Genomic DNA, 115,343 nt, shown 5'->3' on the forward strand with positions numbered 1-115,343 from the left:
GGGCGGGGGGGGGCCCGGCCCGCCGCCGGGGGGGGTGGGGGGGGCGCCCGAAACAACCCCGGTTCCCCGCCCCCCACCGCGCCCTGCCGGATCGCCGCCCGGACTCCGCCTCGGCTCGACCGCCCTCATGAAACAGGCCCTAACAGTGCTGCACGCTGAGTCGGATCAGTTCCCAGCCGCCCTCGGGAACATCGTCGTCCGGGTCCGTACGCAGGTTCATCGGATTGGCCATGCCCAGGTAGAGGGTCGACCCGTCGGCGATCATGTTGCGGATCCCGTAGTTCAGGTAGTTGCCGAGCCCACTGTTGTCCACCACCGTGGCCGGCCTGCTGGTCGAGTCGAAGACGAACAGGTCGCCGCCGTAGACCGGGGCCGGCGGGGGGTCGTCGGCCAGTACCGAGGCCTTGCCGAACTCGGCCGCGGCGGGGCCGGTGACACCCAACAGCCGGGCGGTGTCCTGGCCCAGGTCCTTGGAGATGTAGCTCCAGTCCATGGTGCCCACGTACAGTTTCCCGCCCGCCACCGCCATCTTCCAGGTGTAGTTGTTGTAGGGGTTGCCCATGCCCGACGGGCCGTACAACGGGGTGTATCCGGTCGAGGCGGCGGCCCAGAGGCCCGCTCCGCCGTTGCCCGCCGGGTCGTAGGCGGGCAACTGGGATGCGCCGTACAGCAGGTCCACCCGCTGGTGACGGTCGCCGAAGCTCTTACCTCGGAAGATGCTGATCGCCCGCTGCGTGCTGCGGACCGTGGACCGCAGCGCGGCCTCGTCCGCCGGTGGGTAGGTCGCGATGTGCACCGTGGTCGCCTTCATCGGCACGTGCATCGTGCCCCAGTACAGGTAGCCGTTGAAGGAGGCGAGCCCACCCAGGGCGTAGGTGCGGGCCACGACCGGGTCGGGCTCGTACCCGTCGACCGACCAGACCTGGGTCCAGTTGTCGGCGTCGGCCGGCGTGAGGCCGCGTTCCCCCTGCGACAGCTTCGGGCTCATCCACACCCCGGCGACCCCGGACAGCGGCTCGTCGGTCGTGCCGGGCACGGCCGCTGCCAGGGCGTCGTCACCGGAACCCGTCCAGGTCGTCACGAAGATCCGCCCCTCGTGCACGGTGAGATCCGCCGCCTGGGCCGGTAGGTTCGCGACCTCGACGAAGCTGAACGGATTGCTCTTGGAGCCGGTCCAGCGCAGCACGTGCCCCCGGTTGCCGCCGTTCGCGCCCACCCCGACACCCGCGTAGAGCGCGCCGTCGGCCACCACGAAGTGGCGGATGTTGCCGTACGCCGGCAGGTTGATCGAGCCGAGGAAGGCGCCGGTGTCGGTGTCGAAGGCGAACAGGTTGATGCTCTCGCCCAGGGCGGGCCCGCCCAGGAACGCCACCCCCTGATGGGTGCCGGCGGCCCGGATTCCGGCGGTCGTGCTCAGCCGGTTGGCGTCGGTGGTGGAGGCGGCCTTCACCGCCTCGGTCTTCTCCGTCAATCGCCCCGAACGTTTGTCGTACGTGTACAGGCGGGGCGGGCGATGGTCGCCCAGGGTGGGGGGCAGAGTCGGGTTACGTTTCGCGATCTGGCTCTCGCCGTACTCGCACACCCAGTCGTCGTTCAGGTTCGGTGTCGTGTTGCGCAGGTTGCGCCCGCTGGTCATGCAGTTGACGTTCGCTCCGGTGCCGAACCACAGGCTCTGCGCGGTCTGGGTCATGCCCCACAGGTAGGACTGGTTCACCTTCGGCTGGCCGGTGGCGCATGGCGGACCGGGTGGATAGGCCACGCCGATACCGGCGAAGCACTCGTCCGGGGTGCCCTTCCCGATCAGCTTCCGCTCGTATTTTGGCTGATGTCCGGCCGTACCCGGCGCATCCGTCCCGATCGGGGTGGCGGCGGCTGACGCCGGCGCCGCGAGGACGTACAACAGTCCCAGTACGGCGGCCGCGGCGAGCGGTCGCCGGCCCGACATCCGGAGTGGTTTCACGAATGGTTCCTCTCGTTCGACGGAGTCCTGAGGGTCGGTGGGGCACGATCGCGGGTCAGGCCGCGGCGACCTCGCGGGACCGGGCGGGGCTGACCACCCGTGGGGCGACCCGCCGTGCCCAGTCCTCCCAGTCCTCGAACTCCAGGAACCGGGCCAGCAGGCCGAGCTGCCCGATCGGGTCGGCGACCAGGTCCTCGTAGCTCATCCGGTGCAGGTGGCGCGGCGGCAGGTCGGTGAGCGCCTGCTCGGCCTGGCTGGTCAGGAACGCGCTCAGACCGAGGTAGCGGCGCAGGTCCTGGCCCCGATCCCGGAGCAGGTCGGCGCTGAGCCGGTCCGGCAGGTAACGCTCCAGGTCCTCGGGCACCGACTGGCCGGGTTCGATCCGGAACGGATCCAGCCCGCACCGGCCGAGGAACTCCACCCGCAGCTGAATCAGCTGGAACGACGAGTGCTGGCTCATCGAGCGGGCGGTCGCCTCCCGGTCGCGGGTCAGATACACCACCTTCGCCTCGGGAAATGCCCGCAGAAGGTACGGAGCGACGTGGCTGGACCCGCCGGAACGCTCGACCCAGCGCCGCTTGCCGGTCATCACGGCCAGCAGGTCGAGGAACATCCGGTGGTGGTCGCCGACCGACTGCGTCGGGAAGTCCGGCACCCGCTCGGCGAGCTGGTCGAAGAGGCGGTCCGGGTCGGGGGTCAGCTTCGACAGGGTGATGGCGAGGATCCGCGGCAACTCGGTCATCCGGTCGGCCCACCTCCCGGTCGCGGGATACCGCACCTCCTTCGGCGGCAACCCGATTCGGAAGAGAGTGGCGAGTTCCGCCTTGGGGCTGCTCAGCACCGCCCAGTACGCGGCCCCGGTCAGCACCTCGGAACTGCGTGCCCAGGGTGCGACGGACATGAAGAACTCCTGCGCCGAGAGAGTCTCGGGCTGCTCCGCGATCAGGTCCGAGAGCAGCGTCGAGCCGCACCGGCCGTTACTGATGATGATCGACCTGCCGGTGACCGGGGTGTCCATCCGAGGACCTCCTGCACGTTGGGTTGTCACGGGGCGGTGGCCACCTCGGCCACCTCGACGGAGCACTCCTCGCGGAGCCACGCCAGGACGAGCCGGCGGACCGCCTCCGGCCGGTCGACCAGGACTGTGTGTTTCTCGCCGGGTAGGACCACGGTCCGCGTCTGCGGCAGCAGCCGGACCACCGCCGGTGCCAGCTCGACGACCGCGGAGTTCGCGCCGTAGAGGCAGAGCACCGGTACGTCGATCGCGCTGATCTGCGCGGCACTGGGCAGGGCACTCGCCGGTAGGTCCCGGGCCAGCGTGGTCGCCATGAGCAGCTCGCCGGTATCCCGGGCCCGGCGGGCCACCTGGGCCCCCCGGCCGGCGACGATCTGCGCCAGCGCCTCCGGTCGGGGCAGAAGGTCGGCGGCCCGGTCCAGCCGGCGCGCGACCCGGGCCATCCACGCCGGGGTCGGCGGCGAGGATTCGACCGCCGCGACGGAGGCGACCCGGTCGGGGTGCCGGGCCGCGTAGGCGAACGCGATGGTGCCGCCGAACGAGTTGCCGAGCAGGTGCACCGGAGCGGTGACGTCAAGTGCGGTCAGCATCGCCGACAGGTCGTCGACGAAATCGTCGAGGGTGTAGCCGGTGGGCGGGCGCTCGCTGTGGCCGTGCCCCCGCAAGTCGTACATCACCACCCGCAGCCCGGCGTCGGCGAAGGGCTTGGCCAGGGTGAAGTACCAGCTCGCGAGGCTGTCGGAGGCCATTCCGTGGATCATCACGAGGGTCGGCCCCGCACCCCGGTCAGCGCCGACCTCGTCCGGCTCACCGGCCGGTGGTTCGAGGTGTTCGACGTGCACGTCGATCCCGTTGGCCCGGATCATCGTCACGAGTGGACCGCCTCGACGACGGTGGGGCTCGCGTCGAGGGAGCGTGCGATGTGCTCAACCAGCTGCCCGACCCGCAGCTCGCCCACGGTCTCCAGATCGAGTTTGGCGACGAAGTGCGCGAAGTTGACGGTGTTGCCGTACCGGGCCTGCAGCCGGCCGGCGAGGGAGACGACGTCGATGCTCTCCATGCCGAGGTCGTCGCGGAAGGTGGTGTCCACGGTGATGGGTTCGTCGGCGGCGAAGTCGCCGAGGACCGCGTGGATGATCCCGGTGAGCTCGGCGAGGATGTCGGCGTGCGAGGCGGCCATGGGAGGTGCTCCTTCGGATGGTCGGGAGTGGATGCCGGTCACGGCTGATCGGTCCCGGTCCGCGGGCCCCAGGTCCAGGCGACCACGTACCGTCGAGGTGGTAGGTCTTCGGGATTTCCGACCTCGCGGTGCTGGACCGGGTAGCTCCGGTCGTCGACGTGGACCGTCAGCACCGTGTCCGTGGCGCCGGTCACCACGAACCGGCGCGGGCGGCCGTCGAGTCCGGTCCCCTCCGCCTTGCCGACGGCCTCCTTGGCGGCCCAGAACCGGGTGAACCACTGCCGCCGGTCCTCGGCGTCGCCGCCGAGCGAGTCCAACAGGGCGGTCTCCCCGTCGGTCAGGGCGAAGCGCAGGGTGCTCTCCGGATGGTCGGTGATCTCGGCGACGTCGATGCCGACGCCGGGCGCGTCGGATGGCGACGCCGGCCCGCGGGGTTTCGCGATCGCGACGCCGATCTCCGCGCAGTGCGCCAGCGAGACATCGCAGTCGCGCAGGTCACGGCCCGGACGTCCGTGTACCCGGGGTCGCCCGTCCGGATCGTTGCCGACCGTCAGTTCGATGGGGTAGATGTCGCGGTGTCCGTCCTCCCACAACCGGAACCGGACGGCGTCCTTCACCGCGATCCGGCCCAACAGCCACTGTTTGCGGGATCTGGCGGGCTGCCGCTCGTAGTCCTGGTACGCGGCCGAGCCCAGGATGCCGCGGGCGGCCATGCCCTGGGTGACCAGGTCGGTCCAGCAGTCGAAGGCCATCGTCCAGCCCTCGGGTTGGATCAGCGACATCGGATGCCGCTCGGGGAACCGCTCCGCCGGCCGGGCCTGCGGATGGCTGTCGAAGCGCCGGTCCACCGCGCCCTCGATCTGTGCCCACACCCGGCCGTCGACCACCAGTTGGGTGTCCGCGACGAGTTGTGCGTCGTCGATCGAGCGCACCCGGGCGACACACTCGAAGTCCGTACCGGGTGCCGGCGGGGGGCCGAAGTAGCGGATGTGGCGAAGGCCCACGGGCAACGCGACGGTACGGAACGGCTGTGTGGTGATGAGCCAGTTGCCGATCAGCTGCAGCGCGTTGTCCAGCAGGGCGCCCGGCGGCACGGGTGCGCGGACCACCCCCCGTACGTGCATGTCACCGAGGGCGTGCACGGCGGTGATGCCCTGGAACTGGGGGCCGTGGAACATCAGCCGCTCGGCGTACATCTCCTCGGCGCTGATCCGTGGCGGCCGTTCGGTCGCGGGATCGTGCCGCCACACCTCGGGCGGGTCCGCCGGATAGTCCGCGGCGAGTTCCACCATCGACCGGGCGTACGGGCCGAAGGTGACCGAGACCAGGCCGTCACCGGTCGGCCGCACCGCGATCTCGACGTCCTGACCCGGCTCGGCTATCAGCCAACGGTTGAACCGGGCGTCGCGTACGGCCACCGCCCGCAGGCCCGGCATGGCCTGCTCCGCCGCGTCGACCATGTGCTGCACCAGGGTGGTGGCCGGCACCACCGGCCACCGGTCCTCCATCTTCGGCCAGTCCGGTGGCTGGACGAAGAAGCAGTGGTCTTTCAGGTACGGCATGTTCTCGACGGAGACCCGCAACGTGATCCGCCGAACCGGACCCGGGTCGCCGTTGCTCGTGCTGCCGCTGACCGCCTTGCCGGTGTCGACCCCGTTGGCCGAACCGACGCCGTTGCCCGCGACGCCGTTGCCACGGCCTCCGGGCGCGGCGGTTCGGGAGGGTCCGGCTGGCGGGGCGACCGGGGGTTGTCCGACACCCGGGCGCGGCGGTACCGGCGGAGCCGGCCGGGCGGCCGCGTCCAGAACGCTTGCCGCGTCCCGAGCCGTGTCCTGCAACAGCGCGGCGAGTTCCGCGGCCGCGCTGGACCGTCCGGTCAACCTGTGCAGGGCGGCAAGCGCCGCCGCCGGGTTGGTGCCGTTACCCGCCGGCTCCGGCTGCCGCTCCGCTCCGACTGCCGGCGAGGCGCCGACCGGGACGGCCGAACCGTGCTTTGGCGGACCCGCGGCCAGGTGGTTCGGCGGGGTGCCGCCCGCTGACACGCCGAGCAGACCGGCGGCGCCCGCCCCGAGCCGGACCAGTGGGCCACCGAGATCCAGCGGAATCGACGGGCCACGGCGTACCGGTTTCGCGGCTGCCTTCGCCAACGGCGGATCGAGCGCGGTCAGGTTCGGGCTGCCGCCCTCCACCCAGATCGCGGTGGCGACCCGGCGGAGCTGGTCCAGCCCGCTGCGGTGCTTCACGTTCACCGGCATCGCGAGATGCTCACGCCCGCGCAGGTTGTCGCTGATCAGCGAGGCGAGCTGTCCCGCACCGACCTGGAGGAAGACCCGTACCCCGGCGTCGTACATCGCCGCGACGGTCTGACGGAACCAGACCGGCTCCATCATGTGCCTGACGAACAGGGCGTTGACCTGCGCCTCGTCAGCGGGGAACGGTGCCGCCAGGGTCGCCGACCAGACCGGTATCCGAGTCGGGTGTACCTCCCACCGCCGCAGCGCCGCGCCGATCGACTGCAGGCCGTCGACGAACACGGGGGTGTGGAAGGCCGACCGGAACGGCAACTTCTGACACAGCACGTTCTCCGTACGCAGGGCCTCGACCAGCCGGTCCACCTGGGGTTCGGGGCCGTTCACCACCGACTGCCCCGGGGCGTTGTCGTGCGAGAGCACCACCCCCGGAAAGTCACCCAGCATCGGGGTGACCCGGTCCGCGCCAGCTCCCACGGCGGCGAACACGTATCCGGAGACCTCGACCGAGTCGGCGTGGAACAGTTCCAGAAAGTCGTCCATCGCCGCCGTGCTGATCTGCCCGCTGGTCGCCGCGGCGGTCCACTCGCCGATGCTGTGTCCGGCGACCGCGTCCGGTAGCACGCCGAGGTGGCGCAGCGCCCTGTCGAGGAGTTTGCCGACCTCGATCAGCCCGGCGCCGTGCCGGCCCAGGTCCGAGGCGGACCACTGCCGGTCCGGCAGTCCGAGGTGCGCGGCGATGTCCGCGGTACGGGGCGCGAACTCCGCCTCCAGGCCGGGGAAGACGAAGGCGAGGCGTCCGGTGCCGGCGGCCAGCAGCGGTGACGGGCTGAACCAGATGTCCCGTCCGCCCCGCCAGGCCTGACCGCGGGCGACCGTCTTGCGGGCGACGGCCAGCAGCTTGTCGGTCGGGCTGACGATGCCGAGTCGGCACGCTTCGGCCCCGTTGGCGGGCCGGTTGCTCCGGGCCCGTTCGACGCCGAGGGCCCGCACCTCGTGGTCGCTGCGGGCCAGCAGGCCGGCCAATTGGGCGGGGTCCGGCGCGGCGAGCCAGAGCACCTGGTCCGGCTCGGTCACCGCAACCGTCGAGCTGCCCGTGGTCGGCGCGGTGTCTCGTCCGACACTCGCTCCACCCACCGCCAACGGCTGCCCGGCGGTCGGCCGCTGCCGTACACCGGCGGGTTCGGGCGCCTGCTCGATGATGACGTGTGCGTTGATGCCGCCGAAGCCGAAGGCGTTCACCCCGGCCCGACGCGGCCCGTCGCTCTCCCACGGGCGGGCGGTGGGGATCGGGGCGAACCGGGTCGCGGCCATCTCCGAGCGTGGATCGTCGCAGTGCAGCGTGGGCGGCAGGACTCCCCGGTACACCGCGAGCGTCGCCTTGATCAGGCCGGCGATGCCGGCGGCCGGCATGGTGTGCCCGATCATCGACTTGACCGATCCGATCACCGGGCGTGGCCCGTCGCCCGAATGCGGTCCGAAGACCTCGGCGACCGAGACCAGTTCGGCCGCGTCGCCGGTGGGTGTGCCGGTGCCGTGCGCCTCCAGCAACCCCAGCGCGTCCGGCGCGGTCGGGTCCAGCCCCGCCGCCTCCCAGGCCCGCCGGATGGCCAGCACCTGTCCGGAGGAGGCCGGGTTGAACATGCTCGCCGAGCGGCCGTCGCTGGACATCCCGCTACCCCGGATGACGGAGTACACCCGGTCGCCGTCCCGGACAGCGTCGGACCACCGCTTGAGTACGACCACACCCGTGCCCTCGCCGATCAGCAGGCCGTCGGACTCCCGGTGGAAGGGCCGGCTCTCACCGCGCCTGGACAGCGCCCGCAACTGGTTGAACACCGACCAGAAGCTGATGTCGTGCACGTGGTGCACTCCACCGGCCAGGACGGCGTCCAACCGTCCGCTGCGCAGCTCGGTGATCGCCTGGTCGACCGCGATCAGCGACGAGGCGCAGGCCGCGTCCAGGGTGTACGCCGGACCGCGCAGGTTGAGCCGGTTGGCCACCCGGGACGCGGCCAGGTTCGGCACCAGTCCGATCGTCCCCTCCGGCTGGTACGGGCCGAGCCGCTCGTCGAACTTCTCGCGTACCAGGTCGAGCCGGCTCTGGTCCAGCTCCGGAATCAGCTCCCGCAGCACCTGGATGACCTGGCTCGACATCCGCACCCGTTGGGCGTAGCGGGCCTGAGCCGGACTGAGGATGCCGCCCCGACCGAGGATCACACCGACCCGGTCGCCGCCGGGCAGTCGGTCCGCGCCGCCGGCGTCATCGATCGCGGCGGCGGCCACGTTCAGGGCGATGAGCTGGTCCGGTTCGATCTCCGCGACCGAGGCGGGCATGATGCCGAACCGCAGCGGCTCGAAGGTCGCGAACTCGTCGACGAACCCGCCGCGCCGGCAGTACATCCGGTCCGGCCGGTGGGCCTGCTCCGGGTCGTAGAACTCCTCGTCCCACCGGTTCGCCGGCACGTCGGTGATCGCGTCCACCCCGTCGACGAGATTGCGCCAGTAGCTCTCCAGGTTGCCGGCGCCGGGCATCACCGCCGCCATCCCGACGATCGCGATCGGGTCGCTCCGATCGGTACTCGTGTTCATTTTCGGCCTCTCGCTCCACCGTCGACGGGCGTACCGGGTGTGCGGCTCGGGTGCCGCCGAATCCGCTGGACGATCACCAGCCGGAGGCGGTGTAGACCACGGAATTGATCTTCGGGTCGCCCCACGCCAACTCGCTCAGCAGGCTGAAGGCACCCGCTTCGGGGTCGATCAGATCGATGCCGCGGCGTGCGTACTCCCGACTCAGCTCGTCGCTGACCATCCCGCCGTGCCCGGCGCCAGGTGCCCACGGCCCCCAGTGCACGGTCAGACAGCGGTTGCCGGTGCTGGCCGCCCAGCGGGCGCCGATCGCGTCGACCGCGTCGTTCGCCGCGGCGTAGTCGCTCTGACCTCGATTGCCGTATGCCGCGGCGATGCTGCCGAACAGCACCACGAACCGAGGGGGCGAGTTCAGCTCGTCCAGGCCGCCCAGTACCGAACGGGCACCGTCGACCTTGGTGCCGAACACCCGGGCGAACGACTGTGGGTCCTTCTGCGCGATCAGCTTGTCCTCGATCACGCCGGCCGCGTAGACCACGCCGTCGACCCGACCGTGCGTACGCTCGACGTCCAGCAGCAGGCGGCGGATCGCCGACGCGTCCCGTACGTCGAGGGCGTGGTAGCGCACCTCGCTGCCCAGTTCCCGCAGTTCGGCGAGGGTCGTCCCGACCTCGCGGGCGGCCAGGATCGCCTGCGCGGTGTGTTCGATCTGCGCCGGTGACCGCAGACCCCGGCCGGCGAGCGCGGCACGCAACGACGCCTTGTCCCGGGCCGACACCAGGTCCGGATCCTCCGGCCCGGTCGGCAGCGGTGTGCGGCCGACCAGCTCGATCCGGCAGCGGCTCGCCATGGCCACCGCGCGGGCGAACCAGGGCGTGATCCCGCGAGCCCCGCCGACCAGCACCACCACCGAATCCCGGTCGAGGCCGATCGCGGCGGCCTCGGAGGCGCCGTCACCGGCCGGCCCGGCACCGCTGGTCGCCACCGCGCCCAGCGCCACCGGGGTGAGGGAGACAGTTGTCCGCTCGGTCTCGCGCCGCACGACGGCCGGGGTCTCCCCGGGGACCAGCAGCTCGTCGATCAGGTGTCGGGCGATCTGCTGCGGTTCGGCGGCACCGTCCACCTGGACGTACCTGGCCGCCACCTGTGGGTACTCCCTGGAAATGGTACGGAACAGGCCGGCCAGGCCGTCGCTCCGTTCGGTGCCGCCGACCGGTCCTGCCGCGAGCAGCCAGCGGGGACCGGCGGCGAGCGCCTGCTTGAGGAACGGGAAGACGTCGGGCAGCAGGGGTGCTCCGGCGCCGTCCAGACCGTCCAGCAGGATCAGCCCGTCGAAGCCGGCGAGCTGGTCGGCCTGCCTCTCGTCCAGCACACCCGTCTGCCCGGCCGCGCCCTGCTTCTGGAGCAGTTCGGCGAGGTACGGCAGCGCCGGGCTGGCGCCGGTGATGAGGAAACGCGTTCCGGCGAGCACGTCGGCCGGCTGCCCGGCCGGTGGGGCGCCGGTGTCCGCGCCGGAAGGTCCCGCGACCACCGTCGCCAGGGGCAGCAGCCGCTTCGGTGTGATCCCGGCCGGACCGCTGGCGGTGGCCGACACGGTGGGGACCGGCGCGGGTGCGATGGCCGGGCTCATGGTGGCCAGGGCCGAGGGCGCTCCGGCGGGTGGTGCCACCATCGGTGTGGGTGCGGTGAGGGCCAGCGCGCCGTTACTCGGCGACGGCGCCGGGGCGGTCACCTCCTGCGTCTTCTGGTTGAGCCAGTCGACCATGGTGCGTACGGTGCGGGCCTTGACGAGGTCTTCGAGTTCGGCTTCGTCGCCGTCGACGGCGAGGCCGAGTCGTGCGGCGACCTCGCCGGCGACTTCGGCGCGTTTGATGGAGTCGATGCTGAGGTCGGCTTCGAGGTCCAGGTCGAGTTCGATCAGGTCCACCGGGTAGCCGGTGCGTTCGCTGATCACGTCGAGGATCGCGCTCTGGAAGTCGGGACGGGTCATCACGGCAGTGCCGGTCGTGACGACAGTGGTGGAGTGCGCCACCCCGTTCGCCGGGCCGAGTACGGAGGTCGCGTGGATCACGGTCGTACCCGTCGTCGACCGGATCTTCTGGTTGAGCCAGTCGACCATGGTGCGTACGGTGCGGGCCTTGACGAGGTCTTCGAGTTCGGCTTCGTCGCCGTCGACGGCGAGGCCGAGTCGTGCGGCGACCTCGCCGGCGACTTCGGCGCGTTTGATGGAGTCGATGCTGAGGTCGGCTTCGAGGTCGAGGTCGAGTTCGATGAGGTCCACCGGGTAGCCGGTGCGTTCGCTGATCACGTCGAGGATCGCGGTCTGGAAATCAGGACCGGACGAGGTGACCGCCACAGCGGCCACCTCGACCCCGCCCGTCGGTGCGGCCGGGGGAGCGGCCACCACCACCGCCGTCGTCGTCGCGACCGCGTCGACCTCGGTCCCGTGACCCGGCAGCACCACCGGCGGGTACGCCTGCGAGGGCTGCCACACGAGTCGCCCACCCGCGCCGTCGCCGAAGTACGCGAGCATCACGTCCCGCTGCGAGGCGATCATGTCCCGGCTGGTGCGGAGGAACTCGCTCAGCAACTCGTCGCGGCCGTCCCGACCACTGAAGGCGGTTCCGTTCGAAGCGGTCATCGACAACTCCTTGATCCGTCGTGGGGGCGTCATTCCGCCGGGCAGGCTGTTCCCGGACTGATCTCGTACGAGCTGGCCGTCCACGGTCCAGAACGGACGCTGGCCCGTCTTGACCGCCCCGACGTCCGCCGTGTCGCGGCCCTGGAACAACCAGCCGGTCCAAACCGGGACGCCGGCACAGGCCAGTTGCGCGACAGTGACGAGGAAGCCGCGCAGCCCCTCGTCGGGACGGGGCTCGGTGGCGACCGCGAGGTGCGGCCGGTCGCCGAGGATGGCCCGGACCAGCTTGGTGAGGACCTGACCGGGGCCGGTCTCCACGAAGGTCCGAGCGCCGCTGGCGTACATCGCCTCGATCTGTTCGACGAAACGCACGGGCGCGCCGATCTGCGCGGCGAGCCGTTCACGTACCCGGTCGGCGTCCCCGTCGTACGGGGCTGCCGTGTGGTTCGACCAGACCTGGATGGCCGGCTCCCGTACCGTGCTGGACGCCAGCGCCTCGGCGAAACGTGTGGTGCCGCCGGCCACCACCGGGCTGTGGAACGCGCACGCGACGGAGAGCTGACGGGCCGACAGCCCGCCCTCGCGCAGCGCCGCCACCGCCGACCCGACCGCGGGAGTCGGGCCGGAGATCACGACCTGCGTCGGGGTGTTCCGGTTGGCCAGCACGATGTCGCCAGCCAGCCCCGATGCGGTGAGCACCTGGCTCACCTGCTCGGCGGTGCCGGTGACCGCCGCCATGGTGCCCGGGTCGTCGCCGGTGGCGGTCAGGATCGCCTCGGCCCGTTGCCGGCTCAGCGCGAGCAGGGTCTCGGGGTCGAACGCGTCGGCTACGCAGAGCGCGACGAGCTCCCCGTAGCTGTGTCCGCCGGTCAGGTCGGGCCGGACGCCCAGCCGACGTAGCAGGTGGTCGACCGCGAGGCCGCCGATGCCCAGGACGGGTTGGGCGACCCGAGTGTCGCGTACCCGGTCCTCCTGCTCGCGGGCCGTCTCCGGGTCGAACGCCGACGGCGGGAAGAGGAGGTCCGCCCACTCGGCGCCGAGGCGCAGGTAGTGCCGCAGCTCGGGGAACGCGACGAACAGTTCGGCGAGCGCACCCGGCCGCTGGCTGCCCTGACCGGGGAAGAGGAAGGCCACCTTGCCCGGCTCCGGGTCGTTCGGCGGTTGGACCAGCCCGCGTGCCGGGTCGTGCTCGCCGGCGACGGCCCGGCCCAACAGCTCGGCGAGTTCGTTCCGGTTACGGGCGACGATGGCAATCTGGACCGCGCCGGCCCGGTGGTCGGCCTCGTCGGACAGCGACGCGGCCAGGTCCCGCAACGACCACGGTCGGCCCAGCTCGTCGCGGTTCGACAGCATCTCCTGCAGCCGGCGTACCCGCAGCTGTGCCGCGGGCCGATCGGCGCCGCGGAAGCAGAACAGCTCCGCCGGCCAGGACTGCCGGGTGTGCCGTGGCTCGGGGCTGTTCGCATACGCGCCGAGCACGGTGTGGAAATTCGTCCCGCCGAACCCGAACGCGCTCACCCCGGCCAGCCGCTCGGCCGCCGGCGCGATCCACGGGCGAACGCCGGTGTAGAACGCGAAGGGACTGCGGGCCGGATTCCACGCGGGGTTGGGGCGGGTCAGGTGGATCGTGGGTGGCTTGACTCCGGTGTAGAGCGCGAGGCTCGCCTTGATCACGCCGGCCAGGCCGGCCGCGCACTTGGTGTGCCCGATCTGCGACTTCACCGAGCCCAGCGTGCAACTACCGGGCTCCGCGCCGGCCTCGTCGAAGAACCGGGTCAGGGTCTCCAATTCGGTACGGTCGCCCACCACCGTGCCGGTGCCGTGCGCCTCGACCAGACCGACCTGTCGGGGCGAGACCCCGGTGCGATGGTAGGCCCGGTCGAGGGCGCGTCGCTGCCCGCTCGCCCTCGGGGCGGTGAGCCCGAGCGCACGTCCGTCGCTGGAGCTTCCGATGCCCTTGATCACGGCGTAGATCCGGTCGCCGTCGCGCTCGGCGTCGGCCAACCGCTTCAGTACGACGCACGCCACCCCCTCGCCGAGGGCGATACCGTCGCCGGTGCTGTCGAACGTGCGGCACCGGCCGGTGGGGGAGAGGGCGTGCGCGGAGGTGAACATCAGGTAGTCGTTGATGCCGTTGTGCAGGTCGGCGCCGCCGCAGATCATCAGGTCGCTGCTGCCGGCGCTGAGCTCCTTGCAGGCGGCGTCCATCGCGGCGAGCGACGAGGCGCAGGCGGCGTCGATGGTGTAGTTGGGACCGCCGAGGTCGAGACGGTTGGCGATCCGGCCGGCGATGACGTTGGCCAACACGCCGGGGAAGCTGTCCTCGGTGACCGTGGGGAGTTGGTCCTCCAACTCGGGCGGCACGTCCCCGAGGTAGGCCGGAAGCATGGTCCGCAGCGTCTGGGCGTGACCCATGTCGCTGCCGGCCTCGGCCCCGAACACCACCCCGGTCGAACGGTGGTCCGCGCCGGCCGCGTCGTACGGATATCCGGCGTCGACGAGCGCCCGATGCGCCACCTCGAGCGCGAGCAACTGGGTCGGGTCGATGCTGCTCAGCGCCGCCGGGGGTATCCCGTACCGGATCGCGTCGAACGGGACCGGCTCGATGAACCCACCCCACCGGGAGACGCTGATCCGACCGGCCTGACCCGGCTCCACCTCGGGCGCGTAGTACGTGTCGACGTCCCACCGGTCGGCAGGCACCTCGGTGACCGCGTCGGTGCCGCTGAGTACGGTCTGCCAGAAACTGTGCAGGTCGGGGGAGCCGGGCAGCACGCAGGACATGCCGACGATGGCGATGTCCAGCGGCGCGACCGGCTCGTCCACCGGCGCGGTCGGCGGGACGAGTTCGGCGCGCAGCGCGGCGGTCCGTACCGCGAGGAACTCCTGTGCCTCGGTGGTGACCTGCGCGTGCAGCTCCGCGACCGTGGTCGGTGCGTGGCGCAGCACCGCGACCTGGCCGGCCATGAACATCCCCTCGACGGCCTGCACCGCCTCGTCGACCTCCACCAGGCCGTCGTTCTCCCGGCGTACGCCCTTGCTGGCGATCCGCAGCCGACCGACGTTCAACAGCTCCAGGTGCTCCCAGACCTGGCGGTTCTCCACCCCGGCCGACTCCAGCTCCTCCCGTACGCTGTGGAAGTCGTCCACGAACGGGCTGGGCAGGCAGCGGGTCGCGTGCCCGGGGGCGGTCTCCAGCAGCGACGTGCTGGTGGCGGCGATGGCCGTACGGTGGAACAGGGGCTGGATGGCGCCCTCCTGCACCGCTTCGCGGGTGAAGAGGTAGGCGGTCCCCATCAGCAGCCCGATCTGCGCCCCCCGGCCGGTCAGCGGGGCCGCCATCGCGGCGACCATCGCCGCCGACCGGGCGTCGTGGATGCCGCCCGCGAACAGCAGTTGCAGCCGCCCGGCGTCGTCCGGCGTCTCCGCCAGGAACTCCTCGAGCACCAGCAGCTGCGCCTCCCACAGGGGGAAGCTGGCCCGTGGCCCCACATGCCCGCCGCACTCCGCGCCCTCGAAGACGAACTTGCGCGCGCCCGCCCGCAGGAACTGCCGCAGCAACCCCGGTGACGGTACGTGCAGGAAGGTGGTGATCCCGTCCTGCTCCAACGCCGTGGCCTGGGACGGACGGCCGCCCGCGATGATCGCGCACGCGGGTCTGATCTCCCGGATCGCCTCGAGTTGTGCCGCGCGCAGCTCGTCGGGCGCGAAGCCGAGCACCCCGACGCCCCAGGGCCGCTCGCCCAGTCGATCGGCGGTCTCCCGGAGCACCCGGCGGGACTGTTCCGCGCCGGCCAACGCGAGCGCGACGAAGGGCAGCGCGCCGTCGGCGGCGACCGCGGCCGCGAACGGGGCCTCGTCGCTGACCCTGGTCATCGGGCCCTGTACCACCGGTATCCGGACGTTGAGGGCGTCGGCGAGAGCGGCGCCCGGCGCCAGGGCGTCCCCGGCAGACGATTCGGCGAGCGCTTCGAGAAGGTTGGCCCGGATTCCGCGTACGGCGGCGGCGGTGTCGGGCCAGCGCCGGGCGAAGACGGCGGCGAGCCAACCGTCCTGGCCGATCGGCAGCAGTTGTGAGGCGCTGTCGTGCGGACCGCCCCGGCGGATCCCGCGTACTCCGTCGACCAGGACCGTCTCGGATCCGTCCAGCCGACGGATCGCGCCCCGCGCGTCCGCCGGGAGCTCCGATTCCGGCATGAGGGTGAGCTGGCTGTCCAGGACGACGCCGGCCGCGCCGCCGATGACACAGGCGACGGCGGTGCGGGGGCCGATGCCGCCGGCGACCCAGATCGGCAGGTCGATGTCGTCGGCAGCGGCCAGTTGCTGGAGCAGGACGAACGAGCTGAGCTCGCTGACTGTGCCGCCACCCTCCATGCCGCGCGCGATGAGCCCGTGCGCTCCGGCGGCGGCGGCGTACCGGGCGTCGTCGAGGCTGGTCACCTCGACGAGCACTCGGTACCTGTCGACCACGTCGGCCAGTGGCCAGGGCGTATCCGGCGGTAGGACCAGGAGATCGACCCGGCCGTGGCCCGCCCGCTCCACGTCGGCCGGCGTGGCGGTGCAGCCGGCCGGTACGCGTACGCCGATCGGTCCGCTCGACCCGGCGGCGGCCTGGGCCAGGGCGGTGAGTGTCCAGCTGTCGCCGGAGGCGAGGTCCAGGACGCCGTGACCGCCGCCGTGGCGGGCGGCGGTCACGATCCCGGGACTGGGTTCGAGGGGGCTACCGACGCTGATCACGATTACGAGATCGCGCGTGTTCGGTGCAGGACTCATCGGACTCCCACTTCATTGGGCGCCCGGGTCTCGAGCGCGACCGAATGAATCAGATGATCAACCGAGGTTGCCGCCCGCAGCTTATTGTCGCCTATCGATCTCGGGCTCCGATTAAGTTAGGCCAGCTTAGTTACGGCTCAGTTAACTTTCCCAAAATAGCCCGCTGGCCTGCGGTTCTTCCGATCGCATCGATGAGACGCGGGACATCTTCCGTCCGCCAAGCCGTGACGGCCTGACCTCGGTTGGGCGGCCGGCGGCTTCGCTCCGGCCGCGAGGCGCGGTGTTAACTATCGACGTACTTTGAATTCAGAAGTGTTACTAGCCCGGCAGAGAAAGTGATGTCTATCACTATCGTCTTGCAGATCCGGCTTATAAAAGCACTCTTATCTGGTCGGTTTGGTGGGGCCGGAACCATTCCTATCTCCTGAGTATGGAATTGGTCCCGGTCGGCCCTCGCTTAATGTTCGTAATGCCTATCGGAGAGGGGGAGAATCAACCGGCAAAATGCCATGTCATCGAGCGGGGCAACCCGCTCGTCGCTCAACCGACCACCGCCGGGGAGGCCCCGGTCAGCCGCACCGGGTCGCGCCGGTTCGAGCCGGGCGCGGCGTGCTTCGCGAGCCCTCCACGGCGGTGGCTCCACGCCACCCCTCCGTACGTCCGTTCCTCGACACCCGCGGGGTCGACGGGTCGCCACGCCCGCTGTGCCCGGCGGCACCGCCGGATGCCCGCCGGCCAACCCGGACCGGCAGGACCTCGCCCACGGGCCGCCCACCCGCCCGTCCAACCCGAGCGGTCCGCTTCCCCTTCCACCTGCCCCCAACGAACTGGTGGTCCCTCATGCGCAAGATTCTCCTGCTGGCCCTGGTCGGTCTCGGCGCCCAACTGGTCGACGGCAGTCTCGGCATGGCCTACGGCGTGACCTCGACGACCCTGCTGCTCGCCGTCGGCGTCCATGCCGCCGCCGCCTCCGCCACCGTGCACCTCGCCGAGATCGGCACGACCCTCGCCTCGGGTGCCGCCCACTGGCGATTCGGCAACGTCGACGCGAAGGTCGTCGCGCGGATCGGCATTCCGGGGGCGGTCGGCGCCTTCGCCGGCGCGACCTTCCTGTCCAGCCTCTCCACCGATGCGGCGGCACCGATCATGTCGCTGATCCTGCTCACCCTCGGTAGCTACCTCCTGGTCCGCTTCACCACCTTCGGGTTGGCGAAGGGCAACATGGGCAAGCCGCTGCGCAAGCGATTCCTCGGTCCACTGGGCCTGCTCGCCGGCTTCGTCGACGCCACCGGTGGCGGCGGCTGGGGACCCATCGGCACCCCGGCGATCCTGGCCAGCGGCAGGCTCGAACCACGCAAGGTCATTGGGTCGATCGACACCAGTGAGTTCCTGGTCGCCGTCGCGGCGAGCCTCGGCTTCCTCGTCGGTATCGGTGCGGAGAACATCAACGTCGGCTGGGTCATCGCGCTGCTCGTCGGCGGGGTGGTCGCCGCGCCGGTGGCGGCCTGGCTCGTACGCCTGGTCCCGCCCCGGGTGCTCGGCTCGGCGGTCGGCGGCATGATCGTGCTGACCAACAGCCGAACCCTGCTCCGCAGTGACTGGTTCGATGCCTCGGCCACCCTGCGTTATGGCTGCTACGCGGTCGTCTGCGGGATCTGGGCGGCCGCCGTGACGTACTCGATCCGTCAACACCGGAGGGAGCAGCACCAAATCGTCCCGATCGGTAACAGCTGACCGGCCCCGATCCAGGTGACCAACAATGCCGGCACCTCCCGGCCGTGCTCCGAGAGGTGCCGGCGGGCGACCGCGCAGCGCCGCTGGGCTAAGTTGTCGGGTTGCGGCGCGCCGCCTTCGACGCCGGCGGTTCGGCGGACTCGGGCGCCTCGTCGGCCGCGCCGCGACGCCGGACCTGGCGGTCACCCTCGCGGCGACCCGCACGGGCGGAGGTCGCAAGCCGGTCGGCGAGCGCGATGACGAGACCGCGGAGGTCATCCGGTTGCTCGATGACAAATGGCCTGTCGAGTGACGCGAGCACCGGAGGCAACCAGTCGAGGCGCTCCGCCCACAGCTCGACGCGGAGCCAGCGCTCGGTCTCCGGATCTGCGTCTTGCCCGGCCGGCGGCTCCTGCACGCTGGCGACGCTGGCGACGCTGGCGGGAAGTCGGGCGCGGATCTGCTCGACCGTCCCCTGGATCCACAGTGTCACCTGATGCTGGTACGGAGCCTTGGCGAGCCCGGAGAGGACGCGCTGCGCCGGATCGAGTCCGGCGGGCGGCTCGAACGCGCCGGGCAGGGTCCTCGCGTCTGCGATGCGATCCAACCGGAACGTCCGGTCTTCGCCGATCTCGGGATCCACGCCCGTGACGTACCACCGGCCCGAATGGGCGACGAGCCCGTATGGGTGCAGCGTGCGTTCGCTGTGCCGCCCGTCGGCGGCGGTGTACCTGATCGAGACCGGCCGGCGGTGGTGCACGGCATCGGCGAGAGTGAGCAGGAGCCCGGCCTCCGGGACGGCGAACTCGCCGGGCGGCGCCGTGAAGGTGAGGGATTCGAGCACCGTGTCGAGCCGGTGGGCGAGCCGCTCGGGCAGTACCCGCCGGATCTTCGCCGCCGCCGTCGGCGCACGGACTACGCCGAGGAAGGCAGGGCGTCGAGGCGGGCGCGGACCGACTCGCTCCATGGATGGTCGAGGTCGGTGAGGATGCTCAGGGCCTGCTGCCACACCGCCCGCGCGGCGCCCGTGTCGCCCGCGGCGAGGTGGGTGTCGCCGAGGTGGGTGAGGGTGTCCGCCTCGTGGGCGCGGTAGCCGAGTTCTCGGAACAGTCCGAGGGCCTGCCGGTAACAGTCGACGGCCCGACCGTGCTGGCCGAGGTGGTGTCGGGCGTGGCCGAGGCTGTCCCAGGTGGCGGCCGTACCGCCGCGGTCGCCCACCCGCCGCAGGAGGCTGAGCGCGTGTTCGCAGTATTCGACGGCCGTGGCGTGGTCGCCGAGCAGCGTGTGGCACCAGCCGACAGCGTTGAGCGCGAACGCCTCCCCGCGTTCGTGCCCGGCCGTGCGGTAGAGCAGGACGGCGCGGCGGGCGTGCTCCAGGGCGCTGGGCAAGTCCTTCCGGTGCTCGTGCAGGTAGGCGAAGAGGCGGTGGATGAACGCCTACCCGGCCGTGTCGTCGCTGCCCACATAGAGGTCGAGGGCGCGGTGCAGGTGCTCCTGCGCGTCGTCGAGCCGCTGCAACCGCAGGTCGGTGTGGGCGAGGCTGAGGTGGGCGCCGGCACGCGCGGCCGGGACGCCGAGCCGGTCCGTGCACTCGAGCGCGGTCCGCCAGGCGACGGCGCGGTCGTACCAGTACCCACGGCGTTCCAGGTACGTGTCGAGGGCCCAGGCGAGCTGCCAGGCCTCCCGGTCGAGGCCGGACTCGGCGGCGAGGCGCAGCGTGGCGAGCAGGGCGGCGCGCTCGGCGTGGAACCACGCCGTCGCCTGGCGCGAATCCGCCAGGTGCTCCGGCGTGTCGGCGGCCGGCGGCGGGTCGAGCGGGAGCGCAATGGGGTCCCGCTGGGCGTGTACGAGCCGGTTCGCGGCGTGCGCGGCGTGCGTGTAGTGGCCGACCAGGCGCGACCGCGCGGCCCGCCGGTCGTCGGGGGCGACCTCCTCGGCGGCGTACGCGCGCAGGAGGTCGTGCAGGGCGTACCGGCCGGGCGCCGGTTCGGCGACCAGGTTGGCGCGGACCAGTTCGGCCAGCAGACCGCGGGTGGGGGACAGCGGTTGCCCGGCGAGGCTCGCCACGGCGTGCGCGCCGACGTCCGGGCCCGGGTGCAGGCTGATCAGGTGGAACAGCCGCCGCGCGTCGGCGCTCAGCGCGGCCTCGGACCAGGAGAAGACGGCGCGTACCCGGGTGGTCGGATCGCCGGCGTCGAGGGCGTCGAGGCGGCCGTGCACGTCGGCGAGCTCGGCGGCGATCGCGGTCAGCGGGAACGCGGTCTGCTGTGCGCGGGCGCAGACGATGGCGAGGGCGAGCGGCAGCCGCGCGCAGGCGGCGATGATCTGTTGCACGGCGGCTGGCTCGGCGACCACCCGGTCGACGCCCAGGCGGCGGGCCAGCAGGAGCCGGGCCTCGTCGGGATCGAGGACGCCGACGGCGAGCGGGTGGGCGCCGTGCGCGGTCACCAGGGGAGCGAGCCGGTCGCGGCTGGTGACCACGGTGGCCGACGTGGGTGCGCCGGGCAGCAGGAGCCGGACCTGGTCGGCGTCGCGGGCGTTGTCGAGCACGACGAGGATCCGCTTGCCGGCCAGCAGGCTGCGGTAGCGCGCCGCCTGCACGTCCGGGTCGGCGGGAATCCGCTCGGGCGGTAGGCCGAGGGATTCGAGCAGGCCGCGCAGCGCGGTGGCCGGCCGGACCGGCACCCCGCCGGGGTCGAAGCCGCGCAGGTCGGCGTAGAGCTGGCCGTCGGGAAACCGGTGGGCCACCTGGTGCGCCCAGTGCACGGCCAGGGTGGTCTTGCCGACCCCGGCGGTGCCGGAGACCACCGCGATCACGCCGCCGGTCGCCACCCCGGTGGGCTCGGCCAGCAGCTTGTCGAGGCCGGCCAGGGCGTCGGTGCGCCCCACGAAGCCGCGGACGTCGGTGGGCAGCTCCGCCGGCACCGGGGCCGGCGTACCGGCGGCCGGCGCGGCCCGGGGTTGCGGGGGAGCGCCCTGCAACAGCGCCTGGTGGAGCATCTGGAGGTTCGGTTCCGGGTCGACTCCGAGCGCTTCGGCCAGCCGGGTCCGCAGTGCGGCGTACTCCCGCAACGCGTCGGCGGTGCGCCCGAGCGCGTGCTGGGCCCGCATCAGCGCGGCGGTGAGCGACTCCACGAGCGGGTGTTCCGCCGTCAGCTCGGCCAGCGGCCCGATGGTGACGGCCGGGTTGTGCGCACCCAGCTCGGCGTCCGCCCACGCCACCACGGCGTCCAGGTGCTCCCGGGTCCAGCTCTCCCGCATCCGGGCGGCCCAGTCCCCGGCGATGCCGGCCAGCGGTACGCCCTGCCGCAGCCCGATCGCCGCGCGCAGGGTGGCCAGCCGTTCCCGGTCGTCAGCGATGTCCCCGGCGCGCAGCAGCAACCGACGGAACCGGTGCAGGTCGACCAGTTCCTCGTCGATCTCCAGCAGGTACCCGCCGGAGCGGTGTACGAGCGGCGGCGGGTCGGCGTCACCGGCCGCCTCGCGCAACACCTGCCGGATCCGGGTGACGTGCGCCCGCAGGCTGCCCCGTGCGTCGGCGGGGGCGTGCTCGCCCCACACCCGGTCGACCAGCGCGGCCTGTTCGACGACCCGGCCCGCGTCGACCAGCAACGCCGCCAACACCGCCCGCTGTCGCGGTGGCCCCGGGTCGACCGGTCGTGCCCCGGCGAGGACCTGCACCGGGCCGAGCAGACGGTATCCGACCGGTTTGGCGCGCACGTTCACCACGAGACCCGCACAGCATCAGCCACCTTCGGCATCGCAACGATTCCACAACGTACCGGCCCATCGTCGGTTGCCATTCTCTTCGTGCCCGACCGCAACGGCACCCCCGGGGGTCCGGAGGTGGTCGGTCGAGCCGAGAGGGGAGGGAGGCAGCCATGAAGATCGTCGTTCGCGCCGTGGAGTCGGTGAAGACCACGCAGTACCCCGATTCCTGATCAAGCCGGGTGGTCGGCCGTCGCTCGCCGGCGGCCGCCCACCCCGGTGAAACCATCCTCGGACCCGGAGGTTTGTCATGCGCGTCGGCCTCAAGCCCTGCGAGTGGGAGCGTGTCGGCGACGGTCTGGTCGTCGTCTGCGACCCGAGCCGCTCGGTGCAGCTCGACGACCCGGACGGCCAGGTGGAACGGCTGCTCACCGTACTGTCCAATCAGCCCGGAACGGTCGCCGAGCTACGTGCCGCCCTCGCCGCCGACGGGGTCGAGGTGAGCACCGACGACCTCAGTGGCGCCCTGGCGGCGCTCGACGGCCTTCGGTTGCTGCGGGACCTCGACCGGCACGTCGACCGCGCCCGGGTCGGCCGGGACTTCAGCAACCTCGCCTTCTTCGAGCTGTACGCGACCCTGGAGACCAGCGAGGCCGACCTGCAGCGGCGGGTGCGCGACGCCCACGTCCTGCAACTGGGCACCGGCGGGCTCGGCTCCAACGTGCTGCAGAACCTGGCCGGCCTCGGCGTCGGCCGGCTCACCCTGGTCGACGCCGACGAGGTGGAGCCGCGCAACCTCGCCCGGCAGTTCCTGTACCGGGAGGCGGACCTCGGCGCCACCAAGGTCGACCGCGCCGCCGACTGGGTGCGCGCCTTCCACTCCGGCATCACCGTCGAGGCGGTACGCCGCTGGATCGGCGGCCCCGACGACATCGCGGACCTGCTGCCCGGCGTCGACCTGGTGGTGTCCGGCGTCGACCAGGGCGAACGGATCGACAACTGGGTCAACGAGGCGTGCCTGCGCGCCGGGGTGCCCTGGATCCGGGGCGGCATGGTCGGCTCCCAGCTCATCTACTTCTCCGTCGATCCGGGCCGCAGTGCCTGCTACGAATGCCGGGTCCGCGCCTACGGCGATGGCCGGGACGTCCCGGCGTCGGTGCTGGAGCCGGCCGCCATGACCGCGCAACGGCTCAGCGCCCGCATCTCCCGCCTCAACCGGGCCAACGGGCCGTCGGCCGCGCTGGTCGGGTCCCTCGTGGCGTTCGAGGCGCTGCGCTACCTGACCGGCTACGAACCGCCGTACGCGGCGGGCGCCGAGGTGCTGGTGGACCTCTCGGCGGGCTGCCGACCCAGCCGCGAGCCGTGGCCACGCGACGCGGACTGCGCGATGTGCGCGACGGCCGGCGCCCGCACCGCCGCCACCGCGTCATGACCGACACCACGAGCACGGTACGACTGCGCCCGCTGACGGTCGTCGAGGAGGGCACTGACGTCCTCGTCGGCGACCCGGAGCGGGGCACCTACGTCGCGATGCCCGCGGTGGGTGGCGTCGTCATCCGGGCGCTGCTGGAGGGGGCCACGCTCGCCGAGGCCGCCGAACGGGGCGAGGCGTTCGCGGGCGAGCCGGTGGACCTGGACGACTTCGTCGCCGTCCTGACCGAGCTGGGGTTCGTGGACAGCGACCAGGCGCCCGTGCCGGTGCCGACCGCCGCCGTGCAGCAACGCTCCTGGACCGCCGGCCCTCCGGCGGCACTGGTTCGGCCGCTGTTCTCCCGGGTGGCGTGGGTGGTCTACGCCGCCGCCGCGATCGGGGTGGTGGCGTGCCTTCTGGTACGCCCGGACCTCTGGCCCCGACCGGCCGATCTCCTGCTCACCGGTGACGTCGGCACCAGCCTGCTGATCATGCTGCCGGTCACGTACGCCCTGGTCGCCGTGCACGAGGCGTGGCACTGGCTGGCCGCGCGCGCCCTGGACCTGCGGACCCGCTTCGGCATCGACCGGCGGTTGTTCTTCCTGGTCTTCGAGACCGACCTGTCGCAACTGTGGAGCGTGCCGCGCCGCCAACGCTACGGCCCACAGCTCGCCGGGCTGGCCGTCGACATGGTCCTGCTCGCGGCGTTACTGGTCGGGCAGCTCGTCCTCGGGCCGGTACGCCCGCTCCCGGCGCTGGTCTTCGTCCTGGTGGCCAGCACGCTCTGGCAGTGCATGATCTTCCTGCGCACCGACCTGTACGCCGTCCTGGTCACCGCGATCGGCTGCCGTGACCTGTGGCGGGTCAAGTCCCTGCTGCTGCGGCGGGCCTTCGGCCGGCTCGACGAGCGGCAGCGCGCCGAGCTGGACCGGGCCGACCCGCACGACGTGCGGGTGGGCACCTGGTTCCGCTGGGTCTGGCTCGCCGGGTGCCTGCTCGCCGCCGGCTACTTCGTGCTGTTCTACCTGCCGCTGCTGCGCTACGTCGCCACCTGGGCGGCCGAGGGGTTCGCCGCCGGGGTGGGCAGCGCGAGGCTGTGGTGGGGTCTGGTGACGGCCCTGCTGGTCTACGCGCCGATCGTGGCGACGCTGGTGCTGGCCGTCCGGGCGGTACGCACCCGAGCGGGTCGGTGAACCGACCGACAGCTCCGGTCGGGGCGACGACCGCCCGGGTCGTCGCCGTCAGACGCCCTGGAGCCGAGCGGACGACGGGCGCAGGTACACGAACCAGGTGATGACGAAGCAGATCGCGTAGAAGGCGATGAAGGCGATGTAGGCCGCATCCGCGGTCTGGTAGGTCAGGAACGACTGCCGGAAGGCAAGATTGACGAGGACTCCGCCGAACGCGCCGATGGCACCGGCGACGCCGATGAGCGCGCCGGAGAGGCGCCGCGCCTCGTGCTCCGCCGCCCGGTCGTGCGGGTCGGCCGCGCCGGCGGCGGTCAACTGCACACCGCACCTGGCCCGGAAGATCGCCGGGATCATCTTGTACGTCGAGCCGTTGCCGACGCCGCTGAACACGAAGAGTGCGATGAAGCCGACCAGGTACAACGGCAGCGAGCGTCGCTGGGAGGCGAGCAGGACGATCGAGGCGCCGACCGCCATCGCCACGAAGTTCACGAAGGTGACCCGGGCCCCGCCGAGCCGGTCGGCCAGGACACCGCCCACGGGACGGATGAGCGAGCCGAGCAGCGGTCCGAGGAACGTCAGGTACGCGGCCTTCACCGGGGTGTCGAAGGTGTCGGCGAACTGCACCTGAAGCACCTGGCCGAAGGCGAACCCGAAGCCGATGAACGACCCGAACGTGCCGATGTAGAGCAGGGACATGATCCAGGTGTGCGGTTCGCGGGTGACGTCGCGCATTGCCCGTTTCTCGTTGCGGGCATGGCTGAGGTTGTCCATGAACATCGCGGATCCGAGTGCGGCCAGCACGATCGCCGGAAGGTAGATGCCGGCGACGATGCCGGGACTGCCCGCCCCCAGAACCGCCAGCACGAACAGGCCGACGAGTTGGACCGCGGCGACGCCGAGGTTGCCGCCGCCGGCGTTGATGCCGAGCGCCCAGCCCTTGAGCCGGTCCGGGTAGAACGCGTTGATGTTCGCCATCGAGCTGGCGAAGTTTCCGCCGCCGACGCCGGCCAGCGCGGCGATGAGCAGCAGCGTCGAGTACGAGACGCCGGGCTGGATCAGGAGAGCGCCGAGCAGGCTCGGGATCAGCAGCAGCGACGCGCTGATGATCGTCCAGTTGCGGCCGCCGAACCGGGCCACGGCAAGGGTGTACGGGATCCGCAGCACCGACCCGACCAGCGCGGGCACGGCGGTGAGCAGGAATTTCCCGGCCGGGTCGATGCCGTACTGCGGCCCAAGGAAGAGCACCAGCACCGACCACATGGTCCAGATGGAGAAGCCGATGTGTTCCGAGTAGATCGAGAAGATCAGGTTGCGTCGGGCGATGCGGGATCCCCGGCGCTCCCAGAAGACGGGATCCTCGGGCCGCCAGTCGTCGATCCAGTGTCCGCGAAGGGTCAGGCTGCGCCGGTCCTGCTCGATGCTGCCGGGAACGGTCGTGGTCATGGTTCCTCCCGGTGAAGGTCGTCGGTCGGCTCGACACCCTGGTCGATCGGTCGCTCAGGTGGGCGGCAGGCCCACCACCAGGCGTCCGTCGGGGTCGGCACGGACCGGGTACACGGTGAGTGGGGACTGCCCGGTGGTTGAACAGCCGGTCGCCAGGTCGAAGCTGTTCTGATGCAGAGGGCAGACGACGACCTTCGTATCCACCAGGCCGTCCGCGAGCGGTCCGCCGGCGTGCGGGCAGACCGCCGACACCGCGCGGAGGCTGCCGTCACGCAGCCGGAAGACGGCGATCATGTCGGCCCCCACGGCGTAGGCGCGCCCCTCCCCGTGGGGGATCTCGTCCACCGGCCCGAGCCGGTGTTCCACGGCGACGAGCTTGGCCATCACGCCGGCCTCGCGGATGCCGGACCGGCGCCGTTGACCGGCACCTGGGGCAGGACCGCCAATGGCAGGGAGGTACGGAACTGCCCGGGAGTGACCGGGTCGCGCCGCTCCAGCCACGGGTCGCGGTAGGCGGCCACGGAGGCGTCCATGGTCGCGTCGAGCCGCGCCGCGATGCCGTCGCTGTCGTCGACGACCACGGCCCGGATGTGGTCGATGCCGAGCCGGGGAACCCACGCGTACGTGCGCTCCAACCAGTTCGCGCTCTCCCGGTAGTACTGCAGGAACCGGCCGGTCAGCGTGATGACCTCGGCGGGCGAGTCGACGACGGCGAGCAGGTCACCCTTGCGTACGTGGGCGCCGGCGGCCCCGCCGACGTAGATCTCCCACCGGCCGCCGTCGATGGCGACAACACCAAGATCTTTGACGTACGCCTCGGCGCAGTTGCGGGGGCAGCCGGTGACGGCGAGCTTCATCTTGCCGGGGCCCTCGATGCCCTTGAACCGGTCCTCGATCGCGATGCCGAGAGCGGTGGAGTCGCCGACGCCGAAGCGGCAGAAGTCGGAGCCGACGCAGGTCTTCACCGTCCGGAAGCTCTTGCCGTAGGCGTACCCGGACGGCATGTCGAGGTCCGCCCACACCCCCGGCAGGTCCTCCTTGCGGATGCCGAGCAGGTCGAGGCGCTGGCCGCCGGTGATCTTGACCAGGGGTACGGAGTACTTCTCGGCCACCTCGGCGATCCGCTTGAGCTGCGCCGGGGTGGTCACGCCGCCCTTGATCTGGGGGACGACCGAGAAGGTCCCGTCTCGCTGGATGTTGGCGTGCACCCGGTCGTTGATGAAGCGGGCGTCGCGTTCGTCGACGTACTCGTCGCCCCACATCATCTTCAACAGCGAGGCCAGGCCCATCTTGCTCTTCGCGTCCTCCGCGCCGCCGGGCACGAGGGTGGCGAACACCGCGGAGACGGATTTCAGGCCGTGTTCGCGGATCACCGCCATCAGCTCCGCCTTGGGCATCGGCACACCGGGGACATACCAGCTCGCGGCCGGGTCGTCCTCGACCTTGCCGTCAGCGGCCCACTCGACGATCTGGGCGACCAGGCCCTTGCACGACCCGCAGCCCTTGCCGGCACGGGTGGCGTCCATGACACCGGTGAGCGTCTTCACGCCGCCCTGCACGGTGTCGACCAGCGCCCGCTTGGTGACGCCGTTGCAGTTGCACACCTGCACGTCGTCGCCGAGCTCCGCGGCACTCACGTCCGCCGATGGTGCGCCGAGGTCGAACAACATCTCGACCCGCTCCTTCGGCAGGGCGAGCCCACGGTCGAAGGCCTGCACGAGGAACGCGACCTTCCGCACGTCGCCGAGGAGAGTCGCGCCGACAAGCCGGTCGTCGCGGATGATGATGCTCTTGTAGACGCCCTTGCGCGGCTCGGCGAAGACGACCGTCTCGTCGTCGTCCCGTTCCGCCTCCTTCAGGCCCATCGACGCGACGTCCACCCCCGCCACCTTGAGCTTCGTGGCCAGTCGAGAGCCGTGGTACGCCGCGTGCGGGTTCGCTCCGGTGATGTGGTCGGCGAGCACCCGAGCCTGCTCCCACAGCGGAGCCACCAGGCCGTACGTCTCGCCGCGGTGCTGGGCGCACTCGCCGACCGAGTAGATGTCGACCTCGTCCTGTACGCGCATCTGGTCGTCCACCACGATGCCCCGCTCCACCGGCAGCCCGCTGGTCGCGGCCACCTCGGCGTTCGCCCGGATGCCGGCGGCCACGACGACGACGTCGCAGGCGATGGTCCGGCCATCCTTGAGTTTGACCCCGGTCACGGCGTGCTTGCCGAGCACCTCGGTGGTGTGCGCGCCGAGGACGACCTCGATGCCGAGTCGCTCGATGCTGCGCCGCAGGATCGCGCCCGCCTGGGCGTCCAACTGGGCGTTCATCAGATGGTCGCCGGCGTGCACCAGGGTCACGTGGGGCAGGTGGTTCTGCAGGCCGCGCGCGGCCTCCAGACCGAGCAGACCGCCGCCGATCACCACCGCGCGCTCGTGCTCGCGGGCGTACCGGATCATGTTGCGGGTGTCGTCGATGGTGCGGAACGCGAACACGCCCTGGTGGTAGCCGCGTCCAGGGCGGTGGATGCCGGGAATCGGCGGGACGAACGCCCGGCTGCCGGTGGCGATGATCAGCTTGTCGTACGGCGTCTCGGTGCCGTCGTCCGCGTAGATCCGTCGGGCGAAGCGGTCGATGCGGGTGACCCGGGTGCCGGCGTGCAGGGTGATGCCGTTCTCGGCGTACCAGGAGAAGTCGTTGAGGAAGATGCCCGCCTCGTCGTCGGCACCGGCGAGCACGTTGGAGAGCATGATGCGGTTGTAGTTGCCGTACGGCTCCTCGCCGAACATCGTGATGGCGAACTGATCGCCCCCGCCGCGTTCGAGGATCTCCTCGACCGTGCGGGCGCCGGCCATCCCGTTGCCCACCACGACGAGGCGTCGGCGCTGGTCGACGACGTCCATCAGACCTCGACCAGACCCAGGTCGACGATCACGGTGCCGGACACCCCGGCGGGCGCCGCCACGTGTACCTCGATACTGGTGCCGGAGTCGAGGTCCTCGACCACCCGCAGGGGCACGTGGACGTCGGACTTGGCGCCGATCGGGAAGTACCGCATCGGCTGGCCGTCGCGCATGAGCAGGACACAGATCAGCTCAGCACTGGCATTGCCGCCGCGGAAGTAGACCGGCTGGGCCACGACGCCGCCCGGCACCACGTAGCTGAGCGTGCCGTCGACGAGGCCGGGCCGGTCGAGACCCTTGCCCTCAAAGCTGTAGACGCCTTGCAGGAAACGGGGAGTGGTGTGCAGTGCGGACCTGCGGCGGCGGTGACATGACCCGCTTACGGCGGATGACGCGCCCCTCGAGATTCGTCATCGTGCCGTCCTCCTCCGCCCACTGTGTCGTGGGCAGCACCACGTCGGCCATGGCTGCGGTCTCGGAGAGGAAGATGTCGGAGACGACGAGCAGGTCCAGCGCCCGCAGCCGGTCCATCACCCGGTTGGCGTGTGGCGCCGACACGGCGATGTTGCTGGCGAACACGAGCAGCACACGTACTCCGTCGTCGGTCCCGAGCCGGTCGAGCATCTCCCAGGCCGACCGGCCCGGCCGGGGCAGCTCGTCCGGGTCGATGCCCCAGACGGCCGCGACGTGTGCGCGCGCCGCAGGGTCGTCCAGGCGCCGGTAGCCGGGCAGTTGGTCGGCCTTCTGCCCATGCTCACGCCCACCCTGCCCGTTGCCCTGCCCGGTGATCGTGCCGTAGCCGGAAAAAGGCCGTCCGGGCAGTCCCAGGGCGAGGGCCAGATTGAGGTACGCCTGCGCCGTGTCAGTGCCGTTGCTGTGCTGCTCGGCGCCACGGGCGGTGAGCACCATCGCCGACGTGGCGGCCGCCAGCAGCCGTACCGTCTCCCGCAGGTCCCGTTCCGGTACCCCGGTCATCCGCTCCACCCGGTCCGGCCAGTACGCCGCGACGGTGGCCCGGACCGCGTCGAAGCCGCTCGTGCGGTCGCGTACGTACGTCTCGTCGACCAGGCCCTCGCGAATCGCGACGTGCAGCAGCCCATTCGCCAGTGCGAGGTCCGTGCCCGGCAGTGGCTGCAGGTGGAGATGAGCGCCGCCCGCGGTGGTCGTACGGCGGGGGTCGACGACGATGTGCCGGGCGCCGGCGGCCCGTCCGGCGTCGAAGTACTGCATCGACGGCGGCAGCGCGTCGGCCGGATTGGCACCGACCAACAGCACAGCCTGCGCCTGGGCGATGTCGGCCAGCGGGAACGGCAGGCCACGGTCGATCCCGAGGGATCGGTTCGAAGCGGTCGCCGCGGACGACATGCAGAACCGGCCGTTGTAGTCGATCGACGCCGACCGCAGCGCCACCCGGACGAACTTGCCCAGCGCGTACGCCTTCTCGTTGGTCAGCCCGCCGCCACCGAAGGCCCCGACGCTGTCCGGGCCGTACCGGTGCTGGCCGGCGCGGATGGCGTCGACGATACGGTCGAGGGCCTCGTCCCAGTCTGCCGGTCGCAACGGGCTGGTGCGATCGCCGGGATCCTTGCGGACGAGCGGGCTCAGCAGCCGGTCGCCGTGGTCGAGAAGCTCGGCGGCCGTCCATCCCTTGGCGCACAGCCCGCCCCTGTTGACCGGGAATTCGGTGGGCGCCAGCTGAGGCGGACCGTCGCCGATCGTCAGCGATACCCCGCACTGCATGGCGCAGTAGGGGCAGTGCGTATCGATCATGGACGATGCGCTCACCCGTCCGATGCTTGCCCGGCACTGTTTCCGATCCATGCCGAGGCCGTAACGCTCTGCGACCCTCGGGCTGCGTCATGGTCGTGGCTGTGGCTCGCCGTCCGCCACCTCTGTCCGGGCCGCCCGCCGGGAGGCTGCCGATGTGGGCTGGCAGCCGCGCCCCCGGGCACCGTCATCAAGATCCGCGCAACTTCGGGGATGCTGCTGCTTCCGCCGCGGCTGAGGCAACAACATCCCCGAAGGTGTGAGGATCTTGGCGCCTGAACACTTTTTCGCCGGATCGGCAATATCAGTGTGAAGCGCGGACTGTGCCGAGGAGGGCCATGGCTTCGGATGCGGATTTGATAGGCCGGTCGCTGGATGGCGATGTCGACGCCTTCGTCGAGGTGGTCGAGCGTCATGAGGCCGCCGTCGGTTCGTACCTCGTTCGCCGGGCGGGGCGGGATGCGGCTGAGGATCTCCTGGGCGAGGTGTGGGTTGCGGCGTTCGAGTCGCGGCGATCGTACGACCGGTCGTACAACGATGCGCGGCCGTGGCTGTACGGGGTGGCGTTGAACCGCTTGCGGCGCTACTGGCGGTCCCGGCCCGCCGAGGACCTGGTAGCGGACGTGCCGGACACGGCTACCGGGTGGGATCCGTGGTCGGCGGTGGACCTCGGGGTGGACGCCCGGGCGGTGCTCCGGTCCGCCCTGACGCGGCTCAAACCAGAAGAGCGGGAGGTCCTGAGGCTCGTCGCCTGGGAGGACCTGACGGCAGCCGACGCCGCGCGGGCACTCGGCATACCGGCCGGCACCGCGCGGCGGCTGCTGAGCCAGGCCAGGACGGCATTGCGCGACGCGCCCGGGGTGTCCGCGCTTCTGAAGGACCGCAACAGCGCGAAGGAGAGACACCGATGACCGACGAGCTCGATCTGGTCGGTGCGTTGGGCAGCGCGGAACCACTACGCCCGGAGGCGTATCAGCGGGCGCGGGCGGTGCTGCGGGCGGCCATGGCCGACCCCGCAACCGTGCGGCTGGGCGCGATATCAGCGGAGGACACGACTGTGGAGGCACCTTCAACCATGCGAACGACGACAACCACGCGGGACGACGCATCCAGCCCGGCGCTTCAGCGCCGCCGCCGGATCGGTATCGCGGGCCGATGGGGTATCGGCGCCGGGGTGGGGGTTGCCGCCGCGGCGGCGGTCGTCGCTGTGGTGCTCAACTCCTCGGCGACCGGAGGCACCGAGGCCAGCCAGGCTTCGTCGGCCGCCACCTCGGGCTCGACCACCGCCGACGGGTCCGCTGAGCGCGCGCCACTGATGACCCTGGCCGGTTCCATCAAGACGGTCACCCCGCCGGCCGGCGACGCGTGGCTGGTGAAGGCGACGCAGGTCAACGGCACCAAGACCATGCAGGTCGTCTACACGCTGTACACCGACCGTCACGAGATCTATACCGGCAGCAGCGTGAAGGACATCAAGCGTGCGATCGCCCGTCACCAGGACCAGATGACGGACGGCGGCTACGCACCGCTGCTCAAGGCAGCCGTCGCCGCAGCGGACAGCAGCCCGGCCGACGGCCGGACCCAGATGCTCAAGGCAGCCAAGGATCCGCTGGTGGGCCTCGACCCCGCAGCGCAGCAGGCGGCGTGGGACAAGCAGCAGGCGGACGCCCAGGTGATCATCAAGCAGAAGGGCGGCCACGCCAAGCCGAAGCCGTACAGCCCGCAGGCCGTTCAGCGGCACTTCGACAACGCCCTGTGGACGTACAGCACCCAAGCGCTGTCCGCTGGCGACGGCAACACCCAGGTCCGGGCCGGTGTGCTACGTTTGCTGTCCACCATCCCCGCGGTCAGCGTCGAGAACTCCACCACCCAGGGCAGGGCCACGTTGACGATCACCGCCGGCCCCGAGGTGTTCGGCGGCGAGGGCAGCGAGGTGCTGACCGTTGACGCCACGACCGGCATGCTGGTCAAGGACGTATCCACCGTGCCGGGCCTACCCCGGGCCTCCACGACGTACGAATCCTCCCGCGTGACGAAGGCCCGCCTCTAGGCCGGGGACTTCCACCCACCAGCATCCCGGCACGGGCGTAACGCGCCCAGCGTTCGGTCGATGGTGCGGGCCGCCTTCAGGCGGCTCGCACCGTCGTTCGGTTGTTCGCACGGCCGGTGCCCGACTGCGATGATCGACGCGTGACGTACATTCCGGACCTGGCGCCCTATGACTACTACCCGGGCGCCCCGGACGCCATTGCCGTCGGTTGGCTGGATTCGAGCATGCCCTTCACCGAAGGAGCGTGCCCGCGAGACGTTCGAGATCGCCTGGCGCGGCTCGGCGCTGAACCAGTGCGGCTCATGCGGGGGTACCACTACTGCCAGTTCTGCCCGGGAGCGGCCGAGCCTCTGCGCCTGATTCGGGCCGACATCCGCCTTCCCGAAGCTCCCGATGTCGCGCGCGGAAACGGCGAGATCTGGCTCACCGCCGTGGACGGGACGAACTTCGCCGCACCGGCCCTGATCGGCCACTACGTCGAAGAGCATCGCTACCTGCCACCTGATGCCTTCATCGAGGCGGTTCGGACCGGGGTCCCCACCCCTGTCACCAACGTCCATGGACAGAACACCTAGCGGGGATCCGGCTTCTGCCGTATTCGGTTGGCAGGTGTGGGGCACCTCAAGGTCGGACTTCAGCCCGGCGGGGGCGTCCCGCGCCGACGCCGCAGGCGCAGGCCCATCCGTGATAAGGGAGCGGGTTGATCCCCGAGATACACGTCGGATGGCTATCGTCGATGCGCCGGCCGGGCCATTGGCTGCGGCAGCGGAACGTGCTCAACTGGGCTGGTGACCACCGACCCGCGCCGCGCGCGGGGCGGCCCTGAGCGAGTCGGCTGTAGTACCGGGAGGACAGGTGTCGCGCCCCCCTTACCGTCCTGACGTCGTGCTCGTGCCGGCGTGGGTGGTGGAGCGCCCGGAGACGGTCGAGCGACTCAACGGGCTGCTGGCCGAGGCCGGTTTGGGCCGGCCGTTGTCCCCGCCGGCCGCCCCCACACCGCCCGCTGTCGACCTGGTCGAACTGCCCGTTCAGGGTGACCCGTTGGCCGTGGCCCGGGCCAGCCGCCGACTGGCCGGCCGATCCGACGCCGACGCCGACGTGCCGGAGTGTCTGCCCGACTACGAGTGCACGGCCGCCACCGTGGAGGACGACGCCCGGGTGGAGGCGAATCTCTACCCGTACTTCGGGGCCAGCGGCTGCAAGAGCGGGCACGGGACCATCGCCTGGCTCGCGGCGCCCGAGCACGTGATGCCGCCGAAGCCCGCCCGGCGCCCGGCCAGCCAGTTTCCGGCCGGGCGACCCGTGGTGGCGCTGCTCGACACCGGGGTACGCGAGCACGACTGGCTGGCCGAGGCCGGCGGCGAGCCGTACTGGGAGGAGGCGCAGGGATGGACGCCGCCGCGCGCCATTCCGGCGGTTGCCGGGCAGGAGAGCCGCAGCGAGGAGACAGAGCAGCCGGACTTCGGTAGTCATTGGGGGCACGGGACCTTCCTCGCCGGACTGGTCCGCCTTGAGGCGCCCGACGCGCGGATCCTCTCGTTGCGGGTAATGAGCGACGCCGGTCGGGTCAGCGACCTGAACGCGGCGCACGCGATGAACTGGCTGGCGGACCGGGTCGACGACGGTCAGCGGGTCGACGTCGTGCTGACCGCGTTCGGCCGTCCGGGTGCCGGTGAGGACGAAGAGTTGGAGCCCGTCCGCCAGGCGCTCAAACGGTTGGCGGACCGGGGCGTTCCGGTGGTCGCCTCGGCCGGTAACGACGGTACGGACAGCCCGGTCTATCCGGCTGCCTTCGCGGCCGACCCGACTCTTACGGTGATCAGCGTCGGGGCCCAGGCCTCGCCGACCACCCGGGCGCGATACAGCAACCACGGGGTGTGGGTGCGCCAGTGGCGCGAGGGCACCAACACGGTGAGCCTCATGCCCTTGTCCACGGCGCCGGTCACCGCGCTGGGCGCGTACGCCTACTGGAGCGGTACGTCGTTCGCGGCGGCCCGGTACGCGGGTCAGCTCGCCCAGAGGCTGGCGCCGGCTCCCGTGCGGCTGCCGGACTGACGCCATGTCCAATCTGCCAAAGACCCCGGTGGAGCGCGCGGGCGCGTCGACCGACCGCGCGGCACGCCTCGGCGAGCGCCTCGACCGAGCCAGGGCGGGCGACCGGAACGCCCTCGACGAGGTGGTTCGGGACCTCAACCCGCTGCTGTGGCACGTCGCCAGGGCACAGGGCCTCGACGCCGACGAGGCCGCCGACGTCGTCCAGACGACCTGGCTGGAGTTGGTACGCGGACTGCACACCATACGGTCTTCGAACGCGCTCACCGCGTGGCTGGTGACCACCACCCGCCGGGAGTCCTGGCGGGTGCGTGGGCTCGCCCAGCGGCAGACGCCGCACGATGCGGCGAGGCTGGAGTCCTCGCCCGACCCGGATCCCGGCCCGGCCGACCTGCTGCTGTCCGACGAACGTGACCGGGCGCTGTGGCGGCACGTCGCGCGGCTGCCACAGCGGTGCCGGGCGCTGCTGCGGATCGTCGCGCACGTCGAGCGCCCGGACTACACAGTGGTGGCCGAGGCGTTGGGCATGCCGCGCGGCAGCATCGGGCCGACCCGCGGGCGGTGCCTGGCGAAGCTGCGGGAGATGCTGACCGCCGACTCGACGTGGAGCCCGACATGACCGCCCCGGACCCCGCCGACCAGCCGTTCGACGACCTGGACCAGGCGATTCTGGACCAGCTCGCCGCGGTGCTCACCCGGCTCGACCCGCCGCCGTCCGACCTCGACGACCGGGTACGCCTTGTGCTGGCCCTCGACGACGTCGACCGGGAGGTTGCTCGGCTGCGCGAAGAGCAACTGGTCGGCGCGGTGCGGGGCACGGAACGGACCCGCACCCTGACGTTCGACGCGCAGAGCCGGACCGTGATGATCACGATCGTGGACCGGTCCGACGGCATGGTCCGGATCGACGGCTGGCTCGCGCCGGGCGCCGCCGTACGGGTCGAGCTGCGGTACCCCGCGCCCGACCCGCCCCGGACGGTGGAGTCCGACGCGTCGGGCCGGTTTGTGCTGGACGGCGTGCCGCACGGTCTGGCGCAGGTGGTGGTGCACCCGGCGCGGGGTGAGCACGCGCCGCAGGTGGTCACGCCGGCCCTCACCCTGTGACATGCGCCCGGCCACCCTCGCCCGGCGGGCCATCCGCTGGCACGCGGCGGGCCTGGCGTCGAGCGACGCCGGTCAGCCGGGGCGGGCTGCCCGCGAACTGCGGGCGGGCCTACGGCTGGCCAAGCGCCACCCGGCCCTGCGTGACATCCACGTCCGCCTGCTGATCAGCCTCGCCTGGGCGGAGTCCGAGCGAAGCCGGGTGGAGCTGGGCTTTCGGCTGCTGGACGAGGCCGAGGCACTCGCGGCTGCGCCGCAGCGGCCGATCCTGCTCGGCCAGCGGGCCCTGCTCCTCAAGCGCAGCGGCCGTAACGCGGAGGCGCTTAGTCAGTACGACGAGTCCATCGACCTGTTGAGCGACCTCACCTACCCGCTTGATCTGGTCAAGGCGCTCAACAATCGCGGCCTCGTGCACGTGGAGGCGGGCAACGTCCGGCTCGCCCGCGCCGACCTGCGGCGCTGCGCGGAGGTCGCCGCCCGGTACGGGCTCGGTCTGCACGTGGCCATGGCGCGGACGAACCTGGGTTGTCTGGACGTGATCGCCGGTGACCTGCCCGCCGCGCTGCGTGCCTTCGCCCAGTCCGACGCCGACTACCAGGTGCTCGCGCCGGGCCGGCTCGCCAACCTGGCCGTGGAACGGGCTCGCGCGCTGGTCGCGGCCGGGCTGTACCGCGAGGCCGAACGGCAACTCGCCAGCGCGGTGGAGCGGGCGGCGCAGCAGCAGCTCGGACACACGTACGCCGATGCCCTTCAGGTTCGTGCGGAGGCGGCCCTGCTTGCCGGCGAACCGGTCGCTGCCGCGCGGTGGGCCCGACGTGCCCGGGTCGCTTTCCTCGGCCGTACGAACGTCCGCCGTGCGGCCCTGGCTGCCCTGTTCGAGCTCCGCGCCGACCAGGCGGTCAGCGAGGTCGACCAGGCGACGGTGGCCCGGCGCGCCGGGGTGCTGGCCGGCCGGTTGGCCCGGCTCGGGCTGCCTGAGGATGCTCGGGTCGCCGGTCTGGTCAAGGCCCGGGCGCTGGTGGCCGCGGGCCGACCCCGCCGGGCGGCGGAGCTGATCGGGCGACAGTCCGGACCGCGACGGACCGATCGGCTCGACACGCGCCTGCTCTGGCACATGGCCCGTGCGGAGGTGGCGGCCTCGGCCGGCCGGTCGGCCGAGGCGCGGCGGAGTCTGTTGGCCGGAATGGCTGCTCTGCACCGGCACCGCGCCCGGTTCGGCTGCGCCGACCTGCAGACCGGGGCCGCGGTGCACGGCCGCGACCTGGCCCGGGCGGGGCTCGCCGCAGCGTTGGCAGAGGGCTCCGCCATCGCCGTCTACCGGTGGTCCGAGCGGGCGCGGGCCCAGGCGCTGCTGCTGCCGCCGGTGCGGCCGCCCGACGACCCGGTCGCCGCCGAGGCGCTGGAAGAGCTGCGCCAGCTACAGCACCGCGTCCGGCAGGCAGAACTCGCGGGGCGCCCGACCTTGGCCTTCCACAGTCGGTTGGAGGCGCTCCAGCGGATGATCCGGGAGCGCGCCTGGGCGACGCCGGGCCCCCGGGACGCGGCGCCGACGACGCCGGCGCCGCTGAGCGCCGTGACGGCGGAGCTGGCTGGCGCGGCGCTCGTGGTGTACGTGGCCGCCGGGGACATCCTGCGCGCGCTGGTGGTCACTGACCGGGCGACCTCGGTGGTGGTACTTGGCGACCGCGGCCTGGCCGAGGAGGCGGTACGACGACTACGCGCCGACCTGGACGCGCAGGCGGGCCGGTCCATGCCCGCCCGGCTGGCGGCGGTGGTCCGCGCCGCTACGCGGCAGGACGCCGACCACGTGGAGTCGATGCTGCTCGACCCGGTGCTTGCGCTGGTCGGCGACCGGGACCTGGTGCTGGTCCCGACCGGGCTGTTGCTGACCACGCCGTGGCATGCCCTGCCAGCGTGCGTGACCCGGCCGGTCACGGTGACGCCGTCGGTCGGGGTCTGGCTGGCCGCCCGGCGTCGCCTGAAGGCCGGCGGGCCCACGGCCGGGTCGGCGGCGGTGACGGTGGTGGCGGGACCGGGAATCCCCCGGGGGCAGGCGGAGGCCCGGGTCGTGGCGTCGCTGCACCCGGGCGCCGTTCTGCTCGCCGGGGCGGAGGCGACCCCGGCGGCGACCCTCGCGGCGATGGCCGGCGCCGGCCTCGCCCATGTGGCGGCGCATGGGCAGCACCAGACCGAGAACCCGCTGTTCTCCACGCTGGAGCTGGCCGGCGGCCCGTTGCTGGGATACGACGTGCAGGAACTGCGGAACGCGCCGCGTACCGTGGTTTTGTCCTGCTGCGACCTGGGCCTGACCGACGTGCGGCACGGCGACGAGGCGCTCGGCATGCCGACCGCCCTGCTCGCCGCAGGCACCGCCACGGTCGTCGCGAGCGTCAGCCGGGTCGCCGACGAGGCGGCCATGGAGATCATGGCGGCCTATCATCGGGCGGTCGTCGCGGGCCGATTGCCGGCGGCAGCACTGGCTGAGGCCGTACGCGGCAATCAGCCCTCGAGCTTCGTCTGTTTCGGTGCCGGCTGAGCCAACCGCGCCAGAGTCGCACCGACGGCAGGTATCCAGGATGCCGCCCCGGCCCCCCATCCAGGCATGACTGACCACACTGTGAAGAAGCGCCATCGCCGGGCGGGTCTCGCCGCCGGCCTCGCCGTGCTCGCCCTGGCGGCCGGTCTCCTGACGGCATGCCGCACGAACGGCGGCGCGGCGAGCAGCGGTGCCGAGAACCGCCCGGGTACGGCCGACGGCCTCGCGAAGATCGCCGGAGGCGGCGGCTGCCCGCCGGCCGGCACCCGCAGCGGCGGACTGCTCCCGAAGCTGGACGAGGGAACCTACACCTCGGTCGAAAACCCCTGCCTGCCGTACGTCGACCTGGTCAGTGAGGTGACCCAACGGATCGTGCCGGGGCAGCGGCCCCGGGTCGACCAGTTCCTCGACAACCTCGGCCGCTTCGCCGACCGGCTCGGGCAGGTCAACGACGCCGTCCAATGCGCCTACCAGACCGACCGGCTGGCGGTGCGGATCTACCAGAGCCGGCGCGACTCCTGGGCGGTCGGCGTGGTGGCGGTCGTCCGTGGCCGCCTCGGCGCGGTCGCCGACACGGCCGCCTGCTTCCTGATCAAACAGATTCCGCTCCTGAATCTGGCCACCCAGGGCATCGGACCGGATCAGGACAGCCCTGCGTACTGCTTCGACACCAGCCACCAGCGACGTGCCGGCGAGGACTACACCATCATGTGGATCGGCTCGTCGGCGCTCACCTGCCGGGGGCTCCAGGACGGCCTGGTTCCCGGCGAGGGGCGGCTCGTCGCGGTGAAGGCCCGCCCCGACGCGTCGCTGCGCGCCGGCCCGTCCACGGGTGACCGGGTGCTGCGCAAGGTGCCCGACGGCACGCTGGGCCGGGTGACCTGCTACCGCACCGGGGAAGCCGTCAAGGGCGACAGCGCGTGGGCCCGGACGACCGTCCTCGGCGACACCGGCTGGATAGCTGCGGCCTATCTGGACAGCGCTCAGCCGGTCCGGGCTACCGGATTGTGCCCGGACAACTGAGGCGGCCCCGTGCGCGGTCCCACGGGGGCCGGCGGGGACGCCTGCGCCGCAGATCCGCAGACCTCCATCGCGGACACCGTCGCTGACCGGCGGCACTCGGTCGGGAGAGAGTCCGACGGATCGGTATCTGCTACCGGCCCTGCCGCCACGTATTCACCAAGACCGGCGGGAAGCCGTTCCGGCCGGAGAAGGGAGCAGGCCAGATGTGCGGTATTCAGATCGGTGCCGAGGAGCTGGAGGGCATTCTCGTCAACCGGGGGCCGGACGTCTCCGTTGAGGAGGCCGCCGCCTGCGGCGTCCAGATCGGGGCGCCGGAGGTGAGCCGGGTTCTCGCCAACCGCAGCGCGGCGCAGATCGCGGACGCCTCCTGCGGGATCCAGATCGGCGCGCCGGAGAACGTCACGTTGCAGCGCGACGCCGGCCCGAACGCCTAGCCGGGGGCAGCACCGCGGGGCCTGTCGGCGACTGTGAACGACCGACAGGCCCCGCTGACCCGACGATCAGGACCAACGCTGGAAGGAAGAGCCATGATCGGTACCCGCCTGGATGACATCGACGCACCGCGGCTGATCCGCAGCGAACACGGCTGGTGGTTCATCGGCAACCAGACCTGGACCCTGCTGCGCCCGGAGTGTGTGGGGTCGGACGGCACGGTGGACGCTGCCACCACGGGCTTCCTCCGCCGCACGGGGGCGTTCGAGCCGCGCGTGCCGGTCTCGTTCTCGCTGACCGTGCTCACCACGACCACCTGCAACCTCGGCTGCGCCTACTGCTTCCAGAACACCGGGGTGGACGACACGGGCGGCGCACGGCCGCCGCGGATCCGGCGGGCCTGGCTGGACACTGACACCGTCGATCGCATCATCACCTTCGCCCGGGACCGGATGCGTCAGTGCGAGCTGGATCGCCTGTACCTGCTGCTGTTCGGGGGTGAGCCGCTGCTCAATCCCCGGGGCTGCCTCACCCTGCTGGACCGAGCGCGCGTGATCGGGCTCGACCAGTGCGCGATGACCACGAACGGCGTTCTGCTGACCCCGAGGTTGGCCCGTGAGCTGTACGCGGCGGGTCTCAACGGCGTGCAGGTGACGTTCGACGGCAGCCGGGCGGATCATGACCAGATCCGGGTCAAGCGGTCCGGCGCGCCCACCTTCGACACCATCGTTCGCAACGTCGCTCGTGCGACAGAGGTCACCGGGCTGAACTGGAACCTGCGGGTGAACGTGTCGCACCACAATTTCGACCGGATCGCCGACCTCGTCGGGGAACTGGCCGCCGGCCTGAGCCCCGACCGGTGCACGGTGACGTTCGCCTGGGTGGGCGACGCGGGCTTCGGATACCACAACACCATGCGGCACATCGACACCGTGAGCGACGCGTTCGCGAGTTGGAGTATCGCCGCGTTGAAGGCGGGTTTCCGGGTGGTCCGACCCAGCATGAGAACCACCTGCCACATCTGCTCGGTGCCCGGAGGCCGGCACGGCGCCGTGGTCAACGCCGACGGTCAACTCTTCAGCTGCTGGCAGTCGGCCGGGAAGCCCGGCTTCGAGGTGGGCAGCATCGACGAGGGGTACCTGGACGTGGCCAGCGTCCCGGAACGCTGGGTGCGCTGCGGTTACGAGTACGAACAACCGGAAGCGGCGGTGGCCGACACCTTCCAGGACCGGGTCGACGGACGGTTGCTGGACTACCTCTACACCAGTGGGCGCCTGTAACCCTGCCGATCGGCACTTCTTCCCCACCTGAGGCCGGTCCTCGCCCGCGCTGTAGCGGACGTATCTGATGCCGACCGGCCGCCCCTTCATCGATGTCGTCCCCCTTCAGCCGAGAGGAATGCTCATGAACATCCTCAACCGGACGTCCACGGTGCTCGTGGTGTGCGTCGGACTCGTAGCCGCCAACCTGGTGGCCGTCTCACCTGCGAGCGCCGCCGCCGAATACTCATTCAGATCCCAGAGCTCGGCTACCAGCGAGTACCCCTTCGGCAGCCTGTGCATCGACGTGTCGTACTCCAGTACTGCCAACGGCACGGCGATCAAGCAGTGGCCCTGCTACGACGGCCCGGCCCAGAAGTGGACGATGGTCTACGAGGGAAGGTGGAACGGCGTCGTCTACTACCAGCTTGTCAGCTCGCTCTGGTCGGCAGAGGGCCCCAAGTGTCTCGACGTGCCCTGGGGTAACCCGGCAGCGGGCCAGACGCTACAACTGTGGGACTGCCTGGGCGTCGCGCGGCAGCTCTGGTCCGCTACGCAGGTACCGGGAGCGAATGGGTACGCGCTACGGAACCTCCAGACCGGGCAGTGCGTCGATGTTCCCTGGGGCGACCCCGTCGCAGGCAACGCCGTGTGGCAATGGCCCTGTAACAGCACCCCCGCCCAGCAGTGGGTCTTGCGCGCCTGGTAGTGGGTGACCGGGGCGGACGAGGTCTGGCGGGGTCAGGGTCCGGCAGGCTGGGCACGGGCGCAGACGTCGCCCGAGTTGGCCTCGTGGGGGAGCGCCCGCGGGTACGCCGCCACCTCGTCCGCCGCTGCTCGGCGCGCGACAGGCGGTCAGCCGGTCTTGGTGGCGAAGGGGCCGCCGTCGCCGAACGCGAGCCGCGCGAAGTTCTCGGCGATACGGCGGTGTCCGGCGGAATCGGGGTGCACCTCGTCGGGGAGTGGGAGTTCGGCGTAGTCCGCCTCGCCGTAGAGGTCACGTCCGTCGAGGTAGTGCAGGTTCGGGTCTTCGGCCGAGCGCTGTTCGACGATCCGGGCGAGTTCGTCACGGATGACGTTGAGGGTCAGCCGCCCAGCGCTGCGTTCGGCCGGATCGCCGGTGGCCTTGAAGCGCAGCGTCCCGCCCTCGAAGTCCGGCACGAGGGGACCGGGCGTGTCCTCCTGCACCGGGCACAGGATGGCGGACACGACCAGCAGTGGTGTGGTCGGGTGCCCCTCGCGGACCGTGTCGAGGAAGCCGTGGACCGCAGGGGTGAAGGCGCGCAGACGCATCACGTCGCTGTTGACGATGTTGATGCCGATCTTGACACTGATCAGGTCAGCGGGGATGTCCCGCATGGCGCGGGCGGTGAACGGGTCGAGCAGCGCGCTCCCGCCGAATCCCAGGTTGACCAACTCCACGCCGCCCTCGGCCGCGGCCAGGGCTGGCCAGATGGCGGTGGGATGAGTGGCGTTCGAGCCGTGGCTGATGGAACTGCCGTGGTGCAGCCACGTCCTGCTTCCGGTGGGCGGGGTCCGCTCAACGGGCGCGTCGGTGCGCAGCGCGATCAACTCGGTGATCTCCGTGTGTGGAAGCCAGATCTCGATGTCTTTCTCACCCTCCGGCAGACCCGCGAAGCGGGCGGTGCCGGACGGCCCTTCGGTCAGCACGGAAGTCTGGGTGAACATGTTGGTAACCGTCCGGACGTTGCCTTCGGGCACCGACGCCTGCGCGGCCAGGCGCCCGTTGATCAGCAGGTCGTAGACGCCGTCCGGTGGGGCCGGGAAGCCTTGGTAGACCCGCTTGGTGGGCAGGGTGTCCAGTTCGATGGTGGTGGCCCGGGTACGGAAGGCCAGCCGTACGCCGGACGGCTGGGCCTCGGCCATGGCCAGTTGGTCGTCGGGGATCTGCTGGCGGGCCCGGGCGGTCAGTCGGTGCGGCAGTAGACCGCGCGCGGTCGCCTCCAGATCGACAAACCCGCGCACCAGGCCCGCGGTGACCGGGGTGGTGATCCACTGGTGTTCGGTGGGCATTGCCTCAAGCCTCTCGATCGAGATGTTCATCGGCGCGCCGCGCTGCGAAGCGCTGGCGGTGGTGCGGCCGTCGTCGGGTCAGCGAGTGCTGCGGGTGCGTAACACCGCGTCGAGCGAATCCACGATCCATTCCCAGGATTCCAGCGCGTCGGGAGCGCTGTGTTCGAAACCGCCGGCCAGCTCCAAGCTGACGTAGCCGTGGAACACGCTGCCCAACATGCGGACCGCGTGGGTCGCGTCCGGCTCGTCCAACCCGTAACCCCGCAAGATCGCCCGAGCCATCTGCGCGTGCTGGACACCGGCACTGGCGGCCGCCGTTTCCCGATCGAGCCGGAGCCGGGTGGCGGCATAGCGGCCCGGGTGTTCCCTGGCGTAGTCGCGGTAGGCGTCAGCGAACGCGGCTAGCGCGTCCCTGCCGGCTCGACCGGCGACGGCATCGGCGACGCGGTCAGCGAGTTCCTTGAGCGCGAACAGCGCGATGCGGATCCTGAGGTCCTGTGAGTTCTTCAGGTGCGAGTACAGGCTCGGGACCTTGACGTCGAACCGTCGAGCGAGCGCCGAGACGGTGACCTGGTCGAAGCCGACCTCGTCGGCCAGTTCCGCCCCCGCTCGGGTCAGACGCTCCGGCGTCAGTCCTGGTCTATCCATCACGCTCCCCTATCTGCCTACAGCTATTATGCTTCTACCTAATACCTGTAGGCAAATCGGTCGTGAGGTTGCGACTGACGCACCGTTCCACCTGGTCGTCTGCGCGTCAGCGCAACAGGGAGTGCCAGGAGCGGTTCCGGGATCGTGGGCGCGCGGGAGGACGAGCCCTCGCAACGATTCGCCGAGTTGGGCGACGACACTGGCTGGTCTGGTCGCCCACCGCCTGGAGCGCCGGTCGCTACGAGCCAGAGCAGCCGCCGTGCTGGCGGACTAGGGCCTGTTTCATAAGAACTGGCCGGCCTGCGGCGGAGTCCGGACGACGACCGGCGGCGTTGCGGTGTCGTCCGGATACAACACCGGTATCCGGACGACACCGCGCCTTGCCGGATCGCCGCCCGGACTCCGCCTCGGCTCGACCGCCCTTATGAAACAGGCCCTAGCCGGCGGATTCGGTCGACTGGCGCTCGGCGGTGATCCGGAGGAGTCCTTCGATGCCGCGGAGGAAGGTCTCGGACACCAACGCGGGGTCGAAGAGGCATCCGGCTGCCATGGCACCGTCGCGGAGCATGACGAAGTGACGCGCGGCGGACTCTGCCGTCTCCTCCTGGACCTGCGCCATCAGCGTGGTGAGCGTGTCCAGGAACCATTGCCGGTGGGCGATGATCTCCTGACGTACGGGATGTTCCGTGTCTGGATACTCCGCCGCGGCGTTCAGAAACGCGCATCCACGGAACCCCGGGGACTGGATGCTCTCGGCGATCGAGTTGGCGATGGCCAGGAGTGGGGCGACCGGTCGTGCGTCGGCGGTGATGACCGTGTCGACCCCGCCGCGATCCATCTCATGGATCTCACGCAGGTAGGCGAGGATGAGATCGTCCTTGCTGGGGAAGTGCCGGTAGAAGGTGGCCCGGGTCACCTTCGCCTCGGCGATGATCCGATCTACGCCGACGGAATGGATGCCCTCCGAGTAGAAGATCCTGGTTGCCGTGGCAAGGAGCCGTTGGCGTGCCTCGGAGGGCCGGGCACCGGATGCGGTGGGCGTCATGTCGCCATGGTAGCGGATAGAACGTTCGGTCTAAGGGTCTCGACAGCGCTAGCCAGCGGTGGGTAGCGCAGGGTCGGGGGAGTGGATAGAACGTTCGGTCTTGACGATATTGGTGGAGCGTGTCATGCTCGACAAGACAGAACGATCGGTCTCCCTAGCCCCTCCGCTGAAAGGGTCACCCGTGACCACCATTGCTGCTTCGCCCGGTATTTCCCAGACGGCCTCCGCGCTGCGGCGGCTCTACTTCGTCCGCTTCGCGTTCGCCATCGTGTGGGCCCTCGTGACGATCGCCACCGCCAAGGAGATCGGTCCGCTCGCGGTGACGCTTTTCGTGATCTACCCGCTGTTCGACGTGGGCGCCGCCATCTACGACCTCCGTTCGTCGCGGACCACCGGCTCGCCGACCCTGCTGTACGTGAACATCGCGGTAAGCCTGGTCACGGCCGTCGGTCTGGGTGTCGCTGGCGCGTCCGGTATCCCCGCGATTCTGCGGGTGTGGGGCGCCTGGGCGATCGTCGCCGGTCTGGTCCAGTTGATCGTCGGTGTCACCCGTCGCAAGATGGGCGGCCAGTGGCCGATGATCATCAGTGGCGGCATCTCGGTCCTGGCTGGTGGGTCCTTCATCGCCGGCGCTTCCGCGGACAACCCGGCGCTGACCAACGCCGCCGGCTACGCCATTCCCGGCGCCATCTTCTTCCTCATCGCGGCCATCCGCCTCGGCCGCGCCGCGAAGGGCAACTGACATGACCACCATCGAGTACGACGTCATTGTGATCGGCGCCGGTCCGGTCGGGGAGAACGTGGCCGATCGGGTCGTCCGGGGCGGGCTGACCGCCGCGATCGTCGAGCGGGAGTTGGTCGGTGGTGAGTGCTCGTACTGGGCCTGCATGCCGACCAAGGCGTTGCTGCGCAGCGCGTCCGCCTTGCGCGCGGCTCGCCAACTGCCGGGGGCGCGGGAGGCGGTGACGGGAGACCTGGACGCGGCTGCGGTGCTGGGCCGGCGGGACTCCTTCGCGTCGCATTGGCAGGACGACGGTCAGGTGTCCTGGCTGGCGTCGGCGGGCATCGCGCTGCACCGCGGTCAGGGGCGGATCAGTGCCGCCCGCGTTGTCGAGGTGACCGGCGTCGACGGTGTCACGACGACGCTGACCGCGCGGCACGCCGTGGTCGTCGCGACGGGCAGCAGCGCCCTGTTGCCGGATATCCCGGGGCTGCGCGAGGCGACGCCGTGGTCCAGCCGCGAGGCCGCTTCGGCCAGTTCGGTTCCCCGTCGGCTCGCCATCATCGGTGGTGGCGTCGTGGCCGCCGAAATGGCGACCGCGTTCGCCGCCCTGGGGTCCGCAGTGACGGTGCTGGCCCGCGACGGTGTGTTGCCGTCGGCGGAGCCGTTCGCCGGTGAACTGGTCACCGAGTCGTTGCGCGAGGCCGGCGTGTCCGTACACCTCGGCGCGGAGGCCGTCGCCGTCAACCGCGACGACAGTGGAGTCGTCCACCTCAAGACCGCGTCCGGCGAGCGGATCGAAGCTGACGAGGTGCTGGTGGCGGTCGGTCGTACGCCGAACACCCAGGACATCGGCCTCGACCGGGTCGGGCTGGCGCCGGGCGCCTGGCTGGCGGTCGACGACACCCTGCGTGTCGTCGGCGGCGGCGAGTGGCTCTATGCGGCGGGCGATGTGAACCGGCGGGTGCTGCTGACCCATCAGGGCAAGTACCAGGCGCGGGCGGTGGGCGACGTGATCGTGGCCCGGGCGAAGGGTGCGAAGGTCGAGGACGGCCGGTGGGGCCGGCACGTGGCGACGGCTGACGAGCGGGCGGTGCCGCAGGTGGTCTTCACCGATCCGGAGATCGCGTCGGTGGGCTTGACCGCGGCTGCGGCCGAGGCAGCTGGGCTGCGGATCCGGGTCGTGGACTACGACCTTGGGGCCGTCGCCGGAGCTTCCCTGCACGCCGATGGCTACCGGGGACACGCCCGGATGGTCGTCGACGAGGACCGCAAGGTGATCGTCGGCCTCACCCTCGCCGGCCCGGACGTCGCGGAACTGATCCACGCCGCGACCATCGCCATCGTCGGCGAGGTCCCGTTGGACCGACTGTGGCACGCGGTTCCGGCCTACCCGACCGTCAGTGAGGTGTGGCTGCGGCTGTTGGAGACCTACGGCCGCTGAATTCGGGTCTGCGGCGTTAGTTGTGTCCGAAATAGAACAATCATTCTTTCCACTTTGAGGAGAGCCCCGTGCCGACCAAGATCACAATCATCATCGACAACCCGGCGAGCCCCGACGACTTCGAGCGGGCCTACGCGGACGTGAAGGCTGCCGCAGCGAAGTTCCCGAAGCTGCGGCGACTCGAGTCTGCGAAGGTGTGGCCGAAGGAGGATGGCACCGCTACCCCCGCGTACCGGACGCTCGACCTCTACTTCGACAGCTACGACGACGCCTCCGCGGCGGTCGCGACAACCGTTGCCGCTGATGTCTTCGGCACCCTCGCGGGGACGCAGGTCCCGTTCAAGGGCCTGTTCTCGGACATCGAACAGGCTTGACGATCAGCGCTTCCCGGGCGTAGGCGGAAAGGACGCCTGCGCCCGGTTCGTGCGCTGCGGCGGCCTCGGGACCGCTTCCGCCGCAGCCGACGAAAGACCTGGTCGACCTCGAGCTTCGGGCGGCGAAATTTCAGGGTTGGAGCGTGCGCAGCATCAGTGCGAGATAGCGCTGGGAAGCCGTCACGGCGTCGGGCCCAGCGGCCAGGACGTCGCCGTGGTGGGCCGCGATCAGCAGCCGGAAATCGGCGACGGTCAGGTCGGCGCGGACGGTGCCCATCGCCTGTGCCTGCCGCAGCAGCCGGGCGATGACCCGTTCGGTCTCCTGCCGCTCGTGGTCGAGCCCGCGTCCGGTGACCACCGCCTCGACGTAGGCCCTGGTGAAGCCTCTGTCCTGTAACTGGTACGCGCAAAGCGTGCGAATCAGTTCCCGCAGCGCACGCGCCGGGTCCGGGTCGCTGAGGGCTTCGGCGTGCATGGCCGCGCAATCGTTCCACTGATCGCCGTAAGCGTCGGTGATGAGGCGGTCCCGGGTGGGAAAGCGCCGGTAGACGGTGGCGACGGACACACCGGCGCTGCGAGCGATCCGAGCCACCGTGACGTCCTCGCCCTTCTCGGCGAAGGCGCGCCGTGCCGCGGCCAGGATTCGGCGTCGCTTCTCCTCGGCGTCCCAGCGCATCAAACGAGCGTACGCGTGGACGTTTCTCCGCATGAAGAAGTGCAACAACCGTACGCCGCGATACCTCAGTCCGTTGCCGGGCCTACGACGAGGGTCGGACCGTGGTAGCTGCTTCGATACGCGACACGAAGGGGAGATCATGGAAACGATGGAGGGCACGACAAGCCTCGTCACCGGCGCGAGCCGGGGCATCGGCCGCGCGATTGCCAAGCGGCTCGCCGCGGCTGGGTCACTGGTGGTGGTGCACTACGGCACGAGCGAGTCGGCCGCGCAAGAGACCGTCGCGCAGATCACCGAGGCGGGTGGCGCCGCGTTCGCGGTCGGCGCGCAGCTCGGCGTGGCGGGTGATGCCGATCGGCTCTGGGCTGGCGTGGAGGCCGGGTTGGCCGAACGCGGCGCGCCGCGCGGCATCGATGTGCTGGTGAACAACGCGGCGATCGGCGGGGCCACGCCGACGCTTTCCACCGCACGGCCGGGTGACTTCGACGAGTTGTTCGCGATCAACGTGAAAGCGCCGTTCTTCGTGATCCAGCGGGGCCTGAACCTGCTCCGCGACGGTGGTCGGATCGTCAATGTCTCGTCCGTCGCCACCCGGGTCGCGATACCCGGCACTCTCGCGTATGCCATGACGAAGGGCGCGATCAACACGCTCAGCGTCACGCTGGCACAGGAACTGGGCCCTCGGGGTATCACGGTGAACGCGGTGATGCCCGGGACCACCGCCACCGAGAACAACGTGGCCTGGTTCGCCGCCCAACCGGCGCTACGCGAGGTCGTCACCGGGCTCTCGGCCCTGCGTCGGGTCGGAGAGCCGGCGGATATCGCGGACGTGGTCGCCTTCCTTGCTTCTCCAGCCGCGCGATTGGTGACCGGCCAGGTGATCGACGCCTCCGGTGGGACGCATCTCGGTCTCTCCGTCGACCAGGGGCCGCCGGAGTAGCCGCGACCGGGTTTGCGTTGTGGTCCCTGCGGCGCTCAGCGGGCCCGTATCCCGTTCAGCACGACATCGAGGTAGTGGCGGCCGGCGGCGGCTTGCTGTTGCGTGTCGGTGGCTGGGTGCATCCTGGCCGAGAAGGCGACTCCACACATCAGTGGCGTCATGTCGGCGAGCGTGATGCCGGGCGCCAGCAGCCCTGCGGCCCTGACCCGTACGAACAGCGTGTTGAACAGCGAGGACAACTGATCGAGCAGGTCCGCGGTGCCCGGCAGGGTGGTCGTGGGCGTGGACAGGACCGAGGACAGGGCAGCGTCGAGTAGTTGCGCGTCCACGACCCTGACCAGGAGATCACGGAAGGCCGTCCAGGGGTCGTCCTGCTGCGCGGCCCGTTCGGCGGCCTGGATCAACGTCTCAAGTCCGTCCACCGACACCGCCTCGATCAGTGCCTGAGGCGTCGGGAAGTGCCGGTATACCGTGGCGACGCCTACGCCGGCCGCGCGGGCCACCTCGTTCAGCTGAATCGGGGTGCCGTCCGCGACCAGTTTCCGGCCAATCTCGATGATCCGCTGGCGGTTGCGTACTGCGTCCTTACGGGGCGGCGAGGCGGTCACTCCTCCAGCATAAGCGGATAGCAGCTCCACTTGCCCCCACCTGGAGCCGTGGCCCCCAATGGGCGGCTCAGGCCGGCGAAACGGATGGCCCATCCGGTTCGTGCTACGGTTGGCAAACGGATGGTCCATCCGTTTCACCGATCGCTCGGCTCTGGAGAGAACATGCGGATCCTCATCACCGGCGGCACCGGCTACCTGGGCTCGGTGCTCGTCGAACACTTCGTCGCGGCAGGCCACGACGTGGTAGCGCTGACCCGGTCCCCGGAATCAGCGGCCAAGGCGGCAGCGGCGGGTGCGTTTCCTCTGCTCGGCAACCTGACCGACACCGCGCTCCTTGAGCAGGCTTCCGCGGAAGCCGATGCGGTGGTGCACACCGCAGTCGACTACTTCGGTGGCGAGGACGCGATCAGGGCAGAGGCCGCTGCCGTGGCGGCGCTGACCCGTGGGGCGGGCAGGGCAGGCACCGGCAAGCCGTTCCTCTACACCAGCACGAACCTGGTCTACGGGCTCGACCCCGACCATTCCCGCGACGAGGACGCGGAACTGCCGGAGCCGGGCCCGCAGCCCTTCAAGCTCGTCGGCGAGCGACTGGTGCGCGAGGCGGCGGGCCTGACCGGCCTCATCATCCGCGCGGGTCTGGTCTACGGTCGGGGCGGCTCCCTGCTGTTGACCAGTCTGATCGACGCCGCGACCCGCTCGGGCGCGGCCACCTACATCGACGCCGGCGACAACGAGTGGACCCCGGTGCACGTGGACGATCTCGCCCGCCTGTACCTGACGGCCCTGGAGCGCCCGGTAGCGGGCATCTACAACGCGGCCGGACCGCAACAGTTCAGCTTCCGCGAACTTGCCGGGGCGATCGCGGACCTGACCGGAGCCACCGCGACCTCGATCACCGCCGAACAGGCGGAGAGCGCCATGGGGCCGATGGCCGCGTTGCTCCGATCCTCGGCGCGCATCACCTCCGACAGAGCGCGCACCACGTTCGGCTGGAGCACCAGCGGTCCCGCCCTCCCGGAGGACGTACGCTCCGGCTCCTATCAGGTCGCGAACAGGTGAGCCCCAGCCTGGTCAGCCGAGGTGTCGTCGGTGGCGGGGGAGTCGGGCAGCGGGAGCATGGCCAGGGGCACGTGGTGCTGCCCGGCGTGGATGTCCCGGTCGCGCAGGCTGCCCTGCGCCACCGGGCGCGGGAACGAAATCTTGACGACGTTCAGCGCCGGTATCCGGAAGATGCGGATGGTGTCGGCCGGTACGCCGTAGAGGCGGGCGACCAGCGGCGCGTCCAGGAAGCCCGGGTCGGCTACCAGGGCGTACCCGGCAGTGTCGCGCATGAACAGTTCCATCGTCACCCAGAACGGGCCGGCGTTCTTCGACCGGACCTCCAGCGCGAGGTCGGCGACGGTGCGGGGGTGGGCGTTATCGGACAACACTGTCCTCCGGGAGGTGGATGCGGAAGAGGCTGGTGGGCGAGTCCACGTCGACGACGTGGTGGAGGACGAACTCGTGCGCCGCCCCGCGCTCGGTCTCGGCGGGGGAGTAGGGGAACGCGAGGCTGGGCAGGTAGTCCATGTCGGGCGTGGGCAGGTGCAGCATGAGCGGATTGGCGATCTTCGCGACGGCGGTGGCCGTCTGCTGATCCGCGGCGCGGACCAGGAGCATCACGCCGACCTCGCGGGGTGTCCGGGTGTCCGGGTCCTTCGCCTCCAGCACGGCGTCGTAGCCGTACAGGCGGATGTCGAAGGCGTAGTCGTCGGCGCTGAGCCCGAGCGTCTGGGCGACCCGATCCGTGGTGACCCGCCGCAGCAGCTGCGCCCAGGTGGTGATCTGGCGGAGGATGTGCGGGTCGCGGATGGCGGTGAACGACATCGTCTCGTAGCCGGTGATCCGGGCCCCCTCAAGCTTGTTCGTGTACGGGGCCGGCTCGAACCGGGAGCCCTCCACCCGTACCCGCCGCTCGTCCAGGGCCCGGTAGGCGGCGTCGGCGACCATCAGCGTGCCGGCCGGTTCCCGCATCGAGAACGGGTCGGCGGTCTCGTAGAGCATGTGCGCGGCGACCGAGGTGGGCGTGCAGGCGACGGCCGGGTCCAGCGGCTCGATGATGAAGCCGGTGGCGTCGATGGTGGCGAAGACCCCGCTGGAGCGCGGGTTCGTGGTGCACTGCGCGCCACACTCGATGATCTTGGCGGCGTGCCAGGTCGGGCCGGCCGGCATGCCGGCCATCAGCGGGAAGGCGGCGGCCACGGCGGTGTCGGTGGCGCGCCCGGCCAGTACCACGTCGGCCCCGCCCGACAGCGCCTCAGCGATCGGCTCATGGCCCATCATCGCCACGATGTGCTGGCAGCTGTCCAACGTCGCCGGATCGAGGTCGCCGGCCGGCGGGAGCGGGTGGATCCGGCCCCGGTCAAGATGGTCCTTGAGGTCGGTGGCCCGCTGCTCGCTGTAGATGGTGGCGACCCGCAGGTCCAGCCCTTCCTCGGCCAGGATGCCGCGGGCGATCCCGGCGACCCAGTCCACGCCGGAGTCGGTGCCGCTGGTACCGCACGAGCCGACGATCAGCGGGATACGCGCTTTCGCCGCCGCCCGGAGCAGCAGGCGCAGGTCGCGGGCCACGGCCGCCGCGGTGGTCTTGGCCGTGCCGGTGCCCAGATAGTACGGGCCGGAGTCGGTCGACCCTCCATCCACGGCGATGACGTCGGCACCGAGTTCCAGCCCACGGTCGACGATCTCGGGCGGGAATCCCGAGCCGAGCATGCCGGAGGGCACGAGAATGCGTACGCGGTCGGGGGTCACGCTTTCCTCATTTCGCGGGTACGAGCCGGTCATCCGACGGTGGCGGCCACGGCGCGGCCGGCCTGGCGGCCGGAGAAGAGACAGCCGCCCAGGAAGGTGCCTTCCAGCGCGCGGTAGCCGTGCATGCCGCCGCCGCCAAACCCACTGGCCTCGCCGGCGGCGTAGAGCCCGGGTACCGGCTGACCGGCACCGTCCAGCACCCGACCATCGAGGTCGGTGTGCAGGCCGCCCAGGGTCTTGCGGGTGAGCACATGCAGGCGTACGGCGATCAGCGGCCCGGCCTTCGGGTCGAGGAGTCGGTGCGGCGCCGCCGTCCGCATGAGCCGGTCGCCCCGGTAGTTTCGGAAGTTACGGATGGCGGCGATCTGCATGTCCTTGGTGAAGCTGTTGGCCAGCTCCCGGTCGCGCGCCTCGATCGTGCGCTGGATGTCGAGCGGGTCCAGCAGTGGCTCGTCGGTGAGCGCGTTCATGCCCTTCACCAGCTCGTCCAGCCGGTTGGCCACGACGAAGTCGGCCCCCCGCTGCTTGAATGCCTCCACCGGCGCCGGCGCGCCGGCACGGAGGCGGCCGAGTACCTGTTTGACGCTGCGACCGGTCAGGTCCGGGTTCTGTTCGGAGCCGGAGAGCGCGAACTCCTTCTCGATGATCTTCTGGGTGAGAATGAACCAGCTGTGGTCGTGGCCGGTGGTGCGCAGGTGGGCGAGCGTGCCGAGGGTGTCGAATCCGGGGTAGAGCGGCACCGGCAGCCGTCGTCCGTGCGCATCGAGCCAGACAGAGGACGGCCCGGGCAGGATCCGGATGCCGTGCTTGTCCCAGATCGGGTTCCAGTTCTGGATGCCCTCGACGTAGTGCCACATCCGATCCGGGTTGATCACGGCGCCGCCAGCGTCCTGCGTGATGGTCAGCATGCGGCCGTCCACGTGGGCGGGCACGCCGCTGATCAGGTGGGTGGGCGGCGTACCGAGCCGTGCCGGCCAGTTGCGGCGGACCAGGTCGTGGTTGCCGCCGATACCACCGGAGGTGACGATGACGGCCTGCGCGGTGTAGGCGAAGTCGCCGATCTCCTCCCGCGAGCTGGCGCTGCCGCGGACGGCCTCGCTGGGCTCCAGGACCCGGCCCGTGGCACCGACCACCGCGCCGTCGCTGACGGTCAGCGCGTCGACCCGGTGCCGGAAGGCGAACCGGACGAGGCCGCGGCCGGCCGCCTCCCGCACGATCGCGATGAAGGGTTCGAGCAGGCCCGGTCCGGTACCCCAGGTGACGTGGAAGCGGGGCACCGAGTTGCCGTGTCCGGTGGCGTCGTAGCCCCCGCGTTCGGCCCAGCCGACGATGGGGAACATCTTGACGCCGAGGCCCCGCAGCCACGCGCGTTTCTCGCCGGCGGCGAAGTCGACGTACGCCTCGGCCCAGCGCCGTGGCCAGGCGTCCTCGGGGCGGTCGAAACCGGCGCTGCCCTGCCAGTCCTGCCAGGCGAGTTCGGTCGAGTCGCGGATGCCCATCCGGCGCTGCTCGGGCGAATCGACCAGGAACAGCCCGCCGAACGACCAGAACGCCTGGCCGCCGAGGCTCTGCTCGGGCTCCTGGTCCAGCAGCAGGACGGATCGGCCAGCGGCGACGAGTTCGGCGGTGGCCACCAGTCCGGCGAGGCCCGCGCCGATCACCATCACGTCCGCGTCCGCTGTTGTGGTGGTCATGCCGGCTCCTTCGGTTCGGTGAGCGAGTGGGCCGGCCGGCCGTCGAGGGCGGCGACGAGTTCCTTGGCGCCCTCCATCCCCGCGGCCAGCCGGGCCTCGGCAGTCTGCCCGGCCATATGCGAGAAGACAGTGATGCCGGCCACGCCGCGCAGGATGCTGTCGGCGGGCAGCGGCTCCACGTCCACCACGTCGAGGGCTGCGCCCGCCAGCCGGCCGGACCGGACCGCCTCGACCAGGGCGACCTCGTCGACGAGTGGCCCGCGGGCGGTGTTGATCAGGTGCGCGCCCGGCTTCATCCGGGCCAACGCCGCGCTGTCGATGAGGTGGCGCGTGAGCGGGGTCAGTGCGGTGTGGACCGACACGAAGTCGGCGGCGCGCAGCAACTCGTTGAGCGTGACCCGGGTGACCGGCGCGGGAAGGCTGCCGGTGCACAGCACTGTCATGCCGAAGACGGCGGCCAGCGGCGCCACCCGCTGGGCCACCGCGCCCCGCCCGATCAGGCCGAGCGTCTTGCCGCGCAGCTCGTGGCCGTCGGCGCGGGGCCAGCCGCCGGCGGCCACCCCCGCGGCCATCGGCACCAGGCACCGGGCCTGGGCGAGCAGCAACCCCAGGGTGTACTCGGCCACCGCGTTGGCGTTGATCCCGGGCAGATTGCTCACGCTGATCCCGAGCCGGCCGGCGGCGGCCACGTCGACGGAGTCGTACCCGACTCCGGTACGCACGACGGCGCGCAGGTCCGATGCCTGGCGCAGCACCTCCGCGGTCATCGGCTCGTTGGCGATCAGCGCCCCCTCGACGCCGGCCAGGGCCGCGATCAGCTGCTCCGGCCGGCGTGGTCCCCGCATGGGGTCGTGCCGGGTCGTGAAGCCGAGCCCGGTCAGGTAGGTGTCCACCTCGTCACCGGGGGCGAGGTAGTCAGTGGTGATGAGGATGGTCGACATCATTCGCTTCCCGTGAGGGTGCCGGCCCGGTTGGCCCGGTGCACACGCTGCAGGCGTTCGAGACGTACGACGACGAGCATGGCGAGTAGGGCGAGCACCGCGATGTAGAGCAGCATCCCGTCCCAGCCGACCAGGTCGATCACGCCGCCGATCAGGGCGGGGCCGCCGAAGCCGCCCAGGTACCAGGTGACCGCGTACAGGCCGGTGTAGGCGCCGAACACCCGGCTGGACGGCGCCAGGTTCCACAGCGCCACCGCCGCGTTGATCGTGAAGGCGGCGGCGCCGGCCGAGGCCACGCAGAACGCGACGACCGTACCGGTGGCGGTCTGCACGATGGCGCCCGCCGCCAGCGCGACGGCGAAGACGGTGATGCCCACGGCGATGATCCGCAGCCGGCCGAAGCGCTCGGCCAACAGTGCGGCCGGATAGGCGGCAGCCACGTAGACGATGCCGCTGGGCAGGGTGAGCCCGCCCGCGTCGCCGCGGCTCAGACCCAGCGCCTCCATGCCGTACGGGGTGATCAGCGACCGGGAGGCGAACCATGCCCCGCCGAAGAGCAGGACGGTCAGCAGCAGCAGGAGCCGGCGGCGATCCTGGTCGGTGAACAGGCCGGAGACGATCTGCCGCAGCGGTTGGCTGACCGCGGCGGGGCCGGCGGAGGCCTCCTCGGCCACCGCGGCCTGGTAGGCCGCCGACTGGCTGTCGCGCACCTTGGCCAGCAGCACGAACGTGGCGGCCAGCATGATCACCGACGGGATGACGAAGGCTGCCCTTGGATGCTCGTCCACCACGAGCAGGCTGATCAGCGACGCGACGATGATGGTCAGCGCGGTCGCGATCTTCACGACGGCGTTCGCCCGGCTTCGCCGTTGTGGGGGCAGGAAGTCCGGCACCAACGACTCCGCCAGCGGTCGTGTGGTGTTGGCGATCAGGGCGTAGCAGAACATCACCACGACCAGGGTCGCCAGCGACGTGGTCCACGGCAGCAGGACGAAGACCAGCGCGGCCAGGGGCATGCCCACCGCGAGGTACGGGATCCGCCGTCCCCACCGGGTCCGGGTGTTGTCGGACCGGTTGCCGATCCAGGGCTGGATGAAGATTCCCAGCAGGTTGTCCATCCCCATCAGCGCGCCCACGAGCGCCGCGCTCGTCACGTGCTCGCGCAGCAGCACGGGCACCTGATTGTCATAGAAGTTCCAGGTTGATTCCTGAGCGAAGAGTGCGAGGGCTATGAAGAACGTGATCCGCCGGTTGGACACACGTCCACCTCCTTGTGTCCCAGGTCACGTTAAATTGCTGTAGCAAACTCGTCAACAGTTGCAAACGAACTTGCTATGTCATGCGCTAGAGTGCGGTCATGACGACAGCCGGCACGCTCGCCGACCAGGCGTACCGACAAGTTCGCACCGCGATCGCCACCGGCGAACTCGCGCCGGGGGAGAAGGTCACCGAACGCGGCATGGCCGAGCGGCTCGCGGTCAGCCCGACACCGGTGCGTGAGGCCCTGCGCCGGCTGGAGCTCGACGGGCTGATCGAGCGGATCGGGCCGCGTACCGTGCTGGTCGCCGCCATCCGCGACGCCGCCATCGACGACCTCGCGGAGGTGGAGGTCGGCCTGCGTGGCCTCGTCGCCCGCTTCGCCGCCCGACACGCCACCGCCGAGCAGCTCGACGCGCTGGACGGCATTCTCGACCGTGCTGACGACCTGCTGATCCTTCTCAAGGAGCGGTCCGCCCAGGGCGGGCCGGTCGAGCGGCACCTCGCCGAGCTGTTCGACACCATGCAGCAGTTCAACGACACGGTCAGCGCCTGCGCGCACAACCCGGTGCTGGTCCGGATGCTCGAGCAGAGCCGCGTGTTCTCCCGCCCGCAGCGTCGGGAGCTGCTTCTGCAACGGGTGGCGGAGGACGACACGTTCGGCCTGGAGCGATACAGCAGCCACCGGGCCCTGGTCCGGGCGCTGCGTGCGGGCGACTCCGCCGCCGCGGAACGCATCGCGCTCGAGGACTCGCAGGGCGGCCTCGCGGCGCTTCGGGAGGCGCCGTGACCACCCACCGGATCGCCGTCATTCCCGGTGACGGCATCGGCAAGGAGGTCGTCCCGGCCGGCCTCGACGCGCTGCACGCCACCGCACGTCGTTTCGGCCTGACGCTCACCTTCGACAGCTTCGATTTCGCCAGCGCCGACTACTGGCAGCGGCACGGCGCGATGCTGCCGCCCGACTGGGAACAGACGCTGCGGGGCTACGACGCCATCTACTTCGGCGCGGTGGGCTGGCCGGAGGTCGTACCCGACCATGTCTCGCTCTGGGGCAGCCTCCTGCAGTTCCGGCGGGTCTTCGACCAGTACGTGAACCTGCGCCCCTGCCGGCTCATGCCCGGCGTCCGCAGCCCCCTGGCCGGCCGGCACCCGGGCGACATCGACTTCGTCGTCGTCCGGGAGAACACCGAGGGCGAGTACTCCAGCGTGGGCGGGCGGATCTTCGAGGGCACCGACCGGGAAACCGTCCTACAGGAGACGGTCATGACGCGCGTCGGCGTCGACCGTGTCCTGCGCTTCGCCTTCGAGCAGGCCAACCGTCGCCCGAAGCGGCACCTGACGTCCGCCACCAAGAGCAACGGCATCTCCATCTCCATGCCGTACTGGGACGAGCGGGTGGCCGCGATGGGCGAGCGGTTCCCCGACGTTCGCCTCGACAAGTTCCACATCGACGCGCTCGTGGCGCAGTTCGTGCTCCACCCGGAGTGGTTCGACGTGGTCGTGGCCAGCAACCTGTTCGGCGACATCCTCTCCGACCTCGGCCCGGCCTGTACCGGCACCCTCGGCATCGCCCCGAGCGCCAACATCAACCCTGAGCGTGAGCACCCGAGCCTGTTCGAGCCCGTGCACGGCTCCGCACCCGACATCGCCGGCAAAGGCATCGCCAACCCGATCGGCCAGATCTGGTGCGGCTCGATGATGCTGGAGCACCTCGGCCACCCCGAGGCCGCCGCCCACCTGCTCGGCGCGGTCGAGGACGTCCTGGCGTACGGGCCCGGACAGGCACCACTGACCCCCGACCTGCACGGCACCGGCACGACGGCGGAACTGGGCCGGGCGATCGCCGAGAGGGTCAGCGAACGCCCGTCCGCCACCGCATGAGGTGGTGGCGAACGGACCGCTCCGGGTGCCGTTGGGTGTGCGCGGAGTCGGGCATGCCGGTACCTCTGGGTGATGCTGGTACCGACGGGCGGCACCTTTGCGTCGATCCTGATGAGGGGCCCGAACCGCGGGCCGTCACCGGGTGACGAGACATTGCTCAGTCTTCGTCCTGCCACCTGCGCAGATCCGTCTGGTCGTGATAGGGCATGCGGTCGGGCGTGGTGATGAATTCCATCGTCGTGCCCCAGGGCGTGCGGCAGTAGCAGACCTTGTTTCCGGGACCTTGTTCGGTGGTATAGGGAATAGCGCGAGGCTCCGTGAGGGGAGTGCCGCCGGCTCTTCTGAGGCGCTCGACCGAGGCGTCGATGTCGTCGGTGTAGAGGCCGAAGTGCGTGATGCCGAAGTCACTCGGTCGGACCGGCTGGGCTTGTTCGGGGCCGTGCATTTCGAAGAGTTCGAAATCGGGTCCGGTTCCGATCTTGACCATCGCCTGCGCGCGCACGGCCGTTCCGGGGTGAGCGCCAACGGCCCGCTCGAATTCGGGTCCCTGTCGGGGCGGATCCTCCGGTCCGAAGGACTGGTAGATCACCTGGGCGCCGAACGCTTCCACGAAGAACGTTTTCGCGGCTTCGATGTCGGGCACCGTGATGCCGATATGATTGACGCCGCGAATGACAGGTGGGGTCATGACCGTATTCCTTTCTTGTTCAACCGATCGACCGGCACGGGGTGTGAACGCAGTTCGCCCGTAGTGTCGCGATCCGCCCGGCCCGCGATGGCGCAGTCGCAGAGCTTCACTTGGCCGTGAGGAACTCGATCAGGGCGGCCGCGACCTCATCCGGCCGTTCCTCCGCGAGATAGTGGCTGGACCGCGCGATCGGGCCGCCCGTCACGTTGCTGGCGAACTCCTTGAGCATCGGCACCATCTGTGCGCCGAAGCGCTGGTCCCCGCCGAGACCCAGCACCGGAATATCGAGCGGTTGCTTCTTGTAGTCGAGCGCGGCCGCATGGTCGGCGGCGAGGGTTCGATACCACTCCATGCCGCCGCGGGTGCGACCAGGAAGCGCCATCGCCTTCGCGTAGATTTCGATGTCCGCCGGATTGAAGGTGCTGTGATCGTAGAACCGCTCAGCCATGAAGGTCGAAATATACTCATACTCACGGCCGTGGATCAGGCGCTCGGGCAGATCCCGGTTCATGTGGAAGCTGAAGTGCCAGAGCTTCGCGGTCGACGCCTCCCACTCTGTCCAGCCGGGAAGCGGAACGTCCAGGACGGCCAGGTGGCTGACAGCCTCCCGATAGGTGGTGGCCTGCGGCAGGGCGACCATCCCGCCGATGTCATGTCCGCACACGGCATAGCGCTTATGCCCAAGGGCAACCATGACTTCGTGCGCGTCGCGTGCCATCGTCGCCTTGTCGTAGCCGTCGAGCGGGCAGTCGGAAAAACCCGCGCCGCGCAGATCGATGGCCACCACGCTGAAATGCTCGGCCAGCAGCGGCATCGCACGGTGCCATCCCCACCAGGTCTCCGGCCATCCGTGAAGCAGAAGGATCGGCGGGCCTGAGCCTCCGGTGACGGCGTTGACCTTGATGCCATTCGCCGGCACCAGTTGCTGGCTGAACCCCTTCAAGGTTGCGATCATGGCCGCCCTCCAGTCAGAGGTTGACGTTCAGACAGGGTTCGCGGCCAGCGCTCAGGGCTGGTCGAATTCGATGGCGGGCGTGTGTTCCGCCAGGCGTCGATATCGCAGCGGACGGCAGTCGGCCTTCGCTCAGCGATCAGGTGTGCGATCGGGCCGAACGAAGCCGGGCGTCGTCGTCGTCGACCGCCTCGTCAACCCCGCCGAAGGTCTCGACCGCCGTTGCGTCCGCTGCCTTGGCTGCCGCCGCATCGGTCACGTCCAGCGGCAAGGTGATCGTGCGGCCACCGAGAACCGCGGCCTTTTCCTCGACCGTCTTCACCTCGCGGGCCGGCGCGATGGACCGATCGCGCTGTGCCTCAGCGAGCGCGGGCCGCCGGACGAAGCCGCTCAAGCAGCCTGTTGTGAGCCACTTTTCAATAGCTCCTCTCCGAGTTGTTTCCAGACGGCGTAGAGCTGTCGCCGCCACGAACCGCCATATCGGCCATGATCGACCAGTCCTGCGCGCCTGAGGTCAAGCTACCGCGACCAGGTAGGTTCCGGGCACGTAACTGGTGAGATCCCATGAGAGCGTGGTTGGGAAGGGTCCTTGTGGGCCGCGTAGCCGCATAACAACGGCGATCCGGGCCGGCAGGTGGCGCGGCGGCTGCGCGTCTTGGCTACCCCTCCGATCTGCCCGATGCCCAGTGGGCGCTGATGAGGCGTTCAGCCCCGCTCGCCGATGGACATGAAGTCATCCGCCAGCAGGGCGTTCAAGCGGTCGGTGTCGGCGTGCAGTTCGGCGTGGTCGAATGCTTGCTGGAGTTCGCGGATGTCAGCTGTCACGTGAGGGTCCTGTCGCGCGCGCGTGGGGTGGTAAAAAGCCTTTGTCGAGAAGCGCTGATGGCAGTGTGTTTCACATCGTGACGACGAGCTTGCCGGTCGTGTGCCGGCGGACGAAGTCGACGCATGCTTGAGCGCCCTGGTCGAGGGTGTAGCGGCGGCCGATCGTGGCCGGTAGTTCTCCACGGACCGCAAGTTCACCGACTTCCCGCATCCCGCCGAAGGCGCCGTCCATGTCCAGCACGAAATGCAGACCGACGTCGTCACGGCCAATCCAGTCCTGCTGCGGTACTGGGTAAGTGATCGTGAGAAGGCGTCCACCCGGGCGGATGACGCCTGCGACTCCGGCAAGGTCGTCACTCGGCAGGGTCAGGTTGATCGCGACGTCGACGTCGGAGGGGTATTCGGATTCCGCGTACCCGATGGTTTGGTCGGCGCCGAGAGCGCGGAGGATGCCGGCGTCAGCGGCGGTCGCCGTGGCGATCACCCGAGCCTTCGCGGCGGCGAGCAGCGGGACCACCGCGGTTCCGACGCCGCCGGTCGCGCCGACGACCAGGACGGTTTCTCCTGGCCGCACCTTGGCGGTTGCCATCAGCGCCCGTGCGGTCAGGCCGACGATGGGCAGGGCGGCCGCCTGTTCGATGTCGAGGCCGGCCGGGCGGTGCGCCAGGAACGGGGTGTCGGCCTCGAAGACCGCGTACTCGGCCAGTGAGCCGGTGCTCAGCGACGGCCGGGTCGTACCGGCCATCGCCCGCAGCGCCCGCGGCACAGCCTGACCGAAGACCTCGTCGCCGACCTGGTAGGCCATCACGCCCGCGCCGACCTCGCTGACCGTGCCGGCGAAGTCGTTGCCCGGCACGTGTGGGAACTCCAGTGGCACGACGTCACGGAAATCGCCGCTGGGCAGCCGGACATCGGCCGGGTTGATCGAGGCGGCGGCGATCCGGACCTGGATCTGCCCCGGCCCAGGCTGGGGCACCGGCACGTCCCCCACGGTGTATTGCTCGGGCGGCCCGTAGCCGGTCACGACAACTGCCTTCATGCGCTTCCTCCATAAACGGACCGGGCGGTCATGTTATCGGTCGCCAAGCTAGCAATAAACGGACCGCGCGGTCAACTTGCTAGGGTGGCAGCGTGACCTCAACCCGCCCGTTGCGTGCCGACGCCGCCCGAAACCGGCGGCTGCTACTGGCGGCCGCCGCCGATGAGTTCGCGGAGCGTGGCCTGGACGTCTCGGTCGCCGACATCGCCCGCCGGGCCGGCCTCGGCAAGGGCACCCTGTTCCGTCACTTCGCCACGAAGGATGACCTGCTCGCCGCGATCGTCCTCGACCGGATCGACGCGCTCAACGCCGTCGGCGAACAGTTGCTCGACGCAGCGGACCCGGGTGCCGCGCTGCTGGAGTTCCTCACCGTCGCCGCAGACCAACAACGGCAGCGCGACCTGTCGTTCCTGCAGGAAGCCGGCGAACTGAACACGGACGTCACCAGGGCCCGCGAGCAGATGTTCCGCACAGTGCACGAGCTTGTCGATCGTGCTCGTGAACACGGCGCCGTGCGGGCCGACGTCACCGGCGCCGACGTCATCCTGCTGATGTGCGCACCCAACTACGTCACCAGCTACGTGCCGGACGCCCCGCCCGACCTGTGGCAGCGATACCTTGCCATCATCTTCGACGGCCTACGTCCGGAAGGTGCCCACCCGCTGCCCCACCCGCCACCAGCCGCCCCTTGACGCCGCAACACAGGGTCTGACCGCCGATGCTGCTGGCGCGTCTGGGTTCGCTCGGCTGAACGCGCTTACGGGGGAACGGAGACCGCCGGCCGCACCTGGTTGAGCACGGTGGCAAGCAACGTCATGGACATGTCTATGACGCAACATCACCGCACAATCCACCAGCGGATCGGCCGACCCAAGATAAACGGCGAGCCCGTACGCTGGGACGGTGATCGACTTTCGTGCGGCGGTCGAAGCGGGCGATCTCGACGCCATTGAGGCGTCGCTGGCCGACAACGTGGTGTTCCGCAGCCCGGTCGCGTTCAAGCCCTATCAGGGCAAGCCCATCACTGCCGCGATTCTGCGGGGTGTGTTGCGGGTGTTCGAGGACTTCCGGTACGTCCGGGAGTTGAGCGGCGAGGGCGGTCCGGATCACGCGCTGGTGTTCGAGGCGCGGATGGGTGATGTCGCCGTAGAAGGCTGTGACTTCCTGCATCTGGATGAGAGCGGCCTGGTCGACCAGTTTACGGTCATGGTTCGTCCGCTGTCCGCCGTGCAGGCCTTGGCCGCCGCAATGGGCGCCGAATTCGACCAGATCCAGCGCGAGGCGACCACCGGCTAGGTGTATTGCCCAGGGACGTTGGTCAACCTGGTGATGGGCGGGTTTGCCGGCGGTAGCGGTGTGGGGCCGCGGTGATTGTGGTGGTGGAGCCGGGCGGGTAGAGCTGCTCTCGTGAGGCGTTCAGTGCAGCCTGGACAGTGGGCTTCCACTGGGCAGCGAAGGTGTCCGCGAATCGCTCGTGGTCCGACCGTCGCTGGACGTTGCCCACCTTTCGCACACGGTGTTGAAGCAGATGATGGCCAAGCTCGTGCAGCAGTACGTCAAATCGCATGAAGTCCCGCAGCCGAACCGCTTCGCGTGCCGGTTGTTCGTAGAGAAGGATCTCGCCCGGTGCTCTGGTCTTGCCGTAGAGGACTGATCGGCGGTCGAAGTCCTCGGTCTGCCGCAACTCGATGACGCGTAGTCCGTACCAGGCGGCGGGCCCGACGACCTCCAGCACTTCACGAACGTCACATCCGCTGGCCGGATGCGCGAATCCCGGTCGCGCTGCGTGTACGTGGATCCGGATCCGGTCCAACCCCGGAGCGCGACGGAGCGCCTGACGCGCCCGGGGATCTGTACGCAGGCTTCGGCTCACATCGCCCATGCTCGGCGACCCCACGGTGTGCGACAACGGGTTTTCGCCGCGGAACCTACGCCCGTGCGGGCTCAGTACGGCTGGCCGCACACCTTCCAGGCGTCGTCCTCCTTCACCAACGCGAACAGGTGCCGGTCGGTGAAGCCGCTGTCCAGGGTCAGGGCCATGTTCACCGTCGCGGACGTGCGGCCGTTGACGCTCGACACATTGACGCCGGTGACCTTATGGCCGCGGATTTTCGGCTGCTTGGCGACGCCCTGGACGAAGGCCTCTCTCGTGTACCTGACGCGCGTGTCGCCGCACAACAGTCCGTACGCCGCGTCCGCATCCTCCGCCTCCAGGTCGCTGACGAACGACTCGGCGGCCTGCCGCGCCGGATCCGTTGCCCCCTTGACTCCCTTGTACAGGAAGAAGCCGCCGATGCCGGCGCCACCGCAGCACAGCACGACGAGCACGCCAACGACGATCAACACGGTTCGCAACGTCCGCCGCTTCGGCGGTTGGGGCATCTGGTACGGGTGGGTCATGGGTATGGACGGTAGGGGATGCGAGAAATCCTCGGTGCCCCGTCCATGCCGTGCGGGAAACACGTTTCCCGGCCTGCTGGCCGTGCCATAGACTCCGCCGGTGCTTGCGGTGTCGGGGGACTTCGAGATCCACATCACGGCGTTCGCTCATCACGCCGAGAAGCTGTCGGCGTTCGCCGCCAAACGCGGCCTGAAGTTCGTCCATATCGTGCTCGATCGTGGCGCCAACGTCTCTCAACCGATGCTCACCCTGACCGGCCGAGGCGCCCTGACCGATCAGGTTGCCGCGGTGCGGCACTGGCGACGCGAACTGCGCGAGGCAGGGATCCACCCGTGCCGTTCGAAGATCGAGGCGGCGCCGTGGTGCGTCGGCGTACCGCAGTCGGATGAGCAGGCGGCAGTCGAACCCGCTGACCGGTACTTCGAGCACCACGTCAAACTGCTGCTCCCCAGTACGACGGTGGCGGATCTGATGGCTCTCACTGACCTGGTCGCTCCGCACGGGGCACGGTTGTCACGTAACGCTCGCCGGGAGCTGGTGGACGGCGCGCAGGAACGGTTCGTCAACCAGCGATGTCACGGTGTCGGGCTCGCCACGGCCGGGCGACGGCTGGACGAGCTTGTCGCGACCCTCCGGGCCGCCGGCCACGAGCCTAGGGCCGTGGAGCAGGAGTACGTCGTCTCCGACAGCGACCTGCACCACGACCACGGTTGGCTGGAGTCGGCCAAGCCGAGGGCGAGCGGTTGGGCGCGGGAGCGTGAGAACCGGATGAGGTCGGCGCCGGCTGGCTCGCCGGACTACCCGCCGACCTACCGGCCGCTACCCGTCAGCCCGGCCGTGCGTCAGAAGGCGGCGTTCGACCCCGCTCTCCGGCAGTACCCGAACGCCTACCACGCCGGAGAGCCCGACTTCGTCGTGGAGGCCACCGGCCAGCTGTGGACCACCGCCCGGCGTGCCGCCATGAATCACGTCCTGGCGGCTATCGCCACAACAACCTGGGTTCGGCACCTGGTCCTGCGTGGCAGCGTCACCATGGCGACCTGGGTCGGCGACGCCGCCCGCGCGCCGGGCGACCTCGACTTCGTCGTCACTCCGCACGCCATCGCCAGCGACAGCACCGACGCTCGCGCGCTGCTCGATGACATCAAGACCGCCGTGCGAACCGTGCCCGGCGCCGGCCTGCAACCAGACCGGATAACCGAGGCCGCCATCTGGACGTACGAACGAGCTGACGGACGCCGCCTCGTGATCCCGTTCAGCACCCCGGGGGCGCCGGACGGCCACGTACAGGTCGACGTCGTCTTCGGTGAAGAGCTTCCCCTCCCACCAGAGGTGCTGACACTGCCTGACATCGATCAGCCGGTACTGGCCGCGCCCGCCTCGCTGGCGCTGGCGTGGAAGCTGCTGTGGCTGGCCACCGACAGGTACCCGCAAGGCAAGGACCTCTACGACGCGGTCCTACTCGCCGAACACACCACCGTCGACCGAGCCCTCGTCCGCCAGCTCATGCGACCCGAACTCGGCGCCGAAGCGGACAACTTCACTGCCGAAACCGCCTTGTCCTGGCAGGTCGACTGGATCAACTTCACCGACGAGTGTCCCGGTATCACGGGCACCGCCGATCAGTGGACCAGGCGGCTGGCGCTGGCCCTCGATCACGCCTGGAGCTGAATCGCCAGGCGGATATTTGTGCTGGGTGTCCCGGCGCTGGACGGGGTCAGTGCTCGTCCGGCCGGGTCCGTCCGATCGTGCACACGCGGTTGCCCCTCGACGAGGGGGTCAAGGCGCACGAGCTGATGGAGGCCCGCACGCAGCTCGGCAAGGTCGTACTCGTCCCCTGAGGAGCCCGCTACCCCCTGATCGACGGCGCCGGTCGTCGCCCTGCGGGCGCGACCGGCGCTTCGCGTCGTGCCGAGGACGAACGGGTCTCCGACCGAGTACGGGGTGACGTTACGGCCGCCCGGCCGGCGGGCCGACCACCCGGAGGCAGTCGGCCCACCCGTCCCGACCACCCCGTGGGCTGGCCACGCCGCTGCCGCTCGCCCTCGGCCGACCGCAGGTGGCCGAGTGCGCCGCGACCGACGGACCCGTCCATCGTCTCGTGGCAGGGTCACGCGGAGTTGCGCCACTTGCGGCCATTTCGGCCGATGAGCCGGTCGGCGTCGGTCGGGCCCCAGGAGGCGGCCTCGTAGGTGGGTATCGGCGACTCGTCCTTTGCCCAGTTGTCGATGATCGGGTCGACGATCCTCCAGCACTGCTGCACCTCGTCGCTGCGGATGAAGAGCGACGCGTCACCGATCAGCGCGTCCAGGAGTAGCCGCTCGTACGCCTCCGGAGACTCCTCGACGAACGTCTGGTCGTACGAGAACTCCATGGTGGCGGTGCGGACCCGGAAGGAGTGGCCCGGCACTTTGGCGCCGAAACGCAACGAGATGCCCTCGTTCGGCTGGATCCGCAGGATCAGCGCGTCAGCGTCGAGGCCGGTGAGCTGATCGGTCGGGATCGGCAGGTGCGGCGGCCGTTGGAACTGCAGTGCCACCTCGGTGAGCCGGGCCGGCAGGCGCTTGCCGGTGCGTACGTAGAACGGCACCCCGGCCCAGCGCCAGTTGTCCACGTTGAGCCGCATGGCGGCGTAGGTCTCGGTCCGCGACAGGGGATCGACGCCGGCCTCCTCGCGGTAGCCGGCCATCAGCTCCTCGCGGGTGCCGCCCCGGGTGTACTGACCCCGGACCGCGGCGTCGGCGATGTCCCGGTCGGTGGGGAGGCGGATCGCCTGCAGCAGCTTCACCTTCTCGTTGCGCAGGCCCTCAGCCTCGAATGAGGCCGGCGGCTCCATCAGTGCCAGCGCGAGGACCTGGAGCACGTGGTTCTGCACGATGTCCCGCATCGCGCCGGCGTCCTCGTAGAAGCCGCCGCGGCTGCCGACGCCGAGGGTCTCGGCGACGGTGATCTGCACGTGGTCGACCCAGGAGCGATCCCAGATGGGCTGGAAGATCGAGTTCGCGAAGCGCAGCGCCAGGACGTTCTGAACGGTGTCCTTGCCCAGGTAGTGATCGATACGAAAGACCTGGTGCTCGTCGAATGCGCTGTGCACGACGCCATCGAGTTCGCGTGCCGTGACCAGGTCCCGCCCGTACGGCTTCTCGATGACCAGGCGGGAGAATGAGCCTTCGCGTGGCTGGTTCAGCCCGACTCGGGCCAGTCCGTTGATCACCGGCTCGAAGGCCCCGGCCGGGGTGGACAGGTAGAAGAGCCGGTTGCCGGACGTGCCCCGCTGTGCGTCGAGTTCGTCGAGGGTCTCCACGAGTCGCTTGTAGGTTTCCGGGTCGTCGTAGCCGCCGGCCACGTACCGCACGCCGCCCTGGAGTTGGCGTTTGCTGGCGACGGCGTGTTCGCCGAGTGCGCTCTCGGCGAACTGCTCGTCGGTCATCGACGTGCGCGCGACACCGACGAGCGCGAACTGGTCCGGGAGCCGCTCGTGCCGGGCCAGGCTCTCTACCGCGGGCAGCAGCTTGCGCCGGGTCAGGTCACCGGAGGCACCGAAGATTACCAGCGTGGCCGGCGGGGCACTCCGCTCCTGGATGAGCGGGGATGCGTGGTCCATGATCTGCGTTCCTCCGGGCACAAGGGGTGTGGGTTGGGGGTGCAGTGCTGTCATGCCGGGGATTGTGTGGCGGTAGTGTCCGGCGGCCCCCCGGCGTGGCCCGTTGGTTGCGGAGCTTGAGCGTCGCATGCCGGCCGGGGGGTCGGCGACCCGGTGACGATCGGGTGCCCCGCCGCTGAGCCGGATCGGCACGCAGAGCTGGGCGGTAAGGCTGCTCAGGCCCAGTCCGGGACCTCTCGGCCGTCGCCCTGCCCCTGGTGGCTGGACCGCTCGGGCCGGACGCCACGGGAGGTACAGCCTGCTGTACCGGAAGACGCCCGCTGGCTTCAGCGATCTCGGCCGCCGGGCGACCTAGCGTTCGGGTGTCAGCGAAAAGCGCACACCGAGAGGCCTAGTGATGATCGACATGGTCGCGGTCCGGGTCGAAGGAGTCAGCCGGACCTACGCCACCGACGGGGAGCCGGTCGTTGCGCTCGCCGGCGTTGAGGCGAGCTTCGCCCGCGGTACGTTCACGGCGGTCATGGGTCCGTCCGGCTCCGGCAAGAGCACGCTGCTGCAGACCGCCGCCGGCCTCGACCGGCCGACGTCGGGCCACGTCTGGATCGGCGACACCGAGCTGTCCACGCTCTCCGAGACCAAGCTGACCGAACTGCGGCGGGATCGCATCGGCTTCGTCTTCCAGGCCTTCAACCTGGTCGGCGCGCTCACCGTCGACGAGAACATCGAGTTGCCCTCGAAGCTCTCGGGCAGGCGGCCCGATCCGCGATGGTTGGCGGAGGTCATCGAACGCGTCGGGCTGGCGGATCGTCGGTCGCGTCGGCCGTCCCAGCTCTCCGGTGGCCAGCAGCAGCGGGTCGCGATCGCCCGGGCACTGTCGGTCCGGCCCGACGTGATCTTCGCCGACGAGCCGACCGGGGCCCTCGACACCGAGTCGGCCGCCGACGTTCTGGCCCTGCTGCGCTCGGCGGTCGACGACTTCCACCAGACCGTGGTGATGGTGACCCACGACCCGGTCGCCGCCGCCTACGCCGACCGCGTGCTCGTGCTGGCCGACGGTCGCATCGTCCGCGACCTGCCGCCCCTGGGCGCTGAGAAGATCGCCGAGGTGCTGGCCACGACGCGCATGACGGGAGCCATTCGATGACCGGTCTCGCGTTGCGTCTGCTCCGGCAGCGCCCCGCCTCCGCCATCGCCACCCTGGTGGCCCTGGCCGGTGGGGTGATGATCCTGATGACCCTGGCGGTCTTCGTGCAGTCCGCGCTGCTGTTCCGGCCCCCACCGGAGCAGTTCGCGGCGGCCGACGTGGTGGTCGCCCATCGGGAGCTGACCGTGACCACCAGGGAGTTCGGCGACACGACCACCACCCGGGTGCCGCTGCCCGAGGGCACCGTCCCGGTCGGGCTGGCCGATGAGATCCGCGCGCTCCCCGGCGTCACCGACGTCCGCTTGGTGGGGGCCGAGGGTGGCGTCGCGTCGGCTGTCGAAGTCCAGGCCCGCGCGGACGCGTACGGGGCGATCGACCGGCTCGCCCGGCAGGCCGGTGTCGAGTCGTACACCGGGATGGACCGCGGCTGGGCCGAGCAGTCCGACTCGATCGCGGCCCGCTCGTTCCTGCTCACGGCCGGCTCGGCGTTCGGCGGCTACGTGGTCCTGCTGATCGTCGGGGTGGCGGCGGGCACGATCGGCCTGTCGGTCCGGCATCGTCGCCGCGACCTGGCACTGCTGCGGGCAGTAGCCGCCACCCCGCGCCAGGCGCGCCTGCTGGTCGTGGCCGAGGGGGTCCTCGTGGCTCTGGCGTCCGCCGTGCTCGGTGTGCCCGCCGGTCTCTGGTCCACCCACTGGGTGCACCACCAGCTGGTCACCCGGGGCTTCCTGCCCGCTGACTTTCCGATCGTCAACGCCGGGGTCGCCGCTGCGGCCGCCGTCGCGGTGACCGTCCTGGTGGCAGCCTCCGGGGCGTGGATCGCGGCGCGGCGCATCGCCCGCATCCGCCCGGCCGAGGCGCTCGGTGAGGCCGCGATCGAACCAACTCGCGGCGGCCGGATCCGGCTCGTCTCCGGCCTGGTCACGTTGGGCGGCGGCGTGGTCTCGCTGTTCTTCGCCGCCGGGCTGTCCGGCACGGCCGCGCTGGCCACCGCGGTCGGCATGCTCTACCTGCTCGTGATCGCCGTCGCGCTGCTCGCGCCCTGGATCAACGGATTGGCCGCCCGGCTGATGTCGCCGGTGTTGCGGACGGTGTGGCGCGCGCCGGGGGAACTGGCGGCGGCCAACCTGCGGGTCAACGCGCGCGGAATGTCGGTCGTGCTGAGCGCGCTCGTGCTGGCGATCGGCTTCGGCGGTTCGGTCTGGTTCCTTCAGGACAATCTCCAGCGGCAGACCGTCACGCAGAGCCGCGACGGCATGCTGGCCGACCGGGTGCTGACCGCGCCGCACGGCATCTCGTCGACGGAGGTGGCGAACGTACGCCAGATCCCCGGGGTCGAGGCGGCGACCGCCGTCCGGAACACGTCGGTGGTGGTCCGGGTCCTCGACGGTGCTGAGCCGGTCGTCGCCCGGGCGGTCGACCCGAGCGGGCTTACGTCGACGATCGACGTGAAGGTGCGGGAGGGCAGCCTGGCCGAGCTGCCCGACGGAACCATCGCCGCCTCGGCCCTGCAGGCCTCGTCCTCGGGCTGGAAAGTCGGCCAGACGACCGAGATCTGGCTGGCGGACGGCACACCGGTCCATCCGCGCCTGGTGGCGACCTACGACCGTGGGCTCGGCTTCGGCGACGTGCTGCTGCCACAGGAACGCGGTGTCTACGACGAGATGCTCGTGCGTACCACCGGCGACGTCGACCAACGGCTGGCCGCCTTCGGTACGGTGACCGACGCCGGCACCGTGACCGGGCGGTTGAACCGCGACCTGGCCATCTCAGCCTGGCTCAACAAGCTGCTCATCACCGTGCTGGTCGGCTATTCGGCCCTGGCCGCCGGCAACACCATGGTCATGGCCGCGCTGGCCCGCAGCCGGGAACTCGCGGTGCTCCGCCTGGCCGGGGTGACCCGGCGGCAGGTCCGGCGGATGGTCGAAGCCGAACAGGTGGGCCTGCTCGCGACGGCGCTGACGCTCGGTGTGGCGATCGCCGGGATGACGCTGATCGCGGTCGTCCACGCGCTCACCGGCACGCTGATCCCGTACGTCCCACCGCTGGGCTGGGCCGCGGTGCTGGGCGGCGCGACCGCGCTGGCCCTGGTAACCACGATCCTGCCGGTTCGGCGGTTGCTGCGGACCCCACCGGTCCGCGCCGCGGGTTCCAGGGAGTGACGCGCAAACTGTCCGGGTGAATTAGCAGCTCGACGCCGGCTGGTCGTCCCCCGTCAGGTGCTGTCGAAGCCGAGTTGCTCGCCCAGCTCGATGAGGTCCACCGTTCGATGGACAGTCGCTGACGGTCGAGCGGTCGTTCCGCGGGAAGGGCCGTGACCGGCACTGTCGACGGTATGACAGCCATTGAGGTCATCGGCCTCCGCAAGGCCTATCAGGGACACGAGGTGGTGTGCGGCATCGATCTCACGGTCGCCCGGGGCGAGGCCTTCGCGCTGCTCGGCCCCAACGGAGCGGGCAAGACCACCACCGTCGAGATACTTGAGGGACACCGCCGCCGCGACGCCGGCGATGTCCGTGTTCTCGGCGAGGACCCGGGCACCGCGGGACGGGCGTGGCGGGCGGGGATCGGGATCGTCCTGCAGAACGCCGACGACGCGGCCGACCTCACCGTCCGCGAACTGGTACGGCACATCGCCGGGCTGTATTCCGACCCGCGGCCGGCCGACGAGGTGATCGAGCTGGTCGGTCTGACCCAGAAGCGCGACAGCAGGATCCGTACGCTCTCCGGCGGGCAGCGTCGCCGCGTCGATGTGGCGCTCGGCATCGTGGGACGCCCGGATCTGCTCTTCCTCGACGAGCCGACGACCGGCTTCGACCCGCAGGCGCGCCGGCAGGTCTGGGAGTTGATGCGCTCGCTCGTCACAGAGGGCACCACGATCCTGCTCACCACCCACAATCTTGAGGAGGCCGAGGCCCTGGCCGACCGGCTCGCGGTGCTCGCGGGCGGTCGCATCGTCGCCGAGGGCACTCCCGCCACGCTCGGCGGTCGCGGCACGGTCGGCACCGCCACGGTGAGCTGGCGGGAGAACGACGGGCGGCGCGTGGAGAAGGTGACCGATCCGACCGATCTGGTCCGCCGGCTGGTCGCCGGGGACGCCGACCTGCGCAGCCTCACGGTCACCCGTCCGACCCTCGAAGACGTCTACCTGACCCTGATCGGAGCGGGGGAATGACCGCCGTCCTGCTGTCGGCCGCCCTTCCATCCACCCTGGCAAGCGGCCTGAACCGAGGGCGCGTCGAGCTGCTCATGTTTCTGCGTGACCGCACCGCCGTGGTGTTCACCTTCGGGTTTCCGGCCATGATTCTGTTGCTGTTCGGGACCATCTTCGACGGCGGCGACGACCGGAGCGGCGTCAGCGCGAGCCAGGTCTATTCCGCCAGCATGATCGCGTACGGCGCGTTGTCGACCGCGTTCGTGACGATGGGCTCGGGGCTGGCGATGGACCGCGAGGACGGCACGCTCAAGCGCCTGCGCGGCACGCCGCTTCCGGCGGCCGCGTATCTGATCGGCAAGCTGGTGCTGGTGCTCGTGCTCAGCATCGCCGAGGTGGTCGTGTTGGTCGGCGTAGGTGCGCTCGTCTTCGGCATACCGCTGCCCGACGCGTCGCACTGGCTCACGTTCGGCTGGCTCTTCCTGCTGTCGACCGCGTCGTGCGGGCTGCTCGGCGTGGCGGTCAGCGCGATGGTCACGCACGCGCGCACGGCGGGGACGATCCTCAACGTGCCGGTGGTCGCGCTGCAATTCATCTCCGGCGTCTTCATCCACCCCATCACGCAGTTGCCGCACTGGCTGATCGTGGTGGCCTCGTTCTTTCCCGTGAAATGGATGAGTCAAGGCTTCCGCTACGTCTTTCTGCCCGACAGCATGAGGGCACTGGAGGCCAACGGCCGGTGGGAGCTCGGCCGCACGGCGTTGGTGCTCGGCGCCTGGACTGTGATCGGATTGGTGCTATGCCTGGTGACCTTCCGGTGGAACCAGAAAGATCGCTGAGGCAGGGTGAGGCGCACGCCGGTTACCTGTTCTGGTGGGACGCCTACTTCGGACTGGTCGCGGCGGCGGTGGCCGCCGCGACCGTGGTGATCGACGGTCACCTGCTGTGGCGCCGCTGGCTGGCAGTGGGCGCCATCGCCGCCATGGCGATGCTGCACGTGACGGTCGGTCGGCGGCAGATCCGGCGCAACGCGGATGACGGCGCGGCCCTGGCAGTCCTGCTGACGTACCTCACGTTCTACGTCGTCGCGGTGGCGGCCGCACCCTTCGCGACCTGGCTGTTGTTCGCGGTCATCCCGCTCATCTTCCAGCTCACGGACGTGCGCGCGGGGATCGTGCTGGCGATCCTCGCGAACCTGGTCACCCCGGCGGTCAACCTCGTCGAGGAGCCGCACGCGGTGCCCACCGATCTGCTGATCGCGGTCATCACGGGGACGGCGAGCATCTGGGTCAGCTTCTGGATCATGCGTGTGATCCGGCAGAACGTGGAGCGCGGCACCCTCATCGACGAGCTCGAGGCGAGCCGTGCCGAAGTGGCCCGCCTCTCGCACGACGCGGGGATCTCCGCCGAACGGGCCCGCCTCGCCAGCGAGATCCACGACACGCTCGCGCAAGGCTTTACGAGCATCGTCACGCTGCTGCAGGCCTACGACCCGGAGCTGCGCGACGCGCGTCTGGCGTTGGCGGTCCGTACCGCGAAGGAGAACCTGGCCGAGGCGAGGGCCCTGGTGGCGGCGCTCTCGCCCGCCGCGCTCGCGTCGGGGTCGCTGCCCGACGCCGTACGCCGTCGAGCCGCCTACTTCAGCCAGGAAACCGGGGTGACCGCCACCGTCCGGGTGATCGGGGCGCCCCGGGAGCTGCCCACACCGGTCGAGGTGGTCCTGCTGCGGGCCGCCCAGGAGGCGCTGACCAACGTACGCCGGCACGCGCACGCCACCGAGGCGCAGGTGGTGCTGGCGTACGACGACCGGGGCGTACGCCTGGTCGTGCGGGATGACGGACGCGGGTTCGCGTCCGACGGCCTCGATGGGTTCGGGCTCGCCGGCATGCGCTCGCGCGCCGAGCAGGTGCACGGCATTCTCACCGTCCACGGCGGACCGGGGGGCGGCACGATCGTCGAGCTGGAGGTGCCCGCGTGATCCGCATCGTGCTCGTCGACGATCACCCGGTCGTACGGATGGGCTTGCGCGGCATGCTCGACGCCGAGGAGGACCTGACGGTGGTCGGCGAGGCGTCGTCGGGGCCGGAGGGCGTGCGGCTCACCGCTGAGCAGCACCCGGACATCGTGCTCATGGACCTGCGCATGCCGGGCGGGGACGGAGTCGAGGCGACCGGGCGGATCCGCACCCGCGTTCCGGGCGTCCGCGTGGTGGTGCTCACGACGTACGAAGCGGATCGGGACATCCTGCGGGCGATCGAGGCCGGTGCCAGCGGTTATCTCCTCAAGGACGCCACACCGGCGGAGCTGGCGGAGGCGGTCCGGGCCGCGGCCCGGGGCGAGACGGTGCTCGCGCCGAGCGTCGCCGCCACGCTCGTGCGACAGGTGCGGCACCCCGCGCCGCCGGCCCTCTCGGCCCGCGAGGCCGAGGTTCTGCGCCTGGTCGCGCGAGGGCTCACGAACGCCGACATCGGGCGGGAGCTCTACCTCAGCGAGGCCACCGTGAAGACCTACCTACTACGCGTCTTCGGCAAGCTGGACGTCGCCGACCGCACGGCCGCCGTCACCACGGCGCTGCACCATGGCCTGATCTGACCCCACGGGTACGCCTCAGCAACGCCGTGTGGTGTCCGCTGGTCCTCCCAGTGGAACTCGAACATGCCGGCCTCGATGCGCAAGGGGCCACCCGCAATAGGCGATCTGCCGGATCTCCGAGACATGTTCGGGACTGTTCGGAACGGAAACCCCGGCCTCGTCGCCTTGAGGTCGATATCGAAAGAGGGCTAGCTTCAGCCTTTATCGATGCGTGGTGTGGGACGCGAAATGACATTTCGCGCCACCGGGTGCCGCTCTTGGTCACGACGAAGTGTGTCGATGCAAAACCTGGCGACCAATATGGCCGATCGGTCTGCTGCGACTGGCAGGCCGATGCCCGACGACACGCCATGACAAAGACCTAGGCAAGGGAGGATTTACATGCTCGGCAAAGGACGCTGGTCTGGCCGCGGTCACCGTCTGGGGTTGGCCACCCTGCTCGTGACGGTGTTGGTGATGGTGTCGTCCGGGCAACCGGTCTATGCCGCCAACCTCGGCAGCGAGCCGACCCTGCCCTACGCGCAGCCGAACAACGCCAGCCTGCCCAGAGCGGGATGCGACACGACCGCCACCGACCCGACGAATCCGCCGGCCAGCAGCCCGGCGGCGGTGCAGGTGATCTATGCGTGGAACAACTCCACCGGGAACCAGTACGCGACGAACGTCGAGCATGCCGCCCGCGTCGTGGATCGCGTTGACTGGCTGCTCGACCAGGCCAGCAACTACGACCAGCACGTGAAGGTGAGCTGCCGGTCGACCACCACCAGCACGTACAACCAGTACGCGCAGGCGCTGGTGACGCCGGTGAAGATCGACACCACGAACACCGACTTCTGGTCGATCGCGAACGAGCTTTCGGCCAAGGGGTACGACGACAGCAACCGCTGGTATGTGGTCCTGACGGAGTTCCCCGCGCCGTCCGCGTCGGCGCACTGGTGTCCGAGCAGTGGCGGTAGCGGCTGCGTCTCCATCGTTGAGGCATGGGACAGTGGGGTCGTCGGGCACGAGATGGCGCACCTGCTCGGTGCCGGTCACGCCTACATGAGCGAGCACGTGTGGCAGGACTCCAACGGAAACTGGCAGGCCGAGCAGTACTGCCCCGACATCATGATGTGCGCTGGCGACTGGTGGGCCTTCGACCTGGGCTACCGCCAGAACTACGACCCGAGCGAGACCAGCGCGCGGTTCTATGTGGACAACTATCCGTCGACGACGACGAACAACGCAGCGGTTCACCCGCTGCTCACCTCGCCGGTGTGCTGCGACGTCGGTGCCAACAATGACCTGCTGACCGCGCAGGAACGGACCATCGAGGCGCAGGCGCCGGGCACCTCGAACCCCACCGGGTTCACCACCTCCGGATCGGGGGCAGCCATCTCGGTGACACCGCAGGGCTCGTATGCCGGCATTTCCGCCCGCTACTTCGACAACCGTCGCTCGTTGCAGTTCGTCAGCTCGCCGCAGTCAGCCGAGAAGTCGGTCATCGTGAGCCGTAGGCCGTCGGTGACGGCCGGGCACAACTACAAGTTCTTCGTCCGGCTACGCGCCGACTCCGGGACGGCCGCGCTGCGGATGCGGTGGTACAACTCGGCGGGCACGCTACTGTCCACGTCGCCCGGCAACTCGTTCGGCCTGACGTCGAACTGGTGGGAGTGGTCCCACGAGGCGGTCGCGCCGGCGAACGCGGCCAGCGTGCAGATCTCCGTGGTGGCACCGGCCGGTGGTTCGCAACCGTCGACCCTGACCATGCACGTGGACACACTGCAGCTGACCGACTGTAGTGCCAACCAGAACTCGCTGTGCCGGCCCACCACCTGATCCCACCTGGGTGATCCGGCCCTTCCCCACGTCGCCCGAGCGCGACGTGGGGAAAAGGCGAGTCAGCTTCTTCGTACCGTGGCGCCGGCTCGAATCGCCCGCGGCATCTCGGCGACATCGTCGACACGACCCACCAGCATGCTAAATTCGTCGCCCACACGGGTGAGTTCAACTCGACCCGGTAGGTGATGCCGCTCGATATGCGTGGTCGGCTGCTCGGCTGGTCGAGACCGGGGAGCTCTGCCGGGCGAGGGTGGCCGTGCTGTCGTAGCGGTGAGCGTTGGCCAGGGCGACGGCGGCGTACCGGCGAGGTTCGCCGCGATGGGCGGCCGGACGCGACTGTGGGACAATGCCGGCAACGGATGAGACTGGTGAGCGGATGTCGTCGACAGCTGAATCGCAAGATTTTCTCGGGCCACAGGCTCCTCTTGTGCCAAAGGGTTTCCGTGGCGTCACGAGGAACCTGGGCCTCAAAGACGTCGGTGACGATTTTACGGTCATCGTGTCCGAGGTCCCCGCGACATCGGCGGCGGTGTTCACGCGCTCGCGGTTCGCCGGACCCAGCGTCGAGCTCAGTCGGCAGTCCGCGGCGGCCGGGAGCTTCCGGGGCATGGTGGTGCTCTCCCGCAATGCCAACGTCGCGACCGGGAAGGTCGGCGCCGAGAACGCCGCCGAGATTCAGCTCAGGGTCGCCGAGGCCGCCGGGATCCCCGCCGGCGAGCTCTTGATCGGCTCGACCGGAGTGATCGGGCGGCCCTATCCGATGACGCAGATCCGGCGAGGGCTCGACGAGTTGTCGTGGCCGCTCCCCGCCGCCGACTTCGACGCCAGCGCGCGCGCGATCATGACGACGGACACGCGCCACAAGGTGGTCCGGCTGCGCTGTGGTGACGCCGTGATCGTCGGCATCGCCAAAGGCGTCGGCATGATCGAGCCGAACATGGCGACGCTGCTGACGTTCTTCTTCACCGATGCGCAGGTCGGCAGGGAGGACCTCGACGCGATCTTCCGCCGGGTGGTCGACCGCACATTCAATGCGCTCAGCATCGACACCGACACCTCGACCAGTGACACCGCCGCAGTCTTCGCGAACGGGGTTGCCGGCCCGACCGACCTCGGAGAGTTCGAGCAGACGCTGCACCGGGCGGCCCTGCACCTGGTCAGAGACATTGCCTCCGACGGCGAGGGCGCGAGCAAGCTCATCGAGGTCCGGGTGAGTGGTGCCCGCGACGACGCGCAGGCGAAGCTGGTCGGCAAGAGCGTCGTGAACTCGCCGCTGGTCAAGACCGCCGTACACGGCGCCGATCCGAACTGGGGCCGGGTCGCTATGGCGATCGGCAAGCTGGAGGACGAGACTGACATCGACCCCGACCGGGTGGCGATCCGTTTCGGCGATCTGCTGATGTTCCCCGAAAGCTCCGCCGACGACCTCTTGGACCGGGCCGCGGAGTACATGCGCGGCAAGGAAGTCGTGATTGACATCGACCTCGGGATCGCCGCCGGCTCGTTCACCGTCTACGGCTGCGATCTCACCGACGGCTACATCCGCATCAACGCCGACTACACGACCTGATCAGGCCAGGGATCCTGGCCGCCAACATCTCGGCGACGTCCCCGCCCTGCCGGGCGAGCAGTGAGTTCGCGAGCCCACAGCTGCCGGAACGCATCGGTCAGCGGTGGCGCACGTTCGACGTCCGCCCCTTGCGCAGGGCGGGCTTGTCCACCTTTCCGACGGCGGTATGGGGGATGGTGGCGGCGAGCACGATTTCCGCACGCACACCCAGGTCCTCGAGCACGGCACGGATCGCTGCGCGTACGCGCTCGTCCTCGACCCCGGCCACGGGGGTCGCCACCACGAGCGCCCCACGCTCGGTCTCCCCGGGCAGCGGTGCCAGTACGGCCGCCTCGGTGATCGGGCACGCGGCCGTCAGCGCGGCCTCGACGCCCGGGCTGAACACCGGACCGGCCGAGCCGCCGAGCAGGTCGGCGACACGGCCGAGGATTCGGTACTCGCCGTCGAACTCGGCGACATCCCCCGTGTGGTACCAGCCGTCGCGGAACGTGGCGGAGGTCGCCCCCGGGTCACCGAAGTAACCGACGCTCGTGTACGTCGAGCGGGCCAGCACCTCACCGATCGAAGGCCAAGCCTCGTCGAGGGGAGCGAGCCTGATCTCCACACCGGTGACCGGGGTCATGCCGCGGGTGTCCTGCACGACATCGTCCATGTTCCCCAGCATGATGCCGAACTCGGTCGAGCCGTAGATGCGTCGAATGTGAATACCGAGCACCGCGGCCGCGTCGGCGACGACCTGGCCGCTCAGGTACGCACCGCCGCAGAGCGGCATCCGCAACGCGGAAAGGTCGACGGACCGGCCGCGTGCGGCCTGCGTCAGCAACTCGTAGTGCCTCGGCAGCGCGCTGCACACGGTGGCGCCGGTCTCCTCCAGCCACCGCAGCAACTGGTCGGGCGCGGCAGACGGATCGGCCAGCACCAGGAGGGCCCCCGAGAGCAGCGCCGGGAACAGATGAACGTCGCAGCCGTGTGCGACGTCCAGGGTGTGGCGGTTGAACAGCACGTCCGCGGCGGTCGTCGCGGTGTAGGCGATCCACTGTCGCCGGTCGTGGAGCAGGTCATCCTGACGCCAGGTCACGAGCCGGGGCTTCCCCGTGGAGCCGGACGTCTCCAGCAGCCGGAACGCGCCCTCGTACGCCTTGAACGGCCGCGCGCCGACCAGCTCGGAGCCGGTCGCCAGCTCTGCGGTCGTCACCTGCTCGACGACGACGTCCGGCAGCGGCTCCGCGCCGACGACGAGTGCCGGCTTCGTCTGCTCGACCAGCCAGGCGATGTGCTCCGGCGCCGCCGACCTGCTGATCGGCACGTGGATAGCACCGCTGCCCGCCAGGGCGAGCACCAGTGCCACGTAATCAGTTCCGTTGTCCAGCCAGGTCGCCACCACCTGGCCCTCGCCGATGCCCCGGGCCCGCAGCCAGCCGAGGGCACGGTCGACCCGCAGCGACAGCTCGCCGTAGGTCAGGCGCTCGCCGTCGGGCACCACCACCGCGAGGGCGTCGGCTCTGCGGGCCACCACGGAACGGAACTCGGTCAGTAGCATCGTCTCTCCTCACGCGGCCGTCGGCAGGGTGACCTGGCCGCGATAGAGCAGACGCACCCCGTCGGACCCGATCGCGGTGCGGCCGTGCAGCGTCCGCTGGTTGTCGATCACCAGCAGGTCACCGGTCTGCCAACGATGCTGATAGAGGTAGCGCGGCGAATGCAGGTGCGCCGACAGCTCCGCGAAGAATGCGGCAGAGTCTTCGGCACTCACGTCGGCGACGCGCACCTGCCAACCCTGCGGCACATCCGGCGGGAATCCGAGTGCCAGGTTCAGCGAGCGCACGCGGCCGTAGTCGCGGGTGGTCGGGATCTCGTACCAGTCGGCGGGTACCTGCGGGAAGTAGCCGCGTTCCTCGACGAGGTATTCGAGCCGGCCGTCGGCAAGAACCTTGCCGAGGTGCGGCGGGATCTCACGCCACGCGGTGAGCTGATCGCACACCGTGGTCTCACCGGAACCGGGCTCGTCGGCGAAGTCCTTGGCGTACAGGACGATCAGGTCGACCTGTTCGCCGACCAACAGTCCGTCGGTGTGCAGCGGGAGGGGGCCGCGGCCGGTGACCACCTTCCCTGCGTCCCTTGAGGCGTTGAGCATCAACAGATCAGCCTGGCCCTCGCCGAACTTGTGATCCACAGTTTGGCCGAGGTGGTGGACGAGCCGCTGGAAGGCATCCTCGGTGAAGTCCAGGCCGCGCGTCAGCGCGACCCCGCTGGTCAGCGCCGCCTCCCGGGACCGCCGGGCCATCTCCTCGACGGTCTCCCCGGGCGGCGACGTCAACACCGTGCCGAAACCTGATTCGGTCAGTGTGTTCTCGGTCATCGTCATCTCCTCGTTCATCGGATTGTGGCGAGCGCGCGTGCGTAGACCTCGTCGGCGTTCCAGTCGTCGAGGTGTCCTTGACCGGCCAGTGCCAGGAGGTCGGCGAAGCATGCTTGGTAGACGCGGGAAGGGTCGCTCTGCCCGGAGTCCGCAGCGAGCCGCCGCCGCACCCCCTCCTGCAGGTTCCCGCCGTGGTGTACGGCGATCTTGCGGCGCCACGCGATAGCGGGGGTGACATGGGCGGCCATCGCGGTCCGCAGATGGAACTTCTCCCGGCCGTCGTGGACCTTGCACGCGGGCGTGGTCTCCAGCGCGGTGCGCATCACCGGGAGTGTCCAGAACGGGTGGAACGTCTCGACGCCGTACGCCAGCGCCATCCGGTTGGCCAGCTCACCGCTGGTGCGGGTGCGCGCGACCGCCGCGATGCCCTGGTCGATCAGCTCGTCCGGGTGCTCGAACGGGGTGAAGAGCCCGGCATTGATGAGGTCGCTGCCGTACCCGGTGAGCAGCACGCGACCCGGTTCGACCACGCCGGACTGGTAGAACGCCGTGGCCGTGAGCGCGACCTCGACCACCTCCGGCGTGGTCACGCCGAGCCAGCGGACGGCGGCGGGGACAGCACGGATGATGCTGTCCTCGTCGAGCAGCAGCGAATGCAACTTGAGGCCAGCGACCTCGCACAGCTCCGCGGCGTCGGAAAACTCGTCTCCCCAGGGCGTTCCGACACTGTACGGCCGCACGTCGAGGTTCCGCGCCGCGGCCAGGTAGGTCACGGTGCCCGAGTCGATCCCGCCGGAGAGCAGTGACGCGTACGTGGCCTCGGGGCGGACGGCGGCGATGCCGGCGATCACCGCATCCAGCTCGGCCAGTTGCGCCTGCCCGGCAGCCAGCGGATCGTCCCGAAACGGCCTGCGGAACTGCTCGAGGAAGTCCTCGGCCGGCGGGGCGGTGCTGGTCAGCCAGCCCGAAGCGGTCCGGGCGCGGCGTTGCCGGACCGAGTGGTCCAACCGTCGTATCCCGTCGACGAGCGTGGCTTCCGCATCGGTGCTCACCGGACCCGAGCGCACCCGGGCGGCGAGGCCCCACGCGGGCAGAATAGCCGCGGCGAGCAGCAGGTCGGTGAAGAAGGCGAAGCCATCGGTCGCGGGGTCCTCGGCGACGTAGATGGCGTCCTCGTTGAACACCGAGGTGAACGCGGTCACGGCGTCCTCGCCCACCTGCAGCACGGTGCGCTGCGCCGGTTGCGTGGGCAGCTCCCCGAGCGCGGGCGTCGCCGTCAGCGTACGGACGTCGACATCGAACGGCGCGGTCGTGGGCAGCCCTGCCACGAGGCCACGGTGGTAGACGAACAGATCACCGACCTCGACGCACGCGCCCATCGGCTCAAGTCCGGTCAGGCGCCGGTTGGCGACGACCACCCAACCGCCGCTCATGCCTGGCCCACGATCCGGCGCATTTCCCGCTGCGGCCGCCCCGAGGCGAATCCTGCCCGGTGTGATCTCTTCGCGTTGTCCCGCAGGACGTGCAAGCCTTGGATGTAGTCGTGGTTCATCTGCGGCTTCGTGTTGCGCACGGCCGCCGGGTTGTAATCGGCGAAAGCCGCCGCGCGGGCCAGCGCGGTCGGCAGCACGTCCGCTGCGGGCACCGCTTCGTGCAGTAGGCCGTCCCGCAGGGAGGACTCGGCGGACCATTCGTCACACGACAGGAGCATGTGCTGCATCACCGAACGCCCGGCCGAGCGTTCCAGCATGAACGCGCCGAAATTGCATGCGATACCCACCTTGAACTCGGGCATCCGCAGGATCGACGATTCCGCACCGACGCGGTAGTCACAGGTGAGCAGGAGTTGCAGGCCGATCCCGATGGCGTAACCCTCGACGGCAGCCACGGTGGGTTTGGTGACTTCGAGGCTGGCGACGTACAGCTCGGTGATGTTGTCGATCCACTCGTCCACCTCGTCACCGCCCGAGAAGTGGCTGACCTCGTGAAAATCGCCGCCCACGGCGAAGGAATTGCCCTCGCCGCCGTGCAGCACCACGGCGGCCACCGCGTCGTCGGCCTCGACCTCGCGGAGGATCCCGGTGAGTGCGCGCATCCGGCCGTTGCTCATCGCGTTCGAGTGATGCGAGCCCTCGAACGTAACCTGCGCGACGCCGTTCTTGGTCACCACGGTGAAGGTGTCGCGGGGCTGTGTGTGGACAGCGTTGTTCATCAAGCTGGTCCTCCATAGTTATCGGGGTGAAAGATGTGCATTTGGTGGGCCGTTCCAGTGCGTCCTGGGTCCTGCGGCACCTCTTTCGCCTCCTGTCGGGCACATCCGATCGGTGCCTTCTGCGCGCCCGCCACGCCGCCGCAGCTCCTCCTCCGTCAGGAGAAGCTTGAGGTCGGGGCCGGCCGGGTCGGTCGACCCGCTCGAGTGGCGAGGCCGGCGGAGACCCGCCCGGTGGCGACCTCCTCGACCGGTCCGGTCAGTCGGACCGCGCCGCCGGCGTCGACGGACACGGTCACGGCACCACCGCGCATCCGGACGTCGACCTCGTCGCCCACCAGACCGAGACGCCGCACCGCAGTTGCCGCGGCGCAGGCCCCGCTCCCGGACGCGAGCACCGGCCCGGCACCGCGTTCCCACACCACGACCTCCAGCGACCGCCGATCGCGCACCACCGCGAACTCCACATTGACCCGGGTGCGGAACGCAGAGTGCCGGCCGATCAGCGGCCCCAGCTCCCGCGCGGCCGCCTCATCGGCTGCCGGCAGGACGACGACCGCGTGCGGGTTTCCGTTGTGGACGCAGGTCACCCGAAGGGTCCGCCCCGCCACGGGCAGCGGGTGGTCGACGACCGGGCCGGAACCTCCGACCAGGCCGACGATGTCCGCGTCGAAGTCCGGACGGCCCAGGTCGATCGACACCAGCCCTGCGAGCCGGTCCAGTACCCGGACGCTGGTGTGGCCGAACCCCGTGTCCAGCACGAACTCCGCGCCGCCGTCTCGGGACAGGTGCAGGGCGAGAATGCGCAACCCGTTCGCGCTCCGCTCGCACGGGCTCCCGTCCGGGTTGAACAACCGGACTGGCATGGGCTGGCCCGCGCCCGCGGGCGGTCCCCGGAAGACAATTCCGTCCGCGCCGACCCCGAAGTGCCGGTCGCACATCGCGACCGCCGTCGCCGGTGCGGCGGGCAGCCCGTCCTCGGGATCCACGACCAGGTAGTCGTTGCCCAACGCTTGGTACTTCGCGAAGCGCGGAAGGCCGGCCCCTCGGGGCGAGGTCACCTGCGGCTGCCGTCAGCCCACCGCGGGGCGGTCTCGGCGAGCCGCTCGTCAAGGTAGCGCGCGGACGAGTTGAGTCGCCACAGTGTCCCGCGGGCGATGCCAATGCGCATAGCCTCGGAGGTCGCCGCCGGCTTCACCACGTTATGGAACCACCCGGCTGCGTGCTGGGAGTCGACCGTGATGTGCAGTCTGTGGTAGGTGATCCCGACCTCTGGCAGCCCCAGCCGCTCCCATGCGCGCACGACGCACACGAACCGGTCCGGCACCAGCCACTCGGTCATCCCGAGGTAGCCGACCGCCTCGGCGTACCGGTACCGATAGCGCGACAACATCACCGCGAGGTTCCCGGACAGCAGCGCCGTGCCCGTGAGCCGGTCGGCGACCTCATCCTCCCGCACGTCGAAGACCTCGAAGATCCTTCGAAAGAGCGTGGTGTGCACCTCCTCCGGCCGGCCGTTGCCCATCTCGTCCCAGTAGTTCGCCGCGATCTCCATTTTGGCGGGACCGTCGGTACCGACCTGCATGAGGGCGAGCAGGTCGTCGAACCTCGCGTCGATGACCGACTCCTGGATCATGTACAGACGCAGGTCCTCGGAGTCTGCGTGGTTGCTGATGAAATCGGTGTAGTAGGGATGCTTGTACACCCGGTGCTGCTTGGCCAGCGCCTTCAACCAGGAGACGTAGGCGGCCGGTTCGCTCGGCATGCCGTCCAGTAGGCCGGCTTGGATGCGGGCGTCCTCCGCCGCGCCGGTGGCGGACTCCACCAGGCGGGCGATCTCGTGAATCACGACCGATCCCTCGGCGCTCGGTCTACCCGGAGCGATCCGCAACCCGAGATCGTAGATTCGGGCGAGGATCTGTTGCTGCTGCAGAAATGCGTCCGGGTCACCTGCGGTAGCGCGGTCGTTCAGCTCTCTCACCCGATCGAGAACCTGTTCTCGCAGCGCACCGTGCACCGCGCGGTCAAGTTGATCCGCCGATATAGACAGCCAATTGGAGATGTCGTCGACGACAGACGCTGCACCTTGAACGGAAGCTGTTTGTTGCACGGTTGTACCCCCATGGAAATGATGTGTCATCTGATGTCAGTCGCGCGCCGCGGAGGGTTGCCATTTTTCGACCTCGACGCGGTTGTCGTGGAACACCGCACCGCCGCCCATGTCGGCGTCCCGCTCGTTCACCGTCGCGTTGACGGTCGGGCCGCCGGTGAGCTTCATCCAATGGCCCTTCGTGGTCCCGACGACTCCGCTGCGGACGTGCTCGGAGGCGTACGCGGTGGAGACGAATGAACCGCGGTCGTTGAAGACGGCGACCGGTGTGCCGTCGTGGAGCCCACGGGCGGCCATGTCGTCCGGGTGCAGCTCGACCCGGGGCGGACCAGCCCGGCGCCGTAGTTCCGGCTTGTTGGCGAAGACCGAGTTGAGGAAGAAGTGCGAGGCGCCGGCGATCAGCGAGAGCGGGTACCGCGCGGCCAGTTCCGGGTCGGTCGACTCGCGTGGCGGGGTGTATCCCGCCACTGCCTCGAACCCGGCTTCCAGGGCTCGCTCGGACCGGAATTCCAGCTTGCCGGACGGTGTCGGGAAGCCGTCGGCGAACGGCACGAATTCGGCCGGATAACTCAGTCTCGCCCACCCGTCTCGGCGCAGGGACTCAACATCGATACCGGCCAGCGATGGATGGTCCGTGGCCAGCAACTGAGCCGCCATCTCTTCGTCCGAATCGTAGAGTCTCGGCTCGGACAACCCCATGTGCCGGGCGATTCGGCGGAAGATCTCCGTGGTGGAGAGGCAATCACCCGGAGGGGCCGTCGCCGGCTCGTTCCACGCGATGTACATGTGGCCGTAGCCGTCGAGAACATCGAGGTGCTCGGTCTGCATGGTCGCGGGCAGCACGATGTCGGCGTAGTCGGCGGTGTCGGTCTGGAAGTGGTCGACGACGACCGTGAACAGGTCTTCGCGGGCGAGCGCCTGGCGAACGCGTTGCTGATCCGGGTTGCTGACCACCGGGTTGGCCCCGTACACGAACAGCGCCTTGACCGGCGGGGTCAGGTCGAGGAGGTTCTGGCCGAGGCGGGTCATGGAGAGCCGTCGCACCGGCGCCGCACGCAGGTCGCTGCACAGGAGTGCCTCCCGGTTGCCGCCGAAGTACCCGTCGGTCGAGTAGGTGAGGCCACCGCCCAGCCTGCCCCAGTCACCGGTGACGCCCGGCAGGCAGGCGAGCAGGCGAACGGCCGCGCCGCCGCCCGCGTGGCGCTGCATCCCGCTGCCGGCGCGGATGCCGGTGGGCCTCGTGGCGGCGATCCGTTCCCCCAGATGCTCGATCTGCGCGCGGGAGACGCCGGTCAACTCCGCGACCCGTTCCGGAGGGAACTGCTCGATGCGGGCGCGGAACTCGGGCCACCCCACTGTGTGGTCGGCCAGGTAGGCATGGTCCGCCCCGCCGGCGGCGACCACCACGTTGAGCAAGCCCAGCGCGAGGGCTGCGTCGGTACCGGGCCGCGGCGCCAGGTGCTCGTCAGCCTGCTGAGCGGTCCTTGTGGCCACTGGGTCGATCGCGACGACGTGCGCGCCCTGCTCGCGTGCCTTGTTGATGAACCGCCACTGGTGATGGCTTGTGGTGAGAGTGTTGACGCCCCACAGCAAGATCAACCGCGAGTGGGTCAGCGACTCCGGATCGATGCCCCGGTGGGTCCCGGTGGCAAGGTCCGCGCCGACCAGCCCCGCCACCGAGCAGATCGTCATGTCGTGCTCGGAGGCGCCGAGCACGTTCCACAGCCGTGCGCCGGCCTGGCCCTGGAGCCCCTGGAGGAACCCCAGGTTGCCCGTTCCCTGATACGGCCAGATCGACTCGCCGCCGTACTGGCGACGAACCCGGTCGAACTGTTCGGCGATCTCGTCGAACGCCGCGTCGAGGCTGATCCTCGTGAACCTGCCGGTGCCCTTCGGGCCGGTGCGACGCAGCGCATGACGGAGGCGGTCGGGCGACGCCGCGTGGTCGAGGTACTGGTTGACCTTCACGCAGAGAGTGCCGTGGGTGAAGGGGTGCTCGGGGCGACCGCGCAACGTGACGGCCGCACCGTCGCGGACGCCCACTATCCAGCTGCAGGCATCCGGGCAGTCCAACGGGCATCCGCCCGCGACCTCACGGTCGACCACAGTGACACGTCTACCCGATGCCTTCATTGCGCCGAGGGTTTGCTGTTGAGCACCGCCTGGTCGTGCTCCTCGCCGTACCAACGCTCCGACCAGCGCGAGAACGCGGCGATGACGATGTCGCGGTGCCCCTCCTCGCCGGAGGCATCAGGGTGCAAGTCTGTGACGTCGTGTGCGACGGCGCGGTCATCGAGCAGCGCAGCATGACCAGGCTGGACGGTGCCACGCCAGAACGGCTCGGAGGAGTCGAGGCCCTTCCACAGCCGCATCTCACCCCCGGTCACGTTGTGCCTGTTGAAGACCAGAATCGCGACGTACTCATGCCCGTCCTTATGGACGCCCTCCGGGGTGACCAGCCCTGGTTTCGCTTCCGTGGCGCGGCTGCGGTTCTGGTGAACGTTCACCTGCCAGCTCTCGGAGCGGTCCAGTGGCAGGTTGGCGGCGACCGCGTGCAGGTAGGGGAGGAAGTCGGCCTGCAATGGCTCGTACTCGCGCATGATGCCGCCCGCGACCGTGTTGTATTCGCGGGACTGGCCGTAGGGGCGGTGCGGAAGCAGCTCGAACGACCAGGCGTCGGAGATGTAGTCAATCTTGTACTGCGAGAAGCGCTTGTAGCGCGTCTTGTTTCCCATGTAGACGTCGAGCGGGACATTGTCGTAGCTGTTCAACACCTCCTGCGAGACCGGAGGCAGATCGATGATGGCATACCCGTCGATGAGTCTTGACATTCGAGTCTTCCGTTCTGTTGGGCAGTCGTGGCCGAGCCGTCGCCGAGCTATTTCTCTGTGGCCTGGGTATTTATATTGATCGGTGTGAATACTATCCAGTGGTTCTCCTGAGCGTCAAGCCCGTCCGTGCAAGACTTTGCTCACCGAAAATTGCAACGGAAAATGGGCACCCCGAAACCCTCGATGCCGCCAGCATCGAGGACCGCCACCGACTCGATCAGAAGTACCTGGTCAACTCTCCCCGGCGTCGGATGTCGAGAGAGCAGCAATGCAGTCCGCCCCCGAGGGAACGGCCGTGCCGGAACCGCACGGGCACCGGCTCCACGCCTGCCTGCTCCAGCTGAAGCATGAGAGAGACCTGGTTGGACGGGACAAGCACGCGATCCGGGCCCAGCGCGAGGAGGTTCATCCCGACCCAGCGAGAAGCTCGTGGCCAGTCGAAGGCGAAACCGTCATCCTCGATATCGGTGACCCACAGCGTCTTCCAGCTCCGCAGCGGGCTCGGAATCATTTCGGGCGTCATTTTAACTGCATTGGCCAACAGTAGGCCCGGCCGAAGTATGTGCAGTGTCGTGTCGACGTGATCAGCGCAGATGGACATCTCGTGGACCGTGAAATCCGGCCCCAGGATTCGCTGAAGCCAACTCGCACCTCGCCGGTTACCGGTGCTGCTGACGTTGAAGAAAATATCGTACCCGCATCTCAGGAGGTTTGCGGCATCGAACAAGGGTTCCTCGTCGGCAACTACCGAAGCATTCGACTCGTAGATGTACGTGGAGTCCGGCAGCCTCGGCTTGGGCGCCGACAGCCATCGGGCTCCGGAATCGAAATACCCGCGCAGCAGGTCGCGGTACGGGAAGACCTCAAAGTACCGGGACCTCATCGGCATCGGGACCTCGATCAGCATGTCACCGATGACCGACAGGCAGTCTCGCGGCATGAGCGCATGCATCGCGACGGACGCCCAGTCCGGCGACGCATAATGCTGTCCCGGCACCAGGGGTTCGGGGCGTCGAACGGCGACACCGTGCGACTCGAGTACCGCGGTGAGATCGTGAAAGTCCTCCTCCGCTTCGTCGATGACTCGATCCAGCAACGCGCTGGGGATCTTCTCGCGTTCCGCCTCGACCGGTTGTTCGAAGAAGTGGCGCAGGGAGGGGTCCACGGGCGGGGGAGTGAAGCCGACGGCGGTGCCCAGCACGACCTCCTCCAGCGGGTCCCAGTCGTTACTGCTCCACACGGCGTTAACGGTCATCGGCAATCCCCTCGATCAGGTGGCAGGTAGCCGGGCACATCCACGCCGCTGGGGTCGCGCGCAGCACGATCAAAGCTGCCGGGCCGCGCAGGTGCGTTACCGGCCTTGTCCGTCTGACGTCGGTGATCGTCGAGTAGGCACGTCCGGTTCTCTCGCGGCGCACGGCAGACTGATGTGAGCGTCGACGTCGATGGCGTGCCGTGCCCGTCGCTGTGGATCGCGACGAGACGGCGGGCCAGACGCGGCGTCCGTCGGCTGTCACCGGCGTCAGAATCCCGGTGGCCGTGTCAGTTCGGGAGGCCCGCGTCTTGGGCGAAGACCGCTTCAACTCACGCGGACACGGTCGCCGAACCGGACCGGGCCCGCACAGATGACCCTCGCGTACACCCCGAAGTTTGTCTGTCTCTGTTCGGCCAGCACCCGCAGGACGTCCTTGTCGCGGGGCACGCCCGGCTGCGGCAGCGTGACCGTCACGCACCGCTCGGTCTGCTCGGTGATCTCGAGTCTCGTGGTCTCCCCGATGGACACCTCGCGGCCGATCCAGTCGTCCTCGAATCTTGGCCCCCACTCCCCGTCGATGACGATATTGGGCCGGAAACGGGCCACCGGGACCACGGTTCCTTCCGGCACCTCGGCCGCCAGCGCGGTGAGGGAGGAGCGTGAGATCAGGTGGACCGCGCCGATGTCGAAGTGAGGTGTGCCCGATTCCCGAGCGGCCCGCACCGGCTCACCGGCCAACGCCGTGAGCGCCGCGTCGAGGTCGGGGTCGCCGGCAGCCAGCACGGCGCCGTTCGGCGTGTGAACCTCGACGCGACCGTGGCGTGTGCGCGCCGCGTAGGCGAGCAGGCCGTCGAGGCGACGGACGTGCTTCCAGGTCTTGCAGCTGCCCACCCGCCCGTCCGGGAAGGTGGCGGCCCACTCGCGGTCGCCGGAAACTCCGCGGCTGTCCAGCCGTACGTCATCGACCGTCTCGCCCTGCATGGACTTGAACGGATATCGGTAGAGTGCTTCGACTGTCGCCTCGACAGCGGACACGAGAGACTCCTTCGCGCGAGGCCCGGACGGTTGGCTGGGCCGGTCATCGGTCGAACAGCACCAGGCTGGCCAGAGCGATGAGGACGGCGCTCGACAGGTAGTTGAGCGCACGCCCGACCCGGGGACGTCTGGCGATCTTGGAGGCCAGGGTGCCTCCGGTGACCCCGACGGTGACATCGATGGGCAGGGCGGTCAGCGGAACGATCAAGCAGAACCCGATCAGGACCAGCAGGCCCGGATCGTCGAGACTGACGATGATTTGCGGGACCAGGGCGAGAAAGAAGGTGACCGTCTTCGGATTCGTGCCCTCCACCAGGAACCCCTGCAGGTAGCTGCGCAAGCCGGACACCCTGGCCGGTCTCTCGGTTCTTACCGTGAACGGCTGGTCACGGAGCCCCGAGATGCCCAGATAGAGCAGGTACGCCGCACCGGCGATCCGCAGCATCGTGAAGGCCAGCTCGGACGAGGCGATCAGGGCGGAGGCGCCGATCGCCGTCAGGAGCGCCCACATCGCACTCCCGCTAGCCAGCCCGAAGGCCGCGAACACTCCGGCGATCCGTCCGTTGACGACGCTGCGCGACATCACGTAGAGGATCGACGGCCCGGGGCTCAGGTTCAGCAGGAACGCACTGAGAGCGAACGAGGCAAGGATGGTGAGCGTCAACCGGCTGGCCCTTTCTGCTGAGCTCAGGAAAAGCGTCGCCAACGCGACGGAGTCACAGGTACGTCTCGAGTCCGCCGCGCCGGCGTACGTCCAGCGAACAGCAGTGCAGTCCGCCGCCGAAGGTGCGACCGTGCCGGAAGCTGGTGGGGACCGCGGTGATCCCGGCGTTCTCCAGCTGCTTGATCACCCGGGTCTGGTTGGCCGGCACCACGACCGTGTCGGGGCCGAGGGCCAGAATGTTCATGCCGACCCAGACTGAGGCGCGCGGCCAGTCGAAGGCATAGCCGTCGTCCTCTGGTGTGTCCACCCAGATGGTCTTCCAGGACTGCAGGGGGGCGGGAATCCGATCCGCGGTGAGGCGTTCCGAGTTGGCCAGCAGCAGCCCCGGCCGCAGGATGTGCAACGTCGTTCCGACGTGATCACTGCAGATGGAGATCTCGTGCACCCGGAAGTCCGAGCCCAGCTGCCGACGTAGCCAGGCCGCACCCCGCCGGTTGCCGGTGTTGCTCACGTTGAAGAAGATGTCGGTCCCGCACCGGAGCATGTTGGCGGCGTCGAACAACGGCTCGTGCTCCGCCACGACCGAGGCACCAGGTTCGTACACGTAGGTCTCGTCGGGCAGCAGGGGCTTCGGTGCCGAGAACCAGGAGGCGCCCGCATCGGAGTACTCCCGGAGCAGGCCCCGGAACGGGGCGGTCTCGAAGTAGCGGGCACGCATCGGCATCGGCGCCTCGATGATGCGGTCGCCGATCACCAGCAGGCAGTCCCGCGGCATCAGCGCGTGCATGGCGACGGAATCCCACTCCGGAGTGGCGTAGCTCCGGCCCACGGTGCTCGCGTCCGGACGGCGCACCCGTACGCCGGCACTCGTCAGCGTCTCGGTGAGCTGGGCGAAGTCCTCCTCGGTCTCGTCCACCACGCGTTGCAGCGTGCTGGCGTCGATCCGCTCGTCCCCGGCGTCCGCCGGGGGCTCGAAGAAGTGCTTCAGCGAAACGTCCACCGGAGGCGGGGTGAGGCCGGCCGCGGAGCCGAGAATGACCTCCTCCAGCGGATCCCAGTCGTTGACACTCCAGACGGGTTGCGTCATCACTGCTCCTTGGTTCGGCTCGGGCGGAAACTGAGGCCGAATGGCTGGTCCGTGGGCATGAGCTCGATGAGGCTCACGTTGACTCGCTGAGGCTGGGAGATGCACCACTCCACCGCCTCGGCGATGTCCTGCGGGGTGAGCGGGTCGGTGCCGTCGTACAGGGCGTCTGCTCGCTCCTGATCCCCGTCGAACCGGGTCACCGCGAACTCCGTACGGGCCATGCCGGGGGCGATGCAGCTGACGCGGATGCCGCGACCCTCCAGGTCGGTTCGCATGTTGAGACTGAGCTGGTGGACGAATGCCTTGGTGCCGCCGTAGACGTTCCCGCCGAGGTAGGGGTACACCGCGGCGATGGAGCCGATGTTCACCACGTGGCCGCGGCCGGCGGCCAGCATGAGGGGCAGGGCCGCGCGGACGCAGTGCAGGAGTCCCAGCACATTCGTGTCGACCATCTCGCGCCAGTGGCGCAGATCGGCGTCCTGGATCGGGCCGAAGCCCTTCGAGAGACCGGCGTTGTTGACGAGGATGCCCACATCGGAGAACGGCGCGGGTAGGTCGCCGAGAGCCTGGGCGACGGCGTCTCCGTCCCGTACGTCGACGGTCAGCGGATGCACCAGGTCGTGGCCGAGGCGGTCGGCGAGCTCGGTGAGTCGTTCGGTGCGACGGGCCAGCGCCACGACCGGCCGTCCGGTCTTCACCAGTCGCTCGACGGTGGCCCGGCCGAATCCCGACGAGGCGCCGGTCACTATCGCAGAAGGCAGGTTTGTCACTGTTCTGTACCCTTTCCCGTAGGTCGACGACCGTCAGATCTGGCGGCGGTAGACGACGGAATTGCGCGTGGGATCCAGTTGGCTCACCCAGCGCCGAGGCCCGGCAGAGGGCCCGACCTCAATGAACCCGTGTCCGAGGAACCACGCGTTGGCCGGGCTGGACGCCGCGTACAGTGCACGTGCCGATGACCGGGCCGCCTCCTGGAGGATCCTGTCGAGCAGGAGGCTCCCGGTCCGGCGGCCCTGGAAGCTGCTCTGGACGCACAGGTTGTCCAGGACCCAGTCGCTCCCGAAACGCTGGACGCCGACGCAGGCCACAATCCGGCTGTCGTCCTCGACGACCAGGAAGTCGGCGTGCCGCCGGGCGAACTCACCGACGTCGCGATGGCGCAGCCGACCGAGCGCGACGAACGGAGCGGACAGGTCGTGCAGGGCCTCCGCGTCCGCCCAGCGGGCTCGTCGCAGCGACAGGAGGCGAGCCTTACTGACGGCGGTCTTCACCGAGCCATCCCGTCGAACGTCGCCGAGGCGCTCGAGATCGGGCACCGCCACTCCGCCGGCTGCGGTTGTCCTGAGTACTGGAGGGCCTCCGGCTGCTCCCCGAAGTCCGCGAGGTTCGGGTTGATGGACCCCTGAAGCCGCAGCTCGCGGGCCCGGATCTTGTCCTGCAGCGAGGCGTAGAGCCCATCCTGCTTCAACTGGTCGAACTGCTTGTGGGAGTTGAAGACGAGTACCGGGTGCGTGAACCGACGGGAGATCCTCGACGCCTGGGAGTGCAGACCCACCACGAAGAACGGATGTCCGGCGACGCTGTAGGCGAAGTCCAGGGCGTGGGGGTCACTGGAGACACCCGGCGCCCACGCGTATTTCTCCCGATCCACTTGGCGAAGCATGGCGAGCTGCGTCCAGAGGGTTTGCTCGAACTCCGCCTCGCTCAGCCGCCGCGGATTCTCGAAGATCGCTGCGAAGGAGCTGAACCTGGTTTCGTGCAGCCGGGTCCGGTCGACGAAGCCGACAATCTCCCGGTGCAGTTCCCGAGTGCTGTCGACGTCGAGCATCGACTTCAGTTCGACGCAATACAATTGCTTCTGACGTAACGACGCGCGTGCTCCGAGGCAGGAGAAAGCGGTACCATCAATCCAATCCTCGAATGCTGATGTCAGAGGCCTAGATTTCTGGGCAAACTCATCCTGTCGAGCCATTGAAATTCCCCGTAACTTGATTGCACCACCGTGATATAGGCACGAACATGACCCCCCCGGTCATCTGTCTTGGTCAAGCATGGTCAGTGATGTAGGCTGATTTCTTGACGGCGAGTTGACAGCGACGTCGACACGATGAGGTGCTACCTGGGCCGCAGGGTATTTCGGGCTTAGGTGATCTACGGGGGCATTGTGGGCTTGATCATTCTCGGGCCGGTGGAGGGTCGATCGCAGGGTCGATCGTCGTCGATGGGAAGACCGCAGCAGTGCACGGTCCTGGCCGCGCTGGCCGTGGAGGTCGGACGGACGGTGCCGGCCGATGTGCTCGTCGAGCGGGTGTGGGGCCAGGAGCCACCCGAGCGGGCGCGGCGCACCTTGCACAGTCACATCACCCGCATCCGGCGATCGCTGGAGACAATCGACACGGGATCCGGGGATCCGGCCCGGCTGCTGCTGGGCTCCGGGGGCTACCGCCTCGACATGGAGCCCGACGACATCGACCTACACCGTTTCCGCAGGTTGGTGAAGCGGGCCGACAGGCGGCTGTGCTCCGAGGCCGACGCGCGGGTACTGCTCCGGCAAGCCGTCGCCCTGTGGCGCGGCGAGCCACTTGCCGGCCTGACCAGCGCCTGGGCGGAACGCACTCGGAACGCGTGGACGCTGGAGCGGCTGGACGCCGTGGTCGCCTGGGCCCGGACGGAGCTGGCGATCGGGGACCCACAGGCGGTCATCGCGGAGCTGAACGCGCTGGCCTACGACTTTCCGCTGGTGGAAAGCCTGGCGGCGACGCTGATTCAGGCCCAGTACGCTGCTGGACGCACGAGCGAGGCCCTCGACCGCTACGCGACGGTGCGCCGGCAGATGGTCGATGCGCTCGGCATCGAGCCGGGTCCCGAGCTGCAGCAGGTGCAGCAGGCGATCCTGCAGGGCGACCGGATCGGACCTACCGGCCCGGCGATCAGCCGTGACGCCGTTCTCGCACCGCAGGTCCGGATCCCGCCGCAGCGCCCGACCCATGCCGTCGCTGGGCCCGCACCGCGTCGGCACCTGGTCGTTCCAGCGCAGCTGCCGATCGACGTCCGGGGGTTCGCCGGCCGCGAATCGGAGATGGCCCAGTTGACGGACATTCTCGAAAGCTCCCAGGCGGAGAAGCAGCCCGCGCTGTGCGTCCTCTGGAGTGCCGCTGGGTCAGGCAAGACCTCACTGGCGGTGCACTGGGCACACCGGGTGGCGCAGCAGTTCCCGGAGGGGCAGCTCTACGCCAACCTGCGAGGCTTCGAGCCGAGCGGCGTGGTGGTGCGGCCGGAAGAGGTCATTCGCATGTTCCTGGACACGTTCCAGGTGCCGCCGCAGAGCATCCCGGTCAGCCTGGAGGCACAGGCGGCGTTGTACCGCAGCTACGTCGCTGGTCGCCGAATGCTCGTGGTTCTGGACAATGCGCGTGACGTCGACCAGGTCCGGCCCCTGTTGCCCGGCACCGCCGACTGCCTGGTCCTGGTCACCAGTCGTCGTGCGCTGCCCAGCCTCGTGGCGAGCGAGGGCGCTCATCCGATCGCCGTGGGCCCGTTGCCGTACGACGAGGCCAGGCGGGTGCTCTCCAACCGGCTGGGCGCCGCGCGGGTCGCGGCGGACAGTGCCGCCGTCGACCGGCTCATCGCCCGCTGTGCCGGGTTGCCGCTCGCCCTGGCCCTCGTCGCCGCACGCGTCGCGACCCACCCTGACCTGGATCTTCGTACGCTCGCCGACGAGCTCGACGTGGCTGTTGGATCGACCGAAACGCCGGCTGAGGCCGGGAGGGGCGTCCACGTCGTGTTCGTGTGGACCTACCGGACGCTGAGCCCGGCCGCGGCGAGACTGTTCCGCCTGCTGGGACTCTCGCCCGGTCCGGACATCGACGAACTGGCCGTGGCCCACCTCGCGGCGCTGGACCTGCCCACGGCGAGGATGTTGCTCAATGAGCTGCAGGACGCCCAGATGGTCAGCGAGCACAAGCCCGCCCGGCTGTCCTTGCACGAGTTGCTCCGGGGCTATGCGATGGACCTGGTCCGCGCGGTGGAGACCGCGGAGGAGCGGTCGGCCGCTGTTCGCCGGCTGCTCACCCACTACGTGACCTCGTCGCGCCGCGCCGCCGTACTGCTCGAGCGGCATCTGTCCCAGGATGCGGTGGAGGGCCCGGACGCCGGATCTTCCCGTCTCACGACGGCCCGGGAGGCGGTGGAGTGGTTTACCGCCGAGCACGCGATGCTGCTCGACATCGTTCGCCGGGCCGCGGACGAGGGTCATGACGCGAGCCTGTGCAGCCTCGCTCGATCGCTGATGGAGTACTTCAACCGCCAGGGCCATTGGCGGGATCAGATCAACACGCAGCGGCTCGCCCTGGACGCGGCCCGGCGGCTCGGCGACCGGCGCGCCATGGGTCAGGCGCACCGCGGCATCGGGGTGGCCCATGCCTGGCTGGGCCAGTACGACGACGCTTACACACACAGCCGGAGTGCGCTCGACCTCGCCTGCGAGGTCGGTTCGACGAGTGATCAGGCGCAGGCGCATCTGGCCTTGGCGCGCGTCTTCGAGCGGCAGGGCCGCCACCGCGAGGCGCTCGACCACGATCAGGCCGCCCTCATGCTGGCCGAGATCGCGAACGACCGGCTGGCGCACGCGGTCTCGCTCAACAATGTCGGCTGGTCGCTGGCCATGTTGGAGCAGTACGAGGCCGCCAAGGACCATTGCGGCCGGGCTCTGATGGTGCTGCGGGAGGTCGGCGATCCGTCTGGGCAGGCGGCGACCTGGGATAGCCTGGGCTACATCAACCACCAGCTGCACTATTCGGCCGAGGCGATCGAGTGCTACCGCGAGGCGATCAGGTTGAACCGGGAGGCCGGGAACCGTTACGCCGAGGCTGACAGCCAGCACCACCTCGGCAACACTCTGATGACACTGGGCGACTTCGCGGGTGCCAAGGGATGCTGGCAGCAGGCCGTGGTCATCCTCGACGAGTTGAATCACCCCGACGCCGAGACGGTGCGGGATAGGCTGACCGGTCTCGAGCAGGCGCAATCCGGGATCGGCTGGGGGCGCTGATCGCCCGGCCGGGCACGGGCCGGCCGGCCGAGCTCGCGGCAGCCCAACGGGGGCAGAGTCGTTGGCTCAGGAATCGTGACTGGTGTGGGCCGTCCCTACCCCGAGGGCGACGGGGGCAACCAGGAGGGCTCGCCCTCTCGGTAATGCGGTGACGGCGGCGATAAGCACGGCCGCAGCGGACGCCGAGATGAGCACCGCTGGGGCAACGAAATTTCCGACAGCGGCTAGTGTGAGCCCGGCGAGCGGCATCGGCACAATCAGCAGCATGCCAAAGAGCCCCACGGTCGCCGCGTAGTTCTCCAGTGGCACCCGACGCGCTCTAACGACCCGGATGTACACGCTGAAGAACGCGTCGAGCAACAGGAACGCACCGAGGCATCCAGCGAAAACCCAGAGCCGGGCCCCCAGCGCTACGCCCAACGCGGCCAGGCACATCCCCACCGCGACCGCGATCCCGATCGTCGACAGCGGCACACGCGAGGTCAGCCGGTGGAAGGTCAACAGACCGACGATGGCCGGCACGCTGCTCGCCGCGTACATCAGGCCCAGCTCACTGCTGCTTGTCCCGAACGTTCCGAACGCGATCTGGGGCGCAGCCCCGTTGATCAGCGCGAGCACGTAATTCAGGCCCATGGTGACCAGGACGATCCGGCGCAGGACGGGGTCCTCGAGCGCACCGCGTACGGTCGCGCGCAGGGTCCGCTTCGCTGTCGAGATGTGCGCCGTACCGTCCGAGGGGACCGATATCGACATCCGCAGCGAGACTCCGAACAAACCCGCCGCCACGAACATCAGCACCGGCGGTGGGAACGACAGCACCACGCCCGCCGCCGCCGGCCCCAGGACTATCGCCGCCTGCTCGAAGGCGGTCAGCTGCGATTGGAATCGCTCCTGCCCCTCGGGGCGGACCAAGGACAGTCCGACCTTCTCGCCACCGACGAAAGTCAATTCGAAGCAGAGGCCCACGACCATCGCGAATATCATCAGCACCGGCAGCACCGCACCGGGATACACCGCCATTATCAGCCCAGCCGCGAGCGCCGTCGCGGTCCTGGTCAGATCCGCCACGACCATCAGGGTCCGCTGCCGTATATTGTCGAGCCGCAGGATCGCTGCCGACAGTCCCAGGAGTCTCGGTCCCCATTGGAAGAAGACCGCTGCGCCCGACCAGCGCACATCGGCGGTCAAGCTGTAGGCGAGCACCGGTACGGCGAACAGGACCAGGTAGTCGCACAGCCAGCTGGCAAACCGCATCGCATAATATCGCGCGATACTCACGACAAATACGCTGCGACTGGTCGCAGTTCCCGACCCAGTCGCTCGTTGATCGTCAAAGCGGTGTCTGGATCGGAAGCGCGATAGCGGATATAGGCCACACGCCGAAGGGCCTCATAGGTCGAGGGAATCTGCTCGCCGGCGGGGACCAGCACCTTTCGCTCCACGACATCGGCGTAGCGCGGCACGTCGTCCCATCCCTCGATACGCGTGTAGGCGGTGATGCTGCCGGGGTCCACAAAGCGAATGCCCGCAGCCCTCCCGGATGCCGCGTGTTCGTCGAGGCAGGTCTCCGGGTTCGCGCCGACCGCCATCAACAAGGCGGCGTCCGCCATCGACACACCTGTGACGTCGGCTACCAGGTGCACGATCTGGTCTCCCGGCAGCCGTGCGGCGATCTCCATGAGTACCGGTCCGTTCGTGGACAGGCGTACCTCGCAATGGAAGACGCTGTTGTCCAGCCCGACCGCCCGGACCACCTGGCCGACGTACCGCTCGATCGCACCCAGATCGGTCGGTCCCAGCGGGGCGGGCGTGATGTGACCGAACTCGACAAAGGTCGGCTCGGGGCCGAGGAGCTTCCTGGTCACTGCGGCGATGTGCACGGCGCCGCGCCAAACATATCCGTCGGCGCTGTATTCGTCGCCGGAGACGTACTCCTCGATGACGACCTCGTCACCGAGCGGCCTGCCGAGGTCGATCATGCCATCGGCTTCGATGGCGGCGTACGCCCGTACAGCCTCGGCCGTGTCGCTCGCCTTCAAGACGTGGATGCTGCTTGACGACTCCACCGGTTTGACCACCACCGGGAACGTCAGCGCCGCGCACGCGAGCTCCGCCTCGGCGCGGGAGGCCACCTTCCGATGCCGGGGCGACGGGACGCCTGCGCGTTGCAGCGCCTCACGCATCTCGGCCTTGTTCCGAACGAGCGCGACATCGGTGGTGTTCAGGCCCGGCAGGCCGAGTTTCTCCGCAACCAGGGCCGCGATCTCGACGTGAAACTCCGAACCGGCAACGACACCATCGAGCCCCGCCCCCACTGGCGAGCGACTCACCGCTTCAACGATGGCGTGTGCGTCATTCGTATCTACCCGCACGACGGCGGATGCCAGATCCTTGGTCGCCGCCGTCAGAGTTCGGTCGTCGGCATCGAAGCTGGCAACCACGGTGTGCCAACCCATGGCTGCGGCTCGGACGACGAGTTCGTTGCCGGAAGATACCGGTTCAACGATGAGTACTGATGTCATCGTTCCTCTTGAGTCGTGTACTGCACATCGACTGTCATACGACGACGGCGGTGGCGGGACAGATGGACACGATCGATCAAGCTAGCACCATCCACAACAGACAGTCGCACCGGCTGCGTCCTCTCGTGACCGATGCCTGCCATACAGAGATTGCACGCCCGGCGTTGCACAAACCTTGACGGTTTCTTGACAAGGCAGCGTGGACGCGATTGCGTCACCTCCCTCACGGCCGAAGCAGAGCTGCCTGCCGGTACGGCTCGCCGTCACGCGCCGGCCCCCACCCGCCCGTCGGCGGCAGCCGGGCATCGTCCTCGGTGAGGATGGCCTGGCGCAGGTCCCGCAGCCGCCGGCTCGGCTCCAGGCCGAGCTCACGGCGCAGCGACGAGCGCAGCCGGTCGAAGGAGGCCAGCGCGTCGGCACCCCGCCCGCTGCCGTACAGCGCGACCATGAGGGCCGCCTGCAGGCGGTCACGCCCGGGATGAGTTCGGGCCAGCGCGGTGAGTTCCGGTACGGCTCGCGCGTGCCGGCCCAGACTCAGCTCGACCTCCAGCCGATCCTCGATCACCTGCAGCCGCGACTCCTCCAGGCTCATGGCCTCGGGCTCCAGCACGCCATCTGCGAGACCGGCGATGGCCGGCCCGCGCCACAGGTTCTCCGCCCGCAGGAAATACCCGACGGCCTCCGCCGCGCGACCCGCAGCCAGCGACCGCCGAGCCCGGTGGGCCTCGTCGTCGAACCGTGTCCGGTCCAGCTCGCCGGGCTCCACATCCAGCAGGTAACCGCCCGGCCGCCGGACGAGCGAGCGCTCGGGCAGGCCGCCGGCGATGAGCAGGCGGCGCAGGGCCGCGGCGCAGTTGCGGATCTGACTGGCCGCGGTGGCCGGCGGCCGCAGCGGCCACAGGCAGTCGACCAGCCTGTCGGCCGGGACCACCCGGCCGACCCGCAGCAGCAGCACGGCCAGGATCCGCTGCTGCCGGCGGCCGCCGAGCGGCAGGGGCGTTCCTTCGACGGACGCTTCCAGCGGACCGAGGATCCGGAAATCCATGCAATGACCTCCATGCCGACCGCACCCCTCGCACGGCCTGGTCACCAGGTTGCCCAGCACGGGTTGGCGTTTCCTTGGCAGCGTCGTACGGCGCTGCCGACCAACCGGAGAACCCCCGACGTCAGCCCGCCATCACCGTCGCATCGCCCGGACGCCGCTCCCGCCCCGGAGCAACATCGGCTATCCGGCCGGGACGCCGACCGGGCGGCCGTCGTGCCGCTCCAGCAGGGCCCGGACGACGTCCGCCTCGGAACTGCCGAGCGCTTCCAGGATGCCCAGCGCCTCCGGCCAGGCCCGCGAGGAGTCCTCCAGGTGACCCAGGGTGATCAGCGCGCGGGCGCGTACCAGGGGTGCCCCGATCGCCTCCGCGCGATGTGCCGCCTCGCCGGCGAGGCGGGCCGCCTGCACGGCGTCGCCGTCCTGCCGGGCGACCTCGCCCAAGGCAGCCAGCGCGTCGATCTCGATCACCGCGGCGCCGGACTGTCGGGCCAGCGTGACCGCCCGCTCCAACGAGGAGCCGGCCAACAGCGGCGTCCGCTCGGCGACGGACGTCGCGAGGCCGACCAGGGCCTCGGCCTCCGTCGCCAACGTACGCGCCGACCTGGCCCACTCGGCGGCCCGGGTGTATCGGGCCGCCGCGCCGGTGAGGTCGCCGGTCAGCCGGAGCAGGCCCCCCTCGGCGATGTCGATCGACGCCTTGCAGTGCCAGTCGTCGGTACGGTCGGCGAGACGCTGCGCGGCTGCGAGCGCCGACCTCGCCTCCGGCACGTCGCCGCGTAGTGTGTGGATCTGGCCGATCCCGGCCAGTGCGTTCGCCTCGATCGAGGCCATGTCGACCTCGTGGGCCGTCCGCACCGCCGCGTGGAGATCGCCCAGGGCGGCCGGGTACTCACCCCGGACGGTGCGCACCAGGCCGAGGTTGGTGAGGATGACCGCCTCGTTGGGTCGTCCGCCGTCCTCCCGGTGGATGACGATGGCGGCGGTGAGTCGCTCGACCGCCAGCCGCAGTCGACCGGCCATGGCGTAGATCGTCCCGAGGTTGCTCGCCATCACCGCGATGCCGTAACGGTGGCGGATCCGCTCGTTGAGCCGCAACGCGTGCTCGAAGCAGGCCGCCGCCGTCGCCAGTTGCCCGAGATCACCGAAGACCGCGCCGAGCGAGCCGGCTGCGGCGGCCTGACCCTGCGCGTGCCGGGCGCTGCGGAACAGGTGACCCGCCCGTCGTAGGTGCGCGATCGCGACCAGTTGGTTGCCCGTGAGGTGGTACACGTTGCCCAGACTCATGTGTGCCGACGCCCGCAGAGACGGGTGCGCGTCCCCGTTTGACGCGTGCAGCGCCGCCTGCGCCACGAGCAGCCAGTTCAGTGAGTTGCGGGTGACCCAGAAGTATGTTCGTAGCTGGTCGGCGAGCAGGGCGGCAGCGGCCCTTGACGTGCTGTCGGCGGCGGCCCTGATCAGCGCCACCATGTTTGACTCCTCGGCCTCGAGCCAGGCCAGCGCCGTGGCACGGTCACCGATGCCGGCGTCACCCGCCGCTAGGCCCGTCGGCAGCTCCAGGCGGACCCGCCCCGGCGCCAACAGGTCGCCGGCAGCCTGGGCGCGGACCAGGTACCACGCGAACAGGCGCGCGAGGACGGCAGGCGCCTCGGGCCGGCCGGCCTGCCGCGCACTGTGTTGGCCCGCGTAGCGACCCAGCAGGTCGTGCAGCGTGACGCGATCGTCGTCGAAGTCCACCAGGTGTGCCGAGAAGAGTCGGGCCAGCGTCCGGCGGGCCGCGTCCACCGATGTCTGCGCGAGGTGTGCGACCGCGTCGACCGACAGACTGAGCCCTGGAACGGTGCCGAGGAGGCGGAACATCCGCTGGGCCTCGCCGGGGAGCCGGGTGTAGGAGAGGTCGAACGCCGTCTGCACGGCGACACTCGGGTCGTCGTCGATCGCCAGGGCGGCGACGCTGCGCTGCCGTAACTGCCGCACGTACGCCGACACCGCGAGGTCCGGCTCGTCGTGCAGCAGTGCCGCCGCGATCCGCAGGGCCAGTGGGAGCCGACCGCAGACCTGGGCGAGGTCCCGGATCGCGTCACGATCGGCGGCTCGCGGGTCGGCACCGAGCAGGACGGTGAGCAGCTCGATCGCGTCCGGTTCCGGGAGCAGTCCGATGGTCAGGCGGCGGGCGTCCTGCTGGGCCACGAGCCCGGTCAGGCGGTCCCGGCTGGTGACCACCACCAGGCTCTCCGCAGACCCGGGCAGCAACGGCCGCACCTGCTCGGCGTCGAGGGCATTGTCCAGAACGATCAGCAGCCGGCGATCGGCGACGACGGTGCGGTAGAGCGCCGACGCCTCCTCGGGGTCGGCCGGGATGCGTCCCGCCGGCACCCCCAGACCCCGCAGCAGCGCGCCGAGCGCCTCCGCCGAGCGCATCGGCCGGCCGGCGGAGTAACCCCGCAGGTTGAGGAAGAGCTGCCCGTCCGGGAAGCGGTCACGGACGCTGTGCGCCCACCGGATGGCGGTCGCCGTCTTTCCGACACCCGCCGTGCCGACGACCGCGCAGAGGATCAGGACCTGCGGCGCTGCCGCGTCGGCGAGCAGGCGGTCGAGCTGACGCGATTCGGCGTCGCGGCCGACGAAGTGTCCCGGCGGCAGCGGTAGCTGCGCCGGCCCGGCGGAGGACGTGGGCGTGGCGTCCGAGGCCGCGGTGGCGCGGGACAGCTTCCGGTACGTCGCCTGGATCTGCTCTCCGGGCGCGACACCGAGGTCGGTGGCGAGCCGATCTGTGAGAGTGTCGTAGGCCGCGATGGCCTCGCCGCGACGACCGATCCCGCTCAGGGCCAGCATCAGCAGCTCGACCGGGCGCTCGCGGGTCGGCGCCTCGCTGATCAGCTCGTGCAGCGGCGCCAGTATCTCCCGGTGCTGGCCGGCGTCGAGGCGGGCGCCGAGCAGCTCTTCCTGCGCGGTCAGTCGTGCCTCGTCGAGATCCGGGAAGAGCCGGCCCCGCTGGGCGTCGTCGAAGACGTCGGCCAGGGCGGCGCCCCGCCACAGACCGAGCGCGCTACTGAGCATCGCGATGCGCTGATCGGCATCGGTGACGCCCCTGCTTTGCGTCACCAGGGCGGTGAACCGGTGCACGTCGACCCGCTCTGCCGGGATTTCCAGTGCGTAGCTGTTGGGTCGGGCGAGCAACGCGGGCGCCGTCGACCGGCCCAGCTCCAGCGTGGACCGCAGGTGCGAGATCATGGCCTGCAGGCCCGCTCGTGCCTGGGCCGGAGGCCGATCTTCCCAGAGCAGGTCGATGAGTCGCTCCGCGGAATGGAACTGGCCCGGTCGTATCGCGAGGATGGCGAGCAGCCGTCGCTCCTGACGACGTCGGACGGGCACGACCCGTCCGTCGATGACAGCCTCGACGGGGCCAAGCAGTCGCAGCTCCACAGCCGCAGGCTAACAAGGCACACCGACGTCGACGCAGGGCCATATGTCTATCTGGGACGCCCCCGGCGGCCAGCTTTCCCAGGTGGCGCAAGCCGACGCGGATGACGGATCTCAGGGCCCCCGCGCCGCCGGGGGACCCTGACGTCCGCCTGCCGTTCAGCTGATCCAGGGGGTGCACGTCCAGGCGCCGCCGTTGAGGCTGAAGCAGGCCTGGTGCTCGTCGGAGGAGTCGAGATCCTCGAGCATGTTGGTCCACACCCCGCCGTTGGTGGAGAGGAACTGCTTGCTGAGGCTGCCCGTGTACCAGTAGCCGTAGGACGACCACACCCGGCGCTCGATCCGTACGGTGAACGTGGCACCCGCGTAGCGGACGTACTGGTCGTTCTGCAGGCGTGCCCAGGCCGCTCTGCAGCCGGGCGACTTCACCACGACGATGCCGAGCCCGCTGTCGTAGCCGCCGCCGGTCCAGCCGTACCGGGTGCCGCTGCATTGACCGTTGGGATCGACGTTGTGACAGCCGGTGCCCGAACACGCGGCCAGCGCCGGCGACACCGGTACCGCCGCGGCGACCATGCCGAATCCCATGAACGCCACCAGGGCGATCAGCGTCCGCGCCAGGCGATGCGTCCGGACCTTCGCTACCTTCATGCTGTTCTCCTCAATCGTGCTGCATGTCGTGGAGGTGATCCTTCTGCGTCGCCGCATCGCGGCCGCATCGTCAGGTCATCCGCGCCGCGTCGCGCCGCCATCGCCGTCTGCGGCGGGCACCGCGGAGCCTCCGGAGAGGAACGAGGGGACTCGCGGTACAGCAGGGGGTACGCCGCGCCGGGACGCCGGAGCGGTACGCCCACGATGACCTCGTGATGCGCCGACGGTGTGCGCGGTTCCGACACTGCATCGATCCCGAGCATCCTGGAGGATCCGCAGTGTCAACATCACCGCCCCGCCCCGCGCTGCCGCGCGGGCTCAGCCCCGGCGCCGCCCGTCGCGCCGTCACCGCCGCGCTCGCCGCCGCCGCGCTCGTCGCCAGCGGTCTCGTGGCGCTTCCCGCGCCGGCTGCCGCGGCGCCGGACCCGCCCCCGAAGGATGTGGCGGTCACCGCGGTACCGCCCGGCCAGCGGGACTCGACCCTCAAGCAGGGCTGGCGGACGTCGCAGGATCGGGCCTGGACCCTCTCCGGCGACATGACCGGTCTGCACGTGCTCGTGGCGTCGGCGGCCTCCGGTTACAGCTGGACGACCGCGGCGACGCTGAGCGAGCCGGGGCTGGAGACCGACCAGTGGATCGGCAACGGCTGCCTCACCGAGTCGGGCCGGCGGCTGGTCGTCACGTACGCGCCGCGCGCCTACACCAACAAGCCCGACCTGTTCGACCGCGGCGCCTTCGTGGCGGTCGTGGACCTCAAGAACCAGTCCGTCCGGAAGGTGGCCGCGCACGCGTCTCTCGCGTACTTCAGCCCCGGCTGCGGTACCGGTGAGAACGTCGTGCTGAGCACGTTCACCGGCGGCGACACCGGCTCGGGCAAGACCCGGCTGACGCAGCTCGACGCCGCGACCGGCTCCGTGGCACCGCCGATCCAGGTGGCGGGCCAGCTCACCTCGGCGCTACCGGTCGCGGGCAGGATCATCGCCGCCGACAACGGCGCGCTGGTCAAGGTCGACGGCAAGGGCCGCCGGTCGGCAGTCGCGAGGACCACCGGCGTACCGTTCCGGCTGGCGGCCAACGGCGACGGCGTCGTGTACATGGATGCCGACAGCAAGGCCGGCCGGGTGAAGCGGACCGTTGTGCGGTCCGGCGCGACGGCCACGCTGGCCGAGGGCGGCACGACCGACATGAACGTCGTCAAGGGCGCGGGCGGTCGGGTCGGCATCACCGGTACCCCCGGCAGGACGCACAAACTGCCCACGGGTGTCGCGAAGCTCGACGCGACCGTACAGGCGGAGATGTCCAGCCAGGGTGACCTGCTGCTGGACGACATCAAGTGGACGACCGACCCGCGGGCGGCGCAGGCCACGGACGACCGCCGCGGACGGTCGCTCGTCATGAAGGCCAAGGTGCCGGCGACCGGTCGCAGCGTGAACTTCGCGGTCGCGCCAACCACGCCGACGTCGGGCGACGCTGGCGCTCGGGCGAACCCGAGGACGCCGGGGCGGGCCCCGTCGACACCGGGTGCCACGACGCTGGCGACACCGCTGCACGACCCGGTGGACACGGCCGCCTGGTGCGCGATCCCCCGCAACGACGTGCGGGTACAGGTGTACCAGCCGCGCGCCCGGGAGATCGAATGGGTTGTCGACATGGCGGTGCAGGACTCGCTGATCCTCAACCGGGGCAACAACTTCAACCAGTCCGGTCTGCCGGGTTACAACGTCGCTCAATGGTTCCCGATGCGGCCCCTCGACGGCGGCGGCCACGTGCCCGCTCAGATCATGCTCGGCATTCTCGCGCAGGAGTCGAACCTGTGGCAGGCCTCGCCGCACGTCCTGCCTGGCGAGTTCGGTAACCCGCTCGTCGGCAACTACTACGGGCTCGACATCTACGACGCCGACACGAGCGACGACTGGGCGATCCGCTGGGACAAGTCCGACTGCGGCTACGGCGTCGGGCAGGTCACCGACGGTATGCGCAAGCCCGGCTTCCAGAAGCCGAACGAGGTCCCGCTGCCGTACAACCAGCAGCTGGCCATCGCCGTGGACTTCGCCGCGAACATCTCCCAGTCGTTGCGAATCCTGCAGGACAAGTGGAACCAGGTCCACGCGTACAACATGAAGGTCAACGGCGGCGACCCGCAGTACATCGAGAACTGGTTCTTCGCGGTGTGGGCCTACAACACCGGGTTCTACGCGCCGCAGGGCAGCACGGACGAGCCGTGGGGCGTCGGCTGGGCGAACAACCCGGCCAACCCGCGGTACCCGGCGAACCGCAAGGCGTTCCTGGAGGAGACCTACGACGACGCGCGGCACCCGAGCCAATGGCCGTACCCGGAAAAGATCATGGGTTGGGCCGGACACCCGCTCAACGCGATCGAGAAGCCGGACACCTACACCGACGGCTACCGGTACGCGTGGTGGAGCACGAACGACGGGCGGGCGCGGGTGAAGCCGCACCTTCAGACGTTCTGCGACCAGTCCAACGACTGCTACTACGGCAACAACCTCCCGCCGACGGCGCCGGACGTGATCGACGAGCCGGCCGGCCCGTGCCACCACGTGAACGTCATCGGCGAACGGGACCTCAAGTGCTGGTACAACCGATCGGCGGACTGGAAACCGGGCTGTCTGGACTGTGGGAACGCCGCCATCAGGTACGACCCCGGCTGGGAGTATCCGGCCGCCGGGGTGAGCTACCTACCGAAGTGCGGCACCGAACTGCCGGCGAACGCGCTCGTGGTCGACGATGTGATCAACGAAGTCGTCAGCCCACGCCGTGACGAGGCCGGTTGGCTCTGCACCAGACGGACGAACAGCGGCACGTTCACGCACGGGTTCGCCGGCGAGACACAGAACGGCACGCTCCAGTACCCGGGCAAGATCGACCTGCACCAGGTCGGCGGGGGGTACGGCGCGCACTACTGGTTCACACACACCCGCGAGCCGGGCAGCAACCTCTACGTCAGCGGAACGTGGACACTGGACCGGACGGTGAACGGCTGGATGCGGGTCATGGTCCACATTCCCGATCACCTCGGTACCACGCAGCAGGCGGCGTACAAGATCACGACAAAGAACGGCGTGGTCAAGACCCGCATGGTCCAGCAGCGCGGGTACGCGAACCGGTGGGTGGCGCTCGGCGTGTTCGAGTTCAACAACGTCCCGACGGTGGAGCTGACCAACACGGTGTCGGACCTGACACCCGAGGAGCTGGCGCAGCTGCGTGACGATGTGCCGGCCAGCGGGCAGGGCGACCTGGCGCTGGGCCGGCCGCAGGAGAACGTGGCCTTCGACGCGGCGGCGTTCATCCCGCTGCCGGGCAAGCCGCAGCACCAGGTGGTGGCGCTCGGCGACTCGTTCTCGTCGGGCGAGGGCGCCTCGCCGGTGAACGGATCGGACTACTACCGCGAGTCGGACAACAACAGCAACAACGCCTACCGCAACGGCTGCCACCGCTCGAAGAACGCGTGGTCGCGCAAGGCGGTGCTACCCGGGTCGTCCACGCCGATCGGACTGCGGGCGGACATCACGAGCCAGCAGCACGACGTCAACATGGACTATCACCTGATCGCCTGCTCGGGCGCGGAGACGGAGAACATCCTGCCCCTGCGTACCGTCAGCAACGAGCCCCGCAACGCCGACGGTCAACGGGGCATGGGCCAGTACCTGGAGGCGTCCCAGCTCGACAAGGGCTACCTGGACGAGAACACCACGCTGGTCACGATCTCGATCGGCGGCAACGACGCGAGGTTCGGCCCGGTGGTCAAGGAGTGCCTCGTCATGGCCGGCCCACTGGACTGCTTCAAGGCGAAACTGTCGGGCGAGACGGACACCGTGGACGTGTCGACCCGGCGCCGCATCGCCGACGCGGTTCCGCGGTCGAACACGAAGGTGCTGGAAGAGATTCACCGGAAGGCGCCGAACGCCAAGATCATGCTGATGGGGTACCCGAAGCTCGTCGAGATCGGCGGCGACCCGCTCTGCGCCCTCAAGCTCGTCCTCAGCGACGAGGAGCGGGTGTGGCTCACCGAGATGAGCGTGCTGCTGCGTGACGAGCAGTTGGACGTCGTCCACGACTTCAACACCGCGCACGGCGCGACGATCGCGTACTACTCCGACCCGATCGACGAGTTCGCGGGCAAGGCGGTCTGCGGCTCGCCGGCCGGCATCCACGGGGTCGTGACGGACAAGTCGCCGGGTGACACCCCGGACGGCCCGACATCGACGCAGTCCTTCCACCCCAACAGCCCGACCGGTGTCAGCCTTTTCGCGCAATCGATGAACTTTACGGTCGCGCAGATGTATCCCTGACGGCGGCCGCACGGTCCGGAGCCCGGGCGGCCGTCGGCTGCTCGGGCTCCCGGCTCTGCGCGTGCCCCGCAACGCCGGTACGGGCGCGCGCTCCGCACCGACGACGGAGCGTCCCTGGAGGTGGCCAAGCCGCGGTGGGCGACCAGGCCGCCGTCGATGTTAGGTTCGCGGACACGACGGTGCGGATCACCGATGGGCATTTCCACGCGGCTGACGGTGTCGAAGACTGGCGTTGTCTCTACCACCTGGTCTCGGCCCACTTCCGGACCGGCTCGCTGTCTGCGGGGATCGCGTTCGTCAATGAGATCGGTCGGCTCGCGGGCCCCGACGAGCAGGAGCAATCCAACGTGGACCTGCCCCACCTGGGCGTCACCGTGTCGCTGTCCCGGCGGGACGTCTCACTGGCGCGACGGATATCGGCCGCTGCCCGTGCGCTGGGCATCCCCGCCGACCCCGCCGCAGTGCAGCTCCTCAACATCACCCTCGACGCCGCGGTGAGCTCGGACGTGCTGCCGTTCTGGCAGGCGCTGCTGGGATACCGGCAGATCGGTGACGACTACCTGGCCGACCCGGCGCGGCGTGGCCCCGGGCTCGGGCTGCAACACACGGACACGACGCGGTCGCTACGCAATCGGATGCATGTCAGGTCAGCGACCGGCCAGACATCATCGAACCGCAGACAATGATCGAGGTCCTGCTTGCGTCGGCATGAGTCGCCGCCACGCCCGCTGTACCTGCTCGTTCGGCCGGCGGGTGAGTCAGCCTCTTCGTACCGTGGCCCCGGCGCGAATCGCCCGCGGTATCTCGGCGACGTCGTCGACACGATCCAACAGCGTGGCAAGTTCGTCGCCGGACGCGGGCGAGTTCACCTCGACCTGGTAGGTGATGCCGCTCGATATCCACGTCTGCGGGTCGAAGCCTCCCTCCGCCGATACACGTACCCCGTCGATCCGGATGCCGAGTACGTTTGCCTCCCGATACACGTCGTTCAGAACGCAGCCGGCCGCAGCGAGGTGCAACAGGTGCGCCCCGGTGAAGTCCGCCTCGACGGTGACGCCCTCGGGTGTCCAGCGATGAGGGAACCCGATCGCACCACCGTCATCCGATCTGAACGAGCCGGCGCCGACCACGACCGCGAACTGCTCCATCGGTTGCTCCTGTCCGCCGCGCCTGAACCGATCGGCTCATTGTTGCCCGTCACCAGTATCACCACCAGGTACGGCGACCCTCGCCGCCGCCGCCGAGAAGGCGCGGCGGTCGTCGTCGCGGCATCCGGCTCTACCTGCGGGCCATCGACTTGGGCCCGGATGCCGACCCCGTCCGTCAGGGCGGGATCCACCTCAGTCTCTCGGAGGTGCTCGTCCAGCTTGGCCGCTATCCCGAGGCGATGACCGAGGCCGACCGCGCGTTGACGCTGTTCCAGGCTGGGAACGACCGCGACCGTGAGGCGGCGGCGCGCAACGACATCGGCTGGATCCACTACCTCGCCGACGACTACGAACAGGCGCTGGCCAGCTGCACTGAGGCACTGGCGCTGTTCGAGGCGGTCGATAACCGGTCCGGTCAGGCGTACACCTGGGACAGTCTGGGTCAGGCCCACCACAAGCTCGGCCACGAGGACGAGGCCAGCTACTGCCACCAACGCTCATTGGACATGCTGCGTGAACTTGGCCATCGGTACCCGGAGGCGACGATCCTCCTGCACATCGGCGACTGTCACGAGGTCGGCGGGCGGGAGACCGAGGCGCGACTCGCGTGGCAGGAGGCGCTGGCCATCCTCGAGGCGCTCGACCACCCCGACGCCGAGGACGCCCGAGCGAGGCTGAGCGGGTAGCGATCCGAGCAGCGGAGAAGCGCGCTCCGACGCCTACCGCCCGCCGGCCGCGGTGAGCCGCAGCCACCTGGCGAACGGCTCACCGCGACGGGTCGATCGCCGAGGTGACGATCGATTGCGGAACGGTGTTGCCTACTGACCGGGTCCCGCTGTGTAGAGCTCGTCTTCGCTGATGACCGGTGCGGCGTTGTCCTCGGGGCGTCCGACGCGTGCGGCCGAACTGAAGAGGGGACCGCGTGCGGGGTGTACGGGAGCGAAGGCGGCAAAGCCCTGCTCCTTCGGGATGTCGTCGTAGACCGCCTCCATCCCGCCACGGAGTAGGTAGGTCTCGTGCCAGAAGCCCGTACCGCCGCTGTCGCGCAGGAAGTTGCGCCACCAGATCCGGTGTGGTTCCGAACGGGCCCAGGACAACAGGGAGGGCAGGTCCCGCCAGTATTGCCGAATGCCGACGTGCATCGGGAACAGCGACCACAGCAGGGGCTCATGCCGAAGGAGACCCTCGGGGTTGTCGCTGGCGGATCGGCCGATCTGCGGGCCGTAACCCATCAGCGTCCGCAGGCCAAAGAGCCGGTTGACGCGCATGCCCAGATAGACGACCACCAGGTCCGGGTAGGGCGACAGGTCGACAGTTTGCCGATTCACACTCGTGTTCATCGTGAATCTCCTCGTTCTGAATTCTAGTGGGCGGGGGCGAGGGCTGTTCGTCGTTGACGATCAGCCCGCGATGAAGCGCGCCGTCATCCATGGAGCTGGCCTGCGTCGGGCGACGGTCGTGACGTACAGGACCAGGCCGGTGGTGGTGAGGACGAAGCCGGCCCAGACGGTGGACAGGGTGCCCCAACCGGCGTCAAGGGTGATCGCGCCGCCGATCGCGCCGAGAGAGTTGGCCAGGTTGAGAGCGGCCAGGTTGAGGGCACCCATCAGCGTCGGGGCGTCGGGGCCGAAGCTGGTCAGCCGTACTTGGATGCTGGGGATCGCGTACATCATGGTCGCGCCGACGCCGAACAGGCACGGCAGCAGAACCTCGAGGCTGCTGCCGGCGACGCCGATCAGCACGAGGAGTGCCAGAGCGCCGCCGTAGCCCCAGGTCAGACCGCGATCTGCCGAGCGGTCGGCGACGCGGCCGCCGAGATGGTTGCCGACCGCCATGCCGAGGCCGAAGACGGCCAGTGCGAGCGGAATGACTGAGGCGTCCCGCCCTACGGCGTCGGTGACGAATGGGCCGATGAACGTGTAAACGGCAAAGATGCTGGAGATGCCGAGCGCCGCGACGACGACCATCAGCCATACGTTCGGTCGACGCAACGCCCGCAACTCGCTGGCGACCGAACTGCCGCGCAGTTCGTCGGTGCGCGGCAGCCAGGCAACGAGGGCGGCGCCAGCGAGCAGACCCACGGCGACAACGGTCCAGTACATGACACGCCAGCCCGCGTTCTGACCAATGAGAGTGCCCAGGGGGGACCCGGCGATGGTGGCGATGGTCAGGCCGCCCATCACGGTGGCGAATGCCCTGCCGCCCCTTCCCGGTCCGTAGACGTAGGCGGCGACCACAGCTCCCGCGCCGAAGAACGCACCCTGCACGCTCCCGGCGATGAATCGGAAGATGACGAGTGACGTGATGTCAGGAGCCAGCGCGGAGAGCCCGTTGCCGACCAGGAACAGTCCGATCAGGCCGATCAGTAGTCGGCGCCTGTTCGTTCGTGCGGCGAGCAGGATGATCGTCGGAGAACCGATCACCACTCCGAGGGCGTACGCGGTGATCGCATACGTCGCCACCGGAATAGACACGTCCAGGTCGGACGCGAAGAGCTGGATGATGCCGTTGCTACCGAACTCGCCGGTACCGATCGCGAAGGTGCCCAGCGCCAGCGCCAGCAACGTCAGCTTCGGATGTCTCACGGGTGGTGTGGTCGAGGCGCGCCGGTTCTCCGCGGCGGCACACTGACCCTCAAATGCCTGCTGGTGCATCGCGTTCCTCCGCAGATTCACTCGTGTGAGCGGGGTTCGGGCACGCCCGTAGGCCGGTGGTCGACGCAGATCCGGGGAAATACCGAGGTGACCTTCCCGTCGCGCCTGACCAGGGCCCCGAGCTGGTGGACTACCCCCAGCCCGGCCCTGGCCGGTCGAGGGCCGGCCTCCAGCCCTCTCTTGCGCCTCGTCAGCGCGCGGCGCGCTTGATGAGTTCGGCCGCGGCGAAGGGCTGCGAGATCATGGCGACGTGCGACGCGTTGACCTCCCGGACCTGCGCGCCGGCCCGCTCTGCCATGAACCGCTGCGCCTCGGCAGGCAGCACCTGGTCGTTGCGGGCAACGAGGTACCAGGAAGGAATGTTCTTCCAGGCCGGTACGCCCGACGGCTCCCCGAGAGTGCGCGCGTCGGCAGGCCGCTGCCCGGTCCACATCAGCTCGGCGGTCGCCTTCGGCACGTCAGCGGCGAACACCTCCCGGAAGAACTGCCGTTTGATGTACCCGTCGACGAGGCCGGCCTCGTAGGGCCGAAAGTCCAGCGCCGCCTCATTGAGCTTGCTTCCCGGGTACTTCGTCTGTAGACCCAGCAGCGTCTCGCCCTGATCGGGCGCGAACGCGGCCACGTAGGCCAACGCCTTCACATTCGGGTTGCCGGTCGCCGCGTTCGTGGCGACGATCCCCCCGTACGAGTGGGCGGCGAGCACGATCGGGCCGCTCAGAGTGGCGAGGACGCTCGCCAGGTACGCGGAGTCGGAGGCCACGCTGCGCAGCGGGTTCGCCGGAGCGATGACCGGGTATCCGTCGCGGATGAGGCGAGTGGCGACGTCGTTCCAGCCGGAGGCATCGGCAAAGGCGCCGTGCACGAGTACCACCGTGGGCTTCGGCTGATTGGCGGGTCGCGGGTGGGCCTGTGCGGCGGGTGCCCCGAGCGCAGCCCCGGCGGCGGCCGCGGCGGCACCGGCCAGCAGTGTTCGGCGGGTTGTCGTCATTGATATGAGCCTTTCAGTAGTCGTTTCCGGAAGAGATTCCGGTTGAACCTAAAAGGCGTTGCTTGACGGACACTGAACGGGAATGCAGCTCGACTGCCGGGCGATTTCCGTGTTCGTCAAGTCGTTCGGCCTAGTCTGCGGCCATGACATTCTCGAAGAGCGAAACCGCTGCCAAATGGGCCTTGGCGATCCACTTCGTCTGGTACGTGGTCGCCAACCTCGCCCAAATCGTGGTCTGGTGGTTCGTCACCCCGGACCAATTCTTCTGGCCGGTCTGGTCGATCGTCGCCTGGAGCATCGGGCTGGCGTTCCACTTCTGGGCGGTGCGGAGATTCCTGTCCACTTCGCACAACTCCTGGCAACTGCGCCCGGGGCGCTGACGGCGCCATTCCTCTCGGAGTTCGTCCGTGATCCATTCACGGTCGGGGCGCTCGCGCCGAGCAGTTCGGGGCCGGCACGGGTCACCAGGGGACTTCCCGAGCGGCGAAGAATCCGCCGATGGGACCGTCCGGACCGATCTGGGCCATCCGTACGGTGTTCTCCGAGCCCTGCGGGGCGGGCCTCTGCGCACCGAGCCGTTCCCGCCTCGGTCCGGGGATCTCCTGGACCACCGTCAATTACGACGTATGGCCGGGCGGCGGTCGGTCCTGATTGCGCTTCCCACCTCAGGCCGCGGCGCTTCGCCGTCGATCCGGAAGCTCACCGCGGCCTGAGCGGGCAATGGGTGGGCCGTGATCAGCCGAGCCCGGCCGATCCGATGGCGGCGGCGAGGTCGTCCGGGTGCGAGAGCATCGGCGAGTGTGCGGAGTCCAGCTCGATCACCTGGGTCGGGGACGTCGAGACGGCGTCGATCTCGGCGATCAGCCGTCGTTGCGGCGCCGGCGGAACGGCGTTCTCCTTGGTGCAGACCACGTACGTCTTGGGTACCGAGCCGTAGCGCTCGCGGGTCACGACCGGGGCATCGGCCGCGATGCCGACCGGCGCGGCCGGGGCGAGCAGGTCGATGGCGGAATCGGCGGTGGCCGCGTCGACGTCGCCGTATAACGCCTCCCGTACGGCCCGACCGATCTCGACGCGGATGTCGATCGCGGAGCGGGGGCATCGTTCCGGGCTCAGGACGCAGACGCGTCCAGCTATGACGGGACGGCGGCAAGTTCCGCGGCGCCGAACGAGACGGCGAAGCGCTTGCACCAGATGCTGACGCTGCGGAACTCCGCCGGGTCGACTCCGGCGGCCAGCCGGTACACCTGATCGCCCTGGTTGCCCTTGAGTTTGCCCAGTTCCGCGTACCGACCGTCGTCGAACACCCGCCAGCCGGCGGTGCCTGCGCGAACCCGCTGATCGGACAACCACACCCGTAGGTCAGGGCCGTCGCTGGTGTCCAGCCCGTCGATCTCCAGCTGGTGACTGCCGTCCGGGTTGCGGACCATCCGGACCGTGCCGCTGGTGTCGTGCTCGTGGGTGATGAAGGTTCCCTCTGCGAGAACGATCGGTGCGGCCGGGACGTCCGCGGCGTCGGATGAGGACCGAGACGGCTGCGCGGACTGAGACGGCTGCGGGACGGTGGAGAGGGGCTCCGCCACGACCGTGTCGGTGAACAACCGCCACGGTTGGAACCAGTAGAGCGCTCCTGCGGCACCGATGCCGAGCACGGCAACGACGATCCAGGCGACAGGAGCGCGGAGAAGACGGCGAGTCACGGTTCAAGTCAAGCCGCCGGACCTCATCGTGACCAGGCAGGGCCGGATTACCGATCGCTTACGGCACGTGCGGGGCGATCCGGCCGAAGATGTGGGCCGTTGCGGCGTCACGGATACGGGGGCCGGCTCCACCGGAGGCCGGCCCCCGTATCGGGCGTACGCCCCTGACCAGGTCGTCTACTCCGGCCTGCGTGACGCTGCGATAGTCACGCAAAGAGGTTGCCGGCGAGGTCGGCGTAGAAGAGGGCGGGGTCGCGGGAGAGCGAGGCCTTGACGTTGGCGGTGGGCTTGTCGGCGATGACTTCGATCTTGCCCGCCTCCAGCCCGTCGAGGGCCTGGGTGACCACCTCGTGGGGCGCGAGCTTGGGGATGTCGATGCCGGCCATCATGTCCGTGTCAGCGATCGCCAGCGCCAGGGCGGTGACCAGAGTCTTCTGGTCGGCCAACTCGAGTCGGATGCCGTTCGTCAGGGA

95 protein-coding genes and 1 pseudogene (1 of these 96 only partly in view) are annotated in these 115,343 nt (G+C 69.9%); 38 read left to right on the forward strand and 58 right to left on the reverse strand.

Annotated elements, in window-relative coordinates; all coding sequences use genetic code 11:
• Positions 1-139: 139 nt before the first annotated feature.
• From ACIBTX_RS10040 to ACIBTX_RS10065, 6 genes are all read right to left on the reverse strand, one after another.
• The gene (locus ACIBTX_RS10040; protein WP_357174064.1) at positions 140-1,960 is read right to left on the reverse strand and encodes a hypothetical protein; all 1,821 of its coding nucleotides are present in this window, start codon (positions 1,958-1,960) and stop codon (positions 140-142) included.
• 55 nt (positions 1,961-2,015) lie between these two features.
• Positions 2,016-2,978, reverse strand: coding sequence for a sulfotransferase domain-containing protein (locus ACIBTX_RS10045; protein ID WP_357134580.1), 963 nt, complete (start codon positions 2,976-2,978; stop codon positions 2,016-2,018).
• A 26-nt stretch (positions 2,979-3,004) separates the two neighbouring features.
• Entirely contained in the window at positions 3,005-3,841 is an 837-nt protein-coding gene (locus tag ACIBTX_RS10050) for an alpha/beta hydrolase (protein WP_357174262.1), read from the reverse strand.
• A gap of 2 nt (positions 3,842-3,843) precedes the next feature.
• On the reverse strand, positions 3,844-4,155 hold the full coding sequence (locus ACIBTX_RS10055) for an acyl carrier protein (RefSeq protein WP_357174061.1): 312 nt from the start codon (positions 4,153-4,155) through the stop codon (positions 3,844-3,846).
• 38 nt (positions 4,156-4,193) lie between these two features.
• Positions 4,194-8,996, reverse strand: coding sequence for a beta-ketoacyl synthase N-terminal-like domain-containing protein (locus ACIBTX_RS10060; RefSeq protein WP_357174058.1), 4,803 nt, complete (start codon positions 8,994-8,996; stop codon positions 4,194-4,196).
• A gap of 73 nt (positions 8,997-9,069) precedes the next feature.
• Positions 9,070-16,407: an SDR family NAD(P)-dependent oxidoreductase gene (locus tag ACIBTX_RS10065; protein WP_396832331.1), complete on the reverse strand. Its 7,338-nt coding sequence runs from the start codon at positions 16,405-16,407 to the stop codon at positions 9,070-9,072.
• An 840-nt stretch (positions 16,408-17,247) separates the two neighbouring features.
• Here ACIBTX_RS10065 and ACIBTX_RS10070 point away from each other — a divergent pair.
• Positions 17,248-18,141: a sulfite exporter TauE/SafE family protein gene (locus tag ACIBTX_RS10070; protein WP_357134572.1), complete on the forward strand. Its 894-nt coding sequence runs from the start codon at positions 17,248-17,250 to the stop codon at positions 18,139-18,141.
• A gap of 88 nt (positions 18,142-18,229) precedes the next feature.
• Here the strand turns inward: ACIBTX_RS10070 and ACIBTX_RS10075 are convergent, their stop codons facing one another.
• Genes ACIBTX_RS10075 through ACIBTX_RS10085 form a run of 3 tightly spaced genes read right to left on the reverse strand, consistent with a single transcriptional unit; the run spans position 18,230 to position 21,840 of the window.
• Positions 18,230-19,087: a helix-turn-helix transcriptional regulator gene (locus ACIBTX_RS10075; protein WP_396832332.1), complete on the reverse strand. Its 858-nt coding sequence runs from the start codon at positions 19,085-19,087 to the stop codon at positions 18,230-18,232.
• Positions 19,036-19,551, reverse strand: coding sequence for a tetratricopeptide repeat protein (locus tag ACIBTX_RS10080; RefSeq protein ID WP_396832393.1), 516 nt, complete (start codon positions 19,549-19,551; stop codon positions 19,036-19,038). The genes ACIBTX_RS10075 and ACIBTX_RS10080 overlap by 52 nt, the downstream gene beginning before the upstream one ends.
• A 6-nt stretch (positions 19,552-19,557) precedes the next feature.
• Complete coding sequence (locus ACIBTX_RS10085) at positions 19,558-21,840, reverse strand: BTAD domain-containing putative transcriptional regulator (protein WP_396832333.1); 2,283 nt, start codon at positions 21,838-21,840, stop codon at positions 19,558-19,560.
• A 298-nt stretch (positions 21,841-22,138) separates the two neighbouring features.
• On the opposite strand from ACIBTX_RS10085, the gene ACIBTX_RS10090 reads away from it, so the two are divergent.
• Together ACIBTX_RS10090 and ACIBTX_RS10095 are read left to right on the forward strand one after the other, a co-directional pair.
• On the forward strand, positions 22,139-23,260 hold the full coding sequence (locus ACIBTX_RS10090) for a ThiF family adenylyltransferase (RefSeq protein WP_357174041.1): 1,122 nt from the start codon (positions 22,139-22,141) through the stop codon (positions 23,258-23,260).
• Positions 23,257-24,432 carry a hypothetical protein gene (locus ACIBTX_RS10095; RefSeq protein ID WP_396832334.1) on the forward strand — a complete coding sequence of 392 codons (1,176 nt, stop codon included), beginning with the start codon at positions 23,257-23,259 and terminating at the stop codon, positions 24,430-24,432. Before ACIBTX_RS10090 ends, ACIBTX_RS10095 begins: the two co-directional genes overlap by 4 nt.
• Positions 24,433-24,480: 48 nt before the next feature.
• Here ACIBTX_RS10095 and ACIBTX_RS10100 read toward each other — a convergent pair whose 3' ends face one another.
• The 5 genes and pseudogenes from ACIBTX_RS10100 to ACIBTX_RS10120 form a co-directional block, all read right to left on the reverse strand.
• Entirely contained in the window at positions 24,481-25,872 is a 1,392-nt protein-coding gene (locus tag ACIBTX_RS10100) for a nitrate/nitrite transporter (protein ID WP_396832335.1), read from the reverse strand.
• Positions 25,873-25,926: 54 nt separating this feature from the next.
• On the reverse strand, positions 25,927-26,256 hold the full coding sequence (locus tag ACIBTX_RS10105) for a Rieske (2Fe-2S) protein (RefSeq protein WP_357134562.1): 330 nt from the start codon (positions 26,254-26,256) through the stop codon (positions 25,927-25,929).
• Entirely contained in the window at positions 26,256-28,763 is a 2,508-nt protein-coding gene (nirB, locus tag ACIBTX_RS10110) for a nitrite reductase large subunit NirB (protein ID WP_357174037.1), read from the reverse strand. Before nirB ends, ACIBTX_RS10105 begins: the two co-directional genes overlap by 1 nt.
• On the reverse strand, positions 28,763-29,017 hold the full coding sequence (locus tag ACIBTX_RS10115; protein ID WP_396832336.1) for a molybdopterin oxidoreductase: 255 nt from the start codon (positions 29,015-29,017) through the stop codon (positions 28,763-28,765). Before ACIBTX_RS10115 ends, nirB begins: the two co-directional genes overlap by 1 nt.
• A gap of 91 nt (positions 29,018-29,108) precedes the next feature.
• Positions 29,109-30,533 (reverse strand): annotated as a pseudogene (locus ACIBTX_RS10120) (molybdopterin oxidoreductase family protein); the annotation flags it as partial.
• A gap of 335 nt (positions 30,534-30,868) precedes the next feature.
• Here ACIBTX_RS10120 and ACIBTX_RS10125 point away from each other — a divergent pair.
• From ACIBTX_RS10125 to ACIBTX_RS10175, 11 genes are all read left to right on the forward strand, one after another.
• Positions 30,869-31,441 (forward strand): sigma-70 family RNA polymerase sigma factor, encoded by a 573-nt coding sequence (locus ACIBTX_RS10125; protein ID WP_357134557.1) that lies wholly within the window; start codon positions 30,869-30,871, stop codon positions 31,439-31,441.
• Entirely contained in the window at positions 31,438-32,580 is a 1,143-nt protein-coding gene (locus tag ACIBTX_RS10130; protein ID WP_357174034.1) for a hypothetical protein, read from the forward strand. The genes ACIBTX_RS10125 and ACIBTX_RS10130 overlap by 4 nt, the downstream gene beginning before the upstream one ends.
• A 140-nt stretch (positions 32,581-32,720) precedes the next feature.
• Positions 32,721-33,155 carry a hypothetical protein gene (locus ACIBTX_RS10135; RefSeq protein ID WP_357174031.1) on the forward strand — a complete coding sequence of 145 codons (435 nt, stop codon included), beginning with the start codon at positions 32,721-32,723 and terminating at the stop codon, positions 33,153-33,155.
• Between the two features lie 310 nt (positions 33,156-33,465).
• Positions 33,466-34,635, forward strand: coding sequence for a S8 family serine peptidase (locus ACIBTX_RS10140; protein WP_357174028.1), 1,170 nt, complete (start codon positions 33,466-33,468; stop codon positions 34,633-34,635).
• A 4-nt stretch (positions 34,636-34,639) separates the two neighbouring features.
• Positions 34,640-35,251: a sigma-70 family RNA polymerase sigma factor gene (locus ACIBTX_RS10145; RefSeq protein ID WP_357134551.1), complete on the forward strand. Its 612-nt coding sequence runs from the start codon at positions 34,640-34,642 to the stop codon at positions 35,249-35,251.
• Positions 35,248-35,736, forward strand: a complete 489-nt coding sequence (locus ACIBTX_RS10150) for a hypothetical protein (RefSeq protein WP_357134549.1) — start codon at positions 35,248-35,250, stop codon at positions 35,734-35,736. Before ACIBTX_RS10145 ends, ACIBTX_RS10150 begins: the two co-directional genes overlap by 4 nt.
• 1 nt (position 35,737) lies before the next feature.
• Positions 35,738-38,269, forward strand: coding sequence for a CHAT domain-containing protein (locus ACIBTX_RS10155; protein WP_396832337.1), 2,532 nt, complete (start codon positions 35,738-35,740; stop codon positions 38,267-38,269).
• Positions 38,270-38,335: 66 nt separating this feature from the next.
• Positions 38,336-39,292 carry a hypothetical protein gene (locus ACIBTX_RS10160; RefSeq protein WP_396832338.1) on the forward strand — a complete coding sequence of 319 codons (957 nt, stop codon included), beginning with the start codon at positions 38,336-38,338 and terminating at the stop codon, positions 39,290-39,292.
• Positions 39,293-39,495: 203 nt separating this feature from the next.
• Entirely contained in the window at positions 39,496-39,726 is a 231-nt protein-coding gene (locus ACIBTX_RS10165) for a hypothetical protein (RefSeq protein WP_355047752.1), read from the forward strand.
• A gap of 93 nt (positions 39,727-39,819) precedes the next feature.
• The gene (locus tag ACIBTX_RS10170; RefSeq protein ID WP_396832339.1) at positions 39,820-41,004 is read left to right on the forward strand and encodes a radical SAM protein; all 1,185 of its coding nucleotides are present in this window, start codon (positions 39,820-39,822) and stop codon (positions 41,002-41,004) included.
• 124 nt (positions 41,005-41,128) lie between these two features.
• Positions 41,129-41,692: an RICIN domain-containing protein gene (locus ACIBTX_RS10175; protein ID WP_396832340.1), complete on the forward strand. Its 564-nt coding sequence runs from the start codon at positions 41,129-41,131 to the stop codon at positions 41,690-41,692.
• Positions 41,693-41,838: 146 nt separating this feature from the next.
• Here the strand turns inward: ACIBTX_RS10175 and ACIBTX_RS10180 are convergent, their stop codons facing one another.
• From ACIBTX_RS10180 to ACIBTX_RS10190, 3 genes are all read right to left on the reverse strand, one after another.
• Positions 41,839-43,017, reverse strand: a complete 1,179-nt coding sequence (locus tag ACIBTX_RS10180; protein WP_357134541.1) for a GDSL-type esterase/lipase family protein — start codon at positions 43,015-43,017, stop codon at positions 41,839-41,841.
• A gap of 78 nt (positions 43,018-43,095) precedes the next feature.
• Positions 43,096-43,665 (reverse strand): WHG domain-containing protein, encoded by a 570-nt coding sequence (locus tag ACIBTX_RS10185; RefSeq protein WP_357134539.1) that lies wholly within the window; start codon positions 43,663-43,665, stop codon positions 43,096-43,098.
• Positions 43,666-44,101: 436 nt separating this feature from the next.
• Positions 44,102-44,710 carry a TetR/AcrR family transcriptional regulator gene (locus ACIBTX_RS10190; RefSeq protein ID WP_357124728.1) on the reverse strand — a complete coding sequence of 203 codons (609 nt, stop codon included), beginning with the start codon at positions 44,708-44,710 and terminating at the stop codon, positions 44,102-44,104.
• Between the two features lie 100 nt (positions 44,711-44,810).
• Here ACIBTX_RS10190 and ACIBTX_RS10195 point away from each other — a divergent pair, with 100 nt between their 5' ends.
• From ACIBTX_RS10195 to ACIBTX_RS10205, 3 genes are all read left to right on the forward strand, one after another.
• The gene (locus ACIBTX_RS10195; RefSeq protein WP_396832341.1) at positions 44,811-45,452 is read left to right on the forward strand and encodes a hypothetical protein; all 642 of its coding nucleotides are present in this window, start codon (positions 44,811-44,813) and stop codon (positions 45,450-45,452) included.
• A 1-nt stretch (position 45,453) separates the two neighbouring features.
• Positions 45,454-46,875 (forward strand): NAD(P)/FAD-dependent oxidoreductase, encoded by a 1,422-nt coding sequence (locus ACIBTX_RS10200; protein WP_357174010.1) that lies wholly within the window; start codon positions 45,454-45,456, stop codon positions 46,873-46,875.
• Between the two features lie 68 nt (positions 46,876-46,943).
• Positions 46,944-47,249: a hypothetical protein gene (locus tag ACIBTX_RS10205; protein WP_357124738.1), complete on the forward strand. Its 306-nt coding sequence runs from the start codon at positions 46,944-46,946 to the stop codon at positions 47,247-47,249.
• Positions 47,250-47,379: 130 nt separating this feature from the next.
• Here ACIBTX_RS10205 and ACIBTX_RS10210 read toward each other — a convergent pair whose 3' ends face one another.
• Positions 47,380-47,925 (reverse strand): TetR/AcrR family transcriptional regulator, encoded by a 546-nt coding sequence (locus ACIBTX_RS10210; protein ID WP_357174007.1) that lies wholly within the window; start codon positions 47,923-47,925, stop codon positions 47,380-47,382.
• 139 nt (positions 47,926-48,064) lie between these two features.
• Between ACIBTX_RS10210 and ACIBTX_RS10215 the strand changes: the two genes are divergently transcribed.
• On the forward strand, positions 48,065-48,865 hold the full coding sequence (locus ACIBTX_RS10215) for an SDR family NAD(P)-dependent oxidoreductase (RefSeq protein ID WP_396832342.1): 801 nt from the start codon (positions 48,065-48,067) through the stop codon (positions 48,863-48,865).
• A 35-nt stretch (positions 48,866-48,900) separates the two neighbouring features.
• On the opposite strand, the gene ACIBTX_RS10220 is transcribed toward ACIBTX_RS10215, so the two are convergent.
• A complete protein-coding gene (locus tag ACIBTX_RS10220) occupies positions 48,901-49,473 on the reverse strand; it encodes a TetR/AcrR family transcriptional regulator (protein WP_357124748.1) in 573 nt (190 codons plus the stop codon).
• 162 nt (positions 49,474-49,635) lie between these two features.
• Between ACIBTX_RS10220 and ACIBTX_RS10225 the strand changes: the two genes are divergently transcribed.
• The gene (locus ACIBTX_RS10225) at positions 49,636-50,532 is read left to right on the forward strand and encodes an NAD-dependent epimerase/dehydratase family protein (RefSeq protein ID WP_363661136.1); all 897 of its coding nucleotides are present in this window, start codon (positions 49,636-49,638) and stop codon (positions 50,530-50,532) included.
• Here the strand turns inward: ACIBTX_RS10225 and ACIBTX_RS10230 are convergent.
• The 5 genes from ACIBTX_RS10230 to ACIBTX_RS10250 are packed head-to-tail and all read right to left on the reverse strand — an operon-like array spanning position 50,514 to position 56,157.
• Positions 50,514-50,900, reverse strand: a complete 387-nt coding sequence (locus ACIBTX_RS10230; RefSeq protein ID WP_357124754.1) for a DUF4387 domain-containing protein — start codon at positions 50,898-50,900, stop codon at positions 50,514-50,516. The two genes, ACIBTX_RS10225 and ACIBTX_RS10230, sit on opposite strands and share 19 nt — an antisense overlap.
• Entirely contained in the window at positions 50,890-52,263 is a 1,374-nt protein-coding gene (locus ACIBTX_RS10235; RefSeq protein ID WP_396832343.1) for an acyclic terpene utilization AtuA family protein, read from the reverse strand. Before ACIBTX_RS10235 ends, ACIBTX_RS10230 begins: the two co-directional genes overlap by 11 nt.
• Before the next feature lie 29 nt (positions 52,264-52,292).
• Entirely contained in the window at positions 52,293-53,957 is a 1,665-nt protein-coding gene (locus ACIBTX_RS10240) for an FAD-binding dehydrogenase (protein ID WP_363661134.1), read from the reverse strand.
• Positions 53,954-54,898, reverse strand: a complete 945-nt coding sequence (locus tag ACIBTX_RS10245) for an NAD(P)-dependent oxidoreductase (RefSeq protein WP_357124764.1) — start codon at positions 54,896-54,898, stop codon at positions 53,954-53,956. The genes ACIBTX_RS10240 and ACIBTX_RS10245 overlap by 4 nt, the downstream gene beginning before the upstream one ends.
• The gene (locus ACIBTX_RS10250; protein ID WP_357124767.1) at positions 54,898-56,157 is read right to left on the reverse strand and encodes an MFS transporter; all 1,260 of its coding nucleotides are present in this window, start codon (positions 56,155-56,157) and stop codon (positions 54,898-54,900) included. Before ACIBTX_RS10250 ends, ACIBTX_RS10245 begins: the two co-directional genes overlap by 1 nt.
• A 98-nt stretch (positions 56,158-56,255) precedes the next feature.
• On the opposite strand from ACIBTX_RS10250, the gene ACIBTX_RS10255 reads away from it, so the two are divergent.
• Positions 56,256-56,945: a GntR family transcriptional regulator gene (locus ACIBTX_RS10255; protein ID WP_357124771.1), complete on the forward strand. Its 690-nt coding sequence runs from the start codon at positions 56,256-56,258 to the stop codon at positions 56,943-56,945.
• On the forward strand, positions 56,942-58,039 hold the full coding sequence (locus tag ACIBTX_RS10260) for a tartrate dehydrogenase (protein ID WP_357124773.1): 1,098 nt from the start codon (positions 56,942-56,944) through the stop codon (positions 58,037-58,039). Before ACIBTX_RS10255 ends, ACIBTX_RS10260 begins: the two co-directional genes overlap by 4 nt.
• 157 nt (positions 58,040-58,196) lie before the next feature.
• Here the strand turns inward: ACIBTX_RS10260 and ACIBTX_RS10265 are convergent, their stop codons facing one another.
• The 4 genes from ACIBTX_RS10265 to ACIBTX_RS10280 all read right to left on the reverse strand — a co-directional run bounded on the left by ACIBTX_RS10265 (position 58,197) and on the right by ACIBTX_RS10280 (position 61,543).
• Positions 58,197-58,727: a VOC family protein gene (locus ACIBTX_RS10265; RefSeq protein ID WP_355047774.1), complete on the reverse strand. Its 531-nt coding sequence runs from the start codon at positions 58,725-58,727 to the stop codon at positions 58,197-58,199.
• A gap of 106 nt (positions 58,728-58,833) precedes the next feature.
• Positions 58,834-59,682, reverse strand: coding sequence for an alpha/beta hydrolase (locus ACIBTX_RS10270; protein WP_357124776.1), 849 nt, complete (start codon positions 59,680-59,682; stop codon positions 58,834-58,836).
• 136 nt (positions 59,683-59,818) lie between these two features.
• The gene (locus tag ACIBTX_RS10275; RefSeq protein WP_357124780.1) at positions 59,819-60,073 is read right to left on the reverse strand and encodes a hypothetical protein; all 255 of its coding nucleotides are present in this window, start codon (positions 60,071-60,073) and stop codon (positions 59,819-59,821) included.
• Positions 60,074-60,574: 501 nt separating this feature from the next.
• Entirely contained in the window at positions 60,575-61,543 is a 969-nt protein-coding gene (locus ACIBTX_RS10280; RefSeq protein WP_357124783.1) for an NADP-dependent oxidoreductase, read from the reverse strand.
• Between the two features lie 92 nt (positions 61,544-61,635).
• On the opposite strand from ACIBTX_RS10280, the gene ACIBTX_RS10285 reads away from it, so the two are divergent.
• Both ACIBTX_RS10285 and ACIBTX_RS10290 read left to right on the forward strand, forming a co-directional pair.
• Positions 61,636-62,235 (forward strand): helix-turn-helix domain-containing protein, encoded by a 600-nt coding sequence (locus ACIBTX_RS10285; protein WP_357124786.1) that lies wholly within the window; start codon positions 61,636-61,638, stop codon positions 62,233-62,235.
• Positions 62,236-62,446: 211 nt separating this feature from the next.
• Entirely contained in the window at positions 62,447-62,839 is a 393-nt protein-coding gene (locus ACIBTX_RS10290) for a nuclear transport factor 2 family protein (protein WP_357392436.1), read from the forward strand.
• Positions 62,840-62,861: 22 nt separating this feature from the next.
• Here ACIBTX_RS10290 and ACIBTX_RS10295 read toward each other — a convergent pair whose 3' ends face one another.
• Together ACIBTX_RS10295 and ACIBTX_RS10300 are read right to left on the reverse strand one after the other, a co-directional pair.
• Positions 62,862-63,278, reverse strand: coding sequence for a hypothetical protein (locus tag ACIBTX_RS10295; RefSeq protein WP_396832344.1), 417 nt, complete (start codon positions 63,276-63,278; stop codon positions 62,862-62,864).
• A gap of 209 nt (positions 63,279-63,487) precedes the next feature.
• On the reverse strand, positions 63,488-63,943 hold the full coding sequence (locus ACIBTX_RS10300; RefSeq protein ID WP_357124792.1) for a hypothetical protein: 456 nt from the start codon (positions 63,941-63,943) through the stop codon (positions 63,488-63,490).
• 100 nt (positions 63,944-64,043) lie between these two features.
• Here ACIBTX_RS10300 and ACIBTX_RS10305 point away from each other — a divergent pair, with 100 nt between their 5' ends.
• Both ACIBTX_RS10305 and ACIBTX_RS10310 read left to right on the forward strand, forming a co-directional pair.
• Complete coding sequence (locus ACIBTX_RS10305; RefSeq protein ID WP_357392437.1) at positions 64,044-65,615, forward strand: nucleotidyl transferase AbiEii/AbiGii toxin family protein; 1,572 nt, start codon at positions 64,044-64,046, stop codon at positions 65,613-65,615.
• Complete coding sequence (locus ACIBTX_RS10310) at positions 65,570-65,785, forward strand: zinc-binding dehydrogenase (RefSeq protein ID WP_357124799.1); 216 nt, start codon at positions 65,570-65,572, stop codon at positions 65,783-65,785. Before ACIBTX_RS10305 ends, ACIBTX_RS10310 begins: the two co-directional genes overlap by 46 nt.
• A gap of 269 nt (positions 65,786-66,054) precedes the next feature.
• Here ACIBTX_RS10310 and zwf read toward each other — a convergent pair whose 3' ends face one another.
• Positions 66,055-67,548, reverse strand: a complete 1,494-nt coding sequence (gene zwf, locus ACIBTX_RS10315) for a glucose-6-phosphate dehydrogenase (protein WP_357124802.1) — start codon at positions 67,546-67,548, stop codon at positions 66,055-66,057.
• A 406-nt stretch (positions 67,549-67,954) separates the two neighbouring features.
• Between zwf and ACIBTX_RS10320 the strand changes: the two genes are divergently transcribed.
• The 8 genes from ACIBTX_RS10320 (at position 67,955) to argJ (ending at position 77,829) form a co-directional block, all read left to right on the forward strand.
• On the forward strand, positions 67,955-68,692 hold the full coding sequence (locus tag ACIBTX_RS10320; RefSeq protein WP_357125693.1) for an ABC transporter ATP-binding protein: 738 nt from the start codon (positions 67,955-67,957) through the stop codon (positions 68,690-68,692).
• Entirely contained in the window at positions 68,689-70,854 is a 2,166-nt protein-coding gene (locus tag ACIBTX_RS10325) for an FtsX-like permease family protein (protein ID WP_357392438.1), read from the forward strand. Before ACIBTX_RS10320 ends, ACIBTX_RS10325 begins: the two co-directional genes overlap by 4 nt.
• Positions 70,855-71,027: 173 nt before the next feature.
• Complete coding sequence (locus tag ACIBTX_RS10330) at positions 71,028-71,867, forward strand: ABC transporter ATP-binding protein (RefSeq protein WP_357124808.1); 840 nt, start codon at positions 71,028-71,030, stop codon at positions 71,865-71,867.
• Complete coding sequence (locus ACIBTX_RS10335) at positions 71,864-72,685, forward strand: ABC transporter permease (RefSeq protein ID WP_357392439.1); 822 nt, start codon at positions 71,864-71,866, stop codon at positions 72,683-72,685. The genes ACIBTX_RS10330 and ACIBTX_RS10335 overlap by 4 nt, the downstream gene beginning before the upstream one ends.
• On the forward strand, positions 72,664-73,824 hold the full coding sequence (locus ACIBTX_RS10340; RefSeq protein WP_396832345.1) for a sensor histidine kinase: 1,161 nt from the start codon (positions 72,664-72,666) through the stop codon (positions 73,822-73,824). The genes ACIBTX_RS10335 and ACIBTX_RS10340 overlap by 22 nt, the downstream gene beginning before the upstream one ends.
• Positions 73,821-74,438: a response regulator transcription factor gene (locus ACIBTX_RS10345; protein WP_357124820.1), complete on the forward strand. Its 618-nt coding sequence runs from the start codon at positions 73,821-73,823 to the stop codon at positions 74,436-74,438. Before ACIBTX_RS10340 ends, ACIBTX_RS10345 begins: the two co-directional genes overlap by 4 nt.
• Before the next feature lie 426 nt (positions 74,439-74,864).
• On the forward strand, positions 74,865-76,256 hold the full coding sequence (locus tag ACIBTX_RS10350) for a hypothetical protein (RefSeq protein ID WP_357392440.1): 1,392 nt from the start codon (positions 74,865-74,867) through the stop codon (positions 76,254-76,256).
• 430 nt (positions 76,257-76,686) lie between these two features.
• The gene (gene argJ / locus ACIBTX_RS10355) at positions 76,687-77,829 is read left to right on the forward strand and encodes a bifunctional glutamate N-acetyltransferase/amino-acid acetyltransferase ArgJ (protein ID WP_357124826.1); all 1,143 of its coding nucleotides are present in this window, start codon (positions 76,687-76,689) and stop codon (positions 77,827-77,829) included.
• A 97-nt stretch (positions 77,830-77,926) separates the two neighbouring features.
• Here argJ and ACIBTX_RS10360 read toward each other — a convergent pair whose 3' ends face one another.
• From ACIBTX_RS10360 to gntA, 15 genes are all read right to left on the reverse strand, one after another.
• Entirely contained in the window at positions 77,927-79,369 is a 1,443-nt protein-coding gene (locus ACIBTX_RS10360) for a class I adenylate-forming enzyme family protein (RefSeq protein WP_357124829.1), read from the reverse strand.
• A gap of 9 nt (positions 79,370-79,378) precedes the next feature.
• Positions 79,379-80,188, reverse strand: a complete 810-nt coding sequence (locus ACIBTX_RS10365) for a TauD/TfdA dioxygenase family protein (RefSeq protein WP_396832346.1) — start codon at positions 80,186-80,188, stop codon at positions 79,379-79,381.
• A 14-nt stretch (positions 80,189-80,202) separates the two neighbouring features.
• A complete protein-coding gene (locus ACIBTX_RS10370; RefSeq protein WP_357124835.1) occupies positions 80,203-81,621 on the reverse strand; it encodes an asparagine synthase C-terminal domain-containing protein in 1,419 nt (472 codons plus the stop codon).
• Positions 81,618-82,400 carry an enoyl-CoA hydratase/isomerase family protein gene (locus tag ACIBTX_RS10375; RefSeq protein ID WP_357124838.1) on the reverse strand — a complete coding sequence of 261 codons (783 nt, stop codon included), beginning with the start codon at positions 82,398-82,400 and terminating at the stop codon, positions 81,618-81,620. The genes ACIBTX_RS10370 and ACIBTX_RS10375 overlap by 4 nt, the downstream gene beginning before the upstream one ends.
• A gap of 155 nt (positions 82,401-82,555) precedes the next feature.
• On the reverse strand, positions 82,556-83,458 hold the full coding sequence (gene dapF / locus ACIBTX_RS10380) for a diaminopimelate epimerase (protein WP_357124841.1): 903 nt from the start codon (positions 83,456-83,458) through the stop codon (positions 82,556-82,558).
• The gene (locus ACIBTX_RS10385) at positions 83,455-84,507 is read right to left on the reverse strand and encodes an iron-containing redox enzyme family protein (RefSeq protein WP_357124844.1); all 1,053 of its coding nucleotides are present in this window, start codon (positions 84,505-84,507) and stop codon (positions 83,455-83,457) included. Before ACIBTX_RS10385 ends, dapF begins: the two co-directional genes overlap by 4 nt.
• 36 nt (positions 84,508-84,543) lie before the next feature.
• Entirely contained in the window at positions 84,544-86,640 is a 2,097-nt protein-coding gene (locus tag ACIBTX_RS10390) for a molybdopterin-dependent oxidoreductase (protein ID WP_396832347.1), read from the reverse strand.
• Positions 86,637-87,338, reverse strand: coding sequence for a 2OG-Fe dioxygenase family protein (locus ACIBTX_RS10395; protein WP_357124852.1), 702 nt, complete (start codon positions 87,336-87,338; stop codon positions 86,637-86,639). The genes ACIBTX_RS10390 and ACIBTX_RS10395 overlap by 4 nt, the downstream gene beginning before the upstream one ends.
• 217 nt (positions 87,339-87,555) lie before the next feature.
• On the reverse strand, positions 87,556-88,593 hold the full coding sequence (locus ACIBTX_RS10400) for a hypothetical protein (RefSeq protein WP_363661125.1): 1,038 nt from the start codon (positions 88,591-88,593) through the stop codon (positions 87,556-87,558).
• A 324-nt stretch (positions 88,594-88,917) separates the two neighbouring features.
• Positions 88,918-89,628, reverse strand: coding sequence for an MOSC domain-containing protein (locus ACIBTX_RS10405; RefSeq protein ID WP_357124858.1), 711 nt, complete (start codon positions 89,626-89,628; stop codon positions 88,918-88,920).
• 43 nt (positions 89,629-89,671) lie between these two features.
• The gene (locus ACIBTX_RS10410) at positions 89,672-90,292 is read right to left on the reverse strand and encodes a LysE family translocator (protein ID WP_357124861.1); all 621 of its coding nucleotides are present in this window, start codon (positions 90,290-90,292) and stop codon (positions 89,672-89,674) included.
• Between the two features lie 52 nt (positions 90,293-90,344).
• Positions 90,345-91,379 carry an amidinotransferase gene (locus tag ACIBTX_RS10415; protein WP_357124864.1) on the reverse strand — a complete coding sequence of 345 codons (1,035 nt, stop codon included), beginning with the start codon at positions 91,377-91,379 and terminating at the stop codon, positions 90,345-90,347.
• Positions 91,379-92,125: an SDR family NAD(P)-dependent oxidoreductase gene (locus ACIBTX_RS10420; RefSeq protein ID WP_357124867.1), complete on the reverse strand. Its 747-nt coding sequence runs from the start codon at positions 92,123-92,125 to the stop codon at positions 91,379-91,381. Before ACIBTX_RS10420 ends, ACIBTX_RS10415 begins: the two co-directional genes overlap by 1 nt.
• A gap of 57 nt (positions 92,126-92,182) precedes the next feature.
• The gene (locus ACIBTX_RS10425) at positions 92,183-92,650 is read right to left on the reverse strand and encodes a GNAT family N-acetyltransferase (RefSeq protein ID WP_357124870.1); all 468 of its coding nucleotides are present in this window, start codon (positions 92,648-92,650) and stop codon (positions 92,183-92,185) included.
• Positions 92,647-93,351, reverse strand: coding sequence for a guanitoxin biosynthesis heme-dependent pre-guanitoxin N-hydroxylase GntA (gene gntA / locus ACIBTX_RS10430; protein ID WP_357124873.1), 705 nt, complete (start codon positions 93,349-93,351; stop codon positions 92,647-92,649). The genes ACIBTX_RS10425 and gntA overlap by 4 nt, the downstream gene beginning before the upstream one ends.
• 174 nt (positions 93,352-93,525) lie before the next feature.
• Between gntA and ACIBTX_RS10435 the strand changes: the two genes are divergently transcribed.
• On the forward strand, positions 93,526-96,429 hold the full coding sequence (locus ACIBTX_RS10435; protein ID WP_357124877.1) for a BTAD domain-containing putative transcriptional regulator: 2,904 nt from the start codon (positions 93,526-93,528) through the stop codon (positions 96,427-96,429).
• A gap of 66 nt (positions 96,430-96,495) precedes the next feature.
• Here ACIBTX_RS10435 and ACIBTX_RS10440 read toward each other — a convergent pair whose 3' ends face one another.
• From ACIBTX_RS10440 to ACIBTX_RS10460, 5 genes are all read right to left on the reverse strand, one after another.
• Positions 96,496-97,707 carry a hypothetical protein gene (locus ACIBTX_RS10440; protein ID WP_357392446.1) on the reverse strand — a complete coding sequence of 404 codons (1,212 nt, stop codon included), beginning with the start codon at positions 97,705-97,707 and terminating at the stop codon, positions 96,496-96,498.
• Entirely contained in the window at positions 97,704-98,951 is a 1,248-nt protein-coding gene (locus ACIBTX_RS10445; protein ID WP_357392447.1) for an ATP-grasp domain-containing protein, read from the reverse strand. The genes ACIBTX_RS10440 and ACIBTX_RS10445 overlap by 4 nt, the downstream gene beginning before the upstream one ends.
• A 223-nt stretch (positions 98,952-99,174) precedes the next feature.
• On the reverse strand, positions 99,175-99,996 hold the full coding sequence (locus ACIBTX_RS10450) for a BTAD domain-containing putative transcriptional regulator (protein WP_396832348.1): 822 nt from the start codon (positions 99,994-99,996) through the stop codon (positions 99,175-99,177).
• 180 nt (positions 99,997-100,176) lie between these two features.
• On the reverse strand, positions 100,177-103,419 hold the full coding sequence (locus tag ACIBTX_RS10455; RefSeq protein ID WP_396832349.1) for a BTAD domain-containing putative transcriptional regulator: 3,243 nt from the start codon (positions 103,417-103,419) through the stop codon (positions 100,177-100,179).
• A gap of 156 nt (positions 103,420-103,575) precedes the next feature.
• Positions 103,576-104,067, reverse strand: coding sequence for a hypothetical protein (locus ACIBTX_RS10460; RefSeq protein ID WP_355047809.1), 492 nt, complete (start codon positions 104,065-104,067; stop codon positions 103,576-103,578).
• Between the two features lie 278 nt (positions 104,068-104,345).
• Between ACIBTX_RS10460 and ACIBTX_RS10465 the strand changes: the two genes are divergently transcribed.
• Positions 104,346-108,380 carry a hypothetical protein gene (locus ACIBTX_RS10465; RefSeq protein ID WP_357392449.1) on the forward strand — a complete coding sequence of 1,345 codons (4,035 nt, stop codon included), beginning with the start codon at positions 104,346-104,348 and terminating at the stop codon, positions 108,378-108,380.
• A gap of 134 nt (positions 108,381-108,514) precedes the next feature.
• Positions 108,515-109,066: a hypothetical protein gene (locus ACIBTX_RS10470; RefSeq protein WP_357392450.1), complete on the forward strand. Its 552-nt coding sequence runs from the start codon at positions 108,515-108,517 to the stop codon at positions 109,064-109,066.
• Positions 109,067-109,138: 72 nt separating this feature from the next.
• Here ACIBTX_RS10470 and ACIBTX_RS10475 read toward each other — a convergent pair whose 3' ends face one another.
• On the reverse strand, positions 109,139-109,528 hold the full coding sequence (locus tag ACIBTX_RS10475; protein WP_396832350.1) for an OsmC family protein: 390 nt from the start codon (positions 109,526-109,528) through the stop codon (positions 109,139-109,141).
• 38 nt (positions 109,529-109,566) lie between these two features.
• Here ACIBTX_RS10475 and ACIBTX_RS10480 point away from each other — a divergent pair, with 38 nt between their 5' ends.
• Positions 109,567-110,214 carry a tetratricopeptide repeat protein gene (locus tag ACIBTX_RS10480; protein WP_396832394.1) on the forward strand — a complete coding sequence of 216 codons (648 nt, stop codon included), beginning with the start codon at positions 109,567-109,569 and terminating at the stop codon, positions 110,212-110,214.
• 132 nt (positions 110,215-110,346) lie between these two features.
• Here the strand turns inward: ACIBTX_RS10480 and ACIBTX_RS10485 are convergent, their stop codons facing one another.
• The 3 genes from ACIBTX_RS10485 to ACIBTX_RS10495 all read right to left on the reverse strand — a co-directional run bounded on the left by ACIBTX_RS10485 (position 110,347) and on the right by ACIBTX_RS10495 (position 113,170).
• Positions 110,347-110,868, reverse strand: coding sequence for a monooxygenase family protein (locus ACIBTX_RS10485; RefSeq protein ID WP_396832351.1), 522 nt, complete (start codon positions 110,866-110,868; stop codon positions 110,347-110,349).
• A 60-nt stretch (positions 110,869-110,928) separates the two neighbouring features.
• Entirely contained in the window at positions 110,929-112,113 is a 1,185-nt protein-coding gene (locus ACIBTX_RS10490; protein ID WP_357124910.1) for an MFS transporter, read from the reverse strand.
• A 259-nt stretch (positions 112,114-112,372) separates the two neighbouring features.
• Positions 112,373-113,170, reverse strand: a complete 798-nt coding sequence (locus tag ACIBTX_RS10495) for an alpha/beta hydrolase (RefSeq protein WP_357124913.1) — start codon at positions 113,168-113,170, stop codon at positions 112,373-112,375.
• Between the two features lie 143 nt (positions 113,171-113,313).
• Between ACIBTX_RS10495 and ACIBTX_RS10500 the strand changes: the two genes are divergently transcribed.
• On the forward strand, positions 113,314-113,550 hold the full coding sequence (locus ACIBTX_RS10500; protein ID WP_357392453.1) for a 2TM domain-containing protein: 237 nt from the start codon (positions 113,314-113,316) through the stop codon (positions 113,548-113,550).
• A 355-nt stretch (positions 113,551-113,905) separates the two neighbouring features.
• Here ACIBTX_RS10500 and ACIBTX_RS10505 read toward each other — a convergent pair whose 3' ends face one another.
• The 3 genes from ACIBTX_RS10505 to ACIBTX_RS10515 form a co-directional block, all read right to left on the reverse strand.
• On the reverse strand, positions 113,906-114,361 hold the full coding sequence (locus ACIBTX_RS10505; RefSeq protein WP_357392454.1) for an alpha/beta fold hydrolase: 456 nt from the start codon (positions 114,359-114,361) through the stop codon (positions 113,906-113,908).
• Positions 114,304-114,870, reverse strand: a complete 567-nt coding sequence (locus tag ACIBTX_RS10510; RefSeq protein WP_357124921.1) for a DM13 domain-containing protein — start codon at positions 114,868-114,870, stop codon at positions 114,304-114,306. Before ACIBTX_RS10510 ends, ACIBTX_RS10505 begins: the two co-directional genes overlap by 58 nt.
• Before the next feature lie 206 nt (positions 114,871-115,076).
• Positions 115,077-115,343, reverse strand: partial view of an SDR family oxidoreductase gene (locus ACIBTX_RS10515; protein WP_357124924.1) — the final stretch only. 441 nt of this gene lie beyond the right edge of the window; only the last 267 of its 708 coding nucleotides appear in the window; its start codon lies off the right edge, out of view; the stop codon is at positions 115,077-115,079.

Source organism: Micromonospora sp. NPDC049359 (assembly GCF_044466585.1).
GTDB lineage: Bacteria > Actinomycetota > Actinomycetes > Mycobacteriales > Micromonosporaceae > Micromonospora.

What these genes read in the sequence shown, in the direction of transcription:
- ACIBTX_RS10125 (WP_357134557.1), top strand. Translation starts at nt 30,869, where the DNA reads ATGGCTTCGGATGCGGATTTGATAGGCCGGTCGCTGGATGGCGATGTC.
- ACIBTX_RS10460 (WP_355047809.1), bottom strand. Translation starts at nt 104,067, where the DNA reads ATGAAGGTAGCGAAGGTCCGGACGCATCGCCTGGCGCGGACGCTGATC.
- ACIBTX_RS10105 (WP_357134562.1), bottom strand. Translation starts at nt 26,256, where the DNA reads ATGGCCAAGCTCGTCGCCGTGGAACACCGGCTCGGGCCGGTGGACGAG.
- ACIBTX_RS10395 (WP_357124852.1), bottom strand. Translation starts at nt 87,338, where the DNA reads ATGTCAAGACTCATCGACGGGTATGCCATCATCGATCTGCCTCCGGTC.
- ACIBTX_RS10190 (WP_357124728.1), bottom strand. Translation starts at nt 44,710, where the DNA reads ATGACGCCCACCGCATCCGGTGCCCGGCCCTCCGAGGCACGCCAACGG.
- ACIBTX_RS10415 (WP_357124864.1), bottom strand. Translation starts at nt 91,379, where the DNA reads ATGACGCAACCCGTCTGGAGTGTCAACGACTGGGATCCGCTGGAGGAG.
- ACIBTX_RS10100 (WP_396832335.1), bottom strand. Translation starts at nt 25,872, where the DNA reads ATGACCACGACCGTTCCCGGCAGCATCGAGCAGGACCGGCGCAGCCTG.
- ACIBTX_RS10320 (WP_357125693.1), top strand. Translation starts at nt 67,955, where the DNA reads ATGGTCGCGGTCCGGGTCGAAGGAGTCAGCCGGACCTACGCCACCGAC.
- zwf (WP_357124802.1), bottom strand. Translation starts at nt 67,548, where the DNA reads ATGGACCACGCATCCCCGCTCATCCAGGAGCGGAGTGCCCCGCCGGCC.
- ACIBTX_RS10335 (WP_357392439.1), top strand. Translation starts at nt 71,864, where the DNA reads ATGACCGCCGTCCTGCTGTCGGCCGCCCTTCCATCCACCCTGGCAAGC.
- ACIBTX_RS10330 (WP_357124808.1), top strand. Translation starts at nt 71,028, where the DNA reads ATGACAGCCATTGAGGTCATCGGCCTCCGCAAGGCCTATCAGGGACAC.
- ACIBTX_RS10060 (WP_357174058.1), bottom strand. Translation starts at nt 8,996, where the DNA reads ATGAACACGAGTACCGATCGGAGCGACCCGATCGCGATCGTCGGGATG.
- ACIBTX_RS10095 (WP_396832334.1), top strand. Translation starts at nt 23,257, where the DNA reads ATGACCGACACCACGAGCACGGTACGACTGCGCCCGCTGACGGTCGTC.
- ACIBTX_RS10055 (WP_357174061.1), bottom strand. Translation starts at nt 4,155, where the DNA reads ATGGCCGCCTCGCACGCCGACATCCTCGCCGAGCTCACCGGGATCATC.
- ACIBTX_RS10155 (WP_396832337.1), top strand. Translation starts at nt 35,738, where the DNA reads ATGCGCCCGGCCACCCTCGCCCGGCGGGCCATCCGCTGGCACGCGGCG.
- ACIBTX_RS10165 (WP_355047752.1), top strand. Translation starts at nt 39,496, where the DNA reads ATGTGCGGTATTCAGATCGGTGCCGAGGAGCTGGAGGGCATTCTCGTC.
- ACIBTX_RS10370 (WP_357124835.1), bottom strand. Translation starts at nt 81,621, where the DNA reads ATGAGCGGCGGTTGGGTGGTCGTCGCCAACCGGCGCCTGACCGGACTT.
- ACIBTX_RS10065 (WP_396832331.1), bottom strand. Translation starts at nt 16,407, where the DNA reads ATGAGTCCTGCACCGAACACGCGCGATCTCGTAATCGTGATCAGCGTC.
- ACIBTX_RS10265 (WP_355047774.1), bottom strand. Translation starts at nt 58,727, where the DNA reads ATGACCCCACCTGTCATTCGCGGCGTCAATCATATCGGCATCACGGTG.
- ACIBTX_RS10160 (WP_396832338.1), top strand. Translation starts at nt 38,336, where the DNA reads ATGACTGACCACACTGTGAAGAAGCGCCATCGCCGGGCGGGTCTCGCC.
- ACIBTX_RS10215 (WP_396832342.1), top strand. Translation starts at nt 48,065, where the DNA reads ATGGAAACGATGGAGGGCACGACAAGCCTCGTCACCGGCGCGAGCCGG.
- ACIBTX_RS10170 (WP_396832339.1), top strand. Translation starts at nt 39,820, where the DNA reads ATGATCGGTACCCGCCTGGATGACATCGACGCACCGCGGCTGATCCGC.
- ACIBTX_RS10240 (WP_363661134.1), bottom strand. Translation starts at nt 53,957, where the DNA reads ATGACCACCACAACAGCGGACGCGGACGTGATGGTGATCGGCGCGGGC.
- ACIBTX_RS10375 (WP_357124838.1), bottom strand. Translation starts at nt 82,400, where the DNA reads ATGAACAACGCTGTCCACACACAGCCCCGCGACACCTTCACCGTGGTG.
- ACIBTX_RS10450 (WP_396832348.1), bottom strand. Translation starts at nt 99,996, where the DNA reads ATGGATTTCCGGATCCTCGGTCCGCTGGAAGCGTCCGTCGAAGGAACG.
- ACIBTX_RS10090 (WP_357174041.1), top strand. Translation starts at nt 22,139, where the DNA reads ATGCGCGTCGGCCTCAAGCCCTGCGAGTGGGAGCGTGTCGGCGACGGT.
- ACIBTX_RS10070 (WP_357134572.1), top strand. Translation starts at nt 17,248, where the DNA reads ATGCGCAAGATTCTCCTGCTGGCCCTGGTCGGTCTCGGCGCCCAACTG.
- ACIBTX_RS10500 (WP_357392453.1), top strand. Translation starts at nt 113,314, where the DNA reads ATGACATTCTCGAAGAGCGAAACCGCTGCCAAATGGGCCTTGGCGATC.
- ACIBTX_RS10390 (WP_396832347.1), bottom strand. Translation starts at nt 86,640, where the DNA reads ATGAAGGCATCGGGTAGACGTGTCACTGTGGTCGACCGTGAGGTCGCG.
- ACIBTX_RS10475 (WP_396832350.1), bottom strand. Translation starts at nt 109,528, where the DNA reads ATGGAGCAGTTCGCGGTCGTGGTCGGCGCCGGCTCGTTCAGATCGGAT.
- ACIBTX_RS10185 (WP_357134539.1), bottom strand. Translation starts at nt 43,665, where the DNA reads ATGGATAGACCAGGACTGACGCCGGAGCGTCTGACCCGAGCGGGGGCG.
- ACIBTX_RS10495 (WP_357124913.1), bottom strand. Translation starts at nt 113,170, where the DNA reads ATGACGACAACCCGCCGAACACTGCTGGCCGGTGCCGCCGCGGCCGCC.
- ACIBTX_RS10225 (WP_363661136.1), top strand. Translation starts at nt 49,636, where the DNA reads ATGCGGATCCTCATCACCGGCGGCACCGGCTACCTGGGCTCGGTGCTC.
- ACIBTX_RS10180 (WP_357134541.1), bottom strand. Translation starts at nt 43,017, where the DNA reads ATGCCCACCGAACACCAGTGGATCACCACCCCGGTCACCGCGGGCCTG.
- ACIBTX_RS10400 (WP_363661125.1), bottom strand. Translation starts at nt 88,593, where the DNA reads ATGACCGTTAACGCCGTGTGGAGCAGTAACGACTGGGACCCGCTGGAG.
- nirB (WP_357174037.1), bottom strand. Translation starts at nt 28,763, where the DNA reads ATGGACGTCGTCGACCAGCGCCGACGCCTCGTCGTGGTGGGCAACGGG.
- ACIBTX_RS10485 (WP_396832351.1), bottom strand. Translation starts at nt 110,868, where the DNA reads ATGAACACGAGTGTGAATCGGCAAACTGTCGACCTGTCGCCCTACCCG.
- gntA (WP_357124873.1), bottom strand. Translation starts at nt 93,351, where the DNA reads ATGGCTCGACAGGATGAGTTTGCCCAGAAATCTAGGCCTCTGACATCA.
- ACIBTX_RS10360 (WP_357124829.1), bottom strand. Translation starts at nt 79,369, where the DNA reads ATGCTACTGACCGAGTTCCGTTCCGTGGTGGCCCGCAGAGCCGACGCC.
- ACIBTX_RS10210 (WP_357174007.1), bottom strand. Translation starts at nt 47,925, where the DNA reads ATGCGCTGGGACGCCGAGGAGAAGCGACGCCGAATCCTGGCCGCGGCA.
- ACIBTX_RS10245 (WP_357124764.1), bottom strand. Translation starts at nt 54,898, where the DNA reads ATGTCGACCATCCTCATCACCACTGACTACCTCGCCCCCGGTGACGAG.
- ACIBTX_RS10445 (WP_357392447.1), bottom strand. Translation starts at nt 98,951, where the DNA reads ATGACATCAGTACTCATCGTTGAACCGGTATCTTCCGGCAACGAACTC.
- ACIBTX_RS10075 (WP_396832332.1), bottom strand. Translation starts at nt 19,087, where the DNA reads ATGGAGCGAGTCGGTCCGCGCCCGCCTCGACGCCCTGCCTTCCTCGGC.
- ACIBTX_RS10200 (WP_357174010.1), top strand. Translation starts at nt 45,454, where the DNA reads ATGACCACCATCGAGTACGACGTCATTGTGATCGGCGCCGGTCCGGTC.
- ACIBTX_RS10300 (WP_357124792.1), bottom strand. Translation starts at nt 63,943, where the DNA reads ATGACCCACCCGTACCAGATGCCCCAACCGCCGAAGCGGCGGACGTTG.
- ACIBTX_RS10365 (WP_396832346.1), bottom strand. Translation starts at nt 80,188, where the DNA reads ATGACCGAGAACACACTGACCGAATCAGGTTTCGGCACGGTGTTGACG.
- ACIBTX_RS10130 (WP_357174034.1), top strand. Translation starts at nt 31,438, where the DNA reads ATGACCGACGAGCTCGATCTGGTCGGTGCGTTGGGCAGCGCGGAACCA.
- ACIBTX_RS10145 (WP_357134551.1), top strand. Translation starts at nt 34,640, where the DNA reads ATGTCCAATCTGCCAAAGACCCCGGTGGAGCGCGCGGGCGCGTCGACC.
- ACIBTX_RS10050 (WP_357174262.1), bottom strand. Translation starts at nt 3,841, where the DNA reads ATGATCCGGGCCAACGGGATCGACGTGCACGTCGAACACCTCGAACCA.
- ACIBTX_RS10280 (WP_357124783.1), bottom strand. Translation starts at nt 61,543, where the DNA reads ATGAAGGCAGTTGTCGTGACCGGCTACGGGCCGCCCGAGCAATACACC.
- ACIBTX_RS10325 (WP_357392438.1), top strand. Translation starts at nt 68,689, where the DNA reads ATGACCGGTCTCGCGTTGCGTCTGCTCCGGCAGCGCCCCGCCTCCGCC.
- ACIBTX_RS10270 (WP_357124776.1), bottom strand. Translation starts at nt 59,682, where the DNA reads ATGATCGCAACCTTGAAGGGGTTCAGCCAGCAACTGGTGCCGGCGAAT.
- ACIBTX_RS10175 (WP_396832340.1), top strand. Translation starts at nt 41,129, where the DNA reads ATGAACATCCTCAACCGGACGTCCACGGTGCTCGTGGTGTGCGTCGGA.
- ACIBTX_RS10045 (WP_357134580.1), bottom strand. Translation starts at nt 2,978, where the DNA reads ATGGACACCCCGGTCACCGGCAGGTCGATCATCATCAGTAACGGCCGG.
- ACIBTX_RS10150 (WP_357134549.1), top strand. Translation starts at nt 35,248, where the DNA reads ATGACCGCCCCGGACCCCGCCGACCAGCCGTTCGACGACCTGGACCAG.
- ACIBTX_RS10255 (WP_357124771.1), top strand. Translation starts at nt 56,256, where the DNA reads ATGACGACAGCCGGCACGCTCGCCGACCAGGCGTACCGACAAGTTCGC.